Source organism: Streptomyces sp. NPDC048417 (assembly GCF_040651615.1).
GTDB lineage: Bacteria > Actinomycetota > Actinomycetes > Streptomycetales > Streptomycetaceae > Streptomyces.
On record NZ_JBEZKI010000005.1, the window covers coordinates 225,831 to 338,682 of the forward strand.

Below are 112,852 nucleotides of genomic sequence, written 5' to 3' on the forward strand. Positions count from 1 at the left end.
GTGACGCATACGCGTTCGCGGACGCAGAAGGACATGTGATGGCCGACGAGCAGGACAAGTGGCTGAACCGGGTGACGGCGGAACGTCTGCTGCGCGGTGAGTCGCTGGAAGCCGTCGACGAATCGGCCCGTGACCAGGCAGAACGCCTTGCCAGGACGCTCGGCGCGCTCTCCGTGGGGACCGCGTCGGCCACCGTCGAACTCCCCGGCGAGGAGGCCGCGCTGGCTGCCTTCCGCAAAGCGCGCGAATCCGCCGGGGACGAGTGGACCTCCGTGGCGCGGCAGCCGGCCCGGTTCGGGCGTGGCTCCGACGCGGGTCTCATCCGCATCGGCGCCGGTCCCCGGCCGCCCCGTGTCCCTGCCTGGGCCCGCCCCGCGCGGTTCGCCCTGGCCGCCGCCCTGACCGCCGGCATGCTCGGCGGGGTCGCGGTGGCCGCGGGTACCGGGGTGCTGCCGACACCGTTCGGCGACGACCGCCCCGCGCCGGGAGCCTCCGTCTCGGCCGCCGGTACCCCCGTACGCCCGCAGGGCTCGCCCTCGACCGAGTCCCTGCTAGGCGGCGAGACCGGCGCGCCCTCCGCCGGTGCCACCTCCCGCGCCCCCGTACAGCCCTCGCCCGACCCGTCCGGCAAGCCGAAGGACCGGGAGACCGGTTCGCGCGGCACCTCCGGGAACGGATGGAGCCGTGCGCTGGCGTTCTGCCGTGACATCCAGGACGGCAAGTCCCTGGGCGCCGACCGCAGACGTGCCCTGGAGGGCCTGGCGGGCGGCGCAGGACGGGTGAACAAGTTCTGCAAGGTCCTCATCGGCGCCGGCGCGGGCGGCAAGAACGGCGTCTCCGACGACGGCAAGGGCGACGGCAAGGGCGACGGCAACGGCCAGGGCGGCCAGAACAGCGGCCCGGGCGGCGGTGACAGCGGCAGCGGCGGCGGCCAGGGCGGTGACGACGACGGTCAGCCCGGCCGAAGCGGAGGCGGCGGCCGGGGCCACCACCGTCAGGACGGTGTGGCCGCCTCCCCGACGGCGTTCGCGCCCCTGCTGCCGAACCGGGCCGACCCCTCGCCCGACCCCACATACAGCGCGCTTTGACCTTTACGCACCGCTGTGACCTGCGGTTTTGAAAGGCGCTGAACTTTTTCCCGGCAGGGTGTGACGTTTTCGGCGGCGGCGGCGCAGTACAGAGTGAGCCGACTGGTCATCGGCCGTCGCACAGAGCCGGGGTTCCCCCCGTACCCGTGGCTCGTGCATCGGCGCGGGCGGGACACGTTCCCCCGGTCCCGCCCGCGCCCCACACATCGCCCGGCACTCACCAGTAGACGACGACCTTGTCGCCGTTGCGCACCTGCGCGAAGAGAGCCGAGACCGCCGCCTCGTCCCGGACGTTGACGCAGCCGTGCGAGCCGCCCGCGTAACCCCGGGCCGCGAAGTCGTAGGAGTAGTGCACCGCCTGGCCGCCGCTGAAGAACATCGCGTACGGCATCGGGGAGTGGTAGAGCGTCGACACATGGTGGCGTGACTTCCAGTAGATGTGGAACACGCCCTCACGGGTCGGGGTGTACTGGGCTCCGAACCGCACCGACATCGTCGAGACCGTGCGTCCGTCGACCATCCAGCGCAGCGTCCGGCTGGTCTTGCTGATGCACAGCACCCGGCCGGTCAGGCACCGCGGATCGGGCGCGGCGGCCGGCTGACCGCCCATCAGATACAGCTCCCACTTGCCCGGCGTGTGCGTCATCCTCCGCAGCCGCTGCCAGGTCACGGCGTCGGTCTCGCCCGTCTGCGGCAGCCCGCGCTTGCCCTGGAAGCCCTTGACGGCCTGGGCGGTGAGGTCGTCGTACGTCCCCGTCGGCCCGTCGAACAGCCAGGCGACCTGGCGCAGCCGGGCCTGGAGCTCACGCACGCCGGTACCGGTGTCGCCGCGGGTGAAGACGATGTGCGGCGGGGTGGTCTCGACGACGGACGGTGTCGGGGCGGGAGCCGCACGGCGCGCCCGGCCCGACGCCGCGCCGGACGTCGGGCCGCCTGCTCCGCCGGGTGCCGAGCCGGCTGTTCCGCCGGGTGTCCGGGTGGGTGGAAGCTCGACATGGACGGGCGAGTTCCCCTTGCCGTCCGTGCCGTCCGGCGGCTGCACCGTGCAGCCGCAGAGCGCGGTGAGTGCCGTGAGTACGGCGGCCGAGGCGAGCGCGCCGGCGGGCCGCCCCACGATCCCTGAGTACCCCGAGACCTTCATGCCGAGGATGCTTCCCCGCGTGACCGCCGCCGAACAACGGGGCATGGTGGGAAGTGAGAGACGTACCGGCGTACTGCGCACCACGGAGGTCGGCCACCATGGTCCGTGAGTCGGAGTCAGGACTGCCCGTCGAGCCGGTCTACGGCCCGTCGGCGCTCGCGGGCTGGGACCCGGCCGAGAGACTCGGCGACCCGGGTTCGTACCCCTTCACCAGGGGCGTCTACCCGACGATGTACACCGGCCGCCCATGGACCATGCGCCAGTACGCCGGCTTCGGCACGGCGGCCGAGTCCAACGCCCGCTACCGGCGGCTGAACGCCCACGGCACCACGGGCCTGTCCGTCGCCTTCGACCTGCCCACCCAGATGGGCCACGACTCCGACGCCCCCCTGGCGCACGGCGAGGTCGGCAAGGTGGGCGTGGCGATCGACTCGATCGACGACATGCGGGTGCTGTTCGGCGGGATCCCGCTGGACAAGGTGTCGACGTCGATGACGATCAACGCCCCGGCCGCCGTGCTGTTGCTGCTCTACCAGCTGGTGGCCGAGGAGCAGGGGGTGAGCGCCGACCGGCTGACCGGCACGATCCAGAACGACATCCTCAAGGAGTACATCGCGCGGGGCACGTACATCTACCCGCCCGGACCGTCCCTGAGGCTGATCGCGGACACCTTCCGGTACTGCCGGGCCGAGATCCCGAGGTGGAACACGATCTCGATCTCCGGCTACCACATGGCCGAGGCCGGGGCCTCCCCGGCGCAGGAGATCGCCTTCACGCTCGCCGACGGCATCGAGTACGTGCGGACCGCGGTCGCGGCCGGCCTGGACGTCGACGACTTCGCACCCCGCCTGTCCTTCTTCTTCGTGGCCCGTACGACGCTCCTCGAGGAGGTGGCCAAGTTCCGTGCGGCGCGCCGGATCTGGGCGCGGGTGATGCGGGAGGAGTTCGGGGCGCGGGACCCCAGGTCGCTGATGCTCCGCTTCCACACCCAGACGGCGGGCGTCCAGCTGACCGCCCAGCAGCCGGAGGTGAACCTGGTCCGGGTGGCCGTCCAGGCCCTGGCCGCGGTCCTCGGCGGCACCCAGTCGCTGCACACCAACTCCTTCGACGAGGCGATCGCCCTGCCGACGGACAAGAGCGCGCGGCTCGCCCTGCGCACCCAGCAGGTCCTGGCCTACGAGACCGACGTGACGGCGACGGTGGACCCCTTCGCGGGTTCCTACGCGGTGGAGCGGATGACCGACGACGTGGAGGCCGCGGCCGTCGGTCTGATGCTCCGGGTCGAGGAACTGGGCGGCGCGGTGGCGGCGATCGAGGCCGGTTTCCAGAAGGGCGAGATCGAACGCAACGCCTACCGCATCGCGCGGGAGACGGATGCGGGGGAGCGGGTGGTGGTCGGCGTCAACCGCTTCCGGCTCGACGAGGAGGAGCCGTACGAGCCGCTCCGCGTCGACCCGGCCATCGAGGCCCGGCAGGCGGAACGGCTGGCGCGGCTGCGCGCCGAACGGGACCGGCCGGCCGTCACCTCGGCCCTGGCCGCCCTCAAGGAGGCCGCCGAGGGCGACGACAACGTCCTCGGCCCGATGAAAGCGGCCCTGCGGGCGCGGGCGACGGTCGGGGAGGTGTGCGACGCGCTACGGGAGGTGTGGGGCGTGTACGTCCCGGCGGCCGGCTTGTGACCCGTGGCGCAGGGGGCGGTGTCAGACCCCCGTGCGAGACTTCTTCGCATGTTCGGTGTCATCGATCTCCCCACCTATCTGGCAGGCCTCGTCCTGATCGTCCTGCTGCCCGGCCCCAACTCGCTGTACGTGCTCTCGGTCGCCGCCCGGCAGGGCGTACGGACGGGGTACACGGCCGCCGCGGGGGTGTGGTGCGGCGACACCGTGCTGATGACGCTGTCCGCGGCCGGGGTGGCCTCGCTGCTCCAGGCCAACGCCGTGCTGTTCGGGATCGTGAAGTACGCGGGCGCCGGCTATCTCACCTGGCTGGCGGTCGGCATGCTCCGGGCGGCCCGGTCGATGTGGCTCGCGCGCCGGGAGCGGACGGTGGCCCAGGACGCGGCACCCGAGGCAGCCGGCCCGCAGGAGCGGCCGTACCGCCGCGCCCTGGTGATCAGCCTCTTCAACCCGAAGGCGATCCTGTTCTTCGTCGCCTTCTTCGTGCAGTTCGTGGACCCGGGATACGCCTACCCGGCGCTGTCCTTCGTCGTCCTCGGCGCCTTCGCCCAGCTGGCCAGCTTCCTGTACCTGACCGCCCTGATATTCAGCGGCACCAGGCTGGCCGCCGCCTTCCGCCGCCGCAAGCGGCTGGCGGCGACGGCGACCTCGGCGGCGGGGGCGCTGTTCCTGGGCTTCGCGGTGAAGCTGACGCTGGCCAGCGCCTGAGGCAACGCCGGCACCCCTTAGAGCGCGCTCCAGGCCCCGGTGCGCCCGGCGTACTCCGGCAGGCCCCGAGCCGTGTCGCCGGCCCACGCCACATAGCCGTCCGGGCGGACGAGGAACACACCGGCGCCGTACGACTCCGGGGCCCGCAGCCGGCGCACCGACTCCGGGACGGTGTGGACCGGGTCCGGGGCCAGCAGGGTCCAGTGCGGTCCTCGGAAGGCGTCGAACATCCGCACCCCGTCCGCGTTCCGTCCGTCCGGTGCGCGGTCGCCCGCCCGCACCGGTCCCGGGTCCGCGCGGGTCTCCTCCGTCAGCGAGGACTCCCGGTAGCCGATCCCGAGCTGGACCGTCGCCTCGCCGCGCCGTACCTCGCCGTGGTGGACGCCCGTCGAGAGGTTCAGCATGGCGGCGGCGTTCGCGTGGCGCTCCTCCTCGTAGGTGTCGAGGAGCGCGTCCGGGGCGTCGCCGGCGAGCACCGCGCCCAGCTTCCAGCCCAGGTTGTAGGCGTCCTGGACGCTGGTGTTCAGACCCTGGCCGCCGGCCGGGGAGTGGACATGGGCCGCGTCTCCGGCCAGGAAGACCCGGCCCACCCGGAAGCGGTCGGCCAGGGCGGCGCGGGGACGGAAGTCGGAGGCCCAGCGCAGCTCGGCGACGTCCGCCGCGTCCAGGTGGCTGTACGCCGACACCAGCCGCCGTACACCGGCCAGGGACAAGTCGGCTTCCGTGCCCTCGGGCAGCTTCGCGGCCAGCTGGAAGTCGTCCGTGCCGGCCAGCGGGCACAGCGCCACGCCGTTGCCGTCGTCGCCGACGAAGACGTGCCAGTGGTCGCGGTCGAGGCCCCGCACCCGCAGGTCGGCCACCAGGAAGGGGTTCGGGTCGACCGACTCGCCGGTCATCCCGACGCCCACCGCCCGCCGTACGGCCGAGCGGCCCCCGTCCGCCGCCACCACATACCGTGCCCGGGCGGTGCTGCCGTCGGCGAAACGGGCGGTCACCCCCTCCGCGTCCTGCTCCAGGCCCGTCAGCGCCCGCCCGAACCCGACCCGGCCGCCCAGCTCCAGCAGCCGCGCGTACAGCACCTCCTGCGTCCGCCACTGCGCGACCATCAGCGGATCGGTGTACGGCGCGCCCTCGTCCGCCGCCACCTCCTCGAACATCGGCTTCGTCCCGACGGGCTCGCCGTTCTTCCAGAACAGCTGGGGCGGATAGGGACCGCCGGCCGCGCGGAGCGCGTCGCGCACCCCGAGGTCGTCGAAGACCTCCTGGGTGCGGGGCTGGATCCCCTTGCCGCGCGAGCCGGGGAACAGCTTCTCGCCCGCCTCCACGACCAGCGCGTCGACCCCGCGCCGGGCGAGGTCGATACCGAGGGTGAGTCCGGTGGGACCCGCGCCCACGATCAGAACATCCATCGCACATCTCCTTAACGCCGTTAAGTGCCGTTGACCGGAAGGCTGCCCTTAACGCTGTTAAGCTGTCAAGCGTGAGCACGGAACGACGCACGCCCCTCGACCGCCGCCGGGTCGCCGACACGGCCCTGCGCCTGCTGAACGAGGCCGGCCTGGACGGACTGACCCTGCGGGCCATCGCCAAGGAGCTGGACGTCAAGGCGCCGGCCCTGTACTGGCACTTCAAGGACAAACAGGCACTGCTCGACGAGATGGCGACGGAGATGTACCGCCGGATGGTCGCGGGCACGCGGATCGACCCCTCCGGCACCTGGCAGGACGGGCTGCGCACGGTGAGCGGCGGGCTGCGCGCGGCCCTGCTCGGCTACCGCGACGGCGCCAAGGTCTACAGCGGCTCACGCTTCACGGGCATCGACCACGCCCCTGAGCAGGAGGCGTACCTGCACGTCATGACGGAGGCCGGCTTCACCCTCGCCCAGGCGGCCCAGGCGGGCATCACGACGAACGCCTACACCATCGGCTTCGTCATCGAGCAACAGGGCGTCGAACCCCTCCCGGGCCAACGGCGGGAGGGCTACGACGTGGCCGAACGAGCCCGCGTCCTGGCCGACTTCCCCTTGTCGGCAGCGGCGGGCCGGGAAATCTTCACCGACTACGACCGCCGGTTCGAGGAGGGGCTGGAACTGGTCATCGCCGGAATCGGCGCACGCTACGAGATCGCCTGAGGGCGAAGCGTCCACGGAGAGCGAGGCGGCTGTACCGCGCGGGCACGACCGGCCGTGCGTTCACACACGTGCGTCCGCCCGCGTCAGCGCCCCGGCGGGGCGCGGGCAACTACGCCGGCAGCCACACAACGCACCCGCACCCCAGCCGCGGCAGAGGCGCGGGGCTGTGACACGTGCGGCTCCACCACGTGGGCGCGAGCAACCACAGCGCACCCGCACCCGCCCGACACCCCACCGCGGCACCGCGTGGCACCCCGCCACGCCCTACCGCATCGCCTTCCGCAGGGCCCGCGTGAGCACAGGCGGCAGCAGGTCCACCGCCACCCGTCGCACCCGGCTCCGCCGCCGCGCCGGCACCGCCGCACCCGGCGCCGCAGCCGCGGAAGCCGGCTCGGGCGCTTCCGGCGCCTCCGGCACATCCGCATACCGGGACACCGGAGACTCCGGCGCCGGCATCCCCTTCGACTTCAGCCGTATGATCCGGTGCCCCGCGGCCTCCTGCATGCTCAGATGGCAGTCGCTCCGCCCCCGCACCATCTCGATCAGCTCCTCCTGCACCGGCCCGGGGTCGCCCCACGTCCCGTACAGCTTCTGCGTGCTGATGCAGACAGGGCTCAGTCCGCGGTTGAGGACCGCCTCCCAGGTCGCTATGGAGACGCCGGGCGTGTGCTCGGAGCGGAAGTCGTCGAGGACCACGATCCCGTCCGGCAGCAGCAGATCGCGCGCGGCTCCTATGTCGCCGTGCACATGCTCGTACAAGTGCGACGCGTCGACGTGCACGAACCGGCAGGTGCCGGACGGCACTTCGGCCGGCACCACGGAGCTGGGCCCCTGGAGCACGCGCGGCAGCTCGTCGTGGAAGGCGAGGTAGTTCTCCTCGAAGAGGCGCCGGGTCAGCTTGCTGTACGACTTCGTCGACTCCGCCTGGTTCGCGTGGTCGGGTGCGTCGCCCTCGAAGAGGTCGCACACCGTGAACGACTCGCCGGGCCGCAGGTGCCGGCCGGTGAAGATCGCGCTCTTGCCCATGTAGACCCCGACCTCAAGGAGGTCTCCCCGCATTCCGGAGTCCTCCTGGCGGCCGAGGAACCAGTCGAAGAGGACCTGGTCGAGCACGGGGAACCAGCCGGGCACGTCGTCGAGACGGCGGGGCAGTCGGGTCGTTTCCTGGGTGGTGACCATGTGGAGGAGGCACTCCCTCGATACGCGATCGGCAGCCTGTGGGAACCCTGCTCGGTGGCTGTGCACGGCCAGGGCTCTACGGCGCCTGCCCGCCGTTCGGCTCCGAAGTCAACGGAGAGGTGAACGGCGGGCCAAGACATCCCTAAGTTAATGAAGGGTGAATTCGGATCGAATCAAGAGTTCTTCAGGGCTCTTTTCAATTTCGGACCGAACGGTGTCTCCACAAAGCGGTGGATCAGCCAGGCGAGCCCGAGCATCGCGAGCACCGTCGCCGCCAGCGTGGGCCACGGCGGCAGCCCCCAGCCCCGGTGCAGCACCCTGATCACGAACCAGCCCAGGTGCTCGTGCACCAGGTAGAACGGGTACGTCAGCGCCCCGGCCGTGGTCAGCCAGGGCCACGCCGCCCACCGCGTCCAGCCCGCCGCCACCGCCGCCACGGCGGCGTAGGCCAGCGTGACGACCAGCATCACCACGTACGGGTTCCGGGGCGAGCCGGCGTGCCACAACCCCTCGGTGGCCATGCGCAGTCCGAGGATCCAGGAGAGCGCCACGATGCCCCAGGGCAGCGCCTGGTTGCCGAAGCGGTGGACGAGGTAGAGGGCCAGGCCGCCGATGAAGTACGGGGCGTACTCGGGCATGACGACCAGCTCGGTCCACGCGCCGCCGGCCGAGGTGCTGAGCACCGCGGCCAGGGTCCACACCGAGCAGAACAGCACCACCCTGCGGTAGGTGACGCCCGGCAGGACCACGAGCAGCGCGAACAGGGCGTAGAAGCGCACCTCCACCCAGAGCGTCCAGCACACGCCGAGGACGCGGGGCGCGCCCACCGGCTGTTGCAGCATCGTCAGGTTGACCAGGAACTCGTCGAGCCGGACCGCGTGCACGACGGCCGGCAGGGCCAGGGACGCGCCGGTGATCAGTGCCAGGGCGGCCCAGTAGGCGGGGTAGAGGCGGGCGACGCGGGAGCGGAAGAAGTCGCCGAGGGAGCGGCCCCAACTGCTCATGCAGATCACGAAGCCGCTGATGACGAAGAAGAACTCGACGCCGAGGCAGCCGTAGACGGCCGCCCGGGACAGGGTCGGGAAGACGTGGGCGGGGTTCTGGTGCCAGGACGCGGAGACGACTCCGCCGCGTCCTGTGTAGTGGTAGAGACAGACCATCAGGGCGGCCACGAGCCGCAGTCCGTCGAGGGCCAGAAGTCGGGTGCGCGGTCGTCCGGGTGGGGCCGGAGTGACGGCAATCTTCGCAGGCGGGGGCGCGGTTGTGGGGGTTGCGAGAGACATGGTCCGAGACGCCTACCCGGCTCCGGGCGGTTAATCATCCGATCTGTTCACAGAGTCCCCGAGACGTGGAAGCCCAATACCGTCACCTGGGGGAATCATAGAAAGTGTGCGGTGAACCTGCTAACCATTCTCTTACCCGTTGTGATTCGTTAACCATATAGTCGTTTTGGCTTCCTAGTTTCTCCATCCATCCCCCCGGTGCGGGTCACCCCACCACACACAGCGGTTGCACAAGCTTTGCTTGGCAAAATCAGGAGAGCTATGACGAGGGTCCAGAACAGGCGGGCACCTGCGCGCGGAGGGGAGCTGGACGACTGCCTGCACGCCTGCGCTGTGCACAGCGGCAAAGTGGTCGGCAGTCTCGACCGCCGTCGCGCGGAGCTGGCCGAGCAGCTGCGCAAGCTGCTGGTGGTGGTCGCCACCGAAGGCACCACCACCCCCGCACCGGCCCCGGCCGGCGGCGCGACCGCCCTGCTCAAGCGGGCCGTCAAGGGCGCCGCGACCCCTGCCGGCGGGATCAACAACGACCTGCTCGACGCTCTGCTGGCGGTTGCCAACAAGGCCCTGGAGTGCGGTTACAACGACGAGCTGAACCTCGCCCTGGTGATCAGCGACACCGTGCTCGCGCAGCGCAGGAACTCCCGCGCCGGCTGGCGGCTGCGGGCCCGCATCCTGGAGGGCCTCGGCGAGGAGCGCGAGGCCGTCGAGGCCTACGAGCGCTACCTCGAACTCACCAAGGACGACGGCTTCGGCGTCGCCAACCGGATCTCCGGCATGCGCCGCGCGGGCGAGCGCGAACGCGAACTCCTGGACCTCCTGGGGCGCCAGGTCCCCGCCGCCGCGGACCACGTCCGCGAGCCCGCCACGGCCACCTGGGCCGAGGGCCTGGCCCTGCACGCCATCGGCGACTGGAAGGCCGCCGAGCCCCGCCTGGTGGGCGCCCTGCTCGCCCTCGCCGCGGACGAGGCGCCGGTGAACGACCGGCAGGAGCTGCTCAGCCAGTACCTCGACCTGCGCCTCGCCGAGGGCGGCGACACCGGTCTCACCGAGGCCGTCGCGCTCTACGCCGAGCAGCGCCGCACCCGGATGCGCGGCCCGGTCGGCAACCCGACCTTCGACGGCGTGCAGTGGATCACCCTCGGCGAGTTCCGCAACCAGATCGCCGGCAAGTCGGTCTGCCTGATCGCCAACTCGGGCCGGGTGGGCGCCAGCGGCATGGGCAAGGAGATCGACGACTACGACCTGGTCGTGCGCTTCAACTCGTACAAGATCGACCCGAAGCACACCGGTGAGCGCACCGACATCCACGTCAGCATCCACAAGCACGCCTTCAACTGGGAGAAGCCGGTGACCACCCGGCTGATCTTCGGCGGCGTCTCCGGTGACTGGAAGCACTCGCTGCGCAACAAGCTGGTGCCCGGCGCCCAGAAGTACCTCGCCGACGAGTCCCTGCGCTGGCCGATGCGCAACATCGGGCAGATCGGCGCCGACGCCTGGTCGGGCATCCCGACCTCCGGGTTCAACATGCTCTGGCTGCTGGACTTCCTGGACGTCAGCCCGACCCTGGACCTGATCGGGTTCGACTTCTACGAGAGCGGCGCCTACCGCGTGCAGGAGGCCATGAAGCTGGCCATCACCTCCGTGCACGAATACACCAGCGAGAAGGACTGGGTCATGCAGCGGGCCCAGAGCGTGACCGACATGAGGATCTCCCTGCGATGACGACCACCTTCACCCCGGCGATACCGAACACCAACGCCAGCGCCCTCACCAAGAAGCGCCGGATCGCGTTCGCGTCCTACGTGGACGAGAACTACCTCCCCGGCTTCCTGGTCCTGCTGCGCAGCCTCGCCCTGTCCAACCCGGGCGTCTGCGAGGACTTCGTCGTGCTCTACGACGACCTGCGCCCGGCCTCCATCGCGAAGATCCGCGCCCTGCACCCGCGCATCGTGCTCCAGCGGGTCAACGACACGCACTACGACTCGTACGTCAAGGGCGACCAGGACAACTACCTGGTCCGCAAGGCGTACTTCATCCTCGACATCTTCCGGCTGCGCGACTACGACACGATCATCACCCTGGACACCGACATGGTCGTCCTCGGCGGTCTCGGCGAGCTCCTGGAGCTGCGCGAGGGCCTCGCGGCCGTGCCGCAGTTCTTCTACGGGCAGCACAAGCTGAACTCCGGCCTTCTGGTGATCCAGAAGGAGTACCTGTCCGACGAGTTCTGCGCGAGGATCGACAAGACCGGCCGCAGCGGCGAGTACGAGCTGGACAAGCACGACCAGGGCATCCTGAACGCCGTCCTGGACGGCGACTTCGTCCGCCTCGACGCCAAGTACAACTTCGTCAAGCGGCGGCTCTCCGGCGACCTTCCGGTCCCCGAGGAGACGAAGATCCTGCACTTCACCGGGCGGCACAAGCCCTGGCAGGGCGGCGAGTCCGGCTACGCGCAGGCCGAGGACCGCTGGCGCGAGTTCGAGATGAACGACGCCGACTTCCACGCGGCCTACTTCGCCTCCTCCGGCGGCCTCCACCACGACCTGGTCGTGCACTTCGGCACCCCGCACGTCAAGCGCACCGGTGACGTCGAGATCGCCCGCAAGGTGGCCGCCGCGCACATCGCGACCGGTGACTACCAGGACGCCGTCGACGTCCTCAGCAGCGTCCGCATCCCGCTGGACGAGGCCTGGCCGCACGAGGTGCTCGGCCACGCCCTGATGAGCGTCTCCCGCTACGACGAGGCCAAGACCCAGCTGCTGCTCGCCAGCGCCGCCCCCAACCGGGCCGCGACCGCCTTCTCCCGGCTCGCCCAGATGGCCTGGGTGCACGGCGACAACACCGAGGCCCTCCGGTATGCCACCGCCGGCCTCACCGTCGACCCCACCCACCGCCCCAGCCGCCTGTGGGCGCAGCGCGCGGCCGCCGTCCCCTCCCAGGAGCAGGGCAGCGCCGAGGACCAGCTGGCGCACGTCGCGTTCTACATGGACCGGCAGGGCAACGCGGGCGACAAGCTGCTCCCCGAGACCGTCCGGCTCGGCTTCGGCCCGGACACCTCCTCCCGGCGCTGGCACTCGGTGCACGCCCACCGCTACTTCGACCAGGCCGCCCTGGAGCGGGTCAACGCCCGCCGGGGTCTGGTCATCGGCGGCGGCGGTCTGTTCATCCCGGACACCATGCCCAACGGCAACAGCGCCTGGCAGTGGAACGTCCCGGACGAGCACCTGCGCGCCATCGACGTCCCGATCATGGTCTACGCGGTCGGCTTCAACGCCTTCGACGGCCAGTCCTACCGGGCCACCCGGTTCAACGAGAGCCTGCGGCTGCTGGTCGAGAAGTCGTCCTTCTTCGGCCTGCGCAACCACGGCTCCATCGCCAAGGTCCGCGGCATGCTCCCGCCGGAGCTCCAGGACAAGGTCGTCTTCCAGCCCTGCCCGACCACGGTCATGCGCCAGCTGGTGACCGGCTGGAGCGACCCGCTGTACCGCGAGGACACGGTCATGCTCAACGCGGCCTACGACCGCGCGGGGCTGCGCTTCGGCCACGACTACGGGCACTTCCTCGCCGAGATGGCCAAGGCCGTCCGCAGGATCGGCGAGCACACCGAGGTCAAGTGTGTCGCCCACTCGCTGGACGACGAGAAGATCGCCTTCGACCTGCGCCGCGAGCACGGCATCTCGCTGCCGGTGATCCCGATGTACGACTTCTCCAACGACGAGATCCGTGAGACGTACGCCAAGACCCGGCTGGTCATCGGCATGCGCGGGCACGCCGGCATGATCCCGTTCGGGGTCGGCACGCCCATCATCTCCCTCATCTCGCACCCGAAGATGGCGTACTTCCTGGGCGACATCGAGCGGCCCGAGTGGGGTGTCTCGGTCCACGAGCGCGACCTCGGCGAGATCCTCACCGAGCGCGCGATCGGCATCCTCGACAACCACAGCCGTACGGTCGCCGACGTGCACGACCGGCAGGAACAGCTGTGGAAGGTCACCCAGGAGAACGCGGCCACGATCAAGAAGATCCTGGGCCGGTGACGCCGAAGGGGCGGGCCCGGATCCGGACCCGCCCCATGGGCAGCGCCCCGTAAGGGGCGCGAGGCTGTATTGGATGTGCGGCTACCGCCGCGCGGGCGCGACCAGCCGCGACGGCGCGGCAGCCGACAGACGACATGACGCGGCGCTTACAGCGGAGCGTCTAGCGGCGCACGACCCGGCGCAGGTTGCGTGCCTTGCGGGCCATCCGGCGGACGGTCGCGTTGCGCGGCAGGAAGCCCAGCTGGGCCGGTACTCCGCCGGGCAGCGCGAGCGAGGTCAGGCGCTTGCGCTTGAAGTAGCGGATGGTCGTGTCGCTCAGGTGCTTGGTGAGATAGCGCTCGGTCTCCTGGCGCAGCTGCGGGTGGATCTTCGGCTGCATGGCGAAGCCCACCGCACGCAGCAGCTCGGTGAGTTCCCCGACGGTCAGCAGCGCGCGCTGCTCCTCGACGGCCTTGCGGTCGGTGAGCGAGGGCAGCAGCGCGTCGACCACGGTGACCGGGACGCGGTTGCTGTTCTCGTACGGGGTGAGCTTGTCCAGGAGCGTGTCGGTGCCGATCCGGGCGGTCGGCAGGCCGTACAGCGCGGACGCGGTGAGCAGCGCGGTGGAGAAGCAGCCGACGACCAGCGCGGGGCGCATCTTCTGGTACAGCACCTCGGCGAGGACCGTGGTGTCCAGGACGGTGAGGTCGACCTCGAGCTTCTCGGCCTCCTGCTCCAGGGTGTGCACGAAGCGGGCCGGGGCGGAGGGGTGCGGCTTGAACACGACCTTGGTGTGGCCGAGTTCGACGGCGCCCTTGAGCATCTGGACGTGCAGGTTCTCCTCCTGTTCGGGGGAGAGGATGCCGAGCGCGGAGAGGTACTGGCCGAGCAGCAGGGCCGGTTCCTCGATCACCGGCAACTCGTCGCCGCTGGGTGCCAGTTCGGCCAGCACCTTGGTGAAGGCCGGGGTCGGCACGACCTCGCCGGGGACACCGAACTCGGTGAGCAGCATCGGCTTGAGGCCCGGCACCAGGTCGAGGTGGAGGACCCGGTCCACCCGGGTGCCGATCAGCGGGTCGATCTTGTTGCGGGTCGGGCCGTAGCTCATCAGGCCGTCGGCGTAGACCGTGACCGGGGCGCCGGTGAACATCTGGGTGAGGCTGAGCGAGGGGTTGACCTGGATCGACTCGACGGCGAACTCGACGTCGTCGTCGCCCAGGTGCCACTCGTGGCGCAGGAAGCGTTCCCACAGGGGGAGGTCCTCGGGGCGCGGGGCCCAGCCGCCGGGGTGGAACGGGAAGATCGTCTCGTTGTACGAGATCACGTCGTCGAAGCGGTCGCGCAGCCGCTCGAAGCCGGGCGCCGCGTCCAGACCCGGGGTGGTCTCGGGGGTCGCCGCGTTGTTGCAGACCAGCAGGATGCGCCGGTCGGCCGGGCGGAAGGCGCCGGAGTCCAGGGCGGCGGCGAGGGTGGCCGTGCCGTAGAGGGTGGACGCCTGGAAGATCTGGGTCGTCACGCGGCGGCCCCCGTGGGAGCGGGACGGCGGCGCAGCCGGCGCAGCTTGGTGGCGCGCTGGAGGTCCATGGAATCCAGGGCCTCGTCCAGCACGTCCTGCGGCATGCGCCGCAGTGCGGCGGCACTCATGGATTTCAGCTTCTTCGCCACCGCGGGCTCGAACCTTTCGATGGATCCCAGGTGATGGGAAATGATGGCGCAGTAGGTACGGACGGCCTTCGGCAGGAGTTCCTTCGCGTCCGCGTCCTGTGCGGTTTCTTCGATCACCTGGTCGAACGCGCGAATGAAGTCGAGCTGACGGACATCTCCGATCTGCGTGAGTGACGAGGCTACGCCACGCCGATAGAAGACGCCGAGCAGGTTCACCGCCGCGAAGGAATCGGCCTCCCGGTGCAGTTTCCAGATCCACGGCCGGTCCTCGGCCGTGCGCAGCCCGTCCGTGAAGTGGACGAGCCCCTTGTCCACCAGACGGCGGTGGTAGACCCCAGCCCACGCGTACGCGTAGTCGACGGAGGTCGTCCGGTCGGTCGGCAGGATCGCGTCCCGCGGGTTCATGACGGCGTTGCGTCGGCCGACCGGCACCCGGTGCACGGTGCGGGCCCGGGCGGTGCACTGCACATGATCGGTGCGGACGAAGTCGCAGCCCAGGGCCTCGATGGCATCCACCAGTTGCGGGTAGTAGCCCGGCGCGAGCCAGTCGTCGCCGTCCAGGAAGGTGACGTACTCGCCGCGTGCTTTGTCGATACCGGTGTTGCGCGCGGTGGCCAGCCCTCCGTTCAGCTCGTGTCTGACATGGACCGCGCCTGGCAGCTCGCGCTCGGCTCGCGCGAGAATCTCTGGCGTCCCGTCGGTCGAGCAGTCGTCGACGAGAATGAATTCGAAGTCCTCACGCGCGTTCGCGCGCAGGCTCCTCAGGGTGTCGGGCGCGTATTGCTGCACGTTGTAGAACGGCACGATGACGGAGAGCTTGACCACGTGGGGGACGTTAGAGGGGCGCCCGTCATCCGTCCTGACCGCCGCCTTGATACGAGGTGAACGACATGTGGCGAGGTCGTGAACCAGGACTTTTTGGCGGCTTGTCCCGGGCTGATTCGCCATTCGGCGATGTGTTGTTAACCCTTTGTTGGATTCGGGTTCGGGAGATCCTCGGAATCGCTTCCTAGCGTCTTGGCTGTGCCAGCAAGTGCAACGAAGTCCCTGCGGGTGGCCGTCCTGGCGGATTCCGATACTCGGTGGAAGTGGGGGGCGCTCACCGCGAAGCGCCTGATTCCCAACGAAAGCGACGATTCGGACGTCCGGCTCGACGGCTACCTCCTGCGCGGCCGTGCCACCCCCACCGCCCGCCAGCTCCAGGAAGTCGGCGTCCACGCGGACTCGCTCCGCGAAGTGACGGCCGTCGAGTTCCTGAGAGAGATGGAGCAGCAGTCGTACGACATCCTCGTCCTCTCCCTCGTGGGCGGCGGGGTGCAGGCGATGCTGCACGGGCTGCGCAGCGTCTTCGCCGGCCGTGAGAAGCGGCCCGTCGTCGTCACCGGCTATGTCGGCGTCGTCTACGAGAAGCTCGCCGACGGCCTGCTGCTGCGGCACGGCGCGGACCTGGTCCTCGCCAACTCCCGCCAGGACGCGGACCGGTTCCGGGCCGTGTACGACGGGGTCGGCGCCGACTCCTCCTCGGTCACCGAGGTCGCGCTGCCGTTCCTCGGCGGGGCGCCCTACGAGGGCGAACACAAGCCCTACACCGTGGTGTTCGCGGCCCAGCCCTCGGTCCCCGAGAGCCGCAAGGACCGTACGTACCTGCTCAACCGCCTCATCCGGCACGCCCGTCAGCACCCCGAGCGGGAGGTGCTGCTCAAGCTGCGCTCCAAGCCCGGCGAGCACACCACCCACATCGAGGAACTGCCGTACCAGAAGCTGGTCCAGGGCAAGGACGTGCCCGCCAACTTCCGCCTCGTGTACGGGCACATGGGCGAGGTGCTCGACCGCACGGACCTCATGGTCACCGTCAGCTCGACGGCCGCTCTGGAAGCCCTGCACCGGCGGATCCCCACCGTGGTCCTCACCGACCTCGGGGTCCGCGAGACGCTCGGCAACCACCACTTCGTCGGCTCCGGCTGCCTCGCCTCCTGGGACCAGCTCGACGCCGGACACCGCCCGGTGCCCGACGCCGAGTGGGTCTCGCGGCAGGGCGTCGCCGCCGACGGTTCCTACGCGACCGCGTTCGACGCGGGCCGCGAGCGGATCGCCAAGCTGCTCGGCCGGCCCGGCGGTCTGCCGCCCCTGAACCCGTACTACACACCCGAGACCGCGCCCGGTTACCTGCCCGGCATCCTGGCCCGCCACCACCTCGGCCCCGACGGCGTGCCGCTGCCCGGCGCGCCCGCCGCCGACAAGGCACCGGGCCCCGTCCGCCAGATCGTGCGCCGGGCCGCACGCGGCGCCTACCGCCACGGCGTCCAGCGGGTGGCCCCCGTGATCCGACGAATGGGAGAGCTGTGAGCGACCGGATCCCGCGCCAAGGAGCCCAGCTCCACGCATCCGAAGGAACAGAGCCGATGTCCCACCCCGAAACGGCCGTCGTACCCCGGGTACTCGCCGTGATCCCCGCGCGCGGCGGCTCCAAGGGCGTGCCCGCGAAGAACCTCCTCCCGGTCGGTGGCGTCCCGCTGGTCGCCCGCGCCGTCCGCGAGTGCCGCGCCTCCCGCCTGGTGACCGACGTCGTCGTCTCGACCGACGACCAGGCGATCGCCGCGGCCGCCCGGTCGGCCGGCGCCGAGGTGGTGCTGCGCCCCGCCGCCATCGCCGGTGACACCGCCACCTCCGAGGCCGCCGTCCTGCACGCCATGGACGCCCACGAGGCGCTGCACGGCGCGGAGGTGGACGTGGTGCTGCTCGTGCAGTGCACCAGCCCGTTCATCATCCGCGAGGACATCGACGGGGTGGCCGGCGCGATCGTCGAGAACGGCGCCGACACGGCCCTGACCGTGGCGCCCTTCCACGGCTTCGTCTGGCGCGACGAGGTGGACGCCCCGGTGCCGGTCGGTGCCGACGCGGCCTCGGCGAGCGGCGGCTTCGGCGTCAACCACGACAAGTCCTTCCGCCCCCGCCGGCAGGACCGCCCCCAGGACTTCCTGGAGACCGGCGCCGCCTACGCGATGCGCGCCGACGGCTTCCGCGAGCACCGGCACCGCTTCTTCGGCCACACCGAGCTGGTGCGTACCGACCCGGCCCGCGTGCTGGAGATCGACGACCCGCACGACCTGGCCCGCGCCCGCGCGCTGGCCACCCTCTTCGACGCGGACCGCCCCGGTTCGCTGCCGACCGCCGACGACGTCGACGCGGTCGTACTGGACTTCGACGGCACCCAGACCGACGACCGGGTGCTGATCGACGCCGATGGAAAGGAGTTCGTCTCCGTGCACCGCGGCGACGGACTCGGCATCGCCGCCCTGCGAAAGAGCGGGCTCAGGATGCTGATCCTCTCCACGGAGCAGAACCCGGTCGTCGCCGCACGGGCCCGGAAACTACAGATCCCGGTCCTGCACGGCATCGACCGCAAGGACCTCGCACTCAAGCAGTGGTGCGAGGAGCAGGGCATCGCTCCCGAGCGCGTGCTCTACGTCGGAAACGACGTCAATGACCTCCCGTGCTTCGCCCTCGTGGGCTGGCCCGTGGCGGTCGCGAGCGCCCACGACGTCGTACGCGGCGCCGCACGCGCGGTCACCACCGTCCCGGGTGGCGACGGCGCGATCCGAGAGATCGCCAGCTGGATCCTCGGCCCCTCTCTCGATTCCCTCCCGAAGTAAGGACACCCCACAGTCATGAGCAACTCCCGTCTGCGCACGTTCGGTTCCCGTGAGGTCGGCCCCGGCAAGCCCGTCTACATCTGCGGCGAGATCGGCATCAACCACAACGGTGAGCTGGAGAACGCCTTCAAGCTGATCGACGTCGCCGCCGAGGCCGGCTGCGACGCCGTCAAGTTCCAGAAGCGCACCCCGGAGATCTGCACCCCGCGCGACCAGTGGGACATCGAGCGCGACACCCCCTGGGGCCGCATGACCTACATCGACTACCGCCACCGCGTGGAGTTCGGTGAGGACGAGTACCGCCAGATCGACGAGTACTGCAAGAGCAGGAACATCGCCTGGTTCGCCTCCCCGTGGGACACCGAGGCCGTCGCCTTCCTGGAGAAGTTCGACATCCCGGCCCACAAGGTCGCCTCCGCGTCCCTGACGGACGACGAGCTGCTGAAGGCGCTGCGCGCCACCGGCCGCTCGGTCATCCTCTCCACCGGCATGTCCACCCCGAAGCAGATCCGCCACGCGGTCGAGGTCCTCGGCTCGGACAACATCCTGCTCTGCCACGCCACCTCCACCTACCCGGCGAAGGCCGAGGAGCTCAACCTCCGCGTGATCAACACGCTGGAGAAGGAGTACCCGAACGTCCCGATCGGCTACTCCGGCCACGAGACGGGCCTGCAGACCACGCTCGCCGCGGTCGCCCTCGGCGCCACCTTCGTCGAGCGCCACATCACCCTGGACCGCGCCATGTGGGGCTCCGACCAGGCCGCCTCCGTCGAGCCCCAGGGCCTCACCCGCCTGGTCCGCGACATCCGCACCATCTCGGCCTCCCTCGGTGACGGCGTCAAGAAGGTCTACGACTCCGAGCTCGGCCCGATGAAGAAGCTGCGCCGCGTCACCGGTGTCGTCGCCGAGGCGGAGATCGCCGCGGCGGCCGGCGAGCCGGTCCAGGTCTGACACCGCTGAAGTTCTGAAGTTACGTCTGTTGTTACGACGACGGGACGGTCGTACGTCGATGAGCCCCCGCGCCGGGAACCCCGGCCCCCCCACACTCGCGTTCGTCGAGAGTCCGGTGCAGCTGCTGAACGTGCTGGAGTGGGCGCATGTCCACGCCCTGCGCGGGGCGGTGGCACCGGTGCCGACGGTGCCACCGCAGGCCCGCCGCGCATCGGTCGCCATATCGGCGGCGGCACCCGGCGCGGAACTCACGATCGTCGTCCTGTCCCCGACCGACCCCATGACCCGGGGCCAGCTGCGCCGTATGGCGGACCTGGCCCGTGACGAGGGCTACCGGGTCCGCTGGGAGGAAGCACGGGGCGGCACCACCGCCCCCTTCCAGACGATCGGCGGCCTGGCGGGCTCGCTCCGCCGGGCCGACCGGATCGTGATGGGGGATCCTTTCTCCCGTTACGTACAGCTCCTGCTGACGATCACCCGCGCCCGTGACCTGGTCGTCGTCGACGACGGCACGGCGACGATGGAGTTCGTGGCCCAGCTGGCGCGCGGCGAACGCCTGGTCCGCTGGCACCGCAAGGGCGGCCGCCCGGGCGCCCGGGACCTGCTCTTCGCCCCCGTCTCCTCCTCGGCCCGGCGCCGCCTCACGCCCAGCGACCGCCGCCGGGTGGAGGTCTTCTCCTCCATGCCGGTGACGGAGACCCCGGCGGGAGTCACGGTCACCGCGAACGACTTCGGCTGGACCAGGGCCCGCTTCGGCCCGCCGCGCATCACCAAGGGCGCCGACATGGTCGGCACGTCCCTGGTGGAGACCGGGGTGGTGGACGGTGACCGCTATCTGGAGGCCGTCCAGTCCCTGGCGAAGACACACGGCGCGACGCGTTACTTCGCGCACCGCAGGGAGAGCACGGAGAAGCTGCACCGTCTCGCGGGCGAGACGGGACTGGAGATAGTCCGCCCGGACCTCCCCCTCGAACTGATCGCCCGCCGCGGCCCGATCGGCCGTACGATCCTGAGCTTCCCCTCGACTGTCGTCCACACGCTTCCCCTTGCCCTGGCCGGCACGGGCGTCCGCGTCGCGGTCTGCGACATCGACCCGGCCTGGCTGACCGAGAACGCCTCACCTCGCGCGCAGGGCTTCCTGTCGGGCGTCACGGGCACGGCGAAGGACGTGCACCGGCTGACGGCGGTCACCAGCCTGGCGTAGCCGACGGGCCGGCCGGCCGGGTGGGTGGTCGGCCGGCGGGCGTGGTCACGGCGAGAAGGTCCTCGTGGACTGGCCCCTCCGGGACCGCGGGGGCCAGGCCCGGGAAGACCGCGCGCTCCGCCACGTTGCTGCCGATACTGACGATGCGGCCGCCCTCGCCCATGTGACGCGCCGCCGCCTGGGAGGCCACGAACGGCGCCCGGACGTTCACCGCCAAGGTGCGGTCGATCTCCGCCGCGCCCAGGCCCTCGATCGGGCCGACGAGGAACGTCCCTGCGTTGTTGACCAGGACGTCCAGCCTGCCGAACGTCTCGACGGTCAACTCCACCGCCGCGGCCAGCCTCGCGCGCGCTGTCGGCCTGGACGGCCAGCGCCCGGCGACCACCGTCCTTGATCCGCTTCACCACCCCGTCGGCGAGCGCCGCGCTGTTCTCGTACGTCAGAGCCACGTCGGCGCCCTCTTCGGCCAGCCGCAGAGCCACGGCAGCGCCGATACCCCGGCTTCCGCCGGTCACCAGGGCCACAGTTCCCTCGAATCGGTTCATGGCGACGAGCATCGCGCCGCCCACCGCGGAACACCGGCGCAAAACGGACCTCGTGGTCGGCGCCGGCCTACTGGGGGAGTCGCGCCGTTTTCAGACTCCGGAGGAAGGCGGCGAAGGCTTCGGCCGGAAAGCTCAGGACGGCCCTGGCCGGGGCCTTGGAGTCGCTGACGGTGCGTCCGCTGGAGCTGGGGCCGGACAACGTGCCGGTGATCGCGGATGTGCGGGAGGCCGAGGAAGACGTACCCCTTGCGGTGCTTTCGGCGATGACACACGGGCGGGGTCGGCAGGCCCCGGCCATACTGGAGTCGCTGGCAGCCGCCCTGAAAACCATTGACCGTGACAGCGCCGCGGTCTTCGTGCAGTTCGTCGACTCGTGCCTGGTTGATCCTCAGGCGAAGCAGATGTGGAGGGACCTGATGACGGCGATCCAGTACTTCTGGCGCCACCCGCTGGCGGAGCAGGTGCGCGAGGAAGGGCATGAGGAAGGGCGTGAGGAAGGCCGGGAAGAAGGGGCGTGTGCAGGAACGGGCTGAGATGGTTCTGCGGCTCCTGGAGTGGCGTGGGCTCGCGGTGACCCGCGCCGTGCGCGAGCAGGTGCACGCCTGCACCGACCCGGACCGGCTTGAGACCTGGGCCCAGTGCGCCATGCACGTCACGGACGCCGCGGAGCTGTTCGCCGAGGAGTGAGCGTCGGGGCCGCCCGCTTCCCGGCAGTGTCGTGCTTCCGCGAGCCGAGTCAAGCGCGCTGCGCGTCGCGTTCGGCGATGACCCTTCGGGTCACCCTTGACACGGCTCGCTCCAGCACGGGGGAGAAGCGAGCGGGCGGCCCGGAGATGCGGGGACCCGGCCGGGGTTTGCGGAGGCCGTGGGTTTTGGGGCTCGCCGTCGGCCGGTGGGTGCCGGTCCCGGCTCGGGGCACTCCGGGTGGGTCGGCGGCTGGCTGGGGGTGGGTCTGGTGGATGTGTGCCAGCCGGGTACGGGGAGAGGCCTGGGGCAGGCCGGGCGGTGTGGGAATGGGTGGCACGGATCCCCCCTTCGTGGCCGTCGCCTGGCGGCTGGGGCGACTCGTGTCGGGCGGGTGCGGCAGGTGTCCCCCCGGCCGGCGTGGGAAGTCGGGGGGTGCGGAGGCTGCCGCGTTCGGTGGTGGCGCGGACGGAGGGTGGGATCGGGTGCGTACCGTCGGAGTGGAGGAAGAGCTTCTGCTCGTCGACCCGGAGTCGGGGGAGCCCAAGGCGTCGGCGGCCGCGGTGCTGGCCCGGGCCGCGTTGGCGGATCCGGGGCAGGGCGTGTTCGAGAAGGAGCTCTACGGGCAGATGCTGGAGTTCGCCACCCAGCCGCAGTCGGAGATGGCGGACCTCGGCGAGGAGATCGTGCGATGCCGTAAGGAGGCTGCCCGGCTGGCCGGGGAACTCGGCTGTACCGTTGCCGCGCTCGCCACCTCGCCGCTGCCCGTCAGCCCCTCCGTCAGCGTGAACCGCCGCTACCAGTGGATGGCCGAGCAGTACGGGATCGCCACCCGTGAGCAGCTGGTCTGTGGGTGTCATGTGCATGTTTCCGTGGAGTCGGACGAGGAGGGGGTCGGGGTCCTGGACCGGGTGCGGGCCTGGCTGCCCGTGCTCGTCGCCGTCAGCGCCAACTCCCCTTTCTGGCAGGGCCGGGACTCCGGGTACGCCAGTTATCGCAGCCGGGTGTGGGCGCGCTGGCCGTCCGCCGGACCGGCGGAACTGTTCCGGTCCGCGGAGCGGTACCACCGGCTGGTCGCGGACATGGTGGCCACCGGCGTCATCCTGGACGAGGGGATGGTCTACTTCGACGCCCGGCTCGCCCGGCACTTCCCGACCGTGGAGATCAGGGTCGCCGACGTGTGCCTGCGCGCCGAAACCGCCGTGCTCGTGGCCGCCCTGGCCCGTGCCCTGGTGGAGACCGCGGGGCGGGAGTGGCGGGCCGGGCAGGAGCCCGTCGACCACGGCGTGGGGCTGGCGCGGATGGCCGGCTGGCGCGCCGCCCGCTCGGGGCTCGGCGGGGAACTGCTCGACCCCCTCACCATGCGGCCCCGGGCGGCGACGGTCGTCCTGGGCGCCCTGCTGGCACACACCAGGGACGCCCTCGTCGACAGCGGCGACCTGCCGATGGTGGAAGAGGCCGTTCAGCGGTTGCTGCGGGACGGCAACGGCGCCGACGAGCAGCGGCGGCTGCTGGCGGACACCGGCAGCCTGCGGGACGTCGTCACCGAGTGTGTGCGCTGCACCCAGGCCGCTCAGCTCTGATGCCTCCGGCCACCGCGCCCCCGGTACGGTCAGGGCTTGCGGGCCAGTACGAACGCCCGCGGCCACTTCTCCTCGTCCAGCGGCTCGCGGATCAGGGTGGCCGCCACCTCCAGGCCCGCCTTGGCGAGCATGTCGCCCACCGCGTACGCGGGGCGCCAGTAGTACTGGAGGTCGATCTCGTGGCCGAAGCGCTCGGTGAGGTGCAGGCCGGGTTGCTCGCCCTTCTGGAAGGCCAGCAGGACATGGCCGCCGGGGACCAGGACGCGGTGGAAGCCGGCGAAGGTCTCCGGGAGGCGGTCGTCGGGGATGTGGATGATCGAGTAGAGGGCGAGGATGCCGCCCAGGGTCGCGTCGGGCAGGTCCAGGGACGTCATCGAACCCCGGTGGAAGCGCAGCGCGGGGTGGGCCTCGCGGGCCAGGGTGACCATGGCGGGGGAGAGGTCGATGCCGAAGGCCGGGACCCCCAGCTCGTTCAGGTGCGCGGTGATGTGGCCGGGGCCGCTGCCCAGGTCGGCCACGGGGGCGGTGCCGTTCGCCTTCACCAGCTGGGCGAAGGCGGCGATCAGGGACAGGTCCACCGGCCGTTCGGGGAGGCCGGGGTAGGCGGCGGAGTAGTCCTTCGCGATCGCGTCGTAGGACGTACGGGTGGTTTCTATGAAGTCGGTCGTCTCCGAGTCCGTCACGGTCGCGCACGCTACCGGGCGGGCGTGCCACGCGTGGCGAAGTCGCTGTTCCGGCCCGGTTCCGTTTCGGTACGTGGACAGAAACGGCGTGATTGCCCTACGGCGTGGTATCCGTGGAAGAGGAAACATAGGTTTTACCCAGCCACGTCCGAGGTCATGCCATCGCGGTCAGATTTTCTTCCCCTAACGGGCTGAACTTTTGTTGATCTCGGGGCAGTTGACCCCCCGGGCGTCCTACCCTTCAGAGGGTGAACCAATTGATGTCCCTAGAGTCCGAGGCCGACCTCCCAGGGGATGTGCTCCCCGGCGTGCTCAGCGAGGAGCTGCACGCCGAACTCGTAGCGTTCCGGCGCGACCTGCACATGCACCCCGAGCTAGGCAACCAGGAGTTCCGCACCACGGCCGCGATCAAGGAACGGCTGGAGAAGGCCGGTCTGAGGCCGCGGGTGCTCTCCATGGGAACCGGGCTCATCTGTGACATCGGGCCCGAGGCCGACGGGCTGCCGGTGCTCGCCCTGCGCGCCGACATCGACGCCCTGCCGATCCCGGACATGAAGACGGAGTGCGCCTACCGGTCCACCGTGCCGGACCGGGCGCACGCGTGCGGGCACGACGTGCACACGGCCGTGGTGCTGGGCGCCGGGCTGGTCCTCGCCGAGCTGCACGAGCGGGGGCTGCTGCCACGGCCCGTACGGCTGCTCTTCCAGCCCGCCGAGGAGGTGCTGCCCGGCGGTGCCGCCGACGCCATCGGGTCCGGGGCGCTGGACGGGGTGGGGCGGATCATCGCCGTGCACTGCGACCCCCGGGTGGACGCGGGGCGGATCGGGCTCAGGAACGGCGCCATCACCAGCGCCTGCGACCGCATCGAGGTGGCGCTGGACGGGCCCGGCGGGCACACCGCCCGGCCGCATCTGACCACCGACATGGTCACCGCCGCCGCCCGGGTCGCCGTCGACGTGCCTGCGCTCATCGCGCGGCGCGTGGACAGCCGCAGCGGGCTCGCCGTGACCTGGGGGCGGATCGAGTCCGGGCACGCGCCCAACGTCATCCCCCAGCACGCCGAGCTCTCCGGGACCGTGCGATGCCTGGACCTGGCCGCCTGGCGGCAGGCGCCGGACGTGGTGCACGCGGCGATCGACGAGGTCGCGACCCTGCACCGGGCCAAGTCCGAGATCAACTACGTGCGCGGGGTGCCGCCGGTCGTCAACGACCCGGTGGTCACCGAACTGCTGCGGGACGCGATGACCGCCCGGCGCGGCACCGACTCCATCGAGACCACCGAGCAGAGCCTCGGCGGCGAGGACTTCTCCTGGTACCTGGAGCACGTGCCGGGCGCGCTGGCGCGGCTCGGGGTGCGGACACCGGGCGAGCGCACCGTGCGTGACCTGCACCAGGGTGACTTCGACGCCGACGAGCGGGCCATCACGGTCGGCGTGGAGCTGTTCACGGCCGCCGCCCTCATCGACGCCACCCGCTAGCGGGAACGGCGGCAGTCGTATCGAAAGGCTGGAGAAACGGTCATCTGGCCCCAGGGGACGTAGGCGCCCGATCGGTGCCCCTTCGTCCCCTTGTGTCACCCCGGTGTAACCCGCGATCCCTCCTTGTAACCCAGGGTCGGCACGGTTCGATAACGGCAATGAGAAACCCCGTTCCCCTTCCCTTCTACGCGCGTTACTGTGCGCCGAAATCGCCACCACAGGTGGCCGATTGGGGAAGCGGGCCGGTGACGGTGCCGTGGGGACGAAGGGGTGCTTGCTGTGCGTTCTGTCTCTAGGGGAATCTCTCGCAGGACGAGGGTCTCCCAAGCCGCGGTGACCATCGCCGTCATCGCCCTCGCCGCCACCGGATGCGGTAAGTCCAGCCAGGACAGTGGTGACACCGCCACCACCTCGTCCGGCAAGTACAACGGCAAGGGCATAGGCCTCGCCTACGACATCGGCGGCAAGGGCGACCAGTCCTTCAACGACGCCGCCTACGCCGGCTTCCAGAAGGCCGAGAAGGACTTCGGCATCGGCGGCTCGGACATCGAGCCGCAGGACGGCGAGTCCGACGCCGACAAGGTGCAGCGCCTCAGCACGCTCGCCAAGTCCGGCTACAACCCGATCATCGGGGTCGGCTACTCCTACGCGCCCGCCGTCAAGGAGGTCGCCGCCAAGTACCCGAACATCACCTTCGGCATGATCGACGACTCGACGATCAACGCGAAGAACGTCGTCGACATGGTCTTCGCGGCCGAGCAGTCGTCGTACCTCGCGGGTGTCGCGGCCGCCTCGGCCACCAAGAAGGACCACATCGGCTTCATCGGCGGCGTGGACATCCCGCTGATCCACACCTTCGAGGCCGGGTTCGACCAGGGTGCCAAGTCGGTCGACCCGAAGATCAAGATCGAGTCGCAGTACCTGACCCAGACCGCGGCCGAGGGCGGCTTCTCCAGCCCGGACAAGGGCAAGACCGCCGCCCAGGGGCAGATCGACTCGGGTGCCGACGTCATCTACCACGCGGCCGGTCTCTCCGGTCAGGGCGTGATCGAGGCCGCCGCCACCGCCAAGGTGTGGGCGATCGGCGTCGACTCCGACCAGTACGCGCAGGACGCGCTCGCCAAGTACAAGGACTACATCCTCGGCTCCGCGCTGAAGAACGTCGGCGGCGCGGTGTACGACCTGGTGAAGTCCGTCTACGAGGGCAAGCCCGAGACCGGTGTCGTCAACGGCACCCTCAAGACCGGCGGGGTCGGCTTCGCGGACACCAACCCGAAGTACAAGGCCATGACCAAGGTCGCCGCGGCCGTGGAGAAGGCCAAGCAGGACATCGTCGACGGCAAGGTCACCGTCAACACCAAGTGATCCGACATATATGTACGGCCGGGTGAGCCGGCCGTACACGGGTGCGGCCCCCCTGGGCGCCGCCGTTGCAGTCCCTGCGCCCCTTGCCTCCTGCAAGGGGCGCACTGCTGTCCGTCACCATGGACGGTGACTGTGGCCACAGCTAGATAACGGACCGGACATTGGGGGTTTTCCGGTTCGTCTACGCGCGTTACGCTGCCGCGGAACCAGCGCCTGGTTTGGGCGCTTGCACAAAGGAGTCAAGTTCCATGCGCCGGGTGTCCCGTATCGCGGTTGCAGGCGTTGCAACCGCAGCTCTCGCCGTCACAGTCTCCGCCTGTGGCAGCTCCTCCACCTCGTCCTCCACGAGCAAGGGCAAGGACCTCGGTCTGGCTCTCGCCTACGACGTCGGCGGCAAGGGCGACCAGTCCTTCAACGACGCCGCGACCGCCGGCCTGGACAAGGCCGACCAGCAGTACGGCTACAAGTCCACCGCCGTCGAGCCGCAGGACGGCGAGTCGGACGCGGACAAGGCGCAGCGCCTGGAGACCCTGGCCAAGGCCGGCTACAACCCGGTGATCGGCGTCGGCTACTCCTACGCGCCGGCCGTCAAGGAGGTCGCGGCGAAGTTCCCGAAGGTCACCTTCGGCATCATCGACGACAACACCATCAAGGCCGACAACGTCGCCGACCTCGTCTTCCACGAGGAGCAGGCGTCCTACCTGGCCGGTGTCGCCGCCGCCAAGGCCACCAAGACCAACACCGTCGGCTTCGTCGGCGGTGTGGACGTGCCGCTGATCCACAAGTTCGAGGCCGGCTTCGAGCAGGGCGTCGCGGACACCAAGAAGGGCGTCAAGGTCAAGTCGCAGTACCTGACCGAGACCGCCGCCGAGGGCGGCTTCTCCAGCCCCGACAAGGGCGAGAACGCGGCCGACGGTCAGATCGACGCCGGTGCGGACGTCGTCTACGCCGCCGCCGGCCTGTCCGGCCAGGGCGTCATCAAGTCCGCCGCCGCGCACAAGGTGTGGGCGATCGGCGTCGACTCGGACCAGTACAAGCAGGACGCGCTGGCCCAGTACAAGGACTCCATCCTCACCTCGGCCATGAAGGACGTCGCGGGCGCGGTCTACACCCTGGCCAAGTCCGTCCACGACGGCAAGCCGGAGACCGGCGAGATCCGCGCCAGCCTGACCACCGGCGGCGTGAGCCTGTCCGACTCCAACCCGGCCTTCAAGAACAACGCCGCCATGCAGGCCGCGATCAAGAAGGCCGAGGACGGCATCAAGAGCGGTTCGATCACGGTCAAGACCTCCTGACCCAGCGGTCATGACCTTGTCCTAGGCATGGTCAAAGGCGCGCCGTAATGGCAGCGTTACGGCCACGGAACGGGGTGCGGGCAGGATTTTCCTCCCGCGCCCCTGTCGTAGACCCGGATCCCGACGGGCTACGGCGGGGACCCACCCCGTTCGCGCGGCAGAATGCTCGGAACGGATCGAGAGTCAAAAAAGCTCGGTCAGGTCCGGGCACTATTTAAAGCAGGGGCGCTACGCGCGTAGAGCGGCCCCTTTCCCGAGGAGAGTGCGCCATCGACGCGTCCAGCAGCCCTCCGCTCACCGCAGAGACGACAGCCGCGGTCGAGCTGGCGGGGATCACCAAGCGATTCCCGGGTGTCGTAGCCAACCACGACATCCACCTGTCGGTCCGCAAGGGCACCGTCCACGCCCTCGTCGGTGAGAACGGCGCCGGCAAGTCGACCCTGATGAAGATCCTCTACGGCATGCAGAAGCCGGACGAGGGCACCATCGCGATCGACGGCGAGCAGGTCACCTTCTCGTCCCCGGCCGACGCCATCGCGCGCGGCATCGGCATGGTCCACCAGCACTTCATGCTGGCGGACAACCTGACGGTCCTGGAGAACGTCGTGCTCGGCAGCGAGAAGCTGTACGGCATCGGCGGCAACGCCCGGAAGAAGATCCGCGAGATCTCCGACCGGTACGGCCTCGGCATCCGCCCCGACGCCCTGGTCGAGGACCTCGGTGTCGCCGACCGGCAGCGCGTGGAGATCCTCAAGGTCCTCTACCGCGGCGCCAAGACCCTGATCCTCGACGAGCCCACCGCCGTCCTCGTCCCGCAGGAGGTCGACGCACTCTTCGACAACCTGCGGGAGCTGAAGTCCGAGGGCCTGTCGGTCATCTTCATCTCGCACAAGCTCGGCGAGGTGCTGTCGGTGGCCGACGACATCACCGTCATCCGCCGCGGTACGACCGTCGGGACCGCGATCCCCTCCGAGACCACCCCGCGCCAGCTCGCCGAGCTGATGGTCGGCAGCGAGCTGCCCACCCCGGAGACCGCCGAGTCCACGGTCACCGACCAGCCGGTCATCACCGTCCGCAACCTCACCGTCTACGCCGGCGGCGGCGCCTCCCTCGGCGAGCTCGGCGCGCAGCCCGAGACCGCGACGCCCGGCTCGGCCGGTGCCACGGCCGGCGCCGACGTGCTCACCGAGGCCACCACCCCCGGCGTGGCCAAGCGCGTCCTCGACGACGTCACCTTCACCATCCACGCCGGCGAGGTCATGGGCATCGCCGGTGTCGAGGGCAACGGCCAGACCGAGCTGATCGACGCGCTGATCGGCACCCGCAACGCCGACTCCGGCACCGTCGAGTTCCTCGGCGAGGACATCACCCCCTGGGCCACCCGCAAGCGCCGCGAACGGGGCGTCGGCTACATCCCCGAGGACCGGCACCGCCAGGGCCTGCTCCTGGAGTCGCCGCTCTGGGAGAACCGCATCCTCGGCCATGTCACCGAGAAGCCCAACGCGAAGGGCTTCTGGCTGGACATCAAGGGCGCCCAGGCCGACACCCGGCGGATCGTCGAGGAGTACGACGTCCGCACCCCCGGCATCGACGTCACCGCCGCCTCCCTCTCCGGCGGCAACCAGCAGAAGCTGATCGTCGGCCGGGAGATGAGCCACAGCCCGAAGTTCCTGATCGCCGCCCACCCCACCCGCGGTGTGGACGTCGGCGCCCAGGCGCAGATCTGGGACCGCATCCGGGAGGCTCGCCGGGAGGGCCTGGCCGTGCTGCTGATCTCCGCCGACCTCGACGAGCTGATCGGCCTGTCGGACACGCTGCGTGTGATCTTCGACGGAAAGCTGGTCGCGGACGCCGACCCGGCCACCATCACCCCGGAGGAGCTGGGCTCCGCCATGACGGGTGCCGCGTCCGGCCACCTGGAACACGTAGACACCGCCCCAGAAGGATACGAAGGCGCCGCTGGTCCGGAGGACGAGGCCCGATGAAGAAGTTCGACAAGGAGCGGGTGCTCCTCGCGCTGGCCGGCCCGGCCATCGCGCTCGTCCTCGCGATCGCACTGACGTCGATCGTGCTGCTCGCCTCGGGCCGCAACCCGTTCGAGCCGTACTCCCTGATGCTCCAGCAGCTGCCGTACTCGGACATCCAGGTGCTGATCATCAACCAGGCGGCGATGTACTACATCGCGGCCATCGCGGTCGCCCTCGGCTTCCGGATGAACCTGTTCAACATCGGGGTCGACGGCCAGTACCGCCTCGCCGCCGTGATGACGGCCGTGGTCGGAGCCAACATCGGCCTGCCCGCCTTCCTGCAGATCCCGATGCTGCTCCTGGTCGCCATGTTCACCGGCGCCTTCTGGGCCGGTATCGCGGGCGTCCTCAAGGTCACCCGAGGGGTCAGCGAGGTCGTCTCCACGATCATGCTGAACGCCATCGCCACCAGCGTCATCGGCTACGTCACCCTCGCCAACGTCTGGGGTGTCCAGGTCGGCAACAACATGACGACCGGCGACATGAAGAAGTCCGGCTGGTTCCCGGGTATCGACCTCGGCTCGGACGTCGGCGAGATCTACGGCATGGTGTTCGTCGCCATCGCCCTCGGCATCGCCTACTGGGTGGTCCTCAACCGCACCCGCTTCGGCTTCGACCTGCGCGCCACCGGCGCCTCCGAGTCCGCCGCGGCCGCCTCCGGCGTCGACGCCAAGCGCATGGTCCTGATCTCCATGCTGATCTCCGGCGCGGTCTCCGGTCTCGCGGGCCTCCCGCTGCTGCTCGGCGACACCCACACCTACAGCCTGAGCTTCCCGGCCGGCCTCGGCTTCACCGCCATCGGCATCGCCCTGCTCGGCCGCAACAACCCCGGCGGCATCGCCTTCGCCGCCCTGCTCTGGGCCTTCCTCGACAAGGCCTCGCCCGCCCTCGACTACGCGACTCCGGTGGCGTACGAGAAGGAGATCGCCACGATCATGCAGGGCCTGATCGTCTTCTCCGTGGTCATCTCCTACGAAGCCGTACGCCAGTGGGGCCTGCGCCGCCAGCAGCGCCAGGTCGGCGCGGAGCTCGCCGCGGCCGCCGCCCAGAACACCAAGAAGGAGGTGGCGGCCTGATGTCCACCGCGACCATCGCAAAGCCGCAGGCGAAGCAGCCCGGCAAGGGCGGCCGCCGCATGTCGCTCCCGGTACTCCTGCTGGTCATCGCGGGCGTACTGGTCCTGACCTCGGCCGTCCGCCTGATCACCGGTGCCGACGGCATCACCTCCACCGGCCAGATGTCCACCGCGCTGCGCCTGGCCGTGCCGATCGGCCTCGCCGGTCTCGGCGGTCTGTGGGCCGAGCGCGCGGGTGTCGTCAACATCGGCCTCGAAGGCATGATGATCCTCGGCACCTGGTTCGGTGCCTGGGCCGGCTACCAGTGGGGCCCCTGGGTCGGCGTGATCTTCGGCATCATCGGCGGCGCGCTCGGCGCCCTGCTGCACGCGATCGCGACCGTCACCTTCAACGTCAACCACATCGTCTCCGGTGTGGCCCTGAACATCCTCGCCCTGGGCGCCACCCGCTACCTCTCGAAGTTCACCTTCGAGGACGCCCCCGGCGGCTCCTCCAAGCAGTCCCCGCCGATCGACTCGCTCGGCACGTTCAGCGTGCCAGGCCTGTCCGACTGGCTGAACACGCTCAACGAGAAGCACTGGTTCCTGATCTCGGACATCGGGGGCCTGGTGGGGGGTCTGCTCACCGACCTCTCCCCGCTGACGGTCATCGCCGTCGCCCTCGTCCCGATCACCTGGTGGGTGCTGTGGCGGACCGCCTTCGGTCTGCGCCTGCGCTCCTGCGGGGAGAACCCGGTCGCGGCCGAGTCCCTCGGCGTCAACGTCTACAAGTACAAGTACATCGCGGTGATCATCAGCGGCGGCTTCGCCGGTCTCGGCGGTGCGTTCCTGTCGATCGTGGCGTCGAACGTCTACCTGGACGGCCAGACGGCCGGCCGCGGTTACATCGGTCTCGCCGCGATGATCTTCGGCAACTGGATGCCGGGCGGACTGGCGCTCGGCGCGGGCCTGTTCGGCTACACCGACAGCCTCAACCTGCGCGGCGGCACGGTCAACGTGCACGCGCTGATCCTGCTGCTCGCGATCCTGCTGGTCTTCGGCGCGGTCTACCTGGCCTGGCGCAAGAAGTACGTCCCGGCCGTCATCACGATCGTCATCTCGGTCCTGATGTTCATCTGGTACGCCTCCACCAACGAGGTCCCGCGGCAGCTGGTGACCGCGACCCCGTACCTCGTCACCCTGCTGGTGCTCTCGCTGTCCGCACAGTCCCTGCGGATGCCGAAGGCGGACGGCCTGCCGTACCGGAAGGGACAGGGCAAGTGACGACCGTCGCCGCCGGCTTCGACTGGGAGGCCCTGCGGGCCGAGGCGCGGGAGGCCATGTCCCACGCCTACGCGCCGTACTCCGGCTTCCCGGTCGGGGTCGCCGCACTGGTCGACGACGGCCGTACGGTCTCCGGCTGCAACGTGGAGAACGCGTCGTACGGCCTGGGCCTGTGCGCCGAGTGCGGACTGGTCTCCCAGCTCCAGCGCACGGGCGGCGGCCGGCTGACCCACTTCACCTGTGTGGACGGCACGGGCGGCCTGCTCGTGCCGTGCGGCCGCTGCCGCCAGCTGCTCTACGAGTTCGGCGGCCCGGACCTCCTCCTGGACACCCCGGAGGGCGTCCTGCCCCTCTCCGAGATGCTGCCCCAGGCCTTCGGGCCGGCCCATCTCACCAAGTAACTCCCGTACGGCCCCTCCTCGTCGGGAGGGGCCGTACGCTTCGCAATGCTTCGAAGGGAACGTCATGGCCATGGACGCCATCTCCGTCATCCGCACCAAGCGGGACCGCGGTGAGCTCAGCGACGAGCAGATCGACTGGGTCATCGACGCGTACACCCGTGGCGAGGTCGCCGACGAGCAGATGTCGTCGCTCGCGATGGCCATCCTTCTCAACGGCATGAACCGCCGCGAGATCGCCCGCTGGACGGCGGCGATGATCGCCTCCGGCGAGCGCATGGACTTCTCCTCCCTGTCCCGCCCGACCGCCGACAAGCACTCCACCGGCGGCGTCGGCGACAAGATCACCCTGCCGCTCGCCCCCCTGGTCGCGGCCTGCGGCGCGGCCGTCCCCCAGCTCTCCGGCCGGGGCCTCGGCCACACCGGCGGCACCCTGGACAAGCTGGAGTCGATCCCCGGCTGGCGCGCCCTGCTCTCCAACGAGGAGATGCTGTCGGTGCTGGACGGCACGGGCGCGGTGATCTGCGCGGCCGGCGACGGCCTGGCCCCGGCGGACAAGAAGCTGTACGCGCTGCGCGACGTGACCGGCACGGTCGAGGCGATCCCGCTGATCGCCTCCTCGATCATGTCCAAGAAGATCGCCGAGGGCACCGGCTCGCTGGTCCTGGACGTGAAGGTCGGCAGCGGCGCGTTCATGAAGACGATCGAGGACGCGCGTGAGCTGGCCGCCACCATGGTCGGCCTCGGCACCGACCACGGCGTGAAGACGGTCGCGCTCCTCACCGACATGTCCACCCCCCTGGGTCTCACGGCGGGCAACGCCCTGGAGGTCCGCGAGTCGGTCGAGGTCCTGGCCGGCGGCGGTCCTTCCGATGTCGTCGAACTGACCCTCGCCCTGGCCCGGGAGATGCTCGACGCGGCCGGCCTGAAGGACGCCGACCCGGCGAAGGCGCTGGCCGACGGCTCGGCGATGGACGTCTGGCGCCGGATGATCGCGGCCCAGGGCGGCGACCCGGACGCGGTGCTCCCGGTGGCCAGGGAGCAGCACGTGATCAAGGCGCCGGCCTCCGGTGTCCTCACCCGCCTGGACGCGTACGGCATCGGCGTCGCCGCCTGGCGCCTGGGCGCGGGCCGCGCCCGCAAGGAGGACCCGGTGCAGGCGGGCGCGGGCATCGAGCTGCACGCCAAGCCCGGCGACGCGGTCACCGCGGGCCAGCCCCTGCTGACCCTGCACACCGACACCCCGGAGCGCTTCGAGTACGCGCTCCAGTCGGTGGAGGGCTCGTACGACATCGCGGCGGCGGGCACCGAGTTCACGGCGTCCCCCGTCGTGCTGGAACGCATCGCCTGACGATCCGTCACCCCAGCAGCGCCGCCACCACGACCAACACCGGTACCGCCAGCACCGTCGACAGCAGGATCGAGTCCCGGGCCAGTTCCTCGCCGACGCGGTAGGTGCTGGCGTAGGCGTAGAGGTTCTGGGCGGCCGGTAGCGCGGACGTCACCGTCACGTCCAGCAGGGGCGCGCCGTGCAGGTCGAAGACCGCTGACGCCAGGGCCCAGGCGATCAGTGGCTGGCCCACCGACTTGAGGGCGACGGACAGGAACACCGGGTGCCGGTCGCGGCCCCGGCCGGGTGGGGTGCTGCCGTGCAGGGAGATGCCGAACGCGAGCAGCACCGCCGGGACCGACATGTTGCCGATCAGGGTCAGCGGGTCCATCGCCGGGCCGGGGAGGCGGATGCCGAGCGCCGAGACCAGGACGCCGGCGAGGGAGCCGACGGCTATCGGGTTGCGGAGCGGGGCGAGGAGCCGGCGCCACCAGGGGCCCTTCTCGCCCATGCCCGACAGGTCCAGGATGGTCAGGGCGACCGGGGTCACGATGACCACCTGGAAGAGCAGGACCGGGGCCACCAGGGACGCGTCGCCCAGCACGTACACCGCGATCGGGATGCCGAGGTTGCCGGAGTTGACGTAGCTGGAGCACAGCGCACCGATGGTGGTGCGCCCCACGCCCCAGTGGCGCCCGACACCCACCGCCACGAACGCGCCCGCTGCCGCCGCCGTGCTCAGGGCCGTCACCAGGAGGCGGCTGGAGAAGATCACCGCCAGGTCGGCCTTCGCGAGCGTGGTGAAGAGCAGCGCGGGGGAGGCGACGTGGAAGGCCAGCTTGGTGAGGACCTCGCGGCCGTTGACCCCGAGGTGGCCGCCGCGGCCGAGGACGTATCCCACCCCGATGACGATCGCGATGACCGCGAAGCCGCTCAGCACCCCCTGCACGGGGCCCCCTCGCGGGAGAGGAGACCGTCGGGTGGGCAGGGCTTCGCTGATCCGTGGGACATGCAGCTAACCCTCGGGGCCGGTCAGGTGCAGGTCAACGTCGTGACTCCTGTGATCTGCGCGACGATCGCAGGCAGGCCCGGCACCCTACCGATGAGTTGTCGAGCCGACGGCGGTCTACCGGTTCATGGATGCCACGCCCCCCGCCGTGCTCGTGCTGCCCGGCCCCGTCGCCAAGGACGCGGTGGCCGGGCTGTGCGCCGAGGTGCGGGCGCTGCTGGCGGGCGGCGCGGCCGTGATCGTCGTCTGCGATGTCGCCGGGATCGGGCCGCCCGGGCTGGCGGCCGTCGATGTGCTGGCCCGGCTGGAGCTCACCGCCCGCCGGGCCGGAGGGCGGATACGGCTGCGGGACCCCGACCCCGCCCTATGCTCCCTCCTCCGCTTCGTCGGCCTTCGCCTCCAGGTGGAGGGGGAGGCCGAAGAGCGGGAACCAGCGCTTGGTGTCGAGGAAGAAGTGGAACCCGGTCAGCCGGCCGTCTGAGATCTCCAGGACCTGGATCGACCAGGGGCTCCAGCCGCCGGTGTCCGGGTCGGGCTTGTACTGGGCGAACCCGGGCAGGCCGTTGACCTGGACCGGGAACAGCCGGGAGCCCTCGCAGGCGGAGCCGATGGTGGTCATGAAGCCGGCGATGTCGTCGTGGCCGACGAGCCACAGGTCGAACGGCGGCATCGTCATGATGGCGTCCTCGTGGAGGAGTGCCGTCAGCGCCGTCATGTCGTAGCCCTCGAAGGCCGCGACATAGCGCTCCAGGAGCTTCTGCTGTTCCTCGTCGAGCGGGTCGGAGACCTCGGCGGCGGCGCCCGACTGCTGCTGCTCGGCCAGTGTGGCCCGGGCCCGCTGCAGGGCGCTGTTGACCGACGCGACGGTGGTGCCGAGCAGTTCGGCCACCTCGTTGGCCTTCCAGGCCAGCACCTCGCGCAGGATCAGCACCGCCCGCTGCTTGGGTGGCAGTTGTTGCAGCGCGGCCATGAAGGCGAGGCGGACGGACTCCTTGGCCACGGCTGCCTCCGCCGGGTCGTCCACGGTCGGCAGCACCCGCGCGTCCGGCACCGGCTCCAGCCAGGTGTTGTCGGGCCGGGGCGACAGTGCCGCCCGGGCCAGCGGGGTCGACTCGGAGAGGTCCATCGGGCGGGCCCGCTTGTTGCCCGCGGACAGCATGTCCAGGCAGACGTTGGTCGCGATCCGGTAGAGCCAGGAACGGAGGCTGGAGCGGCCCTCGAACTTGTCGTAGCTCCGCCAGGCCCGCACCAGGGTGTCCTGCACGGCGTCCTCGGCCTCGAACGACGAGCCGAGCATCCGGTAGCAGTACCCGGTCAGCTCGGTCCGGTGCTTCTCCAGTGCGACGTCCAGCTCCGCCGTCGCCGTGCTGTTGCTCATTTCCGTCCACCCACCCCTGTGGCCGTTCCTGTTCGCGCGCCGTTGCGCGCCAGCACTTGGAAGCTACCGCAGGCCACTGACAATGGCCCCCGGAGTGCGGAAAAGCCCAGGTCGGACCAGTTGCTTCATGGACATGAGCAGATGCTGGTGGGCCCTGCCGCAGGACAACAGCGCCCGCTGCCCCGCGCCCAGGACGGAGGTGGGGCGTCCTGACCCGGCCGGCGGCCCCTAGTTTTTCTGCAGGGTACGGGTGACACCCGTGATGAGGGCGGTCGTCAGTACCCAGCCGAGGGCGATCAGGAGGTAGGCCAGCCACTGGAGGCTGCTGTTCGGCCAGTACCAGGACGTGCGCTGGCCCAGACCACCGACGGGGATCAGGAGGTCGAGTGTGTGGATGAGGGGCTGGAACAGGGTGCCGTCGCCGCGTTGGACCGGTGTGGGGGAGTGGGTGCCGAAGGCGAGCGTGCCGAGCAAGGTCAGTGCGAGGAGCCAGACGCCGGCCAGCCAGGGGCGGTAGCCATAGCCGACGGTCACGTCGAGCAGGTGCCCCCACACGCGCGCGGCCGGGCGCAGGGTCTGACGCCGATGGCGCTGTTCGGCCAGGAGCACGCGGCGGGCGTCGTCGTCGTGGCCGGCCTTCCGGTACCAGCTCGCCAACTGTTCGTAGGGCTGGGGGTTGTAGCCCGGGCTGCGTCGTATCCACGCCACGCGGTGGGCCACGGAATCCCGCCGCTCGCCCGCCTCCGCCACCTTGATGGAGCCGTAGACGAAGCCGTCCAACTCCACCACGTCCGGCCAGCTGTGCTCGCTGTCATGCAGATAGGACACCTGCGCGCCCTGCAGGTCCACGGCGCCGGACGGTGATCGGGCGGGGGTGAAGTCGAAGTCGACGGCCTGCATCAGCGCGGCGACCAGGGACAGGCCATGACCGTCGGCCGGCCGTTCAGGAGGGCTCCTTCGAAGGTCAGGAGGAGCGTCACGATCACGGCTCCCCGCACCGTCCGCCCGGGGCCCCACTGCCCGCCCTCGGCGGCACGGTCGTCCTCGGGCGCACCCGTGCGCAGATCCACGCGGCGTGCTTCGGGGAACGCGTCCCACAGCTCACGCTCCGGAGAGGTCAACTCATCGTATGAGAGCACTCATGCAGGGTAGGGATCTTTCTTCGCGCTCGCCCTGCTTCATCGCGCACGGACCGGAGAACGGGCCATTCTGTCGGGAGTTCCAAGGGGGTGCGGTTGCGGCGCCCCGCGCCCCTGTCGGGGTGCCTCAGTGAGCGGCGGCCACGATGTGCCGTCGGGCTGCCAGGGAGCCCAGCACCGTGAGGGTCACCACGCCCAGGACGGCCAGGAGGCCGATGCCGACGGTCCCGGACCAGCCGCTCGCGTGGAAGGCCAGCGCGCCCACCGTGCTGCCCGCGCTGGAGCCGACGTAGTACGCGGACTGGTAGATGGCGGAGGCCTGGGCCCGGCCGTGGGTGGCCGTCTTGCTGACCGCCGAGGAGGCCACCGCGTGACCCGCGAAGAAGCCCGCGGTGATCAGGACGAGGCCCAGCAGGACCAGCGGGAGCGAGTCGGCCAGGGAGAGCAGGAGTCCGGCGGCCGTGGTGCCGCCGCCCAGGTAGAGGGCGCCCCGGCGGCCGAGCCGGCCGACCAGACGGCCCGCCGTGGACGCCGACACCGTACCGACCAGGTAGACGAGGAAGATCGAGCCGATGACGCCCTGGGGGAGCGAGAACGGCTCCTCGGTCAGGCGGTAGCCGATCACCGTGTAGACGCCGCCGAAGACGGTCATGAACAGCGCGCCGATCGCGTACAGGCGGCGCAGCAGCGGGTTGGCCAGATGGTCGCGGACCGTGCCGAGCAGCCGGCGCGGGTGCAGCGAGCCCGCCTTGAAGTGCCGCGGGGCGGGGAGGAGCAGCCGGAAGGCCACCGCGCAGCCGACCGCGACCACGCCGATGACGCCCACCGCGACCCGCCAGCCCCACTCCTGCGCGACCCAGCCGGTGATGACCCGGCCGCTCATCCCGCCGACACTGTTGCCCGCGACGAACAGGCCTATCGCCGTGACCAGCGCCCTGGGGCGGACCTCCTCGGCCAGGTAGGCCTGCGCCGAGGCCGGCAGCCCGGCCAGCGCGGCGCCCTGGATGCCGCGCAGTACCACCAGCACGCCCAGCGACGGCGCGAAGGGGACCAGCAGACCCACGGTCACCGCCACCGCCAGCGACGCGGTCATGACCGTACGACGCCCGAAACGCTCGGACAGGGCGCTCATCGGGATGACGAACAGCGCCAGACCGCCGGTCGCCGCCGCCACTGTCCAGCTCGCGTCGCTCGCGCTCACCCCGAAGCCGTCCGAGATGAGCGGCAGCAGCGCCTGCGTGGAGTAGAGGAGGGCGAAGGTCGCGACACCGGCGAGGAAGAGGGCGAAGCTCATCCGGCGGTAACCGGGACCGCCCGGGGTCATACGGGAATCGGAGGCGTCGGAGGCGGAGACGGTCGCTGCGGCGCCCACGGTGGTGGACGCCCCGGTACTGGCGGGAGACATGCCTCGAACGTACGGACCCCTTTTTGATCCGTCCAATGCATGGAATCGCCATAATCGTTCCCATGGAGCATCAGCAGAGGTCAGCGAAGCGCCTGTCGCCGGACAGTGACACGGAAGACATGACGATGTTGCTGGCTCCACGCCTCGCGTACTTCGCCGGCGTGGCCCGCACGGAGCATGTCACCAGGGCCGCGCAGGAACTCGCCGTCCCCCAGTCCACGCTCTCCCGCGCGATGGCCCGCCTGGAGCAGGACCTCGGCGTCGACCTCTTCACCCGGCACGGCCGCACGGTCTCCCTCACCCCCGCCGGCCGCACCTTCCTCACCTCGGTCGAACGCGCCCTCGCCGAGGTCCGGCGCGCCGCCGACGAGGTACGCGCCGACGCCGACCCCACCACCGGCAAGGTCGCCTTCGGCTTCCTGCACACGATGGGCGCGGAGACCGTCCCCGGCCTCCTCCAGGCCTTCCGCGTCGACCACCCCCGGGTCCGCTTCGGTCTCGTCCAGAACTACGGCGAGGCGATGATCGAGAAGCTCCGGGCGGGCGAACTGGACCTGTGCCTCACCTCCCCGGTGCCGGACGCCCCCGACCTGGTCGCCCGTCGCCTGGACGAACAGAAGCTGCGCCTGGTGGTTCCCGCGGACCACCCACTGGCCGCCCGCAGGCGCATCCGCCTCGCCGAAGCGGCCGACGAGACGTTCGTGACCCTGGAACCGGGCTACGGTCTGCGCCGCATCACCGACGACCTGTGCCAGGAGGCCGGCTTCCGCCCGCGGATCGCCTTCGAGGGGGAGGAGGCGGAGACCTTGAGGGGCTTGGTGGCGGCCGGGCTGGGGGTTGCGTTGCTCCCCCCACCCGCGTTTCCCCGCCCGGGAGTCGTGGAACTGACGGTCACGGCGCCGAGGGCGGCGAGGGAGATCGGCGTGGCATGGCTCCAGGGCCATCCGGACACGCCCCCGGTGACGGCCTTCAAGCGCTTCCTGCTGTCGAGAAGGGGCAACCTGCTCCCCACCTAGGGCACAGCGCGCCCCTTCAGGGGCGCGGGGCTGTGTCCGACAAGCGCCTACCGCCGCGTGGGCGCGACCAGCCGCACACGACCCGCACCGAACCGGAGATCAGCCCTTACGAAGCGACCGCCCGAAGCCCGCCGCAAGCGGCATCCGCAACCCGATAGGCGGCGGCGCAGCCAGCGCATCCTCCACCGGCCGGGAAACCGCGTACCCGTACAACGCCCCCATGACGAAGTCCGAAGCGAGAGCGAGGACTTCGTCCCGGTGCTGATGCAGCCCGTGCCCGTCCGAGTGCACCTCGAACCGGCACACCTCCCGGTTCGCCTTCTTCGCCCGCGCCGCCAGCCGGAACGACTGCTCCGGATCGGTCCGTTCGTCGGTCGTGCCGTGCACGATCAGCACCCGGCGCCCCACCAGCTGCCGTACCGGTTCCTCGGGCGCCGTCTCATCCGCCTCCGGCAGCCAGGGGGCGATGGAGACGACGGAGTTGACGGCCTCGTGGCCGCCCGCGCGCAGCGCGGCCCGGCCGCCCATGCCCAGACCCAGCAGGCACACCGGGACATCGCCGTACCGCCGTACCACCTCGTCGGCCGCCCAGTTCGCGTCCCCCGCGAGATGCGCCTCGTCGCCGTTCCAGCCGCGGTAGCGGTAGTGGACGATGTGCGCGGCCAGCCCCTCGTCCCGGCCGTCCCGGGCGAGCCGGCGTCCGAGCGCGCGGACGAAGGGCGTCGCCCATACGAGGGACGGTTTGCGGGCGGAGACCTCCTCACCGCCCGGGAGCAGCAGGACCGCTCCGCTCACCGTCGTCGGCTCCTGGCCGACTGCCCTGCCCAGCCTGGCCGTTCGGACCGGCGTCGATTGCTGTGCCATGACAGAACAGTGTCAGAAGAAGCGGTGTACGCGACCCGTCCGTGCGGTCACCGTTGCGTATCGACGGGAAACGGAATACGCGGAGTACCGAGCGATCTACGCGCGTAGGAGTTACAGTGCGGAAATGACGAGCCAGAGCATCGCGAACACCCCGACGCCGGAGCAGATCCGCCGGGCACCGAAGGTTCTGCTGCACGACCATCTCGACGGCGGTCTGCGCCCCGGCACCGTCGCCGACCTCGCCCTGGAGACCGTCCCGCACAGCCCGAAAGGCGTGGGAGGTGCCCCCACCGCCGGGCTTCCCGAGTCCGATCCGGGCAAGCTCGGTGTCTGGTTCCGGGAGGCCGCCGACTCCGGTTCGCTGGAGCGGTACCTGGAGACCTTCTCGCACACCGTCGGGGTCATGCAGACCCGGGACGCCCTGGTGCGGGTCGCGCGCGAGTGTGCGGAGGACCTCGCCGAGGACGGCGTCGTATACGCCGAGGTGCGGTATGCGCCCGAGCAGCACCTGGAGGGGGGCCTGTCCCTCGAAGAGGTCGTCGAGGCCGTCAACGAGGGCTTCCGGCAGGGCGAGGCGCTCGCCAGGGAGGGCGGCCGGCGGATCCGGGTCGGCGCCCTGCTCACCGCCATGCGGCACGCGGCCCGCTCCCTGGAGATCGCCGAGCTGGCCAACCGCTACCGGGACCTGGGCGTCGTCGGCTTCGACATCGCCGGCGCCGAGGCCGGCTACCCGCCCACCCGGCACCTCGACGCCTTCGAGTACCTCAAGCGCGAGAACAACCACTTCACCATCCACGCCGGGGAGGCCTTCGGACTGCCGTCCATCTGGCAGGCCCTCCAGTGGTGCGGCGCCGACCGGCTCGGCCACGGCGTGCGGATCATCGACGACATCCAGGTCCACGAGGACGGCACGGTCAAGCTCGGCCGCCTCGCCTCCTATGTCCGTGACAAGCGGATCCCGCTGGAGCTGTGCCCCAGCTCCAACCTGCAGACCGGGGCCGCCGACTCCTATGCCGAGCACCCGATCGGGCTGCTGCGCCGGCTGCACTTCCGGGCCACCGTGAACACGGACAACCGGCTGATGTCCGGGACCAGCATGAGCCGGGAATTCGAGCACCTCGTCGAGGCATTCGGTTACACGCTCGATGATCTGCAGTGGTTCTCCGTCAATGCGATGAAATCAGCGTTCATTCCTTTCGATGAACGACTCGCCATGATCAATGACGTCGTCAAGCCGGGTTATGCGGAGCTGAAATCCGAATGGCTGTTCAAGCAGACCGCCTCCACCAGCGGTTCTGTCGATCCGCAGGGCTGATCGGATGACACGACAGGGTTCGGAAAGCGGACGGGATCCCGCCGGCCGTCCGCATTCCGGTGTTTGCGGTGGGTGGTCCGGCATGTTTACGGTCGTGGACCGCTCAGCGCGTTTTTAAAGATCCCCGTCGCCATATTCCAAGGACGCATCAACGATGAAGCAGTCTGCTGCCAAGACCCTCGGTGTCGCCGCTCTCGGTGCCGCCTTCGCCGCCGCCGGCGCGGGCGCGGCCAATGCGGCCCCGGCCGTCCCGGACTCCTCGCAGGCCCTGGACACCGTCACCAAGACGCTGCCGGCCGAGAACGTCTCCAAGGCCCTGCCGGGGGCCGGTGAGGCCCTGGCGCAGGGGCAGACCGCCCTCGCCGCCGGTCTTGCCACCGCCCAGCCGGCCGCCGAGCAGCTTCTCGCCGGTGGCCCGACCAAGCCCGTCGCCGGCCTCCTCGGCGGACTCCCGGTCCAGGGCATGCCCACCCACGGCCTGCCGGTGAACGGGATTCCGCTCGGCTGACCTCTCCCCAGCCGATCGGCAACGCCGTTGGGGCGCCCCGGAATCCTCCGGTGCGCCCCAACGGCGTTGCCGTGCCCAGGTGTTACCAGGCGGTGGCCTTCTCCTCCGAGGGGAGGAGGATCCACAGCGCGATGTAGAGCAGGAACTGCGGACCCGGCAGCAGGCAGGACAGCAGGAAGATCACCCGCATCGTGGTCGCGGAGGTGCCGAAGCGCCGGGCCAGCGCGGCGCACACTCCGCCGATCATGCGGCCATGGGTGGGGCGGGCGAGGCTGGACATCCGCGTCTCCTTTGTGAGTGTCCGGTGCTGTGAGCGTCCGGTTCGAGGCGGCCCGTGCGGCCCCTCAGCTGACCTCCACGGTACGGAGACGAACCAGGTCGAAGCGTCGCTCTACGGGGCGATCCCGACCCTGGGAATCGTCGGGGTACGACCCTGAGCCGCGTCCTCCTGGGGGAGGGCAGCGGGCCGCCGCCGCGCACGCTGCCTGCGGAGCCGGGCGCGGGCCGCCGGGACCACCGCCAGCTGCGCGACGATCACGCCGACCGTGTTGAGGAGGATCGAGTCGACGTCCACCACCCGTCCCGGCACCCCGGTCTGCAACAGGGCTATGCCGAGCGAGATCAGGGCGCCCGCGGCGGCGGTACGGATCAGGGAGGCGAGCGGGGAGACGCGGAGCCGGCCGTGCACCATCGGGAGCAGCACGCCCAGCGGGGCGAGCAGGGCGAGGCCCTCACCGATCCGGTGGGCCGCCTCGCGCGGGCCCAGCGCCAGGTCGGCGCGGATACCGGCGAACGGGTGCAGGTTGGCGGGCATCACCCACGGCACGTCCAGTGGCCGCAGCATCAGCCAGGCGACGAACGCGAGATGTGCGACAAGGAGGACACCCCCTGCCACACGGACGCGGATCGCGGCGCTGCCGCCGATGGAGCCTTGACGCTGCACGCCCCCGTAGACGCGCCCGCGCACGCGAACGGTTCCGGATACGGGGGTGAGGCCTCGGACACACGGTCCCCAAGGCACGCCCCGCAGGGGCGCGGGGCGGTACCGGTATGCGGCTCCGCCGCGTGGGCGCGACAAGCCCCCACCGGCCCGCACCCGCCGCACGACCTGCTCCGGCACCCCGTGAGGCGCCGAACACCCCTCACCCAGAAGAAACCTCTGTGGCCGGCGGCCGGTTCCCGCTCGGCGAGTTCCGGACCGCGTCCGTGCACTCGTACCGCAGCAACGGCTCCCGCCCCGGCCCGCCCAGGATCACCGAACCATCGCCCTCGGCCGCGGCCGAGTCGGAGAGCGTGCACACGATCTGGCCCAGCGCGTACGCCGTCAGCTGCGCCGGCGAGGTGCTCAGCCGCAGCGTGTCCTCGGGGTCCCCGGCCCGGGGCCCGACGACCGACATCCCGCCGCGCACGTACGTCGTGTAGCCCGCCGCCTTCTCGGCGGCCGTGGGTGTCTCCGCGAGCTCGTCCAGCAGCCCCTGGGCGACGATCACCCGCCGCTGCGCGTCCGCCGTACCCTCCGGGACCCGCACCTCCCGGTCCACGGTCACCAGCGAGGAGCCGCACAGCAGGAACACCTGCACCGGCACCCCGCGCGCGGACTGCGCCGACAGATCCGGCTGGGTCATCGAGCACGGCACCCGCGAGGGCGCCCCGCCGAAGTCGGTGGGCACCTCGGTGGCCCGGATCCCGCACCCGGAGAGCGCCAGCGCCAGTCCGGCGACGGCCAGGAGTCTTCGTACGTGCATCAGGCGTCCTTCTCCCCGGCGTCCTGGCTCTCCTCGGTCAGCGCCGAGGCGTCCCGGGGCAGCCGCAGTGTGAACACCGCACCGCCCTCAGGGGAGTTGGCGGCGGTGATCGTGCCGCCGTGGATACGGGCGTTCTCCGTCGCGATGGACAGGCCCAGGCCGCTGCCCTCGGAGCGCGGCCGGGAGGCGCTCGCCTTGTAGAACCGGTCGAACACGTGCGGCAGGACGTCCTCGGGGATGCCCGGACCGTGGTCGCGTACGGCGACCACCAGGTCCTCGCCGTCGATGCGTACCGACACCCGTACCGGCGAACCGCCGTGCTTGAGCGCGTTGCCGATCAGGTTGGCGAGGATGACGTCGAGGCGGCGCGGGTCGAGGCGGGCGTGGACACCGCGCTCGGCGTCCAGGTCCACCGCGTCCAGCCAGGCACGGGCGTCGATGCAGGCGGTGATCTGGTCGGCGATGTCGACGTCGTCGAGGACCAGCCGGGCCGTACCGGCGTCGAAGCGGGTGACCTCCATCAGGTTCTCGACGAGGTCGTTGAGGCGGCGCGTCTCGCTGACGACCAGCCGGACGGCGGGCTCGATCATCGGGTCCATCGACCCCGACTCCGCCTCCAGTTCCTCCTCCAGGATCTCGGTCACGGCGGTGATCGCGGTGAGCGGCGTGCGCAGTTCATGGCTCATGTCGGCGACGAAGCGACGCGAGGCGTCGTCCCGCGCGGCCATGTCGTCGACCCGTTTCTCCAGCGCCTCGGCCGCGTCGTTGAACGTCCGCGAGAGATCGGCGAGTTCGTCCGTCCCCGACACCCGCAACCGGGTGTCCAGCTTGCCCTCGCCGAGCCGCCGCGCGGCGACGCCCAGCCGGTGCACGGGCTTCAGCACGGTGGTGGCGGCGGCCTGCGCGAGCAGCGCCGAGCCGATGAGCGCGAGCCCGGTGGCGATCCCCAGCGACCACGCCAGCGAGTTGAGGTCCTTCGCCTCCGGCTCCAGGGACTTCATCATGTAGCCGGACGGCCCGCCGCCGATCAGCCGCGTCCCGGCCACCAGGTACGGCGTGCCGTGGTCGACGACCCGCTGCCAGTACAGGTGGTAGGCCGACTTGTTGGAGTCGGTCAGCTTCTGCTGTTTGTCGACGGCCTCGCGCAGCGACCGGGGCACGTCGTCGAGCGCGAACGCGCTCAGCCCGTCCGAACTGCCGTACACCGTCTTGCCGTCCGGGTCCTGGCCGACCAGTAACACGCTGAAGCGCTGGCTGCTGTTGGCCATCTGCCCGGCCGTGCGCTGGAGTTCGTCCTGGCTGGGATGGATGGGCAGCACGCCGGCCCGGTTCTGCATCTCCTGCTGGAAGTCGCGCAGCACCGCGTCCTGGGTACGGGTGAGCACGGCCTCGCGGTTCAGCCAGTACGCGATGCCGGACGCGGACACGGCCGCGGTCAGCGCGACGAGCCCGAAGACCACGACGAGTCGCAGCCGCAGGCTGGTGAAGCGCAGCCGGGACACGGCTCCCTTGCGATCCACGGCCCAGCCGCGGAAACCCCCTTGCCGGTCCGTCACTGAGGAGCGTCCAGGCGGTAGCCGACACCACGGACGGTACGGATCAGGGTCGGAGAGGAGGGCACGTCCTCCACCTTGGCGCGCAGCCGCTGCACACAGGCGTCCACGAGCCGGGAGTCACCGAGGTAGTCGTGCTCCCAGACCAGCCGCAGCAGCTGCTGCCGGGACAGCGCCTGCCCGGGCCGCCGGCTCAGTTCGAGCAGCAGCCGCAGCTCGGTCGGCGTCAGCTGGAGATCCTCGCCGTTCTTCGTCACGGTCATCGCGGACCGGTCGATGACGACGTTGCCGTAGGTCGCCGAGTCGCTGGACTCCCGCTCCCCGCGGCGCAGCACGGCCCGGATCCGGGCGTCGAGCACCCGGCCCTGGACGGGTTTGACGACATAGTCGTCGGCTCCGGACTCCAGCCCGACCACCACGTCGATGTCGTCGCTGCGCGCGGTCAGCAGAATGATCGGCAACTGGTCCGTGCGCCGGATCCGCCGGCACACCTCGAACCCGTCGATGCCGGGCAGCATGACATCGAGGACGATCAGATCGGGCCGCTGCTCGCGCAACAGCTTCAGACCGTCCTCACCGGTCGCAGCGGTGGCCACCCGGTGCCCCTGGCGCGTCAGAGAGAGCTCCAGGGCCGTACGGATGGCGTCGTCGTCCTCGATCAGCAACAGGGAAGGCACGGGCTCATTCTGGCCCATGCGGGCCCTGTCGTACGACCTGTGCGGCTGGTAGCCGCCCGCAAAACTCTCTAGCGCCACCATCTGTGCATCGTGTGTGGACTCTCTGTGCCGAACCCCTGTGACAGGTCTGTGACAGTCGGCGGATACGGCCGTGAAGGTGGCCCGGCAGAGTTCTCGGCACAGGCAGGGAAACCCGCCTGAGCAAGCCGAACTACCGGAAGTCCACGACGGGGGGCGCGAGATGAACACGCTGCACAGCCACAGCACCAGCGCAGTTGTCACGCGCCTGCACGACGTGCACCGGGGTTCCGAGAAGTCCGGTGCCGTGAGCGGGCGGGGGTGCGCTCGCGGCACCGGGCGTCAGCACACCGCCTTCATGACGGTGGTTGACGGCTTCACGGGGGAGCCCGCGGCGGTGGCCGCCATGGGCACGGCCGGGGGATCCGCATACGGGGAGGACCCGGGGGAGCGTCGCTCGCTGACCGAGGCCGAGTTCACCGCCTACGTCCAGGAGCGTCGCGCCTCCCTGTACGCGACCGCATACCACCTGACCGGTGACCGCTTCGAGGCCGAGGACCTGCTGCAGAGCGCGCTGTTCTCGACGTACAAGGCGTGGGACCGGATCAGCGACAAGGCGGCCGTGGGCGGTTATCTGCGGCGGACGATGACCAACCTGCACATCAGCGCCTGGCGGCGCCGCAAGCTCAACGAGTACCCGACCGAGGAACTGCCGGAGACGCCCGGTGACACGGACGCGATGAGCGGCACCGAGCTGCGCGCGGTCCTGTGGCAGGCGCTGGCCCGGCTCCCCGAACTCCAGCGCACCATGCTGGTCCTGCGCTACTACGAGGGCCGCACGGACCCGGAGATCGCGGAGATCCTCCACATCAGTGTCGGCACGGTGAAGTCCAGCATCTGGCGGTCGCTCCGCCGGCTGCGCGAGGACGAGGTCCTCAGCTTCGGCCGTGACGAGGAGAACGCCTTCGGGGAGCTTGTCGCCTGAAGGTAACGGGATCCGGGGGGATCCCGACGGGGAGGGCCCGGGGGGACTCACGGGGGACGCGAGTCAGGGCCCAAGGGGGAAGCGAGTCCGGGGGGACTCACGGGGGAAAGCGCGGGGGAGCTCCGCCACGGGGGACACGGGGGTGTTCGGCGGAGCGACGGGGAGCGGGACTGGAGGGCCGGGGGGTCCATCCAGTCCCGCGCCTCTTTGCGCCCAGGGCCGCTCTCGCGGACGTGGTCGCTCGCCGTCGTGGTTCCTCAGTTGATGGTCGCGGTGGTCGTCGCCGTGCCGTGATGTCCGACGGCTGCCGAGGCCAGCCGGCCCAGCGCCTCGTCCCGGTCGCACGGGTGCGCGCCCAGCGACACCTGGCGGGCCACGATCGCCCGCTCCGCGCGCATCAGCCGCCAGCCGCGGCGCAGCAGGAACGGCACCGACTTGCGGCCCTCCTTGAGATCGCGCAGGAAGCGCCGCCGGAAGGTCCGCATCGGGCCCCGGTTCAGGCAGAGCGCGTCGGCCAGCAGCCCCAGTTCCCGGCAGCGCTCCACTATCTCGGCGGCGAAGATGCCCTCCGCGATGAACAGCGGGGTACGGCCGATGTACACCGTCTCCTCGCCGGTACGGGCGCTCAGCGCGATGTCGTACAGCGGAACCGGCGTCGATCCCGTGGCACAGAGCTGGGCGATGGCCGCGACCGCGACCTCGGCGTCCCAGGACTCCGGGTGGTCCCAGTCGATGTCCGAACTCCCCGCCACCAGCGGCAGGGTCGGGTCGTCGCCCTCCTTGTAGAAGTCGTCGAGGCGCAGTACGGGCAGCCCGGAGCGGGCGGCGACGAGTGACTTGCCCGAGCCGGAGGGGCCGCACAGCAGCACGACACGGGCGGGGGACGGCGGATGAATGCTCACGGAACACCAGTTTGACGCATGGGGGGCCTCCTGCCGACCCCGCGGGTCGGCTTTGGAGCGCGAGTCACACCTCAACTACCCTGAGTGCCGAACTGATTACTCTGAGCATCCGAAGGTGGCATCAGCAATGGCCCGAACCGCGTCCTCCCCGACTCCGACCGCCCAACGCGCCCTGGTCGCACTCGCCACGGCAGGGGTCGCGCTCGGCGCGGGCGCCGCGACGGCCGCCGCGGACACCCAGCACGTCACGGACCCGTTGGTGCGGACCCGGCCCACCTCGCTCGGTCACATCGACCCGAAGGCGGGCGTGCGGGCGCTGGGGGCTGTACTGCCGTATGTCACGGGCCCGGTGACGGGGCTGAAGCCCAACCCGCTGGCGGGCACGGGTGTCGACCCCCTGGACAACGGGGTGGGGACGCAGGTGGCGGACTTCCAGCCGCTGACGTCGAAGATGCTGACGGGGCCGGTGGCACAGGCGCCGTCGGTCGGGGCGATTCCGGTGGCGGGGCCGGTGCTGGGGGGCTGAGCGCGGTGGGGAACTGCGGGCCCGCCGTGGCCGGTCGCGCAGTTCCTCCCCCAGCCTTCGGCCGGGGGCACCCCCAGCGCCCCTGGCGGGGCGCTTCAGCGTGCGTCAGTAGGAAGAGCCGGACGCTCCCAGCGCCCCGGTGGGGTGCCACACCGTCTTCGTCTCCAGGAAGGCCGTGAGGCGCTCGGTTCCCGGGGTCTCGGCGTAATCCACAGGCTGTGGACGAAGGACGCGCTTGAGGTTGTCGGCCGCCGCGATCTCCAGTTCCTTCGCCAGCGCCTCGTCGGCGCCCGCGAGGTCGATCGCGTTGACGTCCTGGTGGGCGGCGAGCGGCGCCGCGATCTCCGCCGTACGGCCGGAGAGGACGTTGACGACTCCGCCGGGGACGTCGGAGGTGGCGAGCACCTCGGCCAGGGAGAGGGCCGGGAGCGGGGACTTCTCGCTGGCGACGACGACCGCCGTGTTGCCGGTCGCGATCACCGGCGCGACCACGGACACCAGGCCCAGGAACGACGACTCCTGCGGGGCGAGGACCGCCACCACGCCGGTCGGCTCGGGGGAGGAGAGATTGAAGAACGGGCCCGCGACCGGGTTGCCGCCGCCGACCACCTGGGCGATCTTGTCGGTCCAGCCCGCGTACCAGACCCACCGGTCGATGGTGGCGTCCACGATCGCGGCCGCCTTGGACTTGCCGAGGCCCTCCGCGTCCGCGACCTCGCGCACGAACTGGTCCCGCCGGCCCTCCAGCATCTCCGCGACGCGGTAGAGGACCTGGCCCCGGTTGTACGCCGTCGCGCCGGACCAGCCGCCGAACGCCTTGCGCGCGGCGACCACCGCGTCCCGGGCGTCCTTGCGGGAGGACTGCGGTGCGTTGGCCAGCCAGTTGCCCTTTGAGTCGGTCACCTCGTACACCCGGCCGCTCTCGCTGCGGGGGAACTTGCCCCCGACGTACAGCTTGTAGGTCTTGAAGACGCTCAGACGCTGCTGCTCGGACTTGTCGACTGCGCTCATTTATCGCTCGCCCTCCTGGCTCGACGGGGCGAGGTACGCCTCCAGACCGTGGCGGCCGCCCTCGCGGCCGAAGCCCGACTCCTTGTACCCGCCGAACGGCGAGGTGGGGTCGAACTTGTTGAACGTGTTGGACCAGATCACGCCCGCGCGCAGCTTCCCGGCGACGGCGAGGATCCGCGAACCCTTCTCGGTCCAGATGCCGGCGGACAGGCCGTAGGGCGTGTTGTTGGCCTTCGCCACGGCCTCGTCGGGCGTGCGGAAGGTCAGGACCGACAGGACCGGTCCGAAGATCTCGTCGCGGGCGACGGTGTGCGCCTGGGTGACGTTGGTGAAGAGCGTCGGGGCGAACCAGTAACCGGCGGACGGGATCTCGCAGGCCGGGGACCAGCGCTCGGCGCCCTCCGCCTCGCCCTGCTCGACGAGGGAGGTGATGCGCGCGAGCTGCTCCTCGGAGTTGATCGCGCCGATGTCGGTGTTCTTGTCCAGCGGGTCGCCGAGGCGGAGGGTGGACAGGCGGCGCTTCAGGGAGTCGAGCAGCTCGTCGTGGATCGACTCCTGGACCAGCAGACGGCTGCCGGCGCAGCAGACCTGGCCCTGGTTGAAGAAGATTCCGGTGACGATGCCCTCGACGGCCTGGTCGATCGGGGCGTCGTCGAAGACGATGTTCGCGCCCTTGCCGCCCAGTTCGAGGGTGAGCTTCTTGCGGCTGCCCGCGACCGTGCGCGCGATCTCCTTGCCGACGGCGGTGGAGCCGGTGAAGGCGACCTTGTTCACGTCCGGGTGGGCGACGAGCGCGGCGCCCGCGTCACCGTAGCCGGGGAGGATGTTGACGACGCCCCTGGGCAGGCCCGCCTGGCGGCAGATGTCCGCGAAGAAGAGGGCGGACAGGGGCGTGGTCTCCGCCGGCTTGAGGACGACCGTGTTGCCGGTGGCCAGCGCCGGGGCGATCTTCCACGCCAGCATCAGGAGCGGGAAGTTCCAGGGGATGACCTGGCCGGCCACGCCGAGCGGGCGGGGCTCCGGGCCGAAGCCGGCGTGGCCGAGCTTGTCGGCCCAGCCCGCGTAGTAGAAGAAGTGCGCGGCGACCAGGGGGAGGTCGGCGTCGCGGGTCTCCTTGATGGGCTTGCCGTTGTCCAGCGTCTCCAGGACGGCCAGCTCACGGCTGCGCTCCTGGATGATCCGGGCGATGCGGAAGAGGTACTTGGCGCGCTCGGAGCCCGGCAGCGCGGACCACTTCTCGAAGGCCTTGCGGGCGGCCCTGACGGCCCGGTCGACGTCCTCGGCACCCGCTCGGGCGACCTCGGAGAGGACCTCCTCCGTGCTGGGGCTGACGGTCTTGAAGACCTTGCCGTCGGCCGCGTCGGTGAACTCGCCGTTGATGAAGAGGCCGTAGGCGGGCGCGATGTCGACGACGGAGCGGGACTCGGGCGCCGGTGCGTACTCGAATGCGGTGGTCATCTTTTCCTTGGCCATGGTCGATCAGTCCACCGTCACGTAGTCGGGGCCGGAGTAGCGGCCGGTGGCCAGCTTCTGACGCTGCATCAGCAGGTCGTTCAGGAGCGAGGAGGCGCCGAAGCGGAACCAGTGGTTGTCCAGCCAGTCCGCGCCCGCCGTCTCGTTCACCAGGACGAGGAACTTGATCGCGTCCTTGCTGGTCCGGATGCCGCCGGCGGGCTTGACGCCGACCTGGACACCGGTCTGCGCGCGGAAGTCGCGCACGGCCTCCAGCATGAGCAGGGTGTTCGCCGGGGTCGCGTTCACCGCCACCTTGCCGGTGGAGGTCTTGATGAAGTCGGCGCCCGCGAGCATGCCCAGCCAGGAGGCCCGGCGGATGTTGTCGTACGTCGACAGCTCGCCGGTCTCGAAGATGACCTTGAGCCGGGCGGCGCCCGAGGCCTCCTTCACGGCGACGATCTCGTCGTACACCTTGCGGTAGTTCCCCGCGAGGAACGCCCCGCGGTCGATGACCATGTCGATCTCGTCGGCGCCCGCGGCCACGGCGTCCCGCACGTCGGCGAGCTTGACCGGCAGCGCCGCGCGGCCCGCCGGGAAGGCGGTGGCGACCGAGGCGACCTTGACACCGGAGCCGGCGACGGCCTCCTTCGCGGTGGCCACCATGTCGGGATAGACACAGACGGCGGCCGTGGCGGGGGTCGTACGGTCCGTGGGGTCCGGGTGGACCGCCTTGGCGCCGAGCGCCCGGACCTTGCCCGGGGTGTCCGCGCCTTCCAGCGTCGTCAGGTCGACCATCGAGATGGCGAGGTCGATGGCGTACGCCTTCGCGGTGGTCTTGATGGAACGGGTGCCGAGGGAGGCGGCACGCGCCTCCAGGCCGACCGCGTCGACGCCGGGCAGCCCGTGGAGGAAGCGGCGCAGCGTGCTGTCGGACGCGGTGACGTCAGCAAGTGCGTGGGGTGCGGTGGTGGGCATGGTCACCACCCGAGCATATCTACGCGCGTAGCGGCTGTACACCCCGGAGGCGCGGTTCTTCTTGGGGGCGGCAGGCTTCGCACCCTGAAGGGGCGCGGGGCCGCGTCAACCTGCGGCTCCGCCGCGGGACGCGACCAGCCGCAGACGGCCCGCACGCGCGCACGACGGCGGTGCCCCCACGGCGCTGCGGCGCGAGCCTGAGGCACAATCGGCGGCATGACCACGCCCCTCGTCAAGGACCGCATCTACCGCTCGCCCCAGGCGCTGATCGGCGGCGTACTCCTGCTCGCCATCGTCGGCTGGCTGGGCATCGACGCGCTGCTCCGGGGGCACGGCCACACCCCCTGGCTCGCCCTGGCCGCGATGATCCTGCTCGTGCCGCTGGTGGTGGCGTTCACCCTGCGCCCGGCGGTGTTCGCGGGCGAGGACCGGCTGCGGGTACGCAACCCGTTCCGGGTGATCACGCTGCCGTGGGGGGAGATCGCCGCCCTGCGCTCCGGCTACTCGAACGAGGTGATCGACAAGTCGGGCGCGAAGTACCAGCTGTGGGCGGTCCCTGTCTCCCTGCGGAGCCGCAAGAGGGCGGCGCGCAAGCAGACGAGGGCGGAGTCGGACGCGCGGGGCGGACGGACCGGGTCCGCCGGGCGCGTGTTCGGAGGCCTGCGGGAGTCGGAGGGCGTGTCCGGGCCGGTGCGCGCGGAGACCGACAAGATCATGGACGACCTGCGGCGGCTGCTGGAGCAGCGGGGCGAGGCCGAGTCCGCACAGGGCGAGATCACGGTCCGCTGGGCGTACGAGGTGGCCGCACCGGCGATCGCGGGAGCGGTGCTCCTGGCGATCCTGCTGGCGATCGGCTGACCGAGCCCGGTCCGGCACCCGCCGGCGCCTCCTGAGGCGCATCGCGTGCGGGGCCGCGCCGCTTGCGGCTCAGGGTGTTCTCGGCGGGGGCTCGGGCCGGGCTCGGGGCCCCGCCGGGACTCTGCCGTCTGCCGCCTCGCGCGACCGGGGCCGCACGCTCGGTGCCGAGCCCCCGTCGTGGGTGGCCCGGCACCGTGGTTCAGGGGTTCGCTCCGGCGGGAGTCAGCGGACGTCGACGTAGTCGGACGGGGAGACCGCGGCGGCGGTCGTGGCCGTGCCGGCGCAGGTCCACCGGTGGTCGCCGTCGAGGTACGCGCGGACCGTCGCCGGCCGGCCGGCGCGCTCTCCGGCCGCCAGCAGCAGCGCCTGTGCATCGCGGGGCTGGGAGCGCATCGCTGCCGCAGTCCCAGCGTGCGGTCGCCCCTTCGGTCCTGGGCGTCCGAGAAGCAAGCGAAGGCCCGACTCCCCGTGCATCACGGCGCGCTCGGCCACACCAGGAGCATGTACGCACCGCAGTACGCCGATCCCGCCACCGCGGCCGTCAGCGCGAGCACCCGCAACCGCCGGGACGCGCGGGCGAGATACCCGGCGACGGGCAGCATCAGCGGGAAGCCGGGCAGGAGGAAGCGGGCCCGCGGGAAGTAGACGCCCCCGCTGGCCACCACGATCACCAGCAGGACCGCGCCGAACACCAGCAGCGGCAGCGGCTGCCGGTCCGCCACCGCGAGCCCTAGCAGCACGACCGACGCGAGCATCGTCAGGCTCACCACCACCAGGAACAGCTCCGGCCGCGGGACCTGCCCGAACAGGTGCCGCAGCCAGCGCACGGTCTCCGCCCCGCCGTCCAGCTCGTTGTGCCACATCCGCTGTACGGCGAAGTAGCCGTCCCAGCGGCCGAGTCTGAGGCCCACCCAGCCGACGTACGCGCACCAGCCGAGGGGGGCCACGAGGGCCGCCGTCAGGGCACGGGCCGAGAAGCGGGTGCGCAGGGAGAGCAGCGCGGTGACCGTGACGGCGGCGGCCACCGCGATGCCGGTCGGCCTCGTCAGCCCGGCCAGCACCGATCCCGCCGCCGCCCACAGCCAGCGCTCGTCCAGCACCGCGTACAGCGTCCACGCGGCGAACGCCGTGAACAGCGACTCGGTGTAGCCCATCCACTGCACCAGACCCACCGGGTACGCCGCCCACAACACGGTGAGCAGCACCCCGACCCGCCGCCCTCCCACCCGGTCGCCCACCGCGAACACGCCCCAGGCCGCGACCAGCGACGCCAGCCAGGCGAGCCCGAGCCCGGTAGTGGCCCGGGTGCCCGGGGTCAGCACGGCCACGGCCTTGACCAGCAGCGGATACAGCGGGAAGAACGCCAGGTTGTTGTGGTCGTAGGCGATGCCGAGGCTGTGCGTGTACCCGTGGTCGGCGATCCCCAGATACCAGCGGGAGTCCCACTGCGTCGCCAGCATCGGCCACACGCCGTGGTGCCGTCGGTGCGCCCACACGGCGAGGAACACCAGCCCGGTCAGCCGTACGGCGAGATACGCGGCGAGGGCCGGCGCCGCCCGGCGCAGCGCGTGGCGGGGGACGGCCGCGGCGGGGAGGTGGGGTCGTCGGGAGCCCGGGATGTGTCCGCTGGGGGCGGTGTCGGGGGCGGTCGAGGACACGGCGGCGGCTCCAGTACGACGGCTGCGGCGGGCGGTACCGGATCACCGTTCCCCGGGAGCCGGGGCGGGGCGCGGCGGGTGGGTCGGTCGCCGTCGCGAAATCACCCGTAGGGGTGCCCCTGGACGGAGGGGCACCCCTACGGAGTGTCAGAGCGGGCTGTCGGAGTGGACTGTCAGGGTGGGTTTCGGGGTGGGGTGTCGGGGTGAGCTGTGAGGGTGGGCTGTGAGAGTGGGGTGTCGGGGTGGGCTGTGAGGGTGGGGTGTCGGGGTGGGGTGTCAGATGCCGGCTGCTGCCGACAGGTCCCGCTTGATCGCTTCCAGGGTCTCGGTCGCCTTGGCGCGGGCCGCCGGGAGGTCGGCGTGCGTGGGCACCGGGACGACCACTTCCAGGTAGCACTTCAGCTTGGGCTCGGTGCCGCTGGGACGGACGACGACCCGGGCGCCCGTGAGGGTGTAGCGCAGGCCGTCGGTGGGCGGGAGCCGGTCCGTGCCCCGGTTCAGGTCCTCCGCCTTGGTGACGGGGAGGCCGGCGAGCGCGGTCGGGGGCTGCTCGCGGAGCGTCCGCATGGCGTCCGCGATGACGGAGAGGTCCTCGACGCGGACCGAGAGCTGGTCGGTGGCGTGCAGGCCGTGCTCGACGGCGAGGTCGTCGAGGAGGTCGAGGAGGGTGCGGCCCTCCTCCTTGAGGACCGAGGCCAGCTCGGTGATCAGGAGCGCGGCGGTGATGCCGTCCTTGTCGCGGACGCCGTCGGGGTCGACGCAGTAGCCGAGGGCCTCCTCGTAGCCGTAGCGCAGGCCGTCGACGCGGGCGATCCACTTGAAGCCGGTGAGGGTCTCCTCGTACGGCAGTCCGGCCTTCTCGGCGATCCGGCCGAGGAGGGAGGAGGAGACGATCGACTCGGCGAACACGCCGGTCGCGCCGCGCCGGACCAGGTGGGCGGCGAGCAGGGCGCCGACCTCGTCGCCACGCAGCATGCGCCAGCTGCCGTTGTCCTTGACAGCCGCGGCACAGCGGTCGGCGTCGGGGTCGTTGGCGATGATCAGGTCGGGGTCGGTGGCGCGGGCCTGGGCGAAGGACAGGTCCATCGCGCCGGGCTCCTCCGGGTTGGGGAAGGCGACGGTCGGGAAGTCCGGGTCCGGTTCGGCCTGTTCGGTGACGAGGGTGGGGGTGGGGAAGCCGGCGCGGGCGAAGGCGGCGAGGAGGGTGTCCTTGCCGACGCCGTGCATGGCCGTGTAGACGGTGCGGGCGGTGCGGGGGGAGCCGGGGGCCAGGACGGCGTCCGTACGGGCCAGGTAGGCCTCCAGGACGGCGTCGTCGAGGGTTTCCCAGCCGGTGTGGGGGCGGGGGACGTCGTGGAGGCTCGCGATCGCGTCGATCTCGGCGGCGATCTCCGCGTCGGCGGGCGGGACGATCTGGGAGCCGTCGCCGAGGTAGACCTTGTAGCCGTTGTCACGGGGCGGGTTGTGGCTGGCGGTGACCTCCACGCCGGCGATCGCGCCGAGGTGCCGTATGGCGAACGCCAGGACCGGGGTGGGGAGGGGGCGGGGGAGGACGACGGCGGTGAGGCCGGCGCCCGTCATGACGGCCGCGGTGTCGCGGGCGAAGTCGGCGGACTTGTGGCGGGCGTCGTAGCCGATGACGACGACTCCGTCGGTGTGGCCCTGCCGCTTGAGGTAGGCGGCGAGGCCGGCGGCGGCGCGGATGACGACGGTGCGGTTCATGCGCATGGGGCCGGCGCCGAGTTCGCCGCGCAGGCCGGCGGTGCCGAACTGGAGGGTGCCGCTGAAGCGGGCCGACAGTTCGGTGATGTCACCGGCGTCGATCAGCTTGGCCAGTTCGTCGCGGGTGTCCGGGTCCGGGTCCTCGGCGAGCCAGGTCCTGGCCCGGGCGATGAGATCGTCTTGCACGGTCGTCGTCCAACCTCTCGTGGTGTGCCTGCGGCGCCTGTGCTGCTTCGGTGGGGGTGCGCGTAGCGCCTACGGGTGGTGGTGGGTCGGGGCCGGGGCGGGGAGTCTCCGTCCTCGGACCGGCGGTGCTGTCTCTCGTCCTGCGCAGGGCGAAGGGCGCCGGCCGCTGCGGGCGGAAACTCCCCACCCCGTCCCCTTCCCGCCGCGTGCGACCGAAGACCAACGGCCAACGGCCGAAGACCGACAGCAGAAGACCAACGGCCGACGGCCGAAGACCGACGGCCATGGCCATGGCGGGCCGCTCATGCGGCCAACGGTCCGTTGTGGGGCGCCCATGTGGCCAACGGTCCGTTGTGGGCTGCCCGTGCAGCCAACGGTTGGTTGCGGGCTGCCCGTGCAAGCGACGGTTTGTGGTGGGCGGTGGCCCGTCAGGGCGCTGCGGTCGTCGTGGGACGGGGAGCGTCGTCGTGTCGGATCGGCGGTCCGTTGCGGTGCCGGGTGCGTGTGCCCGCTCAGGGGCGCGGGGAACTGCGCGACCAGCCACTGGCGGTCCCGCAGTCGCTCTACGACCCTTCGTGGCACCCTCTGCCGCGTTTCTCAGATCCTGCCCAGTACCTGCGCGAGCAGCTCGCCCATCTGCGCCGCCGAGTCGCGGCCCGCCTGGAGGACCTCCTCGTGGTTGAGGGGCTCGCCGGTCATGCCCGCCGCCAGGTTCGTCACCAGCGAGATGCCCAGGACCTCGGCGCCCGCCTCGCGCGCAGCGATCGCTTCGAGGACCGTCGACATGCCCACCAGGTCCGCGCCGATGACGCGGGCCATGCGGATCTCGGCCGGCGTCTCGTAGTGCGGGCCGGGGAACTGCGCGTAGACGCCCTCTTCGAGGGTGGGGTCGATCTCCTTGCACAGGGCGCGCAGGCGGGGGGAGTAGAGGTCCGTCAGGTCGACGAAGTTCGCGCCGACGATCGGGGAGGTCGCCGTGAGGTTGATGTGGTCGCTGATGAGGACCGGCTGGCCGGGGCGCATGCCCTCGCGCAGGCCGCCGCAGCCGTTGGTGAGGACGATGGTCTTGCAGCCGGCGGTGACGGCGGTGCGGACGCCGTGTGCGACGGCGGCGACGCCACGGCCCTCGTAGTAGTGCGTGCGGCCCAGGAAGACCAGCGCGCGCTTGTCACCGAAGGAGTACGAGCGGATCTTGCCGCCGTGCCCCTCGACGGCCGGCGGCGGGAAGCCGGGCAGCTCGGTGACCTGGAACTCGGCGTCGGGAGCGCCCAGGGCGTCGACGGCCGGAGCCCAGCCGGAGCCCATCACGAGGGCGACGTCGTGGGTCTCGGCGCCCGTGAGCTCGCGCAGGCGCGCGGCGGCTGCCCCGGCAGCGGCATGGGGGTCGCCCTGGATGTCGTCCGGAAGAAGAGATGCGTTCACGCGGACGAGAGTAGCTGGTCTGGGCCTACGCGCGTAGATGACTGAGCTCACGGGATGGCGATCGTTGTCTTGTCGTTTCCAACGATCGGTGTGACGCAGGTAACTTTTGTTCTGGCTGTGGGTGGTCTGTGTGCTTTGGGGCTCAGCAGGGGCGCTTGCGGAGTTCCATGACGTAGTCGTGCGGTGCGCCCGCCGACTCCGCCGCGTCGGCGATCTCGCCGAGGTAGCGGGCCGAGGGGAAGCCGCCCTCGTAGCCGTTGAGGACGTAGAGCCAGGCGCTCTCCTCACCCTCCAGCGTGTGCACGCGCACGCGTGCCCGGCGGTAGATGCCCATGCCGACGCCCTCCCAGCGGTCCATGGACTCCTCGTCCATCGCGGCGAGGTCGTAGAGGCCGACGAAGACCTGGGAGAGGGGGTCCTCGACGATCGTCGCCAGCGCGCCCTCCCAGCCCATCTGCTCACCGCCGAAGGTCAGCCGCCATCCGTTCAGCCAGCCGGTGGCGCGGAGGGGGGAGTGCGGGGCGCGGCGGGACATCAGCCGTGCGTCGAGATTGCCGGCGTACGCGGCGTAGAGCGACGACATGGAGAGAGGGTACGGCAGCCGCCCCAGCTACCTCTCCAGCCCCGGGAAGCGCCGGGTGGCGCCCCCGGGCAGTAGCACCTCGAGGGGTGCGGGACAATGGAGTACGTGACTCGGATCGTGATCATCGGTGGCGGACCCGGCGGCTATGAAGCGGCGCTGGTGGCAGCGCAGCTCGGCGCGGAGGTGACCGTCGTCGACTGCGACGGTCTGGGCGGAGCGTCGGTGCTGACCGACTGCGTGCCGTCGAAGACTCTTATCGCTACGGCCGAGGTGATGACCAACTTCGACTCCTCGTACGAGGAGCTGGGGATCATCGTCGCCGACGACACCCCGCCGCTGGAGCAGGCGGCGCGGGTGGTCGGGGTCGATCTGGGCAAGGTCAACCGGCGTGTGAAACGGCTCGCACTCGCTCAGTCGCACGACATCACCGCCTCAGTGACGCGGGCCGGTGCCCGGGTCATGCGGGGGCGGGGGCGGCTGGAGGGCATGCAGGCCCTGGACGGGTCGCGGAAGGTCGTGGTCGCTGCCGCGGACGGGAGCGAGGAGACGCTCGTCGCCGATGCGGTGCTGATCGCGACCGGTGGTCATCCTCGGGAGCTGCCCGACGCCCAGCCCGACGGCGAGCGCATCCTGAACTGGACCCAGGTCTACGACCTCACCGAGCTGCCCGAGGAGCTCATCGTGGTCGGGTCGGGTGTGACCGGTGCCGAGTTCGCCGGCGCCTACCAGGCACTGGGGTCGAGGGTCACGCTGGTGTCGTCGCGGGACCGGGTGCTGCCGGGTGAGGATCCGGATGCGGCCGCCGTTCTGGAGGACGTCTTCCGCCGTCGTGGCATGAACGTCATGGCCCGGTCGCGGGCCGCCGCCGCCAAGCGGGTGGGGGACCGGGTCGAGGTGACGCTCGCGGACGGCCGGGTCATCAGCGGTTCGCACTGTCTGATGGCCGTCGGCGCGATTCCGAACAGCGCTGGTCTCGGGCTGGAGGGGGCGGGCGTCAAGCTGCGCGACTCCGGGCACATCTGGACCGACAAGGTGTCGCGGACGACCGCGCCCGGCGTGTACGCCGCCGGTGACGTGACCGGTGTCTTCGCTCTCGCGTCGGTGGCCGCCATGCAGGGGCGGATCGCGATGTACCACTTCCTGGGTGATGCGGTGGCTCCGCTGAACCTGAAGACCGTGTCGTCGAACGTGTTCACCGATCCGGAGATCGCGACGGTGGGGTACACCCAGGCGGACGTGGACGCGGGCAAGATCGACGCCCGGGTCGTGAAGCTGCCGCTGCTGCGCAACCCGCGCGCGAAGATGCAGGGCATCCGGGACGGCTTCGTGAAGCTGTTCTGTCGGCCGGGGACGGGGATCGTGGTGGGCGGTGTGGTGGTTTCGCCGCGTGCCTCGGAACTGATCCATCCGATCTCGATCGCCGTCGACAACAATCTGACGGTCGAACAGATCGCGAACGCGTTCACCGTGTACCCCTCTCTTTCGGGGTCGATCGCGGAGGTCGCGCGGCAGCTGCACACACGGAAGACCGGCAGCGAGCTCTGACGGCCGGAACCGACTCCCCGCTGGTCACGGGGAGTTGTCGAGCATGCGTACGGCATAGTCGGGTGGGGTGGCTCCTATACCACTTCCGACCCTGCTGTGCGAACAACTTCTGCTATTCGGCATAAACTGCTGAAACCAGACGGTCGTTGGGGTTACTGTCAGTTTCGTGTTCGCTGCAGAACGTCGCCAATTGATCCTCGAAATGGTGCGAGCGAACGGGGCCGTGTCGCTCCGTGAGCTCGCCCGCGTCGTCCAGACCTCAGAAGTGACCGTACGGCGGGACGTGCGCGCACTGGAGGCAGAAGGACTCCTCGACCGCCGGCATGGCGGTGCGGTACTGCCGGGCGGGCTCACGCGGGAGTCCGGCTTTCCGCAGAAGTCACATCTCGCGACCGCCGAGAAGACGGCCATCGCCGATCTCGCCGCGGGTCTCGTCGAAGAGGGCGAGGCCATCGTGGTCGGGGCGGGTACCACCACCCAGGAACTCGCCCGCCGGCTGGCCCGGGTGCCCGGACTCACCGTCGTCACCAACTCGCTGCTGGTGGCGCAGGCGTTGGCCCATGCCAACCGGGTCGAGGTCGTGATGACCGGCGGCACCCTGCGCGGCTCCAACTACGCCCTGGTCGGCTCCGGCGCGGAGCAGTCCCTGCAGGGGCTGCGGGTGTCGAAGGCCTTCCTGTCGGGCAGTGGCCTGACGGCCGAGCGGGGTCTGTCCACGTCCAACATGCTGTCGGCGTCCGTCGACCGGGCGCTGGTGCAGGCCGCCGCGGAAGTGGTCGTCCTCGCCGACCACACCAAGCTCGGTACGGACACGATGTTCCAGACCGTGCCGACGGACGTCATCACCCGGCTGGTCACGGACGAGCCGCCGGGTCATGACGACCGTGCCGCCACGGAGCTCCAGGCCCTCGCCGATCAGGGGGTGCAGATCGCTGTGGCAGGAGCGTCGGGAAACCCGGGGGGTGATCAGGTCCCGGCGCGTCAGCAACAGCATCAGCAGCGTCGGGACGTATCCCTTCCGGGGCCGCGGCGGAGTCAGGTGCCGGGGTCGGGCCTGCGGTCGGCTTCGATGCTGAACGGGGAGCAGCCGACGGGGGCCGAGCGGGGGCGGGTCGCTGACATGCGGCGGCGGTGAGGCCCGGGTGCCCGGGCGCCGTGGTGGTTCGGTTGTCGCGCGGGTGCGGGTCCGATGTGGCTGGTCGCGCCCACGCGGCGGTAGCCGCAGCCGGACGCGGCCCCGCGTTCCTAGGTAAGTCCGCGCAGCGTCAGCTGTAGCAATCTGTCCGCCAGTTGCGGGTCTCCCGGTGACTCCTCCGCTGCCAGGGCGATGGCATGGGTGAGTTGGAGCAGGTCGGCGATCTGTACGTCGGCCCGTACCGTTCCCGCTTCCTGGGCTCGGGTCAGCAGGGCCGCGCCCGCCTGCCGCATCGGAGTGCCGCAGCGGGACAGGGCCGAGGCCGGTGAGGCCGACATCAGGGCCCTCGACAGGCCCCGGTACTCGGCCGCATGGCCGACCACCTCGTGGAGCCACGTCAGCAGGGCCCTGCACGGCTCGGGAGCCGTCAGCAACTCGCGGGCCCTGGTGAGGAGTTCGTTCACCGCGTCCTCGAAGACCGCGCTCATCAGGGCGTGCCGGTTCGGGAAGTGCCGGTACAGGGTGCCGATGCCCACGCCCGCCCGCCGGGCCACGTCCTCCAGCGAGGCGTCGGTGCCGTGCTCGGCGAAGACGGCGCGGGCCTCGGCGAGCAGCCGGTCGTGGTTGCGGCGGGCGTCGGCGCGCATGGACCGTTCCAGAAAGTCGGGCGCCCGGCGAACGGGCGGGTGCCGTTCGCCGGGCGATGCGGTTCGGGGTCTCGTCAGTCCTTGATCTCGCAGATCACGGCGCCGGAGGTGAGGGACGCGCCGACCTCGGCGGCGAGGCCCTTGATGGTGCCGGCCTTGTGGGCGTTCAGCGGCTGCTCCATCTTCATGGCCTCCAGGACGACGATCAGATCGCCCTCCTTGACCTCCTGGCCCTCCTCGACCGCGATCTTGACGATCGTGCCCTGCATCGGCGAGGCGAGGGTGTCACCGGAGGCGGCCGGACCGGACTTCTTGGCGGCCCGGCGCTTCGGCCTGGCGCCGGCGGCGAGGCCGGTGCGGGCCAGGGTCATGCCCAGGGACGCCGGCAGCGAGACCTCCAGACGCTTGCCGCCGACCTCGACGACGACCGTCTCACGGCCGGCCTCCTCCTCCGCCTCGGCGTCGGCCGGGGCGGCGAAGGGCTTGATCTCGTTGACGAACTCGGTCTCGATCCAGCGGGTGTGGACCGTGAAGGGGTCCGCGGAGCCGGTGAGCTCGGGGGCGAACGCCGGGTCCCTGACCACGGCCCGGTGGAAGGGGATGGCCGTGGCCATGCCCTCGACCCGGAACTCGTCCAGGGCGCGGGCGGCCCGCTGAAGGGCCTCCTCGCGGGTCCGGCCGGTGACGATCAGCTTGGCCAGCAGGGAGTCCCACGCCGGGCCGATGACCGAGCCGGCCTCCACGCCCGCGTCCAGGCGGACACCGGGGCCGGAGGGCGCGTCGAACGTGGTGACCGAGCCGGGGGCGGGCAGGAAGTTACGGCCCGGGTCCTCGCCGTTGATCCGGAACTCGAACGAATGACCGCGCAGCTCCGGGTCGCCGTAGCCGAGCTCCTCGCCGTCGGCGATCCGGAACATCTCGCGGACCAGGTCGATGCCGGCGACCTCCTCGGTCACCGGGTGCTCGACCTGGAGGCGGGTGTTGACCTCCAGGAAGGAGATCGTGCCGTCCTGGCCGACCAGGAACTCACAGGTGCCGGCGCCCTCGTAGGCGGCCTCCTTGAGGATGGCCTTGGAGGCGCGGTAGAGCTCGGCGACCTGCGCGTCGGACAGGAAGGGGGCCGGGGCCTCCTCGACGAGCTTCTGGTGGCGGCGCTGGAGCGAGCAGTCACGGGTCGACACGACGACCACGTTGCCGTGCTTGTCGGCCAGGCACTGGGTCTCCACGTGCCGCGGCCGGTCCAGGTAGCGCTCGACGAAGCACTCCCCGCGGCCGAAGGCGGCCACCGCCTCACGGACGGCGGAGTCGTACAGCTCCGGGACCTCTTCGAGGGTGCGGGCGACCTTCAGGCCGCGCCCGCCGCCGCCGAAGGCGGCCTTGATGGCGATCGGCAGGCCGTGTGCCTCGGCGAAGGCCACGACCTCGTCGGCGCCCGAGACCGGGTCCGGGGTACCGGCGACCAGCGGGGCGCCGGCCCGCTGGGCGATGTGCCGGGCGGCCACCTTGTCGCCGAGGTCGCGGATGGCCTGCGGCGGCGGACCGATCCAGGTCAGGCCAGCGTCCAGGACGGCCTGGGCGAACTCCGCGTTCTCGGAGAGGAAGCCGTAGCCCGGGTGGACGGCGTCGGCCCCCGCCTCGCGTGCCGCGTTCAGGACCTTGTCGATGTCCAGGTAACTGGTGGCCGGGGTGTCACCGCCCAGGGCGAACGCCTCATCCGCGGCGCGGACATGCAGAGCGTCCCGGTCCGGGTCCGCGTAGACGGCCACGCTCGCGATCCCCGCGTCCCGGCAGGCCCGGGCCACACGGACAGCGATTTCGCCACGGTTGGCGATGAGCACCTTGCGCACGATTGAGGCTCCCTCCTTGAAACAAGCCGAGTTTAGGGAAGGCCGACACGGCACTTCGACCCGTCCCCAATGGTGAGCTTGCCCACACGGAGCGTGATGCGAGGCTCGCCCGACCCGCGAAAGCCCTTGTCGCACCGAGGTACGCAGGACTCCTTCGGAAAACCCTAGCCCCGCGATGTGCTCAAGGTCTCTGTGAGAGCGTGCCGCGCCCCACAACGTTTCTTTGTGGAGTCCCTACGAATGGCCCAACGAATCTTTGCCGACGCCCGGCCCCTTGTCCCCGGGTTTACCCGTTAGTAGCGTTCGCGATGTCTTGAACGTACTTCAAGTAACAGCGGCTCTTGCCGGGCCGTGACCGAAAGTGGGTGGGGGCCGGTGGTGCGCAGACCGGTGGCTTGGGTCGTGGCGGTCGTACTCCTTGTGGAGGCACTCGGCGTCGCCGCGCTCAACTGGTTCATGGGAGTGGTCGTCGACCGTCAGGACATGTCCCTGGCCGGGCTCGATCCCGACAACATGTCGATGACCGCGAAGATCGGCGCCGTGGTCTTCGGCCTCTACTTCGCCCTGTGCGCCCTGGTGGCCCTGCTGGTGGCGATACGCAACCGGGCGCCCGCCGGCCTCGGCCGCATCCTGCTGATCAGCGTCGCGGTCGTACACGGCCTGCTGGGCGCCGTGGCGTGGGGTCTGATCGGCTGGACGGCTTTCCTGTTCATGGTGGTCGTCCTCGCCCTCGTCGTGCTGCTGTTGATGACGTACGACCGTACGGAGGGCGCCGGGGCGGGTGCGGACGCCGCCGGGGACACGGATTCCGGTTCCGGTCCGGCGGGCGGTGACCCGGAACCGGAACCGAGGAAGGACACGCCGGCCGCCGGGCCGGTCACTCCGCCGGCGCCCACAACTCCGTGATGCCGATGCCCAGCTCCGCGAGCAGCCGGCGGACCAGGGGCAGGCTGATGCCGATCACGTTGCCGTGGTCGCCGTCGATGCCGTCGATGAACGGGGCGCTGCGGCCGTCCAGGGTGAACGCGCCCGCCACGTAGAGAGGTTCGCCGGAGGCGACGTACGCGGCGACCTCCGCGTCGCTGGGCTCGCCGAACCGGACGACGGTGGACGCGGTCGCCGACACGTGCCGGTTGTTCGCCGTGTCCCACACGCAGTGCCCGGTCTGCAGGGTGCCGGCCCGGCCGCGCATCGACTTCCAGCGGGCGGTCGCCTCCTCGGCGTCCGTCGGCTTGCCGAGCGCCTGGCCGTCGAGGTCAAGCACCGAGTCGCAGCCGATCACGATCGCGCCCTGGACGTCGGGGCGGGCGGCGACGACGGAAGCCTTGGCCTCCGCGAGGGCGAGGGCCAGTTCGGCCGGGGTGGGGGCGGTGACGGCGTCCTCGTCGACGCCGCTGACGATCACCTCGGGGGCGAGACCCGCCTGGCGCAGGAGGTTCAGCCGGGCGGGGGACTGGGAGGCGAGGACGAGTCTGCGCATGGTGTCAGCGTATCGGTGGGCGCCGACAGGCCGCTGCTGCTCATCTCACGCCGAGAACGATCATCAGCAGGAGCATGACCAGGGCCAGGAAGACGCCGAGCCGCCGAAGGGTGTTCTGCATGTCCTGCAGGTCCTTCGGCGGCTCGTCTTCCGGGTCCGACCACAGCATGTCACCAGCGTGCGGCCTGGCTGGCGGGGGGCGCCTGAGTAGGGGTACTCAGATTGGGGCCCGGGGTTTCTCCCGAGTGCGCCCGCGCGGCGGAGCCGCATAGGGGCACAGCCCCGCGCCCCTGGTCCCTTGCCGCTAGCTCGGCCAGTAGGTGCGGGTCCACGCACTCGGGCTCGGCTGGGGGAGCCGGTGCTGGGCGATGCGGGACGGGTCGGACCAGGCGGCCCTTGCCGTCGGGGTGCCGGACGGAACGGCTGCCATGGCCGCTGCCCTCGCCCTCACCACCGCCAGTGCGGCGGCCAGTTCCTCCGGGGTCGGGTTGCCCCGTATGACCTTGATCGTCACAGCGGCTCCTTATAGGGGGATGTTGCCGTGCTTCTTCGGCGGCAGGGACTCGCGCTTGGTACGGAGCTGGCGCAGGCCTCGTACGACATGGCGCCGCGTGTCCGAGGGCATGATCACGGCGTCGATGTAGCCGCGTTCGGCGGCGGTGTAGGGGTTGAGGAGGTGGTCCTCGTACTCCTGGATCAGGCGGGCGCGCACGGCCTCGGTGCTTTCGGCGTTCTCACCGCCGGCCGCCGCCTCGGCGATGGTGCGGCGGTGCAGGATGTTGACGGCACCCTGGGCGCCCATGACGGCGATCTGGGCGGTCGGCCAGGCGAGGTTGAGATCGGCACCCAGATGCTTGGAGCCCATGACGTCGTAGGCGCCGCCGAAGGCCTTGCGGGTGATGACGGTGATCAGGGGGACCGTCGCCTCGGCGTAGGCGTAGATCAGCTTGGCGCCGCGGCGGATGATGCCGTCGTGCTCCTGGTCGACGCCGGGGAGGAAGCCCGGGACGTCGACGAAGGTGAGGACCGGGACGTTGAAGGCGTCGCAGGTGCGGACGAAGCGGGCCGCCTTCTCGCTGGCCTTGATGTCCAGACAGCCGGCGAACTGCATCGGCTGGTTGGCGACGATGCCGACCGGGTGGCCCTCGACCCGGCCGAAGCCGGTGACGATGTTCGGTGCGAACAGGGCCTGCGTCTCGAAGAACTCGCCGTCGTCCAGGACGTGTTCGAGCACCGTGTGGATGTCGTACGGCTGGTTCGCGCTGTCCGGGACCAGAGTGTCCAGCTCGCGGTCCTCGTCCGTGACGGAGAGGTCGGCCTCCTCCGGGAACACCGGAGCCTCGGAGAGGTTGTTGGACGGCAGGTACGACAGCAGCTGCTTGATGTACTCGACGGCGTCCTTCTCGTCACCGGCCATGTGATGGGCCACGCCGGAGACCGAGTTGTGGGTGCGGGCGCCGCCCAGCTCCTCGAAGCCGACGTCCTCGCCGGTGACCGTCTTGATGACGTCCGGGCCGGTGATGAACATGTGGGACGTCTGGTCGACCATGACCGTGAAGTCGGTGATGGCCGGGGAGTACACGGCGCCGCCGGCGCAGGGCCCGACGACCAGGCTGATCTGCGGGATGACCCCTGACGCGTGCGTGTTGCGGCGGAAGATCTCGCCGTACGCACCGAGGGAGGCGACCCCCTCCTGGATCCGCGCGCCGCCGGAGTCGTTGATGCCGATGACCGGGCAGCCGGTCTTCAGGGCGAAGTCCATCACCTTGACGATCTTCTGGCCGTAGACCTCGCCGAGGGCGCCGCCGAAGACGGTGAAGTCCTGGGAGAAGACGGCGATCGGGCGGCCGTCCACCGTGCCGTACCCGGTGACGACGCCGTCGCCGTACGGGCGGTTGTTCTCCAGGCCGAAGTCGGTGGAGCGGTGGCGGGTGAACTCGTCCAGCTCGACGAAGGAGCCCTCGTCGAGGAGCAGCTCGATCCGCTCACGGGCCGTCAACTTGCCCTTGGCGTGCTGCTTTTCGACGGCGCGCTCCGAACCGGCGTGTGTCGCTGCGTGGACACGGCGCTGGAGATCCGCGAGCTTCCCCGCGGTCGTGTGAATATCGATCTCTTCCGGCTCGGACATCGGGATGCGGCTCCCTGCCTGCTCAAAAGGGGGGACGGTTACTCATCCGTAGCGTAGTGGGGCACCTACCAAACGGCAGTGCGGCGTACACCACATCTAGGGTGGTTGCATGACGCCGCCAGACGCAGCAGACGAGAACAACAATCGCTGGTCCGACCTGGACCGTCCACCGCTCGGGGTGGCGGGGCTGCGCAGGGCTCTGGTGCGGGACGGCGGCCATGGCGGCCTCTACTGCGACATCGAGGTCGTGCAGCGCACCGGCTCCACCAATTCGGACCTGGTGGCGCGGGCCCTCGCGGGGGACGCGGATGAGGGCGCCGTGCTCGTCGCCGAGGAGCAGACGGCCGGGCGGGGCCGCCTGGACCGCCAGTGGACGGCGCCGGCCCGCTCGGGCCTGTTCTTCTCGGTACTGCTGAAGCCGGCCGAGGTACCGGTGGCCCGCTGGGGCTGGCTGCCGCTGCTCACCGGGGTGGCGGTGGCCACGGGGCTGGCGCGGGTGGCCGGTGTCGATACGGCACTGAAGTGGCCGAACGACCTGCTGCTCACCGTCGGTGACGAGGAGCGCAAGGCCGGCGGCATCCTGGCGGAGCGGGCCGGCGAGGACGCTGTCGTGGTCGGCGTCGGCATCAATGTGACGCTCCGCGCGGAGGAGCTGCCGGTGCCGCAGGCGGGGTCGCTGGCGCTGGCCGGCGCGTTGACCACGGACCGGGATCCGCTGCTGCGGGCGGTGCTGCGATCACTGGAGGACTGGTACGGGCGCTGGCGCGCGGCCGAGGGCGATCCGGCGCGCAGCGGGCTCCAGGAGGCGTATGCGGCGGGGTGCGCGACCTTGGGGCGGACGGTCCGGGCCGAGCTGCCGGGGGACCGGTCGCTGGTGGGGGAGGCGGTGGCCGTGGACGGGGACGGGCGACTGGTGATCGCCACGGAGGCGGGGGTGCAGGAGCCGGTGGGGGCGGGCGACATCGTGCACCTGCGACCGGCGTGAGGGCGGGGGCGGCGGCCCCAGGAGGTACCGGCCGTGGCGACCGGCCCCTTTCACCACCCCGTGAACCCTGATGCCGGCCCACCTCACGAAGTGAGCTACCGCACAGCTGCCGTAGAGTTGAGGCCGGTCAGTATGCGACCGCGGCAGATCGGAAGGGCAGCAGGCGTGACCGTCGACGACACGGGCTCCGGCGAGGGCGCGGACGCCGCCGACTCCGGCGAGGACCCGCTCGCCCTGCGCCTCGAAGGCCTGATCCTCGGTGCCGAGCGCCGCTACACCCCGTTCCAGGCGGCCCGCAGCGCCGGCGTCTCCATGGAACTGGCGTCGAGGTTCTGGCGGGCCATGGGCTTCGCGGACATCGGGCAGGCCAAGGCGCTCACCGAGGCCGACGTGCTGGCTCTGCGCCGGCTCGCCGGTCTCGTCGAGGCTGGCCTGCTCAGCGAGGCCATGGCCGTGCAGGTGGCCAGGTCGACCGGGCAGACCACCGCCCGTCTGGCCGAGTGGCAGATGGATTCCTTCCTGGAGGGCCTGACCGAGCCCCCCGAGCCGGGCATGACCCGCACCGAGGTCACGTACCCGATCGTCGAGCTGCTCCTGCCCGAGCTGGAGGAGTTCCTGGTCTACGTCTGGCGCCGCCAGCTCGCCGCCTCGGCCGGCCGGGTCGTGCAGTCGGCCGACGACGAGGAGATGGTCGACCGGCGGCTGGCCGTCGGCTTCGCCGACCTCGTCGGGTTCACCCGGCTGACCCGGCGGATGGAGGAGGAGGAGCTCGGCGAGCTGGTCGAGGCGTTCGAGACCACCGCCGCCGACCTGGTCGCGGCCCGCGGCGGCCGGCTCATCAAGACCCTCGGCGACGAGGTCCTGTACGCCGCCGACGACGCCGGCACGGCCGCCGACATCGCCCTGCGCCTGGTCGAGACCATGGCGCACGACGAGACGATGCCGGAGCTGCGGGTCGGCATGGCTTTCGGCACGGTGACCACCCGAATGGGCGATGTCTTCGGTACGACCGTGAACCTGGCCTCCCGGCTGACCTCCATAGCCCCCCGGGACGCCGTGCTCGTCGACTCGGCGTTCGCCGAGGAACTGATCCGCTCCGGCGAGGCGCCCGCCTCGGAGGCCGAGGCCGCCGAGGCCGCGGCCACCGCCGAGAAGGAGGGCGAGGAACCCCCGACGTACCGCTTCGCGCTCCAGCCGATGTGGCAGCGCCCGGTGCGTGGCCTGGGCGTCGTGGAGCCGTGGCTGCTCACGCGCCGGGAAGCTCCGCCGGCCGCCCCGTGACCTCCGTGTAGTCGTGCAGGCGGGGGAGGGCTAGCCACCGGGTGTCCCCGGTAGGTCGACGCACAGGCCGACCATCGGGACGCAGAGGCCGGGGTGGGCGGGGGTGGAGGGCTGGGGTGTGGCGGAAGGTGTGGTTCGGGGCGGTGCCGGGGCCGGCCGTGGGGTGGTCGAGGGGGCCGGTGCGTCGGGGGACTCGGGGATGGTGGTGGTACCCGGGGTGGCCCGTGCGGCGGACGGGGGCGCGGTCGGCAGGGGCACGAGGGTGGCGGCCGTCGTCGGTGTCGTGCTCACCCCGCCCAGCGCCGAGGTCGACGAGGGACTCACCCGGGGGATGGCGGTGGCGACCGTGGCGGCGGCGGGGGTCGACCGGTCCGTCCCGGTGCCCGGATCCAGCCTGGGTTCGGCCTCGGCGGCGCCGGGGCCGCCGGCGCCCGGATCGACGCTCACTCGGACGAGGCTCAGGGCTCCGGCGGCCAGCGCGATACCGCCTGCCACGAGGAGGACCCTGCGGGGGCGGGGCCGGCGGTGCCGGCCTCGGGTGCGGGGGGTGAAGCGGCGCGGGACGGCCGGGGTGGTGTCCGTGGCGGGCCGGGCCGTGGGCGCCGGGCCGATCCGTGCCGTCGGCCGCGCGGTGTGCGGGACCGCCGTCGCCGGTAACGGCTGTGTCGGCTCTGCGGCCGTGAGGTCGCTGTCTCGCTTCGGCTGCGTCGACGTCTCCGTCATCACGATCCCTCCCCGATGCGCTCGCGCCCCCGATGCGCCGTGGCGAGCGCACGTTATGCGCTCCCCTGGGCGGTGCGGTGGGACTTGGGCGGGATGTCACTCGAACGGGTTGCCGGGCGTCCGTGCGGGAACCGGACGGCCGCCCTTTCCCGTTCACGACTCGGCTGCGATGATCGGGTCCAGGAAGTTAACCCACGTTAACCGGAGGGCGTGTCGTGAGCGAGGAGCGGTTCGGGGAGTTCGTGCTGGTGCGACGGCACGGCCAGGTCGCGGAGCTGGTGCTGGACCGGCCCAAGGCCATGAACGCGGTATCGGCGGAGATGGCGCGTTCGATCGTGGCCGCGTGCGCCGCGCTGAGCGCCGACCGGGACGCCAGGGTGGTCGTGCTGACCTCCTCGCACGAACGGGCGTTCTGCGTCGGCGCCGACCTCAAGGAGCGCAACTCCATGACCGACGCGGAGCTGGTCCGGGCGCGGCCGCTGTCGCGCGGGGCGTACACCGGCGTCCTGGAGCTGCCGATGCCGACGATCGCCGCCGTGCACGGCTACGCGCTCGGCGGGGGCTTCGAGCTGGCGCTGTCCTGCGATGTGATCGTGGCCGACGGCACGGCCGTGGTGGGGTTGCCGGAGGTGTCGGTGGGGGTGATCCCGGGCGGCGGCGGTACGCAGCTGCTGCCCCGCCGGGTCGGAGCGGCCCGCGCGGCCGAGCTGATCTTCACGGCGCGCCGGGTGGAGGCGGCTCAGGCACATGAGCTGGGCCTCGTCGACCAGCTGGTGGAGAAGGGACAGGACCGGGACGCGGCGCTGGCGCTGGCGGAGCGGATGGCGGGGAACTCGCCGGTGGGGCTGCGTGCGGCCAAGCGGGCGCTGCGGCTCGGGCACGGGCTGGACCTGCGGGCGGGGCTGGAGGTCGAGGACGCGGCATGGCGGACGGTGGCCTTCTCGGGAGACCGCGCGGAGGGGGTCGCGGCGTTCAACGAGAAGCGGAAGCCGGAGTGGCCGGGGGAGTGAGGCGTGCGTGGGCTGAGGGCGGGGGTGTCGCTTACCGGCGCCGGCAGGGTGCCTCCCCCGGAGGGGGCGCCCCCGGCGCCCATCCGTGCCGCCTGGGGGTACCTCCCGGGCCCTTGAGGCACTGGGCGAGGCACGACTGCCCGCAGCTGAGTAGCTGGCGCGAGGGCAGCGCCCCGTCTGGGGCGCGGGGCGGTATCGATGTGCGGCTCCGCCGCGTGGGCGCGATCGGCCCCCACCGGACCGCGGTCCGCGACGAAACAGGTCGTCGCAACACCTGTTCGCCGCACCCATGTCCCGAATAAACCAAATCATCCCTAACCTGGAGTAATGGGTGAGGACAACCGGCTCGCCGCCGTCGTGGCGCTGGCTCAGGGCATGGCCGCGGCTCACACCCCACACGAGTGCTGGCACGCGGCCGCGGTCGGCGCCTGCCGTGCCCTGGACGGCAGCTTCGGCGCGCTCTCCGTCTGGGAGCGCGACCTCGGCCGGCTGCGGGTCCTCGTGAACGTCGGGGAGCGCGCCCCGGACGAGGAGGAGTTCCCGGAGGCCGAGGCCTACCCGGTGCACCAGTTCCCGGAGATCACCGAGTTCCTGCATGAGCGCTGGGCGGGCGGCGGCGGCCCCAACGCCTGGGTGGAGACGGCCGAGGGTCCCGCCGCCGGCCGCCCCGGCTACTCGCACCAGCGGGTCGACGCCCTGCGCCGCAGGGGCCGCGGCTGCTGCCTGGTCGCGCCGATCCTGCTGCACGGCAGGGCCTGGGGCGAGCTGTATGTCGCCCGCGCCCTCCACGCCTCCGTCTTCGGTCGCGGCGACGCCGACTTCGCCACCGTCCTGGCCTCCGTCGTCGCCGCCGGGATCGCCCAGACCGAGCGGCTCGAGGAGGCCCGCCGGCTGGCGTACACCGACGCGCTCACCGGGCTCGCCAACCGTCGTGCCGTCGACGTACGGCTGGACGAGGCGATCGACCGGCACCGCGCGGACGACGCCGTGGTCAGTCTGGTCGTCTGCGACCTCAACGGTCTCAAGCGGGTCAACGACTCCCAGGGGCACGCCGTCGGCGACCGTCTCCTCGAACGTTTCGGCTCGGTCCTCTCCCTGTGCGGGGCGATGCTCCCGGGCGCCCTCGCCGCGCGGCTCGGCGGGGACGAGTTCTGTCTGCTCGCGGTCGGGCCGCCGGCCGACGACGTGGTCAAGGCCGCCGAGGAACTCTGCCGCCGGGCCGGGGAGTTGGAGCTGGGGGAGGGGGTCGCGTGCGGGGTGGCCTCGACCGCGGACCCGATCGGGCCGGTGCGCTCGGCCCGCCGCCTGTTCCGGCTCGCCGACGCCGCGCAGTACCGTGCCAAGGCGCTGCGCGCGGACCGGCCGGTGGTGGCCGGGCGGGAGGGGCCGGACGATCCCGTCCTGCGGCTGGCCGACGCGCCCCCGCCGGAACGGGCCGAGCGGCGCAGCTTCCGGGGCCGGCGGTCCTGACCCGTACGGCCGCGAGGTACCGGTTGTGACGTACAAGTAAGGGGCAACTCCGTACCCCACTGGTGACAGCAGCCGCATTCACTGCGTACGCTCCTGAATATGGATATGCACACTGTGGTGGTGGGAACGTCCGGGGTCACCGCGTCCGACGTCCTCGCCGTGGCGCGCGGCGGCGCCCGCGTCGAACTGTCGGCGGAGGCGGTCGCGGCGCTCGCGGCGGCCCGGGAGATCGTGGACGCGCTGGCGGCCAAGCCGGAGCCGGTCTACGGCGTCAGCACCGGCTTCGGCGCCCTCGCGACCCGGCACATCAGCCCGGAGCTGCGGGCCCAGTTGCAGCGCAACATCGTGCGCTCGCACGCGGCCGGAATGGGGCCGCGGGTGGAGCGCGAGGTCGTACGGGCCCTGATGTTCCTGCGGTTGAAGACCGTCTGCTCCGGACACACCGGTGTGCGTCCCGAGGTCGCCCAGACCATGGCCGACGTGCTGAACGCCGGGATCACCCCGGTCGTGCACGAGTACGGCTCCCTCGGCTGCTCCGGCGACCTGGCCCCGCTGTCCCACTGTGCGCTCACGCTGATGGGCGAGGGGGACGCGGAGGGCCCGGACGGCGTCGTCCGCCCCGCCGGTGAGCTGCTCGCCGAGCACGGGATCGCGCCCGTCGAACTCCGCGAGAAGGAGGGGCTCGCCCTCCTCAACGGCACCGACGGCATGCTCGGCATGCTGGTCATGGCCCTCGCCGACCTGGACATGCTCTACAAGTCCGCCGATGTCTCGGCCGCGTTGAGCCTGGAGGCGCTGCTCGGCACGGACAAGGTGCTCGCGCCCGAGCTGCACGCGATCCGCCCGCACCCCGGGCAGGGCGACAGCGCCGCCAACATGCTCGCCGTGCTCCAGGGCTCCCAGCTCACCGGGCACCACCAGGACGACGCGCCGCGCGTCCAGGACGCGTACTCGGTGCGGTGTGCTCCGCAGGTCGCCGGGGCCGGGCGGGACACGCTCGCGCACGCGCGCCTCGTCGCCGAGCGGGAGCTGGCGTCGGCCGTCGACAACCCGGTCGTGCTGCCTGGGGGCACCTCCCAGGCTTTCGGCTCTGGGGGAGGCCGGGTCGAGTCCAACGGCAACTTCCATGGCGCGCCGGTCGCCTATGTCCTCGACTTCCTCGCCATCGCGGTGGCCGACCTCGGGTCCATCGCCGAGCGCCGGACCGACCGGCTGCTGGACAAGAACCGCAGCCACGGGCTGCCGCCGTTCCTGGCGGACGACGCGGGCGTCGACTCGGGCCTGATGATCGCCCAGTACACGCAGGCGGCGCTGGTCAGTGAGCTGAAGCGGCTCGCCGTGCCGGCGTCGGCCGACTCGATCCCTTCCTCCGCGATGCAGGAGGACCACGTCTCCATGGGGTGGTCGGCGGCGCGCAAGCTGCGGACGGCCGTGGGTAATCTGGCGCGCGTCATCGCCGTCGAGCTGTATGCGGCGACCCGGGCGATCGAGCTGCGGGAGGGCCTGACGGCGGCGCCGGCCTCGCTGGCGGTGATCGAGGCGGCGCGCTCCGCGGGCGTTCAGGGGGTTGGCCCCGACCGGTACCTGGCGCCCGACCTCGCGGCGGCGGAGGAGTTCGTGCGGGGCGGAGCGCTGGTGGAAGCCGCCGAGAAGGTGACCGGGCCGTTGCGGTAGTCGGTCGGTCGGGTGCGGGTACGGCCGTTGCGGTGGTCGGTCGGGTGCGGGTACGCGGGGGCTGGTCGCGCCCAAGCGGCGGTAGCCGCATGTCGATACAGCCCCGCGCCCCTAGGTTTCCCGCCGCGTTCTCTGTCGTAAGGCGCCGGTCGTGCCCACGTGGCGGTAGCCGCATGTCGATACAGCCCCGCGCCCCTGGGATTCTCCCCGCGGCCCTCTCAAGAGGGCCGCGGGGAGTTTCGCGTTACTTCAGCTTCGCCGACTGGGCCTTGATCACCGGGGTCGGCACCGTGTACGTCTTTCCGGCCATCATCGCCCCGATGTTCATCGTGTAGTACGTCGCGAGCGTGTTGCCGTGGCGTACCACCTCCGCGTGCAGGGGGCCCTTGTCGCCGTCCATGTCGGTGACCGCCGTGAACGCCACCGACTCGTCGCCGGTGCCCGAGGGCTTGGTCGCCGTGACCTTCGTGACCTTCTGCTCGTCGCCGGCCGCGCCGCCCGTGAAGCCGGTCGCGCAGTCCTCGACCGCCGCGGTGAGGGCCTTCAGCGCCTGCTGCGCGCCGTTCCCGTCGTACGACGACAGGTCGAGGGACGTGACGTCCAGGTTCAGCGAGTCCTTGAGCGCGTCCTCGAACTTCCCGTCGGCCATGTCGTCGAGGGAGGTCGCGTCGTCGGTCGGGTCCTTCTTGTCCTCCCGGACCGTGCGGCCGATCTCCGTGGCCGGGTCGGCCGGTGCGAGGCCGGTGAGGACGTAGGCCAGCGGGCGGCACTTCTCGTCGCTCGCCTTGATCTTGCCGCGGGTCGGCGCGGCCGCGCCGATCGCGTTGACCTTGTAGCCGTCCACCTCGCCCTGCGCGAGGATCCGCTGCTTCAACTCCGCCGTGCTCGACGCCTTGACGGTGGAGGCGGAGTCCGCGGTGGCGGCCGAGTCCTTGGAACTCCCGTCGGAGCAGCCCGTGATGAGGGCGAGGGACAGTGCGCCGCCGGCGGCGAGGGTGCACATCCGCACGCCCGATGATCTCTTCATGGGAGGACTGTGAGGCCTCGGTCAAGGGCCGGTCAAGTAATTTAAAATTCCAGGCGTTCCCGGCGTACCGAATACACCACGAACCCCGCGCCGACGGCGAGGAAAAGGGTGCCGCCGATGACGTACGGCGTGGTGTCCGGGCTTCCGGTGTCGGCGAGTTGACCGGCGTCCCCGGTCTCCTCGGAGGTGGCCTCGGACAGCGCCTTCGCCTGCTGGGTGACCTGCGTGGCCGTACTCGCCGACGTGCCGGTTCTCGCCGGGGTGTCCTGCGACGCGTTGGCGGACGGGACGAACCACAGCGCGCACAGGAGGGTGCCTGCGGCGGTGGCGGTCAGCAACGGGCGGCGAACGGATGACACGGAATATCGATCCCCTTGTGACGCTGGCGAATTGGCCGTGTGGGGCGATGTTAGTGAAAATCGCGGGTCACGGGAAAGTCACGGGACGTTTCAGTCGTACGCTCCGGGCATGAGCACTCCAGAGACATCACGTTTTGTACGGCTTCGGGTGGAGCTGGTTCTCGAAGTCGAGGACGCCGGCGAGGTCACCAAGGCCGCGCTGCGGCGGATCGCCGAGGATCCCGAGCTGCCCGGCGAGGAGCGTGCGCATGCCGAGACCGCTGTGACGGAAGACACCGCCGAGGCCCTCGCCTACCTGGTCGATCCGTTCGACCTGGTCAGTGAGGTGCCCGGGGTCGAACTCCAGCAGGCCTCCTGGTCCAGCGAGCACGTTTCCTATGATCCGGATTCGCCGGACTGGGATCTCGACGAGGATGATGGCGAGGGCGACGAAGAAGAGGACGGCATCGGCTGAGCGATCCGGGGAACCAGGGACCCCGGACGGCAACCGCCGTCCGGGGTTTCGTCGTCTCGGACAGCGCACGGACCGACCCCTGCCGCACCGGCCGCCCCGGCGGACGTGGTGTGCCCCACACCTCTCTGGAATGTGGAACGGGACGCGGCGGCCGTAGCGTTGAAGGTTCTTGACGGGGGCTCTCGGTGTGTTCGCGGACTCGGCAACGATGGAGAAGCGTGTGATGACGGACAGTAAGCGGCGCAAGGGCCTGGTGGCCGCGTCCGCACTGCTCGGCGGTGTGCTGGTGCTCACGGCGTGTTCCGGAAGCGACGACAAGGCGTCCGGCAGCGGTGAGAGCTCGCAGGCCCAGTCGGACCAGGCGGCGGCGAAGAAGTCGTCCCAGGCCGACATCACGATCACGCCCAAGGACGGCTCCAGCAACGCCTCCATCAACAACTCCGCGGCCGTCACCGTCAGCAAGGGCACGCTCACCGGCGTGACCATGACCACCGCCGACGGCGCCGCGGTCACCGGCGCCCTGTCCGCCGACAAGACGACCTGGAAGCCCTCCGCCCAGCTGGAGCGGTCCACCACCTACAAGGTCGCCGCCGAGGCCAAGGACTCCGCCGGCCTGGTCGCCCACGAGAACGCGTCCTTCACCACGGTCTCCCCGGCCAACAGCTTCATAGGCACCTTCACGCCGGAGGACGGCTCGACCGTCGGCGTCGGCATGCCCGTGTCGATCAACTTCGACAAGCAGATCACGAACAAGGCCGCCGTCCAGAAGGGCATCACGGTCACCTCCAGCAGCGGCCAGGAGGTCGCCTGCCACTGGTTCTCCACCCAGCGGATGGACTGCCGTCCCGAGGACTACTGGAAGGAGAACTCCACCGTCACGCTGAAGCTGGCGCTCGACGGTGTGCAGGGCGCCTCCGGTGTCTACGGCGTCCAGCAGAAGACGGTCACCTTCCACATCGGCCGCAACCAGGTCTCCTACGTCGACGCCAAGACCAAGGAGATGAAGATCACCCAGGACGGGAAGACCGTCAAGACCATCCCGATCTCGGCGGGTTCGCCCGAGAACAAGACGTACAACGGCATCATGGTGATGTCCGAGAAGTTCAAGGAGACGCGCATGAACGGCGCGACCGTGGGCTTCACCGACAGCGACGGCAAGGGCGAGTACGACATCAAGGACGTGCCGCACGCCATCCGCCTCACCAGCTCCGGCACCTTCCTGCACGGCAACTACTGGGGCGCCAAGTCCATCTTCGGTGCCGTGAACACCAGCCACGGCTGTGTCGGCCTGTCCGACACCAAGGGCGCCAACGACACCAGCACGCCCGCCTACTGGATGTACAGCCACTCCATAGTCGGTGACGTGGTGATCATCTCCAACACCGGCGACAAGACCGTGTCCCCTGACAACGGCCTCAACGGCTGGAACCTGAACTGGGCCGACTGGAAGGCCGGTTCGGCCGTCTGACGCACAGTCGCCGCACAGCTCACCGATGCCGCCCCCAGGGGCGGCATCGGCATTTCTGGGGCCCGCCACAGCCTTCTCATGCTTCTCTTATTTCGGCCTTATCGAGCCATCACGGTGTGTCCCTACCTTGCGGTCATGTTCTTCACCTACCTGAGGCGCGAACTGCGCCGCCGCAGAAAGGCGGCTCTCGTCGTCGCCTCCGGCCTCGCGCTGGGCATCGCACTGGTCATCGTGGTCAACTCCGTGTCCAACGGCATGGGGCAGGCGCAGGACAAGGTCCTCCAGTCGCTGTACGGCCTGGGCACGGACATGACCGTCACCAAGGCCGCGTCGGCGACCACGAGCGACTCCCAGCGCCCCCGCTTCAACTTCGACGCGCAGAACAACGGCTCGTCGAGCACGCAGAGCAGTGACCGTGTCATGGTGCAGGGTTTCACCACCCTCGCCTCCTCCACCGTCACCAAGGTCGGCGGCCAGAAGGGCGTCGCGACCGCGGTCGGCGGACTGAACCTCAACGTGGTAAAGATCAGCGGCCAGTTCACCCGGGGTCAGTTCCAGCAGAACCAGGGCTCCGGCGGCAGCCAGCAGGGCGGCGGCCAGGGCAACGGCGGCGGCAACGGCGCGCCGCAGGGTGAGGTCCAGGGCGGCGGCGCCAACTTCGACGTCAACTCGTACACCGTCTACGGCACCGACGTCACCCAGACCGGGATCGGCCCGCTGACCTCGTCGAAGATCACCAGCGGCCGTACCTTCAAGACGACCGAGACGAACGCCAAGGTGCTGGTCGCCGACTCGGCGTACGCCAAGGAGAAGAAGTACAAGGTCGGTTCGACCGTCACCATCAACAAGGTCAAGTACACGATCATCGGCATCGCGACGGCCGACAGCGGTGACGCGGCGGCCAACCTGTACATGCCGCTGAAGCAGGCGCAGACGCTGGCCGACGAGAAGAACAAGGTCACCACGATCTACGTCCAGGCGACCGACTCCAAGCAGATCTCGGCCGTCAAGTCGACCATCCAGAAGAACGTCTCGGGTACGACGGTCACCACCTCCGCCGACCTCGCGGACACCGTCTCCGGCTCCCTCTCCACGGCGTCCTCGCTCGCCACCAACGTCGGCAAGTGGCTGTCCATCGCGGTGCTCGTGGCCGCGTTCCTGGTCGCCGGACTGCTGACCTCCTCGGCGGTCTCCCGCCGGGTCCGCGAGTTCGGCACGCTGAAGGCGCTGGGCTGGAAGTCCCGCCGGGTCACCGGGCAGGTCATCGGCGAGGCCATGGTCAACGGCCTGGTCGGCGGCGCGCTCGGTATCGCGCTCGGTCTGGCGGGCGCGTACGTCGTCACCGAGATCAGCCCGACCCTGGACGCCTCCCTCGGCAGCGGTGGCGGTGGCGGTGGCAACGCCGCCGGCGGTCCCGGCGGTGGGGGCGGCTTCGGTGGCGGTGGCGGTGGCTTCGGCGGCGGGCGGCAGGCCGCGAAGACACTGGAGGTCGCCCTGACGGCACCGGTCAGCGTGACGACGATCGCGGTGGCGGTGGGGCTGGCGGTGGCCGGCGGCCTGATCGCGGGTGCGTTCGGCGGCTGGCGGGCGTCGAGGCTGCGTCCTGCGGACGCGCTGCGGCGCGTGGAGTAGCCGGCGCCGGTTGTGGCTGGGGCGGGGGTGTCGCTCACCGGCGCCGGCAGGGTGCCGCCGCGCCCACCCTCCCCCACTCTCGGCTTCGCTCGAGCGGGGGGACCCCCATCGCCCCAGCAGCACGACTGCCCGCAGCTGAGTGAGCCGACAAGGCGCCCGCAACTGCAGCGCCCCGTAAGGGGCGCGGGGCCCCAGCCGATATGCGGCTCCGCCGCGGAGCCGATATGCGGCTCCGCCGCGCGGGCGCGACCAGCCCCCCACCCACCCGCAGCCAATGACGAAGCCGCCCCACTCCAAACCCTCCAGGAGCCACCATGTACGAACTCAGAAACGTCACCAAGCTCTACTCCCGCGGCAAGGACACCGTCCGCGCCCTCGACGGCATCGATCTCACCATCTCCGACGGCGACCGCCTGGTCATCCAGGGCCCCACCGGCGGCGGCAAGTCCACCCTCCTCCAGATGATCGGCGGCCTGGACCGGCCGACCTCCGGCGACGTCGTCCTGGACGGCACCGACCTGGCCAAGCTCTCCGAGACCAAGCTGACCCGGGTCCGCAGCGAGAACATCGGTTTCGTCTTCCAGTCCTTCAACCTGATCCCGACGCTCACCGCCCAGGAGAACGTCGAGACCGCCCTCGTCCCGCTCGGCGTCAAGGCCAGGGACCGCCGTGAGCGTGCCGCCGAGGCGCTGACCTCCGTCGGTCTCGGCGAACGCCTCGGGCACCTGCCCTCCGAGATGTCCGGCGGCCAGCAGCAGCGCGTCGCCATCGCCCGGGCCCTCGTCAAGCAGCCCAAGGTGCTGCTCGCCGACGAGCCCACCGGCAACCTCGACGAGAGCATGCGCGACGAGATCATGGACGTACTGGAGCGCATGTGGAAGGAGCACGGGCTGACCTTCATCATGGTCACCCACGACTCCGCGATCGCGAAGAAGGCCCCGCGGCTGGCGACCATCCGCAAGGGAAAGATCACCGTCAAGGAGAACGCGGGCGCGTGAGGTGCGTCACGGGCTGACGGTGCCTAGCACTGAACTCCCGCGCACAACCGCGCAGTTGGGTAACAGTGTCCGCCCCGGCGCGTAACAGTTCTCCTGTACATCTCTTACCGGTCTCTCATCTATTGAGCCCACTGATCGCCCCCCGGCATACTCCGTATTCCGGGGGGTTGACGTATATGCGTACGGGACTGCCTCCGGCCGGGTGAACGGGGAATTCGCCCGGTACACCGTCTCCCAGGGGGAGTCTTGCGCAGACAAGTGAAAAGAGCTGCCGCGGCCACGGTCGCCACGGCAGCAGCCGTCGCCCTCGCCGCAGGCATGACCAGCCCGGCGTCGGCGAAGCCGGAGCAGCGCGTCGCCGCGGCCGCCGCGGCCCTCTCATCGGTCGCCGGCCGGAACCACGTCACCCTCATCACCGGTGACCGGGTCGCCCTCGACGCCAAGGGCCGGGTCGTCGGCCTGGAGCGGGCCGAGGGACGCGAGCACATACCTTTCCAGATCCACAAGGTCGACGGGCACACCCTTGTCGTCCCCGGTGACGCCGTCCGGCTGGTCTCCTCCGGCAAGCTGGACCAACGGCTGTTCGACGTCACCGAGTTGAACAAGGCCGCGACCCGCAAGGCGCAGAAGAACGGCCTGAAGGTCATCGTCGGGTACCAGGGCGCCGCCGGCGCCGCCAAGGCCGACGTCCGCGACGCGGGCACCCTGCGGCACAGCCTCAGGACGCTCAACGCCGACGCCGTGCAGACCCCGGTCAAGGACACGCCGGAGCTGTGGGACGCGGTCACCAACGGGGACAAGGCCGCCGCCGGCATCGCGCACGTCTGGCTCGACGGCGTCCGCAAGGCCAGCCTCGACAAGTCCGTGCCGCAGATCGGCGCCCCCAAGGCGTGGGCGGCCGGCTACAACGGCAAGGGCGTCAAGATCGCCGTCCTGGACACCGGTGTCGACACGACCCACCCGGACCTCAAGGACCAGGTGATCGAGTCCAAGAACTTCACCACGGCGGCCGACGCCTCGGACCACTTCGGCCACGGCACGCACGTCGCGTCCATCGCGGCGGGCACCGGCGCCAAGTCGCACGGCAAGTACACCGGTGTCGCGCCCGGTGCGAAGATCCTCAACGGCAAGGTCCTGGACGACACCGGCTCCGGTGACGACTCCGGCATCCTGGCCGGCATGGAGTGGGCGGCGGCCGAGGGCGCCGATGTCGTCAACCTCAGCCTGGGCGGCTACGACACCCCGGAGATCGACCCGCTCGAGGCCGAGGTGAACAAGCTCTCCAACGAGAAGGGCATCCTGTTCGCGATCGCCGCGGGCAACGAGGGCCCCGAGTCCATCGGTTCGCCGGGCAGCGCGGACGCCGCGCTCACCGTCGGCGCCGTCGACGGCAACGACAAGCTCGCCGACTTCTCCTCCACCGGCCCCAGCGCCGAGGGCACCATCAAGCCGGACGTCACCGCGCCCGGCGTCGACATCACCGCGGCGGCGGCCAAGGGCAGTCTCATCGACCAGGAGGTCGGCGAGAACCCGCCCGGCTACCTGACCATCTCGGGTACGTCGATGGCGACCCCGCATGTCGCCGGCGCCGCCGCGATCCTGAAGCAGGAGCACCCCGACTGGGGCTACCAGCAGCTGAAGGGCGCGCTGACCGGCTCCGCCAAGGGCGGCAAGTACACGCCGTTCGAGCAGGGTTCGGGCCGTATCGCCGTCGACAAGGCCATCAAGCAGACCGTGGTCGCCGACCCGGTGTCGGTGAACTTCGGTCTGCAGCAGTGGCCGCACACCGACGACACCCCGGTCACCAAGCAGCTCACCTACCGCAACCTCGGCACCAAGGACGTCACCCTCAGCCTCTCGGCGAGCGGCACCGACCCCAAGGGCGCGGCGGCCCCGGCCGGCTTCTTCAAGCTGGGCGCGACCAAGGTGACCGTCCCGGCGGGCGGCACGGCCGCCGTCGACGTCACCGTGAACACCAAGCTGGGCGGCACCCTGGACGGCGCCTACTCGGCGTACGTCACGGCGACCGGCGACGGCCAGAGCGTCCGTACGGCGGCCGCGGTGCAGCGTGAGGTGCAGTCGTACAGCGTCACCCTCAAGCACATCGGGCGCGACGGCAACCCGACCGGTGTCTACGACACCGGCCTGGTGGGCTACTCGGGCCTCGGCGACGGCCGCGCCTACACCGTGCCGACCGCCGACTCCGGGACCACCACGATCCGGGTGCCGAAGGGCACGTACCTGCTCGACGCCTGGATCGCGAAGGACTTCACCACCTTCGACGGCGGCATCGACTGGCTGGTCCAGCCGAAGCTGAGCGTCACCCACGACCTCACGGTCACCATCGACGCCCGCACCACCAAGGCGGCCGACATCACCGTGCCGGACGCGCAGGCGAAGCCGGGCTCCGCGACGATCGACTACATGTACGACCCGGCGGGCATCGGGTTCGGGGTCGGCTTCGACACCTTCGACAAGATCCGGATGGCCCCGCTGGGCGGCGAGGTCGCGAGCGGTCTGACCCAGACCTGGAGCGGCCAGTTCACCAAGGGCGCGGGCGAGGAGTACGACGTCGCCACCAGCGCCCAGGTCAAGAAGATCCAGGGCGACAAGGTCCGGCACTTCAAGACCGGCGAGTTCGCCACCGTCAAGAACAGCCTCGGCGGCTCCGCCTCCGGCAAGACCGGCTCGGTCAGCCCGTGGGGCATCGTCGGTGAGGACATGGTGATGGGCGGCGCCGTGGAGCAGAAGCTGCCCAGCACCCGCACCGTCCACGTCTCCACCGTCGACGGCGCCCTGTGGGGCTTCGACTTCACCCAGTTCAGCGGCCATGACGCCCAGGGCCTGCCGATCGCCGACGCCTTCTACACGAGCGACCCGCAGCAGTACAAGGCGGGCAAGAGCTACCAGAACACCTTCAACAGGGCGATCTTCGGCCCGCATCTGACCAGCGACTTCGGTCTGTACCGCGACGCCAACCAGATCTCCGGCTTCGTCCCGCTGTTCTCCGACAGCGCCAAGCACGCCGGGTCCTCCGACTTCCTGTCGGTGAACACCACCCTGTACCGCAACGGCACCAAGGTGGGCTCCAACAAGGACCCGCTGTTCGGCGGCGACGCCTTCACCGTGCCGTCCGCCGACGCCGAGTACAAGCTGACCACCTCGGTCATCCGCTCGGTCAAGGTCGCCGCCGCCTCCACACGGATCGACGCGAGCTGGACCTTCCACTCGAAGAAGCCGACCGGCGGCGTCCCGGCCAAGCTCCCGGCCTCCACCGTCCACTTCGGCGCCAACACCGGGTCGGACAGCCGCGTCGAGGCGGGCAAGAAGGTCACCTTCCCGGTCACCGTCGAGGGCTCGGCCGCCGGCCGCAACCTGAAGTCCCTCTCGGTCTACGTGTCGTACGACTACGGCAAGACCTGGAAGAAGCTGACGGTCAGTCACGGCAAGATCACCGTCAAGAACCCGGCCAAGGGCAAAGCCATCTCGTTTCACGCCAAGATCGCCGACAAGAAGGGCAACAAGTCGACGATCTCGATCTACAACGCGTACTACGCCAAGTGAGCCGTAGCCGCTGAGTGGATCCACAGCGAGCGGCCCGTCGGAAGCGCGGCTTCCGGCGGGCCGTTCCCCCTTCCCGGGGTCAGGTCAGGGGGCGGCGACCCGGGTCGCGTCCGTGCCCCAGCTGGCCAGCAGCCGCAGCGCCTGAGCCGACGCCGAGCCCGGCTCCGCGTGATACGTGACCAGGGACTGGTCCGGGTCGTCCGGCATCCGGAACGACTCGTAGCTGAGGTACAGCTCGCCCACCAGAGGGTGGTGCAGCCGCTTCACCCCGTGGCTCTTCTCCTTGACGTCGTGCGTCGCCCACAGCCGGCGGAACTCCTCGCTCTTCACCGAGAGCTCGCCGACCAGCGCGGACAGCCGGGTGTCGTCGGGAAAGCAGCCCGCGTCCATGCGCAGCAGGCAGACGATGTCGATCGCCTTCTGCTCCCACTCGACGAAGAGATCGCGGTACTCGGGCCGCAGGAACACCAGCCGCGCCCAGTTGCGCTCCGTGACCGGCAGCTCCGACCAGTCACCGAAGACCGCGGCCGCCATGCCGTTCCACGCCAGGATGTCCGAGCGGCGCCCCCCGATGTACGCCGGCACCCCGTCCATCGCCTCCAGCAACTGCCCCAGCGCCGGACGCACCTGCTGAGGCCGCGCCGATGCCCTCTTCTTGTGCTGCTTACCCTTGGCGAGGTGCAGGAGATGCGCGTGCTCGGCGTCGGAGAGCCGCAGCGCACGGGCGATCGCGTCCAGCACCTCCGCCGACACGTTCCGCCCGTTGCCCTGCTCGAGGCGCGTGTAGTACGCCACCGACACCCCGGCCAGCTGGGCCAGCTCCTCGCGCCGCAGCCCCGGCACCCTGCGGTGCCGCCCGAAGTCCGGCAGCCCCACGTCGCCGGGGCGCAGCCGGGCCCGCCGGGTGCGCAGGAACTCGCTGAGCTCGGCCCGTCGGTCCAGGGGCGGGGAGGGGGAGGTCGGGGGCTGCTCTTCCATACCTCCAGTATTCACGGTCGTACGCACGGGAACCTGACCCCGCCAGTGGTAGGCACGCCAGACGTACGCAGAGGCGAGGGCTGGGTGGCGGACGTAGCGTGGAGGAGCCTGGATGGGTGCCCGGGAGAAGGCGACCGGGTACGTACACACCCCCCTAGGAGAACCCCCCTCATGACCACTGTTGCTGCTTACGCCGCGCCCGCCGCGAAGGCCCCGCTGGAGCGGACCACGATCGAGCGGCGCGCGGTCGGTGAATTCGACGTCCTCATCGACATCGAGTTCGCCGGTATCTGCCACTCCGACATCCACCAGGCCCGCGAGGGCTGGGGTACGGCGATCTTCCCGATGGTGCCCGGTCACGAGATCGCGGGCGTCGTCTCCGAGGTCGGTCCGGGTGTCACCAAGTACGCGGTGGGGGACCGGGTGGGCGTCGGCTGCATGGTCGACTCCTGCCGAGAGTGCGACAACTGCAAGGCCGGTCTCCAGCAGTACTGCACCGGCGGCGGTCCCACCTGGACGTACAACGCCGTCGGCAAGGACGGGCAGCCGACCTACGGCGGCTACTCGCAGAAGATCGTCGTCGACGAGAACTACGTCGTCCGCATCCCCGACGGCCTCTCCCTCGACGTCGCCGCCCCGCTGCTGTGCGCCGGCATCACCACCTACTCCCCGCTGAAGCACTGGAACGCGGGTCCCGGCAAGAAGGTCGCGGTCGTAGGCCTCGGCGGCCTGGGACACATGGGCGTCAAGATCGCCGCCGCCCTCGGCGCGGAGGTCACCGTCCTGTCCCAGTCGCTCCGCAAGAAGGACGACGGCCTGAAGCTGGGCGCCACGGACTACCGGGCGACCAGCGACCCGAAGACCTTCGAGGACCTCAAGGGCACGTTCGACATCATCATCAACACGGTGTCGGCGCCGCTCGACTTCGACGCGTACCTGTCGCTGCTGCGCACCGACGGCGCGATGGTGAACGTCGGCATCCCGGAAGAGCCGGTGCACATCCTGCTCTCCTCCGTCTTCGGCGACCGTCGGGTCCTGAGCAGCTCCGGCATCGGCGGTATCCAGGAGACCCAGGAGATGCTGGACTTCTGCGCCGAGCACAGCCTGGGCGCCGAGATCGAACTGATCAACGCGGACCAGGTCAACGAGGCCTACGAGCGGGTCGTGGGCAGCGACGTCCGCTACCGCTTCGTGATCGACACGGCGACGATCTGAGTCACCGCTTCTCCTTTCGGCCGAGGAGATAGAGCAGATAGGGACCGCCGACCAGGGAGGTGAGCGCACCCACCGGGATCTCCAGCGGAGGTACCAGGGTGCGGGCCACCAGGTCGGCGGTCACCAGCACCAGGGCGCCCGTCAACGCCGAGCAGACCAGCGGCAGCTGAGGCGTGCGGGTGAGCCGCCGGGCCAGCTGCGGCGCGGTCAGGGCGACGAACCCGATCGGCCCGGCGGCCCCGGTGGCGGTGGCGGCGAGCACCACGCCGAGGAGCGTGAGGCCGAGGCGGGCCCGGTCGACGGGGAGGCCGAGGGCGGCGGCGGTGTCGGTGTCGAGACCGAGGGGCCGCGCGGCCCGGGCCGCCCACACCAGCCCCGGCAGGGCGAGCAGCAGGACGACGGCGAGCGGGCCGGCCTGTTCCCACCCGCGGCCGTTGAGACTGCCCGTCAGCCACAGCTTGACCTGCTCGGCCGCGTCCAGCTCGCTGTCGGTGAGATACAGCTGGACGACGGCGGACAGCGCGACGCCGATACCGACGCCGGTGAGCACGAAGCGGCTGGGCTGCATGCCGTGCCGCCAGGCGAGGGCGTACACGAGAACGGCGGCGGCCAGCCCGCCGCCGACGGCCACGAGCGGCATCGCGCCGGGCGCGGCGACGGCCCCGGTGGCCAGCGCGAGCACGGTCGCGGCGGCGGCGCCGTGCCCGACGCCGATGACGTCCGGGCTGGCGAGCGGGTTCCGGGTGACGGTCTGCACGAGCGCCCCGGCGAGCCCGAGGCAGACACCGACGAGGGCGCCGAGCACGATCCGGGGGACGCGCAGCTCGCCCACGACCAGGTCGTAGGGGGTCCGGTCACCGCGGAGGGCGCGCCAGACGTCGGCCGGGGGGACGAAGGTCTGGCCGAGGGAGGCGGAGGCGACCATCGCGAGGAGGAGGCCGAGGAGCAGGGCGAGGGCGACGATCATCGACCGCCGGTGGAGGAGGAGGGAGAAACGGGGGTGGGGGCGCAGCACGAACGTCCCTGCGGGCCGGTGGGGGCGCAGCACAAGTGCCCCCGCGGGCCGGCGGGGGCTGGTCGCGCCCCGCGGCGGAGCCGCAGATCGGTACAGCCCCGCGCCCCTGAAGGGGCGCTGCCCAGCCGCCTCCTCTTCAGCCACCCAGCTGCGGGCAGGCGTGCCGCAGGGCGGCACGGGTGGGCGCGGCGGCACCCTGCCAGCGCCGGTAAGCGAAACCCCCCGCCCCTGGGCCCACTTCACGCCACAGCCCCCTTCCTCCGTACCAGTCCCACCAGCACCGGCACCCCCACCAGCGCCGTCATCACCCCGGCCGGCACCTCCGCAGGAGCCCGTACCACCCGGCCCAGTACATCCGCGGCGAGCAACAGCGCCGCCCCCAGCAGCGCCGACAGCGGCAGCACGCGCGCGTACCCGCCGCCCCGCACCACCCGCCGCGCCAGATGCGGCACCACCAGCCCCACGAACGCGATCGGCCCGGCCGCCGCCACCGCGGACGCGGTCAGCAGTGTGGCCCCCAGCGCCGCACACCCCCGTACGACATGCACCCGATGCCCCAGCGCCCGAGCCGTCTCGTCGCCCAGCGCCAACGCGTCGAGCCCCCTGGCGCAGGCCAGCACCAGCCCCGCCCCCACCGCCAGAAACGGCAGCATCCGTACGACCGTCCCGGCGTCACGCCCGCTGAGCGCCCCCACCTGCCAGAACCGGAACTCGTCCAGCGTGGCGGAGCTGGAGGTGAGGACGACCGTCGTCGCCCCCGCGGTCATCGCGGACAGGGCCGTACCGGCCAGTGCCAGCTTCACCGGTGATGCCCCGCCCCGCCCGCGCGAGGCGATCCCGTACACCAGGCACGCGGCGAGGACGGCGCCGGTGAAGGCGTACCAGACGTAGGCCCCGAAGCCGTACGCGGAGCCGCCGAGGACGATGGCGAGCACGACCCCCGCCGCCGCGCCCTGGCTCAGCCCGAGGATCCCGGGGTCGGCGAGCGGGTTGCGGGTGACCGCCTGGAGCGCGGCGCCGGCGAGACCGAGCGCGGCGCCCGCGGTGAGGCCGATCTCGGTGCGGGGCAGCCGCAGGGAGCGCACCACGAGCGCGTCGGGTGAGTTCCCGCCGTGCAGCAGGGCGTCGAACACCGTCGCCGGAGGTACGGCACGGGTGCCGACGGCGAGGCTGAGTACGGCGACGACGGCCACCACGAGGGCGGCCGTCGGCCAGGCGAGGGCGCGGCGCACTTACCGGAGTCGCTCGGCGAGCTGTCGTACGACCAGACGCGCGGCCGTGGGACCGGCGTTGAGGTACCAGGGGTCGTCGTCGACCTGCACGGTGTGTCCGGCCTCGACCGCCTTCATGGACTTCCACAGCGGCCCGGCCAGCGTGCTCCCCGCGTCGGTCTCGGCGGCGTCGCCCTGCACGGAGTAGAAGATCCAGTCACCGTCGGCGACATCGACCTTCTCGGCGCTGATGTCCTGCGAAATGGCGTTGAACCGCTGGGACTTGGGGCGGGAGAGCCCCATGTCGACGGCTATCGAGCCGGTGAAGGAGGACACGCCGAACATCCGGGTGCGGTCGGGTGTGAAGCGGACCATGGACACCGTGGTGGCGGAGTCGAGAGCGGTGCCGCTCTTCTTCGCGTTGTCGACGATGTCGTCGAGGAGTTCCCGCGCCTCCTGCCCCTTGCCGACGGCGTCCCCGACCAGCAGCAGGTCGCGCTTCCAGTTGATGCCCTGGCCGGCGGTGACCACGGTGGGCGCGATCTTCGACAGCTGGGGGTAGAAGTCGCCGAGCGAGTCGTTGATCAGGATCAGGTCGGGCTTGGCGGCGGCCAGCGACTCCAGGTTGGGCGCGGCACGGGTGCCCGCGTCGGTCATCGCGGCGAGCTTCTTCTTGTCCTGCGGGAAGGCGTCGGCCAGGTAGTCGGGGACGAGCCCGGCGTTCTCGGCGCGGGTGCCGACGGTCGGGACGATGCCGAGGGTGAGCAGGTCGTCGAGCTGCCCGGTGGAGAGCACCGCGATCCGCTTCGGCTGCGCCTTGATGGTGGCGCTGCCCTCGAAGTGGGTGACCGTGCGCGGGAAGAGGCCGTCGGTCTCGGTGTCCGAGCCCATGCCGTCGGCGAGGGCGCTCGGCGCGGCGGAGGGGCCTTCGGAGGCGCCGGTGACCTTGTTGACGGTTCCGTCGGCATGCGACGCACCGGCATCGTTGCCGGCGGTGGAGGAGCCGCAGCCGGCCAGCAGGCCGCCCACCACGGACACGGCGGACACGGCCACGACGGCCTTCATTCTCGACGCACGCACAACCAGGTCTCCCGATGAATGACTAAGGGAAGCCTTACCTTAACCGGTGCCGGGAGTACGTTGGACAGGAGGAGGTCCCACGATGACCGTGAACCTGAACCACACCATCGTCGCCGCACACGACAAGCACGCGTCGGCGCGGTTCCTGGCCGACATCCTCGGTCTTGAAGTCAGCCCGGAATACGGCCCGTTCGTCCCGGTCGCCCTGCCGAACGGCGTCACCCTCGACTACCTGGAGAGTCCCGGGGACATCCCGCCGCAGCACTACGCCTTCCTGGTCTCCGAGGACGACTTCGACGAGATCTTCACCCGCGTCCGGGACACCGGCCTCACCTACTGGGCCGACCCGCACCACAGCCGCCCCGGCGAGATCAACACCAACGACGGCGGCCGCGGCACCTACTTCGACGACCCCAACGGCCACCGCCTGGAAATCCTCACCCGGCCCTACGGCAGCGGCGGCTGACCCAGCGGCACGGACTCCCCGGGCGCGTACGACCGTACGACCGCACCCGCCCCGTCACCACCGGACGTCCGTACGACATGCACGCGCCCACGCCCGCCGACCAGGCCCCGCTCGTCCGTCACCGTCAGCACCGTGTTCTCGTCGATCGCGACGCCGTACGGCACCCGGCCGTGCGACACGGCCGCGACCAGCCGGGCCAGCGTCCCCCACTGCGCTGCGTGCACGTCCACCGCGAACGGCACCAGGCCGAGGCCCGGCCGGACCTCGACCTCGGCCAGGTCCTCGGCGGTGTCGGGCGGACAGACCGGCACGCCGTCCACCAGCCAGCCGCCGACCACGGCCCGCCGGGCGGCGAGAACGGCGCCCGCGGAGAATCCGGCGTAGGGGATGCCGTGCTCGGCGAGCACCTCGGGCAGCAGTTCCAGACAGCCCGCGAACGCGTCCTGATAAGCGGGCGTGAGCCCACCGCACACCAGCACCCCGTCCAGCCCGTCCCGCAACGACCCGGGTTCGAACCGCCCGCCGACCGGCACCAGCAGCGGCACCGGAACGCACTCCCCGGCGGCCCGCAACGCCCCCGCGTACCGCCCGAACTGCTCCGCCCCGTCCCCCTCGTCGACGATCAGGCACCCGATACGACGGCTGCCCGCACCCGCGGCCCGCAGCAGCGGCCCGTACACCTCGGGAGCGTCCCAGCCCCCACCGACGAGAAAGATCCCGCTGCCCGGTGCCCCGAGATCACCGCCACGGTGTCGGGCGCTCACCCCCGCAGGCCCTTGATCCCGTCCTGCGCCGCCATGACCAGCTCGATGGCCCGGTTGTCGGCCGCCGGTTCGCGCATCTGGTTCGTCACGTAGGCGATCGCCATCCGCTCGTCCGGGTCGACCCAGACCAGTGCGCCGCCCCAGCCGCCCCAGCCGAGGGCGCTCCCGAACAGGCCGTAGCCCAGGCCGTACCGGGAGGGCATGCCCAGGACGCGGTCGTCACCGTCGAACTGCACCTCCCGCGCCCGTTCGCACCCCGCCGGCGACAGCACCCGCACCCCGCCGGCCGTTCCGCCGCAGGCGAGCAGGGACTGGACGAGGGCGATGGAGCGGGCGTTGCCGAAGCCGCTGGCCGCGGGGATCTGGGAGCGTCGCCAGGCGAGGCTGTTGCCGTCCCGGACCCGCAGGGTGGCGACGCCGGGCCGTTTCGCGTCGTTGTCCCGGGCGCCGGCCGCGTAGTCCTCGTCCCTGCCCGGCGGCGGCACGGTGAGCGCCACGCGCCGGTCGTGCTCGGCGCCCAGCCCGATATGGAAGTCGGCGCCCAGCGGCCCGGCCACCTCGGCGGCGAAGAACTCGCCCAGGCTCCGTCCGCTGATCCGGCGCACCACCTCACCGACGAGGAACCCCTGGGTGAGCGAGTGATACCCGGCCGCCGTCCCCGGCTCCCACTGCGGAGCCGTCCCGGCCAGCCGGGCCGTGGCCGACGTCCAGTCGTACACCTCCTCTATCGGCCCCTCCCAGTCGGGCAGCCCGGCGGTGTGCGAGAGCAGATGCCGTACGAGCACACGCTCCTTCCCCGCCGCGGCGAACTCGGGCCAGTACCGGGAGACCGGTGCGTCGGGATCCAGCTCGCCCCGGTCGATCAGGACGAGCGCGCACAACGCGGTCATCGTCTTGGTCACGGAGAACACGTTGACGATCGTGTCCCGCTCCCACGGCACACTGCGCCCCGCGTCGGCGAACCCGCCCCACACGTCGACCACGGGCTCCCCGTCCACGAAGACGGCGACGGCACCTCCCACGTCCCCCTCGTCCAGCAGTCCGGAGAGCATGGTGGGCACAGCGGCGAACAGCTCGTCGTAGGAGCCATGAATGTCGGCCATACCGGCCATTCAGCCCCCGGCATTCGGCGAACGCAACCCAATTCCCGGCGAGCGCACGGCAGCCGCACCCGCTCTCGCGGTACGGGCGGAGTGATACGGCCGCCCACCTGGGCAGCGCGGGACTCACGCCTGCGCCGACCCCCCCCGCCGTGCCGGATGCCCCTGGTCCGTCCCGAACGGGTGACTCGGACGGAGGCCGCGAGGTCGGTCCGGCGGTCGCGGAATCGCCCGGGGTCCTCGCGCGTTGTGGGGAGTGGGCGCGGGACGCCGGTGATGTGCGAGCCGAACAGCCCGAGTGACCGAGCTGACAGAAATTGGAGGGTCCGTAATGGCTGCGCAGACGCAGAGGGCCGTGCTGGCGGGCGGATGCTTCTGGGGGATGCAGGACCTGATCCGCCGGCTCCCGGGCGTGACGGGGACCCGGGTCGGATACACCGGGGGTGACGTGCCGAACGCGACGTACCGTAACCACGGCACGCACGCGGAGGCCATAGAGATCCTCTTCGCCCCCGAGAAGACCGACTACCGCGCGATCCTGGAGTTCTTCTTCCAGATCCACGACCCGAGCACCAAGAACCGCCAGGGCAATGACATCGGCCTCAGCTACCGCTCGGCGATCTACTACGTGGACGACGAGCAGAAGCGGATCGCCGAGGACACCATCGCGGACGTGGACGCCTCCGGACTCTGGCCGGGCAAGGTCGTCACCGAGGTGGAGCCGGTCGGCCCCTTCTGGGAGGCCGAGCCCGAGCACCAGGACTACCTGGAGCGCTACCCGGACGGCTACACCTGCCACTTCCCGCGCCCGGGCTGGCGACTCCCGGCCCGCACGGAGAGCTGACCACTAGACGGCCCGGCACGAGGGGCGGAGGCCGACCGGCAGACGCCCGCCCTTGTCTGTCTGGGAACACGCCGGGTGGCGGCCGTGCCCGCCACCCGGCACCAGACGCCTCCGCTCGGAGCGTTCCGGGGAATCGGGGCTCAGGACGCGGGGGCCTCGGTGGCGGCGGCGAGTGCGCTGAGCACCTGCCTGAGCTGCGCGACGGCTTCGGTGTCATCGGCCGGGTGGGTCTCGGCGAAGCGAGTCACTGAACCCGGTATCGCGAGTTTGGGGCTCTCCAGGATCGTGGCGCCGGCGATACCGGCGATACCGGCGATACCGGCGATACCGGCGATACCGGCGATACCGGCGGACCTGCGGGCGTCGTCCTGGGCCCACACGTGTGCGCGCTGGGACGAGCGCGACGCGGACTTCATCCGCGAGATCCTCGATTTGGTGGGTGACAGGTGGAGCATGCTGGTCATCGGCGCCCTGGCCGCCGGCGACGCCCGCTACTCGGACCTCGACACCCTGATCCCCGCCGTCTCCCGGCGCATGCTCACCCTCACCCTCAAACGCCTGCAGCGCGACGGCCTTGTCGACCGCACCGCCTACGCGGAGGTACCGCCCCGCGTCGAGTACCACCTCACCGGCCTCGGCGCCTCCCTGCTCTCCGCCATCCAGCACCTGGCCGCCTGGGGCTCCGAACATCACACCGAGGTCCGACGCCACCAGGACGCGTACGACAGGAACGTCACGCACGGGTAGCACCGGGAGTCCGGGTCCCCCTGGCTCCCAGGACCGGGCCACGGTGCTGACGCGCACGTCGGTGCCTGCGGAAGGTTCGTCCAGGACCGTGTCGTGCCGGTGGCGGACGATGGCGTACTCGTCCTCGCTCGCCTGACTCTCCTCGCTCTCCGACAACGCTTCGAGCCCGGCAGGCTGTGGAAGCGCACCCAACGGTCGCTGTGGGCAGCGCGCAGTTCGTGGGCGATGGGAGGCCCTTCGGGAACTGGCGCTGCCACAGTGCGGACAGACGGTCCCTGTCGAGGTCGCTGCTCATCATCTGGCCGACGGAGCCAGGTGGGCAAGGAACTCGTCTCCAAGGGGATAGGGGTATTCCTGCGGCAGCAGCCGGGCGGCGGAGTCCAGGTCCCCGGTGGTGACGAGGGCGTGGATCTCGTGTGCGAGCGGGGTCACGTCGCGGATGGCGACCGTCCACTCGTCCGCGTAGCGTCGTGCGGCCTCACCGGACAGGCCGAGTTGCAGGGACCGGTACGGCAGGGGTTGCAGGCGCAGGTCCCGCTCCGGGTCCCACTGCACCCGGGTGGGCGCGCGCTTCACCTGCCGCTGCCAGGTGGCGCGGTCGGGGTGGGCTCCGCGGGAGTAGCTCGACAGGCAGGCGTGGCGCAGCGCCCATTCGAAGCCGTCTCGGGTGATCTCGACAGCGAGCACGGTCTCCTGCCCCGCCTTGGCGCCCCAGCCGCAGCGGTACATCATCCACAGGAACGACGGTTTGATCCACGTCATCCGGTCCCGCTTCCATGCGCCGGGGAAACGGCCGTCGTGGACGGCGGGCAGGCCGATCTCCGGGGAGTACGCCTGGTAGACGGTGATCGTGGATTCCGAGTGGGCCGCACGGATCCTGTGCTGCGGTTCTTCCATGGCGTACAGCGTGCGGTCGGCCGGTTCAGGCGGCCACTGAATTTCGACGGCCGTCCACTGTGATGAGAGCAACTGCCGCAGCACTGTGCCGGTTACCGGTGACACGGCCGCTGCGGCTCGCCCGTAGCAGCGCGATGGCGCTGCGGCTTGAAAATTCGGTAGAGGAGCCACTTCAATGGCGCTGTGACCATGGCTGCGATGGACGGCAACGGGACCGTCGCCGGACGCGTCTCGCTCGGTGACGTCATCGCGCACCTGGGCAGGCGCAGGCCGGTCTTCCACTCCGAAGCCGATTTTCAGCACAGCTTCGCGCGAGCCCTGTGGGAACTGTCGCCGGATGTGCACTCCAGGCTTGAGGTGCCGCAGCGGACGGGGGGCAAGGCCGAGTATCTGGACCTCCTGTGCATCGGCCCCTCGACCCGTACCGCGATCGAGTTTAAGTACTTCACCCGGAGATGGACGGGCACGGTGGGGATTCCCCCCGAGGACTACGCCTTGAAAGGGCATGCCGCAGCGGACCTCGCCCGTCTGCACTTCGTACGGGACATAGCCAGGCTGGAGCGCTTCTGCCGCCGGTCTGACCAGAACGGTCTTGCCGTCATGCTGACCAACGACGCCTCCCTGTGGACTCCGCCCGGCGCCCGCCACGGGCAGACTCGGGATCGAGAGTTCAGGATCCACCAGGGGCGCGAGCTTGTTGGCACGCTGCTGTGGGCCGAGGGGGCCTACAAGACGAACACGTGCGCGTTGCGGGGTGCATATCCCCTCGAGTGGAAGCCGTACTCCGAACTGGGGGGAGCGGGCGGAGAGTTCCGGTATCTCGCCGTGGCCGTTGGCCCGTTGTCCGACGTGGCTGACAACGGGCCAACGCACATGTAGCGGGGCGGCGATCCCCCACTGCTGCGCGGGGCGTTGGCACTCACTACCGTCATGGCATGGCGGCGGTTGACGAATGGCCAGATTTTCCCGAAGGACTCGCTCCCGAAAGCGATCAGTCATCCGTGCGAGTTGGCGTAAGGCCTGTCGGGCAGGACGCCCCCCCGGTTCGTCCCGAACGGGTCACTTGGCTTGACCCTCGTCCCGCCATGAGGTGGGCAAGGGGTTCGTCTCCAGCGGGATAAGGGCGCTCCTGTGGCAGCAGCCGGGTCGCGGAGGTCAGGTCGGCGTCGAGGCGGGCGGGCGGGTTCGCGCACCTGCCACTTGCCGCGTGGTTCGCCGGGGCCGGAAGCGGGTGCGGGGCCCGTCCGCGGTGATCTCCTCGTCACGGCTGGTGAGGCGCAGGAGGGCGCCCGGACCTGCCCGGTTCGCGGCGAGTTGTCTTGATCGCGAAGTGAGCCGTTGCTAAGCCTTTGGCACTCAACCCTAGCGAGGACGTCGTGTATCAAGAGCCTCCTCTTCCCGTTCCTCCGCGTTCACGTGTCCGGGGGTTCATCTGCGCCGTCGCGGCCATCGCCCTTGTGACGCTCACCGCCGCGACAAGTCCGCCCGACGCGGACACGCGGACCGCGGCGGACCCGGCAGCCGTGGTCCGCGAGTGGAACGCCGTCGCCACCGACACGATCAAGAACAGTCTCGGCCCACGCCCCTCCGGGCAGGCAGCGATCTGGGAGGGGTTCGTCTCCGTCGCCGTGTACAACGCTGTGGTGGGGATCGAAGGCGGCTACGCTCTGTACAAATGGCGCGAGCGCGGTCCGGCCAAGGCATCCTCCGCGGCGGCCGCCGCCACTGCGGCCCACGACGTGCTGGTCACCTACTTCCCCGCCTTCAAGGAGCGGCTCGACACCGCCTACGCGGACTCGCTCGCCGCTCTTCCGGCCGGTCAGGCCAGAGACCGGGGCGTTGACTACGGGAAGCGTGCCGCCGCCCGCATCATCGAACTCCGGGAAGGGGACGGAAGGTTCGCGGACGTTCCTTTCACCGCTTCCCCGGCACCGGGGGTCTGGCGGCCCACTCCGCCCGCGTTCCAGCCCTTCATCGACACCTGGCTCGCGAGGCTCCGCCCCCTCCTGCTCACCTCCCCGCAGCGGTTTCGCCCTGGCGGACCACCCGCCATCTCCTCGGCCGCTTACGCAGAGGATGTCCAGGAGCTGAAGGCCATGGGCGGGAAGACCGGCTCGGGCAGGAGCGCGCAGCAGACCGAGACCGCGCTCTTCTTCAGCGGCAACCTGGTCGAACAGGTCCAGACAGCCGTACGAGACCATGCCGCCCGGCACCGGTTCGGCATCGCCGAGACGGCCCGGCTGTTCGCCGCGGTCAACGCGTCGGCGACCGACGCCGTCGTGACGGCATGGGACGCCAAGCTCCACTACGGCTCCTGGCGGCCGATCACCGCCATCCGCCTCGCCGACACCGACGGCAACCCCGCGACGACGGCAGACCCGGCCTGGGAGCCGCTGCTCCTCACCCCGCCACACCCGGACTACGTCGCCGGCCATACGACCGTCGCCGCCGCCGTGGCACGCGCCCTGACCGGAGTTCTCGGCACCTCGCACATCGACCTCTACCTCCCCTCCGAGGTCACCGGCACCACGCGGTTCTACGGGTCCGCCGACGACCTCAACCGCGACGTCGTCGACGCCCGTGTGTGGGGCGGCGTCCACTCCCGCACGGCGGACGTGGCCGGCTGCCGGGCCGGCGCCCGCGTGGCCGCCTGGGCGCTGGACCACTACTTCCAGCCGGTCGGCATCGTCGCGCTACGCGGACGAGTGGATCGTGTCCATCAGCGACGTGACTCCGCTCGCCAACGAGATCCACGCACTCGTCAGGCACGGTGAACCGGACTCGGCCACCGGACTGCTCCCCCAGGAGCAGGGGTACCCCGCCAGTGCAGAACTCCTGGCCCACCTGTGTCCCTGACGTGCGATCAGGGCACCACTGGGGCCGTCATCCACGGGTTACATGGCGGCGCGGGTCTGTGAACGCCGCTTGATGACTCATGTCATCCTGTCGCGCTTCCACACGCCGGGAGAGCGGCCCTCGCGGACAGCGGGCATTCCGATCTCCGGCGACTGCACCTGGTGGACGGTGATCGCGGACTCGGCGTAGGCGATCTTCGCCGGACGACGGGAGGACGGTCGCCGGACGCCGCTCGCGGTCGGGGTACAGGCCGGTCGTCACGCTCTCAGCCGCTCCCGGTCCCCCATCACCACGACGGGGTGCAGGCGGGGATCGAGGGTGTGCAGCAGGGTCTTCATGCCGGACTCGGGAACGGTGACACAGGCAGACGTGCCGTCGCCGTGGTCCAGGTGCAGCCATATGCCGCCGCCCTTCTCCACTCCCTGGGGACGGTTCCAGTCGAACGGCGGGACACCCGTGAGCCGGTTGTAGTCGATGGCGATGACGTAGTCGAAGTCGTGGGCGTGGTCTTCGCTGTCCTCGGTCATGGACGCGAAGGCGTTGTCGTCGTACCAGTAGCGCAGGCGGCTGCCCGGATCCTCGAGGGACCCTCCCGCATCCGTCAGGGAGAACGCGCCGACGGGACTGCGCTCGTCGTCCATGTGATGGTCGGTCGTCCAGCCCAGCCTGCCGTTGTGCGCGGGCCAACTGCCCTCGCGTTTCCAGGCGGTGCCCTGTTTCTCGTAGAGCACGACGGTGCTCTCGGCGGAGTCCGGGCCGTCGCCGTAGACGACCACGGCCTGGTAGGCCTGGGCCGGTACGAGCTTCCACATGCGGTTCCCGACGCCCGGAACGCGCGGCCCCGCTCCCGGGCCGGGGGAGCCGGGCGCAGCCGGGTTGTTGACGCCCGGGGCACCGACATGACTCCTGTGCCCGCCGGCTTCGGCGCACGCCGCGGTGCCGGCCAGCAGGACACCGCAGGCAAGAGCCGCGGATATGGCATGACGTGCGCCGCCGCGCCGCGCCAGCAGAGGACAGGGCCGTATGAGAGTAGATGTCCGCATGATCGGGATCTTGTGGCGGGAGGACCCTGGCCGCATCCCGGAGGCGCCATCCGGCCTAGCGGCCACGCCGAGTCCGGCACCTACGCCCCGGCCCGCCGGTACCGACCCCGACACCGCTACCGATGCCGTCCCGGGCGAGGCGGGTCACGTTACGTCGCGATGACCGATGCCCTCCTGAATCGGGGTGCCTAGTGTCATCTCGCCCCTGGTGGCAACGGATCGGAATCGGACCCGCATGCGTCTGCTCACGTACCTCGTCGGCTGCAGTGTCGACGGTTTCACCGCCGGTCCTGACGGACAGTGCGACCCCTTCGGCTTCGACGGCGATCTCAGGGCCGCCGTTCTGGCCGAGTACCCCGAGACGGTCCCGGACCATGCCCGCAGGCAGCTGGGCGTCGTCAGCACGGCGAACAGACTGTTCGACACGGTCGTCATGGGGCGCGGCGTCTACGAATCCGCTCGGGCGGCCGGTGCCGACAGCCCGTATCCCTGGCTGCGGCAGTACGTGGTCTCCTCGTCCCTGAAACGGCCCGCGTCAGGCGTCGAAGTCGTCGCCGGGGACCCGGCGGAGTTCGTCCGCGGGCTGAAGCGGCGGCCGGGCATGGGCATCTGGCTGTGCGGCGGCCCGGTGCTGGCCGGGCGCTTGCTGCGCGAGGTCGACAAGCTCGTGGTCCACCGCCACCCGGTGGTGTTCGGGGCCGGCGTTCCGCTGTTCCACGCGGCATTCGACCCTGCCGCCTTCACGCTGACCGACTTCCGGGTCTTCGCCACCGGCGCGACTGTCACCACGTACACCAAGCAGTAGGAGCACACATGTTGTTTCGCCCCACGACCGAGGCCGATCAGGAGCGTGTCGCAGCAGTCGTCGTGGATGAACCGGTGGGCTGGATCGACGCCGACCGCTACCTGGACGAGTTGAAACAGGGGATGTACCGGCCGGAGTGGACCTGGATCGCCGAGGACGACGGGCGGATCGTGGGCCGTTCCTTGTGGTGGGGGCAGCAGGACAGCGCTCACCCCGTCGCCCTGGACTGTCTGCATGTCGACCCGGCGCTCCCCGACCGCGCGGAGGTGGCGGCCGGGCTGCTGACCGCCGCGCTGCGGGCGTTCGCCGACGCCGGTGCGCCCAGAACTCCGCTGTACAACCTGACGCTGCCCGTCGGCTGGCGTGACACCCCGGCCGCGGTGGTCGCCGTGGAGTGGCGGCGCCGGGCCGCCGTGGCAGCAGGCCTCACGCACGAGGTGGAACGGCTGCGCGTGCAATGGACGGCCGACGTCGGCCTCCCCGCGTCCAGGGGCCGGCTGACGTTCGCCCCCGCTTCGGACGAGGAGTTCCTCCGGCTGTTCCGCCGGATAGCCGTCGGCAGCCTGGACGACGAGACCCGCAGGAACATCGCCGTCAAGGGCGCCGAAGCCACGGCCAGGGACGAGATGGACTTCTATCTCGGCTGCCCCGGTCGGCGCGAGTGGTGGCGCGTGGCCCGCACCCCGGACGGGCAGGTCGCGGGCCTCGCCCTCCCCTCCGCGACACCGTATGCCCGCAACGTGGGCTACCTGGGCGTCGTCCCCGAGTTGCGCGGCCATGGGTACGTGGACGACCTCCTCACCGAGATCACCCTCAGCCACGCGGAATCCGGTGCCGAACTGATCACAGCCACCACGGACACCGGCAACGCCCCCATGGCCGCGGCCTTCGCCCGCGCCGGCTACCGGACTTCGGAGATCCGCATGCTGTATTCGGCGCCGGTGACGTAGGGCGGAGCGACGGAGCCCCTTCGTCCGGGGGAGACGGACGGTTGACGAAGGGCGGCAGCGGGCGCGCCGTACGTAGAGAGCCGTATGAGCCGTATGAGCCGTATGAGCTGTATGAGAGTCGTACGAAGAGAGGGGAGCCGGTCTGATGCCGGTTTTCATCGAAGAGTTCACCTTGGCCGTAAGCGACGGCGGTCCCTACGCGCTCACCACGGGCCCGGACGGGGCGCTGTGGTTCACCCTGGTTCACAGCGGGGGTATCGGGCGTCTCGTGCCCGGAGGGGTACGCACACACCATCAACTCGATCCGGACTGCTGGCCGATGATCATCGCTGTCGGGCCGGACGACGCCTTGTGGTTCACCGAGCACCGGGCGCACCGCATCGGCCGGATCGCCCTCGACGGCAAGGCCGAGGAGTTCACCGTGCCGACCGCGGAGTGCGGTCCGTTCGGAATCGCCGCCGGGCCGGACGGAGCGCTGTGGTTCACCGAGACCGCCGCCGACCGGATCGGCAGAATCACCATCGACGGCCGGGTGACCGAGTTCCCGCTGCCGGCCACGGGGACCTACCCCTCCGCGATCACCGCAGGCGCCGACGACGGGATGTGGTTCACCCTGAACCAGGCCGACGCGATCGGGCGGATCGGCATGGACGGAGCCGTCACTCTGCACCCGTTGCCGACCAGGTCCGCCGCCCCGGTGGGCATCGCGGCCGGGCACGACGGGGCGGTCTGGTTCGTCGAGATCGGTGCAGGGCAGATCGGGCGGATCACTCCCGACGGCCAGATCACCGAGTTCCCGCTGCCCGACCGCACATCCCGGCCGCATGCCATCACCCCCGGCAGCGACGGCACGTTGTGGTTCACCGAGTGGGCCGGCAACCGGGTGGGCTCCCTCACCCCCGACGGCACCGTCACCGTGCACGACCTGCCGACGCCGGGCTCGGAGCCGCACGGGATCGCCCTGGGCCCGGACGGAGCTCTGTGGACGGCGCTGGAAATCGGCGCACTCGCCCGCGTCAGCGTCCGAGTCCGCACGTAACGACGCAGTGAAGCAACGACGCAGTGAAGCAACGAAGCAACGAAGCAACGAAAGGGAACGCTCATGAAGTACGCACTCGTGATCTTCGAGACCGATGAGTCGCGTCACCGGATCCGGACCGACCGGGCCGCTCACCGAGCGGCATACGAGACCTGGATCGGCAAGATCGCGGCGGCAGGCAAACTGATCAGCGGCGATGCCCTGGACACCGAGTCGGCCTCCGCGACGACCGTGCGCAGGACCACCGAAGCAGCGCCCGCCACGGTGACCGACGGGCCCGCTCACCCCGGTGAGGAGACCCTGGGCGGCTGGTTCGTCGTTGACGTGGCCGACCGTGAGGAAGCCGTGGAACTCGCCAAGGGGCTCGGCACCTCGGAGACCATCGAGATCCGGCCGGTGCTCGAAGGCGCCTGAGGACGGCCCGTTGCGGCATCGCCCCTCCCCCCTACGTACAGTGTCGATCACGATGCTCGGTTGCCGACGGGGGGAGCGGACGGTGCATGGGCGCGCGGAGGAACGACGCCACATTGAGCGGATGCTCGCCAACTCCCGGCGCGGAGCGAGCAGTTCACTGCTGCTGCACGGCGAGGCCGGCATCGGCAAGACCACTCTCCTTGAGCATGCGGCCGCCCACGCGGACGGCATGCGCGTGCTGCGGGTCGAGGGCATCGAGTCGGAGATGGAGCTCGCTTTCGGAGGGCTCCATCAGGTCCTCCTGCCGGTGCTCGAGCTGCTCGACCGGCTGCCGGGACCGCAGGCCGGGGCCCTGCGCGCCGTCTTCGGCCTGAGCGACGAGCCCGTACGGGACCGTCTCACCCTGGGGCTCGCCACCCTGTCGCTGCTGTCCGAGGCGGCCACGGACGACCCCCTGCTGTGCCTGGTCGACGACCTGCAATGGCTCGACCGGCCGTCCGGGGACGCGCTGACCTTTGCCGCCCGGCGGCTGCGGGACGAAGGCATCGTCATGCTCTTCGCCACCCGCGGCGCCTCGCCGGAGAGCGGATCGAGGGCGTTGCCGCGCGTACACGTCACCGGCATCGACCGACGGTCGGCCGTGGCGCTGCTGCCCGGTCTCGCTCCTCCGGTCGCCGAGCACATCCTCGATCAGGCGCAGGGAAACCCGCTGGCCCTGCGGGAGTTGGCCGCCGCGCTGACCCCGGCGCAGCGCGCCGGGCAGCTGGGGCCGCTGGCGCCGGCCGAGGCGCGGCCCGAGCTGCCCCATCAGCTCCAGGACACGTTCGCACAGCAGATCCGCCGCCTTCCCGACGCGACCCAGCGCACTCTCGCGGTGGCCGCGGCCGACGACACCGGGGACCTTCCCACCGTGCTGGCAGCCGCGGGGCGGCTCGACGGGGAGGTCAGGGATCTGGAACCCGCCGAGCGTGCCGGACTGGTCTTCGTCTCCGCGCAGAAACTGCGTTTCCGGCACCCCCTCATCCGGTTCGCCGCCTACCAACAGGCCCCGCTGGCCTGGCGGATCGCGGCGCACCGGGCGTTGGCGGCGGACCTGGACGGCCCCCAGCACGCGCACCGGCGCGCCTGGCACATGGCCGCCGCGACGACCGGCCCGGACGAAAAGGTCGCCGCGGAGTTGGAACGGGTCGCCGAGTGGGCCGGAAGCAGGCAGGCGATGGCGTCCGCGTCCGCGGCGTACGAGCGGGCCGCCCGCCTGACCGCCGATCCGCACCGGCACGCCCGCCGCCTGATCACCGCCGCGCAGAAGGCCAGCGAGGCCGGCCAGGACGAACGGTGCCGCGCTCTCGCCGACCAGGTGCCACTGCCGTTGCGGGACCCGGGGATGGCGGCGGACTTCGCGCGGGTACGCTCCGTGGTCGAGCTCGGCTACGGCAGCCCCCGCCGGGCCGCCCGCATCCTGGCCGACTGCGCGGACACGATCTCGGCCGACCGCCCCGACAAGCTCGCGCCGCTGCTGACCGACGCCATCCACGCGGCCTTCTGCGCGGGCGACGCACCCCTCATGGTGGAGATCGGCGTCCGCACACCCCATCTGCCGATCCTGGCCGTGCCCGCCCGCCTCCTGGGGGGCGACCTGCCCGGCGCGCGCCGGGCCCTGGACACTCTCGTACGGGCCGGACGCCTCGCCGACGTCGGGCTCATGGACCAGCTGGTGACCGCGATCCACTGCCACCTGATGGCCGATCACGCGACCGCGCACGAACTGGCCGCGGCGGCGGTCGCCCACTGCCGCGAGCAGGGCATCGGTGGATGGCTGCCCACCACGCTGCATCTGTGTGCCCAGGTGGAACTGGCACTCGGCCGACTCGACGACGCGCACGCACACGCCACCGAGGCGCTCCGGCTGGCCGACGGCTACGACCTGGACCATCGAGCAGCCCATCTGCGCGCCCTGTTGGCGGTGCTGGCCGCCGTCCAAGGAGAGGAGGCGCAGACCCGGAAAATGGCCGAGCAGGCACTGGAGTACACCCGCCCGCGCGAGGTCGGACGGGGCGCGGCGGAGGCGCTGTGGGCACTGGGGCTGCTCGACCTCGGCCTCGGGCGGGCGCAGGACGCGCTGCGCCATCTGGAGGCGGCCCGGCAGGCGGCGGGCCACCCCTTCCTGGCCCGGCACCTGTTGCCGGATCTGATCGAGGCGGCCGTACGCGCCGGACATCCGGAAGGGGCGCGGGCACCCGCGGACCAGCTCATGACATGGGCGGCCGACCTCGGACAGCTCCACTTCACGGCCGAAGCACACCGCTGCGCGGCCCTGACCGGCCCGGACACCCAGGCCGAGCAGCACTATCTGGCCGCCTTGGACCTGCACCCCGACGGCCACGACTTCGATCGGGCGCGCACCCAACTCCTCTACGGCGAATGGCTGCGCCGCTCGCGCCGCAGGATCGACGCCCGTGATCAACTGCGTACCGCACTGGAAATCTTCGATCAGCTGAGCGCCCGACCCTGGGCCCACCGCGCTCGCACGGAACTCCAGGCAGCCGGCGAAACCCACGACCCGTCCGACGCCGCCGACTCCCCCCTGGCCCGCCTGAGCGCCCAGGAGCGCGAAGTCGTCCGCCTCGCGGCCACCGGCGCCACCAACCGCGAAATCGCCACGCACCTGTTCCTGAGCCCACGCACCGTCGGCCACCACCTCTACCGAGCGTTCCCCAAGCTCGGCATCAGCTCCCGAACAGAACTCCCCGACCTGCTCACGCCCTGACGGGCACAGAAGGACAGGCAGGTCAGGCGCTTCTTCCGTCCTCGGGTACCGACACGTCGTCGATCACCCAGGCCGTCGGGGCGATGAGCGGCAGCGGGCGTTCACAGATCCGCTGCTGCACCGGCACCGGATCCCAGGTGGACTGGTTCACGAACTGCTGAAGGTTCTGCTCGTCGCCGTCCGGCAGCCGCGAGGCCATGGCCTGGACCGACGTGCGGCGGCCGTCCAGCATCAGCCCGCGCAGGTAGCAGTCGCCCTTGGCCCGCTGGTCCTTGCGCGGCACCGAGGCGAACACGTCAGGTCAAGCCGCGTTCGCCGCAGGCCGGTAGAGCCTGGGAGGCCATCTCATGTGGCCGCCGGTCCGGACGCCGTCATGCGGAAGCCACCACCTCGCCGGCCATGACCTGGGGAGGGTTGGGGAGCAGTGCGGCGAGGTCGTCCCGTACGAAGTCCGCAGCCCTCGAGATCGATTCGTCGGCACCGGCCCGGTCCTGGAAGACGCTGGTCGAGACCATCACTCCGTCCCCGATGTCGATCCAGTAGTAGGCCACGAAGCCGGAGACCTGGCGCATGAGCGGCACGAACCCCTCGTTCACGAGGCGTGCGGCCTCGGCCGCATCGGTCACCCCTTCGTACCGCCGGACTGCTGCGTACATGGCCAAGCTCCTCACGGAGTTCCGGGTTCGTCCTCTGCTGAGACGTCGTACCCCCGCGACGGCCGCCTGGCTCATGAGGCGTCCGGCAATCACCTGAAGGGCCGCCTCGGGTGATCCGAACGACGGTCGCTACCGCAGCGCATCGACGATCTCGCGCCACCGATGGGGAGGCTCGGTCCAGAGCGGTGCCGGTTCTCCCCACTGCCCGCTGTCCTGCAGCGCCTTCTCCTCCAGGGCCTTGCGGCGTCCGCGTGCGCTCCGGCCGCCGAACAGCAGCAGGAGGAGGAGCCGGAGGAGCCCGATCGGGCCCATGACCAGGGCGACGAAGCTCCAGTCCCTGCGGTCGGCTCCCTTGCGCGGCGCCAGGCGGTACGCGAGGACGCAGCAGGGGCGTACGGCCGCACTCCTCTGGACTCTGATGCAATGGTGACCAGGCAGTTGGAACCGGTCCGACTTCACAGCCCGGAAGAGCGGCGGGCCGGAGTGAAAGCCCCGGGGTCTGTTCGCGAGACAACTCTCCGGCCGCTCTCGCACATGCCATGCGCCGTCCCGATTCCGCTTACGCCGGCGCCGCCGCGGCCGCCTCCGCCACCAGTTTCGCCGTCGTGTTCCGGACCCGGCAGTAGTACGCCGCCGGGTCGCCCCGGTAGCGCCACGGCAACGCGCTCACATACCCGTCGACCAGCCTGAACTGCTCGAGCGCCGCCTCGTCCCGATCCTGGAGGTGCAGGTAGAAGGCAAGGAGATGGCGCAGCTCCGGGAGACGCGGGTGCGCCGGGTCGGCCGCCGCCGCGTCGGTGAGGCCGGCGTCCACCCTCGCCACCATCTCCGGGGTGTTGTCGGCCGCGGTGTCCTCGGACTCGTCGTGCTCGAAGTGGGCTATCAGCGGCAGGGCCGTCAGCAGGCTGCCCAGCGGCGCCCCGGCCGCCGCCCGCTCGGCGAAGTCGGCGGCCAGCCGCTGCGAGCCACGCCACTTCGCGCACCAGAACTGCAGCGCCGAGAAGTGCGCCTCGAAGTGGTACGGCGCCCGCGCGGTGATCTCCGTCCACAGCCTGTCCATCTCGGAGTGCGGATAGCCCAGGCCGAGCGCGACCCATATCTCGGTGATGTACGGCGTCGGGTCGTCGGGGTTGAGGGCAGCGGCCCGCGCGATCTCCTCACGAGCCGACCGCAGGGTGCGGTGGAACGCCTCGAACTGTTCCTCCGTCGTGTGCCGCGCCCGCTTCGCACCCCGCAACTCCCAGGCGAGGATCACCGTGCTGCGTGCCCGCACCACCGCCGCGTCCGGGTCCTCGGGGCGCTCCGTCTCCCAGGCCAGCAGCCAGTCGTCCGCCTCGGCGGCGCGCTCGGCCAGCAGGTAGGCGACGGCCGACCGGCGCTCCCAGTCCCGGCCGATGGCCTCCAGCAGGGCGGCGCCGGCCCGCCAGTCACCACCGGGCACGGCCGTCAGCGCCGCCGTCCACTCGGCGGGCAGCGGCCCTGAGAGCTCCGTGTTCTGCCGCTCGGCGGGCAGCAGGCCGGCCTGCTCGGCGGCCCGGGCGCCCAGGACCTCCTCGCTGTCGGACCCGGAATCGGACCCGGACTCGGACGGGCTCGGGGAGAAGAACTCCTTGAGGAACACCCCGGCCAGCCACAGCACGAAGAGCAGCGTCGGGACGGCGAGGATGCCGAGGATCCACAGCAGAACAGTCATCGAAGGTCGCTTTCGGGATCAGGCCGGCTGCGGGGCCGGGGGGAGCAGTGCGCGCAGCGGCGCGGTGTCGGGGCGGTCGGCCAGCGCGGCGTCCACGGCGGCGGCCAGGGCGGCCTCCGTGCCCGCCTCCCCGTCGAGGTCGGACGCCGAACCGGGCAGCCGTAGCGACGCCGGCCGCGACCAGGAGAACTCCCAGTGCAGCAGCGACCTTGCGCTGAACTCCGCCAGCACCATGCTCTGCAACGAGTCCCGCAGCACCGGCCGTACGAACTCCCGGAACGCCCGGCCCTTGGCGGCTGCCGCCTGCTCGGACAGCGGCAGCCGCTGGGCCAGCTGCCACAGCTGACCGTCGTCGATCACCGTGAGCAGCGCGGGCAGCGTCGGACGGTCCTTGGTGTAGAAGGCGAGCGCCCGGTGCAGCGGGGTGTCGAGCGAGGCCAGCCCCGCGGCCATCGAGGAGCCCAGCAGCTGTTCCCACTCCCCGGCGCGCTCGAACTGCCGTACCTCGTCGGTCAGTACCGCGTCCTCCAGCGCGGCCAGGGTGCGGGCCGGGTCGGCGAGCAGCGCGAGCGCCGGGCCGTCGTCCTGGCCGCCGCGCCCGTCGGCGGGCAGCTCCTCGATCCGCTGCACCCGGTCGGCGATCGGCGGATGCGAGTCGTACGGTGACGCCGGCTCCGTCGGCAGCTTCTCCCGCAGCCTCGTCAGCTCCGCCTCGCGTGCCGTCAGCATCCGGCCGAAGCCGCCGAAGAACTGGCCGTGCGGCGGCAGTTGGCGGGCCGTGACGCCGAGCGTGGCGTACGACTCCAGGTAGAAGTCGTGCGCCGCGGCGAGGGCCGGGATCTCGCGCAGCGCCGAGGCGGTCGCGTCCCGGCCGGCGATCCGCGCGGCGGCCAGGTCGGCGGCGTACTCCTGCGCGCGGGCCGTCGACAGCGTGGCCCGCAGGTAGAGCTTCGCGTACGCCGTGTAGATCGCCGCCATCAGCCGGTAGGTGACCCCGGCGCCGGCGGTGTCGACCTCCTTGGCCTGCTTGCCCTTCGCGGTCCGTTTGGCGGCGGCCTGCTGCTGCCGGGCGCGCTCGGCGGCCTGCTTGCCGTCGGCCTTCGCGCGGAAGTGCCCGACGGTCCGCCCGATCTGCACCCGGCCGCGTACCACAAGGGCCGACAGCCGGGTGTCGCCGCCGGTGAAGTGGCCGTACTCATGGGCGAGTACGGCCCTGAGCTGGGCCTCGGTCAGCCCGGTCAGCAGCGGTACGCCCAGGTAGAGGCTGCGTGGTCCGGGGCGCAGGCCGAGCAGCCGGGGGTTCTCGCTGACCGCCGCGTTGACGTCACCGGTGAGCACGATGGTGTCCGGCGCGCGCGTGCCCGTCGCCACCGCGAGCTCCCTCACCAGTGCCCACAGCCGGGGCTCGGCGGCCTCCGTGACGGCGAGGCCGACCGGGCCGTCCCCCTCGGGCGTGCGGAGCATGAACATGCCGCGGACGACCGGGATCGCCAGCACCACCGAGACCAGCACGATCTTTCCGGTGACGGCCCCGTGCGCCCAGGTGACCGAGGCCACGTCGAGCGCGGCCAGCGCCGCCAGCAGAACGAGGCCCAGCAGATAGAAACCGCAGAGCAGGACAAGGGCGCGCAGCGCCCGCAGAGTTGCGCCCATCGGGCAGATCCCCCCACAGGACCCCAGAAAAGGGAACCGACAACGACATGAAAAACGAACGGAACCGCACAGAAGCGGATGGGTGCTTCGTGCGGGTGGTGCGGGCGTGGGGGGGGATGCCGGAGTATGCCGTACCGCAGGTCAGGACGGCAATTCAAGCGCCCCGCAAGGGGTGTGGAGCCCCGTCCGGCAGCGGCTGCCGCCGGCCTGGGCGCGCCCAGCCCCCCATTCGCCGGCAGCCGGCCCGCGACGTGTCCCTTGGCCGGCGCCCTCAGCTGAGCAGCGACGCCGGGCTTCCGCCGTTCGCCTCGTAGCCCGCCACCGCCAGCGCGCGGTAGAGGGTGAACTCGGCGGCCGGGTTCGCGGACAGCGTCCACGGCAGGGCCCCCACATGCCCGTCGACGCGTATCAGCTCGCCCATGGCCTCCGCCCAGCGCTCGGAGCGGACCAGGAAGAAGACCAGCAGATGCCGGACGTGCGCGAGCATCGGGTCGTCCTGGCGGGCCGAGTGCACCGCGTGCAGGGCGCCGTGGACCGCCTTGGTGACGACCTCGCTCTGGTAGAAGCTCGCCACCAGGTTCACCTCGGGGAGGTGCTCGAAGACCGCGAACAGCGGCATCGCGGCCAGCAGCGAGCCCTGCGGGGCACGCGCGGCGGCGGCCTCGGCGAAGGAGTACGCCAGCTCGCGCGAGCCGTGCCACTTCTCGCACCAGTAGTGCAGGGCCGCGAGATGCGCCCCCATGTGCGTCGGCGCGCGGTCCAGGATCTTCAGCCACAGCTTCTCGAACTCCGGCTGCGAGTAGTTCAGCCCGCGCGCCACCGACAGCTCGACGATGTACGGCACCGGGTCCCCCGGGGACAGCAGCGCCGCCTGCCCGCAGGCGTCCCTGGCCTCCTCCATGATGATCCGGAAGTCGTCCGTGCCCGGCGTCGACGTCCGCCACGCCTGCTGGACCAGGAACTCCGCGTGCACGGCCGCGCCGCCCGCGTCCTTGGGCTGCTCGGCGCGCCACACCCGCAGCCACTGCCCGCCCGGCGTCTCGCTGACCCCGCCCGGCCGCTGCTGGAGCTCCAGCGCCGCCGCGCCGGCGAAGGCCTGCACACGCTGCCAGCGCAGCTCGCCCGCGACCTCCGTGCCCGCGAGCAGTTGCGAGGCCGCGCGGTAGTCCTGGGTGCGCTGCACGACGTCGAGGACGTCGAGCAGGTCCTGGTCGGGGCCGGGCATCCGGATGTCCAGGTCCTCCTCGCGCACGAAGCCGTAGTCCGCCGGGTCGGCGGCGTCCGGGTGGCTCGGGTGCACCTGCTCGATCATGCCGCGCCGCCGCCGCAGGACGGGGAGCAGCACGAAGCTCAGCAGGAGCAGCGCCATCAGGGCCCAGAGAATCGCCATGCGTCAAGCGAACCAGACGGCGCCGACAATTGGCGAACCGGTGGTCGCGACCTGTGGACAACGTGCGGCCGGGGCGCGGCTGCGGGCCGCAGGGGCTCGCCGCACAGCTCCCCGCGTTCCTTCGGGGCGCGTGAGCACTAGGCTCAGTACCCATGAGCGACAGGCACATCAGTCAGCACTTCGAGACGCTCGCCATCCACGCGGGCAACACGGCGGACCCCCTCACCGGTGCGGTCGTACCGCCGATCTACCAGGTCTCGACCTACAAGCAGGACGGCGTCGGCGGCCTGCGCGGCGGCTACGAGTACAGCCGTAGCGCCAACCCGACCAGGACCGCACTGGAAGAGAACCTCGCCGCGCTGGAGGGCGGACGCCGCGGGCTCGCGTTCGCGTCCGGGCTCGCGGCCGAGGACGCCCTGCTGCGCACCCTGCTCAGCCCCGGCGACCACGTGGTCATCCCGAACGACGCGTACGGCGGCACGTTCCGGCTGTTCGCGAAGGTCGTCTCCCGGTGGGGAGTGGAGTGGTCCGTCGCCGACACCAGCGACCCGTCGGCCGTGCGCGCCGCGATCACCCCGAAGACCAAGGCGGTCTGGGTGGAGACCCCGTCCAACCCGCTGCTCGGCATCACCGACATCGCGGCCGTCGCGCAGGTCGCCCACGACGCGGGCGCCCGGCTCGTCGTCGACAACACCTTCGCCACGCCGTACCTCCAGCAGCCCCTCTCGCTCGGCGCGGACGTCGTCGTGCACTCGCTGACGAAGTACATGGGCGGTCACTCGGACGTGGTCGGCGGCGCGCTGATCGTGTCGGACCAGGCGCTGGGCGAGGAGCTGGCATACCACCAGAACGCGATGGGCGCGGTCGCCGGACCGTTCGACTCGTGGCTGGTGCTGCGCGGCACCAAGACGCTCGCGGTACGTATGGACCGGCACAGCGAGAACGCCACCAGGGTCGCCGACATGCTGAGCCGGCACGCGCGCGTGACGCGGGTCCTCTACCCGGGCCTGCCCGAGCACCCCGGCCACGAGACCGCCGCCAAGCAGATGAAGGCCTTCGGCGGCATGGTCTCCTTCCAGGTCACGGGTGGCGAGGAGGCGGCGGTCGAGGTCTGCAACCGCGCCAAGGTGTTCACCCTCGGCGAGTCCCTGGGCGGTGTCGAGTCGCTGATCGAGCACCCGGGCCGGATGACCCACGCCTCGGCGGCCGGTTCCGCGCTGGAGGTGCCCGCCGACCTGGTGCGCCTGTCCGTGGGCATCGAGAACGTCGACGACCTGCTGGAGGACCTCAAGCAGGCGCTCGGTTAGGTCCGGCTCACCAGCCGACGACGGGCGGAGTCGTCGTGGACGGCGGCTGCGCCCACGGCCGGACCAGTGCCGCCCAGACGGTGAAGGCCACCGCCGCCGCGCACAGCAGCAGCCACAACAGGCGGCGGGCCGCACGTCTGCGGCGCAGCAGGCGGCCGCCCCGGCGCAGCACCTCGCCGTAGAGGTCGGGCGGTACCCGCGGCGGTCTCTGTTCCAGGAGCCGCCGGGCGGCGGCCTCGCCTTCGGCACGGTTCACGACGGCGCCACCTTCGCCCCCATCACGGTGGGCCCGGCCTTCGTGGGCGGGTGCAGCAGGACGGTGGTCGCCCGGTCGCAGATGATGCGCACACGCTCCGTGGGCAGGCCGAGCAGCGCCGCCGCCTGCTCCTCGGCCACCCCCTCGTACAGCCGCAGCACCAGGACCAGGCGTTCCTGGGGCGTCAGGACGGCGAGGGCGCTGTGCGGGTGCGGGCGGGTGCGGCTCAGCGGGCCGCCGTACTGGTGCCAGGCGGAGTGCGCGAAGCGCAGGGCGAGGTGCTGCCGGGCGCGGTCGTACGGGTCCTCGCCGCGCAGCTGGTCCCAGCACGCGTACGTGTGCGCGAGCGCGATGGTCAGCAGGCGCCGCGCGCGCGGGTTGGTGTCGGGGGGCTCGGCGGTCAGCAGGGTCGCGGCATGCAGCAGCCGGCCTGCCGCGCCCGCGACGAACGCCTCGAACTCCCGGGCCCGGCGGGCGTCTTGGAACGCCTGCCGATCGCGCACCGTGCCTCCCCGTCTGCGGGGCCCCACCGCGTCCGGGACCCGGACGCGGATACGACGGGGGCCCGGTCTCATATGAGGCCAGGGGTGCCCCCACGGTCAAGAGCCGGGCAGCACGTACGCGTGCCTGATGTTCCCCGGGCGGGTGCCGGGCCGGGGTTCGGGACGCCGATGGGGGTCGGCTGGACGTTCCGGGAGGCCGGTGCGCGCCGGCTGGACGTTCAGGGACGCCTGTGGGTGCCGACCGGGGTCAGGACGACGGCGGCGTGTCCGAGCCCGGCTGGACGGTCATCCGCGCGGACAGGGCGCTGTTGAAGCGCGTGAGCAGCGCGCAGAACGCCTCGCGCTCCTCCGGCTCCCAGTCCTGGGTCAGCTCCGCCATCAACTGCCGCCGCGACGAACGTACTTCGTCCAGCCGCGACAGTCCGCGCGGGGACAGCTGGAGCAC

The 112,852-nt window shown here is 71.2% G+C and carries 102 protein-coding genes and 6 pseudogenes (2 of these 108 only partly in view); 53 read left to right on the forward strand and 55 right to left on the reverse strand.

Annotated features, from left to right (window positions below; all coding sequences use genetic code 11):
* Window positions 1–39 carry the end of an RNA polymerase sigma factor gene (locus AB0D59_RS10145; RefSeq protein ID WP_362563528.1) on the forward strand. It extends 627 nt beyond the left edge of the window, so 39 of the gene's 666 nt are visible here — the last part of the coding sequence; the start codon falls outside the window, past its left edge; its stop codon occupies window positions 37–39.
* On the forward strand, window positions 39–1,088 hold the full coding sequence (locus AB0D59_RS10150; RefSeq protein WP_362563088.1) for a hypothetical protein: 1,050 nt from the start codon (window positions 39–41) through the stop codon (window positions 1,086–1,088). The genes AB0D59_RS10145 and AB0D59_RS10150 overlap by 1 nt, the downstream gene beginning before the upstream one ends.
* A gap of 217 nt (window positions 1,089–1,305) precedes the next feature.
* Here AB0D59_RS10150 and AB0D59_RS10155 read toward each other — a convergent pair whose 3' ends face one another.
* The gene (locus tag AB0D59_RS10155; RefSeq protein WP_362563091.1) at window positions 1,306–2,229 is read right to left on the reverse strand and encodes a L,D-transpeptidase family protein; all 924 of its coding nucleotides are present in this window, start codon (window positions 2,227–2,229) and stop codon (window positions 1,306–1,308) included.
* A gap of 98 nt (window positions 2,230–2,327) precedes the next feature.
* On the opposite strand from AB0D59_RS10155, the gene AB0D59_RS10160 reads away from it, so the two are divergent.
* A complete protein-coding gene (locus tag AB0D59_RS10160; RefSeq protein WP_362563094.1) occupies window positions 2,328–3,908 on the forward strand; it encodes a methylmalonyl-CoA mutase family protein in 1,581 nt (526 codons plus the stop codon).
* Window positions 3,909–3,956: 48 nt separating this feature from the next.
* On the forward strand, window positions 3,957–4,613 hold the full coding sequence (gene leuE, locus AB0D59_RS10165) for a leucine efflux protein LeuE (protein ID WP_362563096.1): 657 nt from the start codon (window positions 3,957–3,959) through the stop codon (window positions 4,611–4,613).
* Window positions 4,614–4,630: 17 nt separating this feature from the next.
* On the opposite strand, the gene AB0D59_RS10170 is transcribed toward leuE, so the two are convergent.
* Window positions 4,631–6,022: an FAD-dependent monooxygenase gene (locus tag AB0D59_RS10170; protein WP_362563098.1), complete on the reverse strand. Its 1,392-nt coding sequence runs from the start codon at window positions 6,020–6,022 to the stop codon at window positions 4,631–4,633.
* Between the two features lie 71 nt (window positions 6,023–6,093).
* Between AB0D59_RS10170 and AB0D59_RS10175 the strand changes: the two genes are divergently transcribed.
* Window positions 6,094–6,744, forward strand: coding sequence for a TetR/AcrR family transcriptional regulator C-terminal domain-containing protein (locus AB0D59_RS10175; RefSeq protein WP_362563101.1), 651 nt, complete (start codon window positions 6,094–6,096; stop codon window positions 6,742–6,744).
* A 264-nt stretch (window positions 6,745–7,008) separates the two neighbouring features.
* Here the strand turns inward: AB0D59_RS10175 and AB0D59_RS10180 are convergent, their stop codons facing one another.
* Both AB0D59_RS10180 and AB0D59_RS10185 read right to left on the reverse strand, forming a co-directional pair.
* Window positions 7,009–7,923, reverse strand: coding sequence for a class I SAM-dependent methyltransferase (locus AB0D59_RS10180; RefSeq protein WP_362563103.1), 915 nt, complete (start codon window positions 7,921–7,923; stop codon window positions 7,009–7,011).
* A gap of 173 nt (window positions 7,924–8,096) precedes the next feature.
* On the reverse strand, window positions 8,097–9,206 hold the full coding sequence (locus tag AB0D59_RS10185; RefSeq protein ID WP_362563105.1) for an acyltransferase: 1,110 nt from the start codon (window positions 9,204–9,206) through the stop codon (window positions 8,097–8,099).
* A gap of 261 nt (window positions 9,207–9,467) precedes the next feature.
* On the opposite strand from AB0D59_RS10185, the gene AB0D59_RS10190 reads away from it, so the two are divergent.
* A complete protein-coding gene (locus AB0D59_RS10190) occupies window positions 9,468–10,928 on the forward strand; it encodes a glycosyltransferase family 29 protein (protein WP_362563108.1) in 1,461 nt (486 codons plus the stop codon).
* The gene (locus AB0D59_RS10195; protein ID WP_362563111.1) at window positions 10,925–13,243 is read left to right on the forward strand and encodes a glycosyltransferase; all 2,319 of its coding nucleotides are present in this window, start codon (window positions 10,925–10,927) and stop codon (window positions 13,241–13,243) included. Before AB0D59_RS10190 ends, AB0D59_RS10195 begins: the two co-directional genes overlap by 4 nt.
* Before the next feature lie 160 nt (window positions 13,244–13,403).
* Here the strand turns inward: AB0D59_RS10195 and AB0D59_RS10200 are convergent, their stop codons facing one another.
* Window positions 13,404–14,738 (reverse strand): alpha-2,8-polysialyltransferase family protein, encoded by a 1,335-nt coding sequence (locus AB0D59_RS10200; protein WP_362563114.1) that lies wholly within the window; start codon window positions 14,736–14,738, stop codon window positions 13,404–13,406.
* A complete protein-coding gene (locus AB0D59_RS10205) occupies window positions 14,735–15,712 on the reverse strand; it encodes a glycosyltransferase family 2 protein (protein ID WP_362563531.1) in 978 nt (325 codons plus the stop codon). The genes AB0D59_RS10200 and AB0D59_RS10205 overlap by 4 nt, the downstream gene beginning before the upstream one ends.
* A 198-nt stretch (window positions 15,713–15,910) precedes the next feature.
* On the opposite strand from AB0D59_RS10205, the gene AB0D59_RS10210 reads away from it, so the two are divergent.
* From AB0D59_RS10210 to AB0D59_RS10225, 4 genes are read left to right on the forward strand one after another with little or no spacing between them, the layout of a single operon-like run.
* Entirely contained in the window at window positions 15,911–17,233 is a 1,323-nt protein-coding gene (locus AB0D59_RS10210; protein ID WP_362563117.1) for a DUF6716 putative glycosyltransferase, read from the forward strand.
* Window positions 17,234–17,289: 56 nt separating this feature from the next.
* The gene (locus tag AB0D59_RS10215; protein ID WP_362563119.1) at window positions 17,290–18,540 is read left to right on the forward strand and encodes an N-acylneuraminate cytidylyltransferase; all 1,251 of its coding nucleotides are present in this window, start codon (window positions 17,290–17,292) and stop codon (window positions 18,538–18,540) included.
* A 15-nt stretch (window positions 18,541–18,555) separates the two neighbouring features.
* Window positions 18,556–19,491, forward strand: coding sequence for an N-acetylneuraminate synthase family protein (locus AB0D59_RS10220; protein ID WP_362563122.1), 936 nt, complete (start codon window positions 18,556–18,558; stop codon window positions 19,489–19,491).
* Window positions 19,492–19,549: 58 nt separating this feature from the next.
* Window positions 19,550–20,695, forward strand: a complete 1,146-nt coding sequence (locus AB0D59_RS10225; RefSeq protein ID WP_362563124.1) for a hypothetical protein — start codon at window positions 19,550–19,552, stop codon at window positions 20,693–20,695.
* Window positions 20,696–20,807: 112 nt separating this feature from the next.
* Here the strand turns inward: AB0D59_RS10225 and AB0D59_RS10230 are convergent.
* Together AB0D59_RS10230 and AB0D59_RS10235 are read right to left on the reverse strand one after the other, a co-directional pair.
* Window positions 20,808–21,240, reverse strand: a pseudogene (locus AB0D59_RS10230) (SDR family NAD(P)-dependent oxidoreductase); the annotation flags it as partial.
* A 67-nt stretch (window positions 21,241–21,307) separates the two neighbouring features.
* Window positions 21,308–21,439, reverse strand: a complete 132-nt coding sequence (locus AB0D59_RS10235; RefSeq protein ID WP_362563127.1) for a DUF397 domain-containing protein — start codon at window positions 21,437–21,439, stop codon at window positions 21,308–21,310.
* Here AB0D59_RS10235 and AB0D59_RS10240 point away from each other — a divergent pair.
* Together AB0D59_RS10240 and AB0D59_RS10245 are read left to right on the forward strand one after the other, a co-directional pair.
* Window positions 21,387–21,927: pseudogene (locus tag AB0D59_RS10240) on the forward strand (hypothetical protein); the annotation flags it as partial. The gene AB0D59_RS10235 and the pseudogene AB0D59_RS10240 overlap by 53 nt on opposite strands.
* 482 nt (window positions 21,928–22,409) lie before the next feature.
* Complete coding sequence (locus AB0D59_RS10245; RefSeq protein WP_362563129.1) at window positions 22,410–23,507, forward strand: glutamate--cysteine ligase; 1,098 nt, start codon at window positions 22,410–22,412, stop codon at window positions 23,505–23,507.
* Window positions 23,508–23,536: 29 nt separating this feature from the next.
* Here AB0D59_RS10245 and AB0D59_RS10250 read toward each other — a convergent pair whose 3' ends face one another.
* Window positions 23,537–24,190: a class I SAM-dependent methyltransferase gene (locus tag AB0D59_RS10250; RefSeq protein WP_362563132.1), complete on the reverse strand. Its 654-nt coding sequence runs from the start codon at window positions 24,188–24,190 to the stop codon at window positions 23,537–23,539.
* A gap of 260 nt (window positions 24,191–24,450) precedes the next feature.
* Here AB0D59_RS10250 and AB0D59_RS10255 point away from each other — a divergent pair, with 260 nt between their 5' ends.
* From AB0D59_RS10255 to AB0D59_RS10290, 8 genes are all read left to right on the forward strand, one after another.
* Window positions 24,451–25,668 (forward strand): amidohydrolase, encoded by a 1,218-nt coding sequence (locus tag AB0D59_RS10255; RefSeq protein ID WP_362563134.1) that lies wholly within the window; start codon window positions 24,451–24,453, stop codon window positions 25,666–25,668.
* Window positions 25,669–26,001: 333 nt separating this feature from the next.
* Window positions 26,002–27,033, forward strand: a complete 1,032-nt coding sequence (locus tag AB0D59_RS10260) for a BMP family ABC transporter substrate-binding protein (RefSeq protein ID WP_362563137.1) — start codon at window positions 26,002–26,004, stop codon at window positions 27,031–27,033.
* 248 nt (window positions 27,034–27,281) lie between these two features.
* The gene (locus tag AB0D59_RS10265; RefSeq protein ID WP_362563140.1) at window positions 27,282–28,328 is read left to right on the forward strand and encodes a BMP family ABC transporter substrate-binding protein; all 1,047 of its coding nucleotides are present in this window, start codon (window positions 27,282–27,284) and stop codon (window positions 28,326–28,328) included.
* Between the two features lie 269 nt (window positions 28,329–28,597).
* A complete protein-coding gene (locus AB0D59_RS10270) occupies window positions 28,598–30,313 on the forward strand; it encodes an ABC transporter ATP-binding protein (protein ID WP_362563533.1) in 1,716 nt (571 codons plus the stop codon).
* Entirely contained in the window at window positions 30,310–31,431 is a 1,122-nt protein-coding gene (locus AB0D59_RS10275) for an ABC transporter permease (protein ID WP_362563143.1), read from the forward strand. The genes AB0D59_RS10270 and AB0D59_RS10275 overlap by 4 nt, the downstream gene beginning before the upstream one ends.
* Window positions 31,431–32,693, forward strand: a complete 1,263-nt coding sequence (locus AB0D59_RS10280; RefSeq protein WP_362563146.1) for an ABC transporter permease — start codon at window positions 31,431–31,433, stop codon at window positions 32,691–32,693. The genes AB0D59_RS10275 and AB0D59_RS10280 overlap by 1 nt, the downstream gene beginning before the upstream one ends.
* Entirely contained in the window at window positions 32,690–33,094 is a 405-nt protein-coding gene (locus AB0D59_RS10285) for a cytidine deaminase (RefSeq protein WP_362563149.1), read from the forward strand. The genes AB0D59_RS10280 and AB0D59_RS10285 overlap by 4 nt, the downstream gene beginning before the upstream one ends.
* Window positions 33,095–33,158: 64 nt before the next feature.
* Window positions 33,159–34,442: a thymidine phosphorylase gene (locus AB0D59_RS10290; protein WP_362563152.1), complete on the forward strand. Its 1,284-nt coding sequence runs from the start codon at window positions 33,159–33,161 to the stop codon at window positions 34,440–34,442.
* 7 nt (window positions 34,443–34,449) lie between these two features.
* Here the strand turns inward: AB0D59_RS10290 and AB0D59_RS10295 are convergent, their stop codons facing one another.
* Entirely contained in the window at window positions 34,450–35,370 is a 921-nt protein-coding gene (locus AB0D59_RS10295; RefSeq protein WP_362563154.1) for an AEC family transporter, read from the reverse strand.
* A gap of 187 nt (window positions 35,371–35,557) precedes the next feature.
* Here AB0D59_RS10295 and AB0D59_RS10300 point away from each other — a divergent pair, with 187 nt between their 5' ends.
* Window positions 35,558–35,911, forward strand: a complete 354-nt coding sequence (locus AB0D59_RS10300) for an STAS domain-containing protein (RefSeq protein WP_362563157.1) — start codon at window positions 35,558–35,560, stop codon at window positions 35,909–35,911.
* On the opposite strand, the gene AB0D59_RS10305 is transcribed toward AB0D59_RS10300, so the two are convergent.
* The 3 genes and pseudogenes from AB0D59_RS10305 to AB0D59_RS10315 form a co-directional block, all read right to left on the reverse strand.
* The gene (locus tag AB0D59_RS10305) at window positions 35,795–36,808 is read right to left on the reverse strand and encodes a sigma-70 family RNA polymerase sigma factor (RefSeq protein WP_362563160.1); all 1,014 of its coding nucleotides are present in this window, start codon (window positions 36,806–36,808) and stop codon (window positions 35,795–35,797) included. The genes AB0D59_RS10300 and AB0D59_RS10305 overlap by 117 nt on opposite strands.
* A gap of 228 nt (window positions 36,809–37,036) precedes the next feature.
* Window positions 37,037–37,947 (reverse strand): annotated as a pseudogene (locus AB0D59_RS10310) (hypothetical protein).
* Window positions 37,948–38,074: 127 nt separating this feature from the next.
* Complete coding sequence (locus AB0D59_RS10315; protein WP_362563162.1) at window positions 38,075–39,352, reverse strand: MFS transporter; 1,278 nt, start codon at window positions 39,350–39,352, stop codon at window positions 38,075–38,077.
* A gap of 62 nt (window positions 39,353–39,414) precedes the next feature.
* Between AB0D59_RS10315 and AB0D59_RS10320 the strand changes: the two genes are divergently transcribed.
* Window positions 39,415–40,368: a LysR family transcriptional regulator gene (locus tag AB0D59_RS10320; RefSeq protein WP_362563165.1), complete on the forward strand. Its 954-nt coding sequence runs from the start codon at window positions 39,415–39,417 to the stop codon at window positions 40,366–40,368.
* A 99-nt stretch (window positions 40,369–40,467) separates the two neighbouring features.
* On the opposite strand, the gene AB0D59_RS10325 is transcribed toward AB0D59_RS10320, so the two are convergent.
* Window positions 40,468–41,232 carry a prolyl oligopeptidase family serine peptidase gene (locus AB0D59_RS10325; RefSeq protein WP_362563168.1) on the reverse strand — a complete coding sequence of 255 codons (765 nt, stop codon included), beginning with the start codon at window positions 41,230–41,232 and terminating at the stop codon, window positions 40,468–40,470.
* A 124-nt stretch (window positions 41,233–41,356) separates the two neighbouring features.
* Between AB0D59_RS10325 and AB0D59_RS10330 the strand changes: the two genes are divergently transcribed.
* Together AB0D59_RS10330 and AB0D59_RS10335 are read left to right on the forward strand one after the other, a co-directional pair.
* Window positions 41,357–42,547 (forward strand): adenosine deaminase, encoded by a 1,191-nt coding sequence (locus tag AB0D59_RS10330; RefSeq protein ID WP_362563170.1) that lies wholly within the window; start codon window positions 41,357–41,359, stop codon window positions 42,545–42,547.
* A gap of 154 nt (window positions 42,548–42,701) precedes the next feature.
* The gene (locus AB0D59_RS10335; protein WP_362563173.1) at window positions 42,702–43,055 is read left to right on the forward strand and encodes an ATP-binding protein; all 354 of its coding nucleotides are present in this window, start codon (window positions 42,702–42,704) and stop codon (window positions 43,053–43,055) included.
* An 82-nt stretch (window positions 43,056–43,137) separates the two neighbouring features.
* Here the strand turns inward: AB0D59_RS10335 and AB0D59_RS10340 are convergent, their stop codons facing one another.
* The 5 genes from AB0D59_RS10340 to afsQ1 form a co-directional block, all read right to left on the reverse strand.
* The gene (locus AB0D59_RS10340) at window positions 43,138–43,335 is read right to left on the reverse strand and encodes a PspC domain-containing protein (protein WP_089099209.1); all 198 of its coding nucleotides are present in this window, start codon (window positions 43,333–43,335) and stop codon (window positions 43,138–43,140) included.
* A gap of 111 nt (window positions 43,336–43,446) precedes the next feature.
* The gene (locus AB0D59_RS10345; RefSeq protein WP_362563535.1) at window positions 43,447–43,998 is read right to left on the reverse strand and encodes a VanZ family protein; all 552 of its coding nucleotides are present in this window, start codon (window positions 43,996–43,998) and stop codon (window positions 43,447–43,449) included.
* Window positions 43,999–44,197: 199 nt separating this feature from the next.
* Window positions 44,198–44,800: a hypothetical protein gene (locus tag AB0D59_RS10350; protein WP_362563176.1), complete on the reverse strand. Its 603-nt coding sequence runs from the start codon at window positions 44,798–44,800 to the stop codon at window positions 44,198–44,200.
* Window positions 44,800–46,356, reverse strand: a complete 1,557-nt coding sequence (locus tag AB0D59_RS10355; protein ID WP_362563179.1) for a HAMP domain-containing sensor histidine kinase — start codon at window positions 46,354–46,356, stop codon at window positions 44,800–44,802. Before AB0D59_RS10355 ends, AB0D59_RS10350 begins: the two co-directional genes overlap by 1 nt.
* Window positions 46,353–47,030, reverse strand: a complete 678-nt coding sequence (gene afsQ1 / locus AB0D59_RS10360; protein WP_174855921.1) for a two-component system response regulator AfsQ1 — start codon at window positions 47,028–47,030, stop codon at window positions 46,353–46,355. Before afsQ1 ends, AB0D59_RS10355 begins: the two co-directional genes overlap by 4 nt.
* Before the next feature lie 241 nt (window positions 47,031–47,271).
* Here afsQ1 and AB0D59_RS10365 point away from each other — a divergent pair, with 241 nt between their 5' ends.
* Window positions 47,272–48,033 carry a SigE family RNA polymerase sigma factor gene (locus AB0D59_RS10365; RefSeq protein ID WP_362563182.1) on the forward strand — a complete coding sequence of 254 codons (762 nt, stop codon included), beginning with the start codon at window positions 47,272–47,274 and terminating at the stop codon, window positions 48,031–48,033.
* Between the two features lie 257 nt (window positions 48,034–48,290).
* Here the strand turns inward: AB0D59_RS10365 and AB0D59_RS10370 are convergent, their stop codons facing one another.
* Window positions 48,291–48,935: a uridine kinase gene (locus AB0D59_RS10370; RefSeq protein WP_362563185.1), complete on the reverse strand. Its 645-nt coding sequence runs from the start codon at window positions 48,933–48,935 to the stop codon at window positions 48,291–48,293.
* A gap of 127 nt (window positions 48,936–49,062) precedes the next feature.
* Here AB0D59_RS10370 and AB0D59_RS10375 point away from each other — a divergent pair, with 127 nt between their 5' ends.
* Entirely contained in the window at window positions 49,063–49,461 is a 399-nt protein-coding gene (locus tag AB0D59_RS10375; protein WP_362563188.1) for a hypothetical protein, read from the forward strand.
* 105 nt (window positions 49,462–49,566) lie between these two features.
* Here the strand turns inward: AB0D59_RS10375 and AB0D59_RS10380 are convergent, their stop codons facing one another.
* The 3 genes from AB0D59_RS10380 to deoC are packed head-to-tail and all read right to left on the reverse strand — an operon-like array spanning window position 49,567 to window position 52,902.
* Window positions 49,567–50,472: an aldehyde dehydrogenase family protein gene (locus tag AB0D59_RS10380; RefSeq protein ID WP_362563191.1), complete on the reverse strand. Its 906-nt coding sequence runs from the start codon at window positions 50,470–50,472 to the stop codon at window positions 49,567–49,569.
* Window positions 50,473–51,930 (reverse strand): aldehyde dehydrogenase family protein, encoded by a 1,458-nt coding sequence (locus AB0D59_RS10385; RefSeq protein WP_362563194.1) that lies wholly within the window; start codon window positions 51,928–51,930, stop codon window positions 50,473–50,475.
* A gap of 21 nt (window positions 51,931–51,951) precedes the next feature.
* Window positions 51,952–52,902 carry a deoxyribose-phosphate aldolase gene (gene deoC, locus AB0D59_RS10390; RefSeq protein WP_362563538.1) on the reverse strand — a complete coding sequence of 317 codons (951 nt, stop codon included), beginning with the start codon at window positions 52,900–52,902 and terminating at the stop codon, window positions 51,952–51,954.
* A gap of 216 nt (window positions 52,903–53,118) precedes the next feature.
* Here deoC and AB0D59_RS10395 point away from each other — a divergent pair, with 216 nt between their 5' ends.
* A complete protein-coding gene (locus AB0D59_RS10395) occupies window positions 53,119–53,760 on the forward strand; it encodes a PH domain-containing protein (protein WP_362563197.1) in 642 nt (213 codons plus the stop codon).
* Between the two features lie 222 nt (window positions 53,761–53,982).
* Here the strand turns inward: AB0D59_RS10395 and AB0D59_RS10400 are convergent, their stop codons facing one another.
* The 5 genes from AB0D59_RS10400 to AB0D59_RS10420 form a co-directional block, all read right to left on the reverse strand.
* On the reverse strand, window positions 53,983–54,153 hold the full coding sequence (locus tag AB0D59_RS10400) for a hypothetical protein (protein ID WP_362563200.1): 171 nt from the start codon (window positions 54,151–54,153) through the stop codon (window positions 53,983–53,985).
* A gap of 80 nt (window positions 54,154–54,233) precedes the next feature.
* Window positions 54,234–55,418, reverse strand: a complete 1,185-nt coding sequence (locus AB0D59_RS10405; protein ID WP_362563203.1) for a hypothetical protein — start codon at window positions 55,416–55,418, stop codon at window positions 54,234–54,236.
* Between the two features lie 276 nt (window positions 55,419–55,694).
* Window positions 55,695–57,326 carry a phospho-sugar mutase gene (locus AB0D59_RS10410; protein ID WP_362563206.1) on the reverse strand — a complete coding sequence of 544 codons (1,632 nt, stop codon included), beginning with the start codon at window positions 57,324–57,326 and terminating at the stop codon, window positions 55,695–55,697.
* A gap of 597 nt (window positions 57,327–57,923) precedes the next feature.
* Entirely contained in the window at window positions 57,924–58,748 is an 825-nt protein-coding gene (locus AB0D59_RS10415; RefSeq protein ID WP_362563208.1) for a purine-nucleoside phosphorylase, read from the reverse strand.
* 142 nt (window positions 58,749–58,890) lie between these two features.
* Window positions 58,891–59,331, reverse strand: a complete 441-nt coding sequence (locus AB0D59_RS10420; protein WP_362563210.1) for a gamma-glutamylcyclotransferase — start codon at window positions 59,329–59,331, stop codon at window positions 58,891–58,893.
* A 96-nt stretch (window positions 59,332–59,427) separates the two neighbouring features.
* Here AB0D59_RS10420 and AB0D59_RS10425 point away from each other — a divergent pair, with 96 nt between their 5' ends.
* Both AB0D59_RS10425 and AB0D59_RS10430 read left to right on the forward strand, forming a co-directional pair.
* The gene (locus tag AB0D59_RS10425; RefSeq protein WP_362563212.1) at window positions 59,428–60,876 is read left to right on the forward strand and encodes an NAD(P)H-quinone dehydrogenase; all 1,449 of its coding nucleotides are present in this window, start codon (window positions 59,428–59,430) and stop codon (window positions 60,874–60,876) included.
* Window positions 60,877–61,042: 166 nt separating this feature from the next.
* A complete protein-coding gene (locus AB0D59_RS10430) occupies window positions 61,043–62,011 on the forward strand; it encodes a DeoR/GlpR family DNA-binding transcription regulator (RefSeq protein WP_362563215.1) in 969 nt (322 codons plus the stop codon).
* A gap of 110 nt (window positions 62,012–62,121) precedes the next feature.
* Here AB0D59_RS10430 and AB0D59_RS10435 read toward each other — a convergent pair whose 3' ends face one another.
* Both AB0D59_RS10435 and AB0D59_RS10440 read right to left on the reverse strand, forming a co-directional pair.
* Window positions 62,122–62,658, reverse strand: coding sequence for a helix-turn-helix domain-containing protein (locus AB0D59_RS10435; protein WP_362563217.1), 537 nt, complete (start codon window positions 62,656–62,658; stop codon window positions 62,122–62,124).
* A 74-nt stretch (window positions 62,659–62,732) separates the two neighbouring features.
* The gene (locus AB0D59_RS10440; protein WP_362563220.1) at window positions 62,733–64,505 is read right to left on the reverse strand and encodes a biotin carboxylase N-terminal domain-containing protein; all 1,773 of its coding nucleotides are present in this window, start codon (window positions 64,503–64,505) and stop codon (window positions 62,733–62,735) included.
* Window positions 64,506–64,880: 375 nt separating this feature from the next.
* On the opposite strand from AB0D59_RS10440, the gene AB0D59_RS10445 reads away from it, so the two are divergent.
* Window positions 64,881–65,411 carry a hypothetical protein gene (locus AB0D59_RS10445; RefSeq protein WP_362563222.1) on the forward strand — a complete coding sequence of 177 codons (531 nt, stop codon included), beginning with the start codon at window positions 64,881–64,883 and terminating at the stop codon, window positions 65,409–65,411.
* On the opposite strand, the gene AB0D59_RS10450 is transcribed toward AB0D59_RS10445, so the two are convergent.
* From AB0D59_RS10450 to AB0D59_RS10465, 4 genes are all read right to left on the reverse strand, one after another.
* On the reverse strand, window positions 65,383–65,985 hold the full coding sequence (locus tag AB0D59_RS10450; RefSeq protein WP_362563225.1) for a nucleoside triphosphate pyrophosphatase: 603 nt from the start codon (window positions 65,983–65,985) through the stop codon (window positions 65,383–65,385). The genes AB0D59_RS10445 and AB0D59_RS10450 overlap by 29 nt on opposite strands.
* Window positions 65,986–66,025: 40 nt before the next feature.
* Window positions 66,026–66,154: a hypothetical protein gene (locus tag AB0D59_RS10455; RefSeq protein ID WP_260327982.1), complete on the reverse strand. Its 129-nt coding sequence runs from the start codon at window positions 66,152–66,154 to the stop codon at window positions 66,026–66,028.
* A 135-nt stretch (window positions 66,155–66,289) separates the two neighbouring features.
* The gene (locus AB0D59_RS10460) at window positions 66,290–66,499 is read right to left on the reverse strand and encodes an acyl-CoA carboxylase epsilon subunit (protein ID WP_362563228.1); all 210 of its coding nucleotides are present in this window, start codon (window positions 66,497–66,499) and stop codon (window positions 66,290–66,292) included.
* A 9-nt stretch (window positions 66,500–66,508) separates the two neighbouring features.
* Complete coding sequence (locus AB0D59_RS10465; protein WP_362563231.1) at window positions 66,509–68,113, reverse strand: acyl-CoA carboxylase subunit beta; 1,605 nt, start codon at window positions 68,111–68,113, stop codon at window positions 66,509–66,511.
* A 109-nt stretch (window positions 68,114–68,222) separates the two neighbouring features.
* Here AB0D59_RS10465 and AB0D59_RS10470 point away from each other — a divergent pair, with 109 nt between their 5' ends.
* Both AB0D59_RS10470 and AB0D59_RS10475 read left to right on the forward strand, forming a co-directional pair.
* Window positions 68,223–69,098 carry a biotin--[acetyl-CoA-carboxylase] ligase gene (locus tag AB0D59_RS10470; RefSeq protein ID WP_362563234.1) on the forward strand — a complete coding sequence of 292 codons (876 nt, stop codon included), beginning with the start codon at window positions 68,223–68,225 and terminating at the stop codon, window positions 69,096–69,098.
* A gap of 165 nt (window positions 69,099–69,263) precedes the next feature.
* Window positions 69,264–70,379 carry an adenylate/guanylate cyclase domain-containing protein gene (locus AB0D59_RS10475; RefSeq protein WP_351693007.1) on the forward strand — a complete coding sequence of 372 codons (1,116 nt, stop codon included), beginning with the start codon at window positions 69,264–69,266 and terminating at the stop codon, window positions 70,377–70,379.
* Window positions 70,380–70,409: 30 nt separating this feature from the next.
* On the opposite strand, the gene AB0D59_RS10480 is transcribed toward AB0D59_RS10475, so the two are convergent.
* Window positions 70,410–71,102, reverse strand: a complete 693-nt coding sequence (locus tag AB0D59_RS10480) for a hypothetical protein (RefSeq protein WP_362563236.1) — start codon at window positions 71,100–71,102, stop codon at window positions 70,410–70,412.
* Window positions 71,103–71,317: 215 nt separating this feature from the next.
* On the opposite strand from AB0D59_RS10480, the gene AB0D59_RS10485 reads away from it, so the two are divergent.
* The 3 genes from AB0D59_RS10485 to hutH all read left to right on the forward strand — a co-directional run bounded on the left by AB0D59_RS10485 (window position 71,318) and on the right by hutH (window position 75,256).
* Window positions 71,318–72,112 carry an enoyl-CoA hydratase-related protein gene (locus AB0D59_RS10485; RefSeq protein WP_362563239.1) on the forward strand — a complete coding sequence of 265 codons (795 nt, stop codon included), beginning with the start codon at window positions 71,318–71,320 and terminating at the stop codon, window positions 72,110–72,112.
* Window positions 72,113–72,439: 327 nt separating this feature from the next.
* Window positions 72,440–73,582, forward strand: coding sequence for a sensor domain-containing diguanylate cyclase (locus AB0D59_RS10490; RefSeq protein ID WP_362563241.1), 1,143 nt, complete (start codon window positions 72,440–72,442; stop codon window positions 73,580–73,582).
* A 105-nt stretch (window positions 73,583–73,687) separates the two neighbouring features.
* Window positions 73,688–75,256 carry a histidine ammonia-lyase gene (gene hutH, locus AB0D59_RS10495; protein ID WP_362563540.1) on the forward strand — a complete coding sequence of 523 codons (1,569 nt, stop codon included), beginning with the start codon at window positions 73,688–73,690 and terminating at the stop codon, window positions 75,254–75,256.
* Window positions 75,257–75,500: 244 nt separating this feature from the next.
* Here hutH and AB0D59_RS10500 read toward each other — a convergent pair whose 3' ends face one another.
* Window positions 75,501–76,283, reverse strand: a complete 783-nt coding sequence (locus AB0D59_RS10500; protein ID WP_362563244.1) for a hypothetical protein — start codon at window positions 76,281–76,283, stop codon at window positions 75,501–75,503.
* A gap of 41 nt (window positions 76,284–76,324) precedes the next feature.
* Window positions 76,325–76,642, reverse strand: a complete 318-nt coding sequence (locus AB0D59_RS10505) for a hypothetical protein (RefSeq protein WP_362563246.1) — start codon at window positions 76,640–76,642, stop codon at window positions 76,325–76,327.
* 109 nt (window positions 76,643–76,751) lie between these two features.
* Between AB0D59_RS10505 and AB0D59_RS10510 the strand changes: the two genes are divergently transcribed.
* The 5 genes from AB0D59_RS10510 to AB0D59_RS10530 all read left to right on the forward strand — a co-directional run bounded on the left by AB0D59_RS10510 (window position 76,752) and on the right by AB0D59_RS10530 (window position 84,758).
* On the forward strand, window positions 76,752–77,096 hold the full coding sequence (locus tag AB0D59_RS10510) for a hypothetical protein (protein ID WP_362563249.1): 345 nt from the start codon (window positions 76,752–76,754) through the stop codon (window positions 77,094–77,096).
* Window positions 77,097–77,319: 223 nt separating this feature from the next.
* The gene (locus tag AB0D59_RS10515; RefSeq protein ID WP_362563252.1) at window positions 77,320–78,564 is read left to right on the forward strand and encodes an Ig-like domain-containing protein; all 1,245 of its coding nucleotides are present in this window, start codon (window positions 77,320–77,322) and stop codon (window positions 78,562–78,564) included.
* A 135-nt stretch (window positions 78,565–78,699) separates the two neighbouring features.
* Complete coding sequence (locus AB0D59_RS10520; protein ID WP_362563254.1) at window positions 78,700–80,196, forward strand: ABC transporter permease; 1,497 nt, start codon at window positions 78,700–78,702, stop codon at window positions 80,194–80,196.
* 314 nt (window positions 80,197–80,510) lie between these two features.
* Window positions 80,511–81,194, forward strand: coding sequence for an ABC transporter ATP-binding protein (locus AB0D59_RS10525; RefSeq protein ID WP_362563257.1), 684 nt, complete (start codon window positions 80,511–80,513; stop codon window positions 81,192–81,194).
* A gap of 258 nt (window positions 81,195–81,452) precedes the next feature.
* Window positions 81,453–84,758: a S8 family serine peptidase gene (locus AB0D59_RS10530; RefSeq protein WP_362563260.1), complete on the forward strand. Its 3,306-nt coding sequence runs from the start codon at window positions 81,453–81,455 to the stop codon at window positions 84,756–84,758.
* An 84-nt stretch (window positions 84,759–84,842) separates the two neighbouring features.
* Here AB0D59_RS10530 and AB0D59_RS10535 read toward each other — a convergent pair whose 3' ends face one another.
* On the reverse strand, window positions 84,843–85,736 hold the full coding sequence (locus AB0D59_RS10535) for a helix-turn-helix transcriptional regulator (RefSeq protein ID WP_362563263.1): 894 nt from the start codon (window positions 85,734–85,736) through the stop codon (window positions 84,843–84,845).
* 171 nt (window positions 85,737–85,907) lie between these two features.
* Here AB0D59_RS10535 and AB0D59_RS10540 point away from each other — a divergent pair, with 171 nt between their 5' ends.
* Window positions 85,908–86,951, forward strand: a complete 1,044-nt coding sequence (locus tag AB0D59_RS10540) for an NAD(P)-dependent alcohol dehydrogenase (protein ID WP_362563266.1) — start codon at window positions 85,908–85,910, stop codon at window positions 86,949–86,951.
* A 1-nt stretch (window position 86,952) separates the two neighbouring features.
* Here the strand turns inward: AB0D59_RS10540 and AB0D59_RS10545 are convergent, their stop codons facing one another.
* The 3 genes from AB0D59_RS10545 to AB0D59_RS10555 all read right to left on the reverse strand — a co-directional run bounded on the left by AB0D59_RS10545 (window position 86,953) and on the right by AB0D59_RS10555 (window position 90,242).
* Window positions 86,953–87,918, reverse strand: coding sequence for an iron ABC transporter permease (locus AB0D59_RS10545; protein WP_362563541.1), 966 nt, complete (start codon window positions 87,916–87,918; stop codon window positions 86,953–86,955).
* 287 nt (window positions 87,919–88,205) lie between these two features.
* Window positions 88,206–89,198, reverse strand: a complete 993-nt coding sequence (locus AB0D59_RS10550; protein ID WP_362563269.1) for an iron ABC transporter permease — start codon at window positions 89,196–89,198, stop codon at window positions 88,206–88,208.
* Window positions 89,199–90,242, reverse strand: coding sequence for an iron-siderophore ABC transporter substrate-binding protein (locus AB0D59_RS10555; protein WP_362563544.1), 1,044 nt, complete (start codon window positions 90,240–90,242; stop codon window positions 89,199–89,201).
* A 97-nt stretch (window positions 90,243–90,339) separates the two neighbouring features.
* On the opposite strand from AB0D59_RS10555, the gene AB0D59_RS10560 reads away from it, so the two are divergent.
* Window positions 90,340–90,723 (forward strand): VOC family protein, encoded by a 384-nt coding sequence (locus tag AB0D59_RS10560; RefSeq protein ID WP_362563272.1) that lies wholly within the window; start codon window positions 90,340–90,342, stop codon window positions 90,721–90,723.
* Here AB0D59_RS10560 and AB0D59_RS10565 read toward each other — a convergent pair.
* Window positions 90,705–91,487 carry a hypothetical protein gene (locus AB0D59_RS10565; protein WP_362563275.1) on the reverse strand — a complete coding sequence of 261 codons (783 nt, stop codon included), beginning with the start codon at window positions 91,485–91,487 and terminating at the stop codon, window positions 90,705–90,707. The genes AB0D59_RS10560 and AB0D59_RS10565 overlap by 19 nt on opposite strands.
* Window positions 91,484–92,590 (reverse strand): serine hydrolase domain-containing protein, encoded by a 1,107-nt coding sequence (locus AB0D59_RS10570; protein WP_362563277.1) that lies wholly within the window; start codon window positions 92,588–92,590, stop codon window positions 91,484–91,486. The genes AB0D59_RS10565 and AB0D59_RS10570 overlap by 4 nt, the downstream gene beginning before the upstream one ends.
* A gap of 328 nt (window positions 92,591–92,918) precedes the next feature.
* Here AB0D59_RS10570 and msrA point away from each other — a divergent pair, with 328 nt between their 5' ends.
* Window positions 92,919–93,431: a peptide-methionine (S)-S-oxide reductase MsrA gene (gene msrA, locus AB0D59_RS10575; protein WP_362563280.1), complete on the forward strand. Its 513-nt coding sequence runs from the start codon at window positions 92,919–92,921 to the stop codon at window positions 93,429–93,431.
* Between the two features lie 140 nt (window positions 93,432–93,571).
* Here msrA and AB0D59_RS10580 read toward each other — a convergent pair.
* Window positions 93,572–93,736, reverse strand: a pseudogene (locus tag AB0D59_RS10580) (FMN reductase); the annotation flags it as partial.
* Between the two features lie 130 nt (window positions 93,737–93,866).
* On the opposite strand from AB0D59_RS10580, the gene AB0D59_RS10585 reads away from it, so the two are divergent.
* On the forward strand, window positions 93,867–94,178 hold the full coding sequence (locus tag AB0D59_RS10585; RefSeq protein ID WP_362563283.1) for a helix-turn-helix domain-containing protein: 312 nt from the start codon (window positions 93,867–93,869) through the stop codon (window positions 94,176–94,178).
* A 294-nt stretch (window positions 94,179–94,472) separates the two neighbouring features.
* Here AB0D59_RS10585 and AB0D59_RS10590 read toward each other — a convergent pair whose 3' ends face one another.
* Complete coding sequence (locus tag AB0D59_RS10590) at window positions 94,473–95,075, reverse strand: DUF4291 domain-containing protein (RefSeq protein ID WP_362563285.1); 603 nt, start codon at window positions 95,073–95,075, stop codon at window positions 94,473–94,475.
* Window positions 95,076–95,273: 198 nt separating this feature from the next.
* Here AB0D59_RS10590 and AB0D59_RS10595 point away from each other — a divergent pair, with 198 nt between their 5' ends.
* Window positions 95,274–95,954, forward strand: coding sequence for a hypothetical protein (locus tag AB0D59_RS10595; protein ID WP_362563288.1), 681 nt, complete (start codon window positions 95,274–95,276; stop codon window positions 95,952–95,954).
* A gap of 1,803 nt (window positions 95,955–97,757) precedes the next feature.
* Window positions 97,758–97,931, forward strand: a pseudogene (locus tag AB0D59_RS10600) (DUF4291 family protein); the annotation flags it as partial.
* Window positions 97,932–98,188: 257 nt separating this feature from the next.
* Here AB0D59_RS10600 and AB0D59_RS10605 read toward each other — a convergent pair.
* A complete protein-coding gene (locus tag AB0D59_RS10605) occupies window positions 98,189–98,743 on the reverse strand; it encodes a hypothetical protein (protein ID WP_362563290.1) in 555 nt (184 codons plus the stop codon).
* A gap of 466 nt (window positions 98,744–99,209) precedes the next feature.
* On the opposite strand from AB0D59_RS10605, the gene AB0D59_RS10610 reads away from it, so the two are divergent.
* From AB0D59_RS10610 to AB0D59_RS10630, 5 genes are all read left to right on the forward strand, one after another.
* Window positions 99,210–99,779, forward strand: coding sequence for a dihydrofolate reductase family protein (locus AB0D59_RS10610; RefSeq protein WP_362563293.1), 570 nt, complete (start codon window positions 99,210–99,212; stop codon window positions 99,777–99,779).
* An 8-nt stretch (window positions 99,780–99,787) separates the two neighbouring features.
* Window positions 99,788–100,729, forward strand: a complete 942-nt coding sequence (locus tag AB0D59_RS10615) for a GNAT family N-acetyltransferase (RefSeq protein WP_362563295.1) — start codon at window positions 99,788–99,790, stop codon at window positions 100,727–100,729.
* A 145-nt stretch (window positions 100,730–100,874) separates the two neighbouring features.
* The gene (locus AB0D59_RS10620) at window positions 100,875–101,768 is read left to right on the forward strand and encodes a virginiamycin B lyase (protein WP_362563298.1); all 894 of its coding nucleotides are present in this window, start codon (window positions 100,875–100,877) and stop codon (window positions 101,766–101,768) included.
* 63 nt (window positions 101,769–101,831) lie between these two features.
* A complete protein-coding gene (locus AB0D59_RS10625) occupies window positions 101,832–102,182 on the forward strand; it encodes a YciI family protein (RefSeq protein WP_362563301.1) in 351 nt (116 codons plus the stop codon).
* Between the two features lie 52 nt (window positions 102,183–102,234).
* The gene (locus tag AB0D59_RS10630) at window positions 102,235–104,949 is read left to right on the forward strand and encodes an AAA family ATPase (RefSeq protein WP_362563304.1); all 2,715 of its coding nucleotides are present in this window, start codon (window positions 102,235–102,237) and stop codon (window positions 104,947–104,949) included.
* Between the two features lie 31 nt (window positions 104,950–104,980).
* Here the strand turns inward: AB0D59_RS10630 and AB0D59_RS10635 are convergent.
* From AB0D59_RS10635 to AB0D59_RS10660, 6 genes and pseudogenes are all read right to left on the reverse strand, one after another.
* Window positions 104,981–105,244 (reverse strand): annotated as a pseudogene (locus AB0D59_RS10635) (transposase); the annotation flags it as partial.
* A 76-nt stretch (window positions 105,245–105,320) separates the two neighbouring features.
* A complete protein-coding gene (locus AB0D59_RS10640) occupies window positions 105,321–105,605 on the reverse strand; it encodes a hypothetical protein (RefSeq protein ID WP_362563307.1) in 285 nt (94 codons plus the stop codon).
* Window positions 105,606–105,734: 129 nt separating this feature from the next.
* The gene (locus tag AB0D59_RS10645) at window positions 105,735–106,064 is read right to left on the reverse strand and encodes a hypothetical protein (protein WP_362563310.1); all 330 of its coding nucleotides are present in this window, start codon (window positions 106,062–106,064) and stop codon (window positions 105,735–105,737) included.
* Window positions 106,065–106,164: 100 nt separating this feature from the next.
* A complete protein-coding gene (locus AB0D59_RS10650; protein WP_362563313.1) occupies window positions 106,165–107,298 on the reverse strand; it encodes a hypothetical protein in 1,134 nt (377 codons plus the stop codon).
* Window positions 107,299–107,316: 18 nt separating this feature from the next.
* Window positions 107,317–108,951, reverse strand: coding sequence for a M48 family metallopeptidase (locus AB0D59_RS10655; protein WP_362563315.1), 1,635 nt, complete (start codon window positions 108,949–108,951; stop codon window positions 107,317–107,319).
* Between the two features lie 271 nt (window positions 108,952–109,222).
* The gene (locus AB0D59_RS10660) at window positions 109,223–110,341 is read right to left on the reverse strand and encodes a hypothetical protein (protein ID WP_362563318.1); all 1,119 of its coding nucleotides are present in this window, start codon (window positions 110,339–110,341) and stop codon (window positions 109,223–109,225) included.
* A 152-nt stretch (window positions 110,342–110,493) separates the two neighbouring features.
* Here AB0D59_RS10660 and AB0D59_RS10665 point away from each other — a divergent pair, with 152 nt between their 5' ends.
* Window positions 110,494–111,648, forward strand: a complete 1,155-nt coding sequence (locus tag AB0D59_RS10665; RefSeq protein WP_362563321.1) for a cystathionine gamma-synthase — start codon at window positions 110,494–110,496, stop codon at window positions 111,646–111,648.
* Window positions 111,649–111,655: 7 nt separating this feature from the next.
* Here AB0D59_RS10665 and AB0D59_RS10670 read toward each other — a convergent pair whose 3' ends face one another.
* The 3 genes from AB0D59_RS10670 to AB0D59_RS10680 all read right to left on the reverse strand — a co-directional run.
* The gene (locus tag AB0D59_RS10670) at window positions 111,656–111,904 is read right to left on the reverse strand and encodes a hypothetical protein (RefSeq protein ID WP_362563323.1); all 249 of its coding nucleotides are present in this window, start codon (window positions 111,902–111,904) and stop codon (window positions 111,656–111,658) included.
* Complete coding sequence (locus AB0D59_RS10675) at window positions 111,901–112,407, reverse strand: sigma factor-like helix-turn-helix DNA-binding protein (protein ID WP_362563326.1); 507 nt, start codon at window positions 112,405–112,407, stop codon at window positions 111,901–111,903. Before AB0D59_RS10675 ends, AB0D59_RS10670 begins: the two co-directional genes overlap by 4 nt.
* A gap of 247 nt (window positions 112,408–112,654) precedes the next feature.
* Window positions 112,655–112,852: the final stretch of a MarR family transcriptional regulator gene (locus tag AB0D59_RS10680; protein WP_362563329.1), read on the reverse strand. It continues 303 nt past the right edge of the window; only the last 198 of its 501 coding nucleotides appear in the window; its start codon lies off the right edge, out of view — the gene reads right to left on this strand; the stop codon is at window positions 112,655–112,657.

Bases quoted from the DNA above. Each gene is read 5' to 3' on its own strand.
- AB0D59_RS10560 (WP_362563272.1), top strand. From the start codon at position 90,340: ATGACCGTGAACCTGAACCACACCATCGTCGCCGCACACGACAAGCAC.
- AB0D59_RS10395 (WP_362563197.1), top strand. From the start codon at position 53,119: ATGACCACGCCCCTCGTCAAGGACCGCATCTACCGCTCGCCCCAGGCG.
- AB0D59_RS10265 (WP_362563140.1), top strand. From the start codon at position 27,282: ATGCGCCGGGTGTCCCGTATCGCGGTTGCAGGCGTTGCAACCGCAGCT.
- AB0D59_RS10185 (WP_362563105.1), bottom strand. From the start codon at position 9,206: ATGTCTCTCGCAACCCCCACAACCGCGCCCCCGCCTGCGAAGATTGCC.
- AB0D59_RS10150 (WP_362563088.1), top strand. From the start codon at position 39: ATGGCCGACGAGCAGGACAAGTGGCTGAACCGGGTGACGGCGGAACGT.
- AB0D59_RS10170 (WP_362563098.1), bottom strand. From the start codon at position 6,022: ATGGATGTTCTGATCGTGGGCGCGGGTCCCACCGGACTCACCCTCGGT.
- AB0D59_RS10615 (WP_362563295.1), top strand. From the start codon at position 99,788: ATGTTGTTTCGCCCCACGACCGAGGCCGATCAGGAGCGTGTCGCAGCA.
- AB0D59_RS10350 (WP_362563176.1), bottom strand. From the start codon at position 44,800: ATGCACGTACGAAGACTCCTGGCCGTCGCCGGACTGGCGCTGGCGCTC.
- msrA (WP_362563280.1), top strand. From the start codon at position 92,919: ATGGCTGCGCAGACGCAGAGGGCCGTGCTGGCGGGCGGATGCTTCTGG.
- leuE (WP_362563096.1), top strand. From the start codon at position 3,957: ATGTTCGGTGTCATCGATCTCCCCACCTATCTGGCAGGCCTCGTCCTG.
- AB0D59_RS10160 (WP_362563094.1), top strand. From the start codon at position 2,328: ATGGTCCGTGAGTCGGAGTCAGGACTGCCCGTCGAGCCGGTCTACGGC.
- AB0D59_RS10305 (WP_362563160.1), bottom strand. From the start codon at position 36,808: ATGAGCAACAGCACGGCGACGGCGGAGCTGGACGTCGCACTGGAGAAG.
- hutH (WP_362563540.1), top strand. From the start codon at position 73,688: ATGCACACTGTGGTGGTGGGAACGTCCGGGGTCACCGCGTCCGACGTC.
- AB0D59_RS10590 (WP_362563285.1), bottom strand. From the start codon at position 95,075: ATGGAAGAACCGCAGCACAGGATCCGTGCGGCCCACTCGGAATCCACG.
- AB0D59_RS10280 (WP_362563146.1), top strand. From the start codon at position 31,431: ATGTCCACCGCGACCATCGCAAAGCCGCAGGCGAAGCAGCCCGGCAAG.
- AB0D59_RS10215 (WP_362563119.1), top strand. From the start codon at position 17,290: ATGTCCCACCCCGAAACGGCCGTCGTACCCCGGGTACTCGCCGTGATC.
- AB0D59_RS10420 (WP_362563210.1), bottom strand. From the start codon at position 59,331: ATGTCGTCGCTCTACGCCGCGTACGCCGGCAATCTCGACGCACGGCTG.
- AB0D59_RS10180 (WP_362563103.1), bottom strand. From the start codon at position 7,923: ATGGTCACCACCCAGGAAACGACCCGACTGCCCCGCCGTCTCGACGAC.
- AB0D59_RS10425 (WP_362563212.1), top strand. From the start codon at position 59,428: ATGGAGTACGTGACTCGGATCGTGATCATCGGTGGCGGACCCGGCGGC.
- AB0D59_RS10470 (WP_362563234.1), top strand. From the start codon at position 68,223: ATGACGCCGCCAGACGCAGCAGACGAGAACAACAATCGCTGGTCCGAC.
- AB0D59_RS10480 (WP_362563236.1), bottom strand. From the start codon at position 71,102: ATGACGGAGACGTCGACGCAGCCGAAGCGAGACAGCGACCTCACGGCC.
- AB0D59_RS10190 (WP_362563108.1), top strand. From the start codon at position 9,468: ATGACGAGGGTCCAGAACAGGCGGGCACCTGCGCGCGGAGGGGAGCTG.
- AB0D59_RS10640 (WP_362563307.1), bottom strand. From the start codon at position 105,605: ATGTACGCAGCAGTCCGGCGGTACGAAGGGGTGACCGATGCGGCCGAG.
- AB0D59_RS10490 (WP_362563241.1), top strand. From the start codon at position 72,440: ATGGGTGAGGACAACCGGCTCGCCGCCGTCGTGGCGCTGGCTCAGGGC.
- AB0D59_RS10195 (WP_362563111.1), top strand. From the start codon at position 10,925: ATGACGACCACCTTCACCCCGGCGATACCGAACACCAACGCCAGCGCC.
- AB0D59_RS10620 (WP_362563298.1), top strand. From the start codon at position 100,875: ATGCCGGTTTTCATCGAAGAGTTCACCTTGGCCGTAAGCGACGGCGGT.
- AB0D59_RS10570 (WP_362563277.1), bottom strand. From the start codon at position 92,590: ATGGCCGACATTCATGGCTCCTACGACGAGCTGTTCGCCGCTGTGCCC.
- AB0D59_RS10320 (WP_362563165.1), top strand. From the start codon at position 39,415: ATGGAGCATCAGCAGAGGTCAGCGAAGCGCCTGTCGCCGGACAGTGAC.
- AB0D59_RS10290 (WP_362563152.1), top strand. From the start codon at position 33,159: ATGGCCATGGACGCCATCTCCGTCATCCGCACCAAGCGGGACCGCGGT.
- AB0D59_RS10255 (WP_362563134.1), top strand. From the start codon at position 24,451: ATGTCCCTAGAGTCCGAGGCCGACCTCCCAGGGGATGTGCTCCCCGGC.
- AB0D59_RS10365 (WP_362563182.1), top strand. From the start codon at position 47,272: ATGAACACGCTGCACAGCCACAGCACCAGCGCAGTTGTCACGCGCCTG.
- AB0D59_RS10300 (WP_362563157.1), top strand. From the start codon at position 35,558: ATGGATGCCACGCCCCCCGCCGTGCTCGTGCTGCCCGGCCCCGTCGCC.
- AB0D59_RS10605 (WP_362563290.1), bottom strand. From the start codon at position 98,743: ATGTGGAAGCTCGTACCGGCCCAGGCCTACCAGGCCGTGGTCGTCTAC.
- deoC (WP_362563538.1), bottom strand. From the start codon at position 52,902: ATGCCCACCACCGCACCCCACGCACTTGCTGACGTCACCGCGTCCGAC.
- AB0D59_RS10555 (WP_362563544.1), bottom strand. From the start codon at position 90,242: ATGAAGGCCGTCGTGGCCGTGTCCGCCGTGTCCGTGGTGGGCGGCCTG.
- AB0D59_RS10400 (WP_362563200.1), bottom strand. From the start codon at position 54,153: ATGCGCTCCCAGCCCCGCGATGCACAGGCGCTGCTGCTGGCGGCCGGA.
- AB0D59_RS10155 (WP_362563091.1), bottom strand. From the start codon at position 2,229: ATGAAGGTCTCGGGGTACTCAGGGATCGTGGGGCGGCCCGCCGGCGCG.
- AB0D59_RS10625 (WP_362563301.1), top strand. From the start codon at position 101,832: ATGAAGTACGCACTCGTGATCTTCGAGACCGATGAGTCGCGTCACCGG.
- AB0D59_RS10540 (WP_362563266.1), top strand. From the start codon at position 85,908: ATGACCACTGTTGCTGCTTACGCCGCGCCCGCCGCGAAGGCCCCGCTG.
- AB0D59_RS10500 (WP_362563244.1), bottom strand. From the start codon at position 76,283: ATGAAGAGATCATCGGGCGTGCGGATGTGCACCCTCGCCGCCGGCGGC.
- AB0D59_RS10515 (WP_362563252.1), top strand. From the start codon at position 77,320: ATGACGGACAGTAAGCGGCGCAAGGGCCTGGTGGCCGCGTCCGCACTG.
- AB0D59_RS10450 (WP_362563225.1), bottom strand. From the start codon at position 65,985: ATGCGCAGACTCGTCCTCGCCTCCCAGTCCCCCGCCCGGCTGAACCTC.
- AB0D59_RS10510 (WP_362563249.1), top strand. From the start codon at position 76,752: ATGAGCACTCCAGAGACATCACGTTTTGTACGGCTTCGGGTGGAGCTG.
- AB0D59_RS10380 (WP_362563191.1), bottom strand. From the start codon at position 50,472: ATGAGCGCAGTCGACAAGTCCGAGCAGCAGCGTCTGAGCGTCTTCAAG.
- AB0D59_RS10465 (WP_362563231.1), bottom strand. From the start codon at position 68,113: ATGTCCGAGCCGGAAGAGATCGATATTCACACGACCGCGGGGAAGCTC.
- AB0D59_RS10655 (WP_362563315.1), bottom strand. From the start codon at position 108,951: ATGGGCGCAACTCTGCGGGCGCTGCGCGCCCTTGTCCTGCTCTGCGGT.
- AB0D59_RS10455 (WP_260327982.1), bottom strand. From the start codon at position 66,154: ATGCTGTGGTCGGACCCGGAAGACGAGCCGCCGAAGGACCTGCAGGAC.
- AB0D59_RS10325 (WP_362563168.1), bottom strand. From the start codon at position 41,232: ATGGCACAGCAATCGACGCCGGTCCGAACGGCCAGGCTGGGCAGGGCA.
- AB0D59_RS10660 (WP_362563318.1), bottom strand. From the start codon at position 110,341: ATGGCGATTCTCTGGGCCCTGATGGCGCTGCTCCTGCTGAGCTTCGTG.
- AB0D59_RS10535 (WP_362563263.1), bottom strand. From the start codon at position 85,736: ATGGAAGAGCAGCCCCCGACCTCCCCCTCCCCGCCCCTGGACCGACGG.
- AB0D59_RS10545 (WP_362563541.1), bottom strand. From the start codon at position 87,918: ATGATCGTCGCCCTCGCCCTGCTCCTCGGCCTCCTCCTCGCGATGGTC.
- AB0D59_RS10520 (WP_362563254.1), top strand. From the start codon at position 78,700: ATGTTCTTCACCTACCTGAGGCGCGAACTGCGCCGCCGCAGAAAGGCG.
- AB0D59_RS10275 (WP_362563143.1), top strand. From the start codon at position 30,310: ATGAAGAAGTTCGACAAGGAGCGGGTGCTCCTCGCGCTGGCCGGCCCG.
- AB0D59_RS10220 (WP_362563122.1), top strand. From the start codon at position 18,556: ATGAGCAACTCCCGTCTGCGCACGTTCGGTTCCCGTGAGGTCGGCCCC.
- AB0D59_RS10375 (WP_362563188.1), top strand. From the start codon at position 49,063: ATGGCCCGAACCGCGTCCTCCCCGACTCCGACCGCCCAACGCGCCCTG.
- AB0D59_RS10525 (WP_362563257.1), top strand. From the start codon at position 80,511: ATGTACGAACTCAGAAACGTCACCAAGCTCTACTCCCGCGGCAAGGAC.
- AB0D59_RS10630 (WP_362563304.1), top strand. From the start codon at position 102,235: ATGCTCGGTTGCCGACGGGGGGAGCGGACGGTGCATGGGCGCGCGGAG.
- AB0D59_RS10385 (WP_362563194.1), bottom strand. From the start codon at position 51,930: ATGACCACCGCATTCGAGTACGCACCGGCGCCCGAGTCCCGCTCCGTC.
- AB0D59_RS10225 (WP_362563124.1), top strand. From the start codon at position 19,550: ATGAGCCCCCGCGCCGGGAACCCCGGCCCCCCCACACTCGCGTTCGTC.
- AB0D59_RS10650 (WP_362563313.1), bottom strand. From the start codon at position 107,298: ATGACTGTTCTGCTGTGGATCCTCGGCATCCTCGCCGTCCCGACGCTG.
- AB0D59_RS10595 (WP_362563288.1), top strand. From the start codon at position 95,274: ATGGACGGCAACGGGACCGTCGCCGGACGCGTCTCGCTCGGTGACGTC.
- AB0D59_RS10340 (WP_089099209.1), bottom strand. From the start codon at position 43,335: ATGTCCAGCCTCGCCCGCCCCACCCATGGCCGCATGATCGGCGGAGTG.
- AB0D59_RS10315 (WP_362563162.1), bottom strand. From the start codon at position 39,352: ATGTCTCCCGCCAGTACCGGGGCGTCCACCACCGTGGGCGCCGCAGCG.
- AB0D59_RS10330 (WP_362563170.1), top strand. From the start codon at position 41,357: ATGACGAGCCAGAGCATCGCGAACACCCCGACGCCGGAGCAGATCCGC.
- AB0D59_RS10435 (WP_362563217.1), bottom strand. From the start codon at position 62,658: ATGCGCGCCGACGCCCGCCGCAACCACGACCGGCTGCTCGCCGAGGCC.
- AB0D59_RS10665 (WP_362563321.1), top strand. From the start codon at position 110,494: ATGAGCGACAGGCACATCAGTCAGCACTTCGAGACGCTCGCCATCCAC.
- AB0D59_RS10610 (WP_362563293.1), top strand. From the start codon at position 99,210: ATGCGTCTGCTCACGTACCTCGTCGGCTGCAGTGTCGACGGTTTCACC.
- AB0D59_RS10335 (WP_362563173.1), top strand. From the start codon at position 42,702: ATGAAGCAGTCTGCTGCCAAGACCCTCGGTGTCGCCGCTCTCGGTGCC.